The following is a 115,343-nucleotide window of genomic DNA, read 5'->3' as shown; positions in this document are numbered from 1 at the left end:
CCCACGCTGCCCCCTTTCCTTTATTGGATCATTCTGATCTAATATAACCCGGATCACACCCCACAGTGGAGAAAAACCATGCAACGTATCCTTCCCCTCATCGCCGCCCAAGCAAGGCCGCGGCTCATCGGCGAACCCGTCTCGGCCTTCGCTGACGAGGTCAAAGAAGCCCTCGAAGCCCAGCCGAACAGCAAGCTGGTGGTCTTCCCCGAGCTGCACCTCTTCGGCGACGAAAACCCGGACCTGCAGCGAACCGAAATGCTCCAGGCCTCCGCCGAACCGCTGGACGGGCCAAGGGTCAAAGAACTCAAGCAACTCGCCAAAGACCTCAACATCTGGCTGGTCCCCGGCAGCGTCTGCGAACACGGCCCGGAAGGCCAGCTGTTCAACACCCAGCTGGTCCTCTCCCCGGAAGGGGAGCTCGCCGGCTACTACCGGAAGATCTTCCCCTGGCGCCCGTTCGAGCCCTACGACCCCGGCGACCGGTTCACCACCGTGGACCTGCCCGGCATCGGCAGGGTGGGCCTGAACATCTGCTACGACGCCTGGTACCCGGAGGTGTCCCGCCAGCTCGCCTGGATGGGCGCCGAAGTCATCCTCAACGTCGTCAAGACCACCACCCCGGACCGCAGGCAGGAACTGATCCTCGCCAAGGCCAACGCCATCGTCAACCAGGTCTTTATGGTCAGCGTCAACTGCGCCGGCCCCACCGGCAAAGGCCAAAGCATCATCGTGGACCCGGAGGGCAACACCCTCGCCGAGGCGCCGGACGACCAACCGGTACTGCTCACCGCGGAACTGGACCTTGCCGCCGTCGACCGCGTCCGCACACACGGTACCGAGAACCTCAACCGCCCCTGGTCGCAGTTCCGCGAGGGGGAGCCCGCCGTCGAACTTTCCGTCTACCAAGGCCGGATCAACCCGGCCACCTGGACACCGCCGTCCTACAAGCCGTAAGGAAACACCGTGACAACAACCCTCACCCGCACGCTGAAGCTGCCCTCGCTGGTCCTGTTCGGGCTGGCGTACCTGACCCCCATCATCGTCCTGGGGATTTTCGGCATCATCGCCGAAACCACCGGCGGCGCAGCGCCCGCCGCGTACCTCGTGGCGCTCGTGGCCATGCTGTTCACCGCGCACAGCTACGGCCGGATGGCCATCGCCTACCCTGTGGCCGGCTCCGCCTACACCTACGTCCGCCGGTCCATCGATTCCCGGGTCGGGTTCCTTGTGGGCTGGGCCGTGCTGCTCGACTACCTCTTCCTGCCCATGGTCATCTGGCTCATCGGCGGCTCCTACCTCAGCGCCCAGTTCCCCGGCATCCCCATCGGCGTCTGGATCGTGGGCTTCATCGTCATCACCACGCTGCTGAACATCCTGGGCATCAAGGTGGCGGACAAGGCCAACTACGTGCTGATGGCGTTCCAGCTGCTGGTTCTCGTGTTCTTCGTGGCGCTGGCCATCGGCAGCGTGGTGTCCGCCAACGGCGCCGGGGGATTGGCCAGCGGGCAGCCGTTCTTCAACGACACCGCCAGCTTCGCCACCATCTCCGCTGGCGCCGCCATCGCCGCGTACTCGTTCCTGGGGTTCGACGCCGTCACCACCCTCACCGAGGAAACCATCAACCCGCGCCGGACCGTGCCGCGCGCCATCATGCTGGTGGCCCTGATCGGCGGCGGCATTTTCGTGGCGGTGTCCTACGTGACCCAGCTGGTCCACCCCGGCGGCGTGTTCGAGGACTCGGCGTCCGCGGCCAGTTCCATCGCCCTGCAGATCGGCGGGCAGCTGTTCGGCGCCGTGTTCCTGGCCGGCCTGGTGGTGGCGCAGTTCGCCTCCGGCCTCGCCGCGCAGGCCAGCGCCTCCCGGCTGCTGTACGCGATGGGCCGCGACTCCGTCCTGCCCAAGGCGGTCTTCGGGAAGCTCAGCGAGAAGTTCCACACCCCGGTGGCGAACCTGGTGATCACCGGCATCGTTGGCCTGATCGCGATCTTCCTGGACGTGGCCACCTCGACGTCGTTCATCAACTTTGGTGCCTTCACCGCCTTCACGCTGGTGAACGCCTCGGTAGTGTTCCACTATGTGCGCCAGCGCCGGGCCGGGCAGCAGCTGAACCCTCTGTCCTATGTGGTGGTCCCGGTGATCGGCGCCGTCATCTGCGCCTACCTGCTCTCCCGGCTGGACAGCAACGCCATTACGCTGGGTGTGTCCTGGCTGGTGCTGGGTGTGGTGGTCCTGGCCCTGATCACGCGGGGCTTCAAGGCGGCGCCGCCGGAGATGTCGGCCACGGAGAAGGCAACGGTCGAGGCGGCTGCCTAAGTTCTGGACAGTCTGGTTGTTTGGCCCGCTGGGGCCGGGGAAGGAACCCTTGTGAGGATAGCGCTGGGGCAGCTGGAGTCGGGCGCCGACATTCTCGCCAACCTTGCCGCGATCGATCGGTTCGCCGCCGAGGCAGCGCGCGACGGCGCCGGGCTGGTCGCCTTCCCGGAGTACGCCACCTACGAGAAGAAGAAGGTGGACGCGACGTTCCCCGCGGTGGCCGAGCCCCTGGACGGGCCCGTCTGCCGGGAACTCGCCGCCATCGCCCACCGTCACCGGATCGCGCTGGTGGCGGGCGTGGTGGAGACCTCGGACGAGCCGGGCAGGGCGTACAACACGCTGGTGGCTTTCGGGCCCGACGGCGGCCGGCTGGCTTCCTACCGGAAGATCCACCTTTTCGACGCGCAGGGCTTCGGGGAATCCACGTTCATCAAGCCCGGCCCGTCCACCGTCCCGGTGGTGTTCGAGCACGGGGGAGTGCGGTTCGGGCTGATGACCTGCTACGACCTGCGGTTCCCGGAGCTCGCGAGGTCGCTGGCCGACGCCGGCGCGCAGGTCCTGCTGGTCTGCTCGTCCTGGGTGCCGGGGGAGCACAAGACCGAACAGTGGCTGGCGCTGAACGCGGCCCGGGCGATCGAGAACAGCGTGTACGTGGCGGGGGTGTGCCAGGCGCCGCCCGTGTCTGTGGGACGGAGCGTGCTGGTGGACCCGATGGGGGTTGTCGAAGCGGACCTGGGAGTGGGGCCCGGCGTGCGGGTGGTGGAGGTGTCGCTGGAGACCGTGGAGCCTGTACGGGAGTCGTTCCCGATGTTCCGGCAGCGGCGGTTGCTATAGGGCCGACTGCACGCCAGAGGCTCATGAAGGCAAACACCCGCTGCATCCGATCGCGCGGGTCTAGCATGTGGCACGGTCGGGTACCAGACCGGGCATATCGCGCCTGAGTGGGGAGTCGATTGAGCCTACTCAGGACGTTAGTGGGCGCAGGTGGGAGTCACTTGGTCGAGGAGTCTGAACGCGCCGTGACCTGTCAAGCCTGGATCTATGAATACAATCACCATAGATCCACGGGCCACTGGCGAATTCTCACCTATCGGCCGCGTTCACACCTTCCGAGAGGTGCAACCACAGAGGAGTAAGCGATGACCGATATCGAGAGCATCACGCTGGAGGCAGAGCTTGTCGGCGAGGACGCCACGCGTGACATTGCAAAGGCTGTTAGCGCCCGTCATTCGATCGCTCGCAAGTACGTCATGAGGCTCCGCCGGCGCCATCCGGATGCGACGCCCGCTGAGGTCATCCAGATGTTGGAGCGTCACTACGCGACGTCGATCACCACTGCTGGTGCCCTTATCAGCGCCGGTGCCATCGCGGCTGATATTGGTATCGCGATGATCCCTGGAGTAGGGGCCGCAGCAGCAGGTATGAAGAGCGCGGGCCAACAGGCCGCCAAGAAGACCGGCAAGGAAGCCGTCAAGTTGGCCGCCAAGAGCGCTGCGAAGCAGGCCGCAAAGAACATGGCGATGGGAACTGCGAAGAACGGTGCACAGCGAGCTGCTGCTCTCCTTCCCGCGGGCGATGAGCAGTTGCAGTTCGAGATCACAGCGGTTTTCGCGCTCGCTATCGCCGATATTCACGGGATGGATCTCGACAAAGACCAGGCCCTCGCCCTTGTCTACGGGCTTTCGAATGAACGGGTCAGCCAAAAACAGATCGCGACGATGGCGACAGACCTATCAAGCGCGTCGGCTGAAGGCGGCGCCGGTGACGGCAATACCGTCGCTGCTGGCCGCTCGGATTGGTCGCACTGGGCGAACACCCTCGCAGATACCCTCCCTGGAGGCGCCGCGCAGAGTTTGGTTCGGACCATCGAGACCGGTGAGCTGGACGCCGTGCGCCTAAATTTGAGCGGTAAGCAGCAGGCAACGATTGAATATGGAGTCGGAGCCATAGTGGGAGGCGTCACCCGCTTCGTGTTCGGTCGTGAAGTCGTGACCGCGGCCCGGGCCGCGTTTGCTGAAGCCCCAGACACGTTCCCCGAACATCTCGCCGTTCCTGCCGGACCTGAGTCAGAGGACGGCGACGCCGAGCAGAACCGAGCTCTTGCAGCACTTGAAGATGCCGCAAAGCTGACGGGCAGTTGGATTTCAGGCACTGCCAGCACGGTTGGAGGCGGCGTCGCAACGGGTGCTGTGGCAGTCGGTGCGGGGGTGGCAACCGCGGCCGACACGGTGTCGCGGGCGTTCCGGAGCGTCGACATCGACGGGGACGGAATACCGGACGAGCCTCAGGCCCTCACCGTGGTCAAGGGCATCGGTGGGGCTATCGCTGGCACGGCGGGATCGGTCGGCGGAAGCGTCGCAGGGCTGTTCAAACGAAAAAAGCGCGACGAAGAGACTGTGGGCGGGTCTGAAGCCAGCATTGAGGAAGCGGTGGATGAATAATTCCCGAGGTTAACTACCTGCGAAACCTCGATGCTAGGGGGAGGATGTCGTGTCAGATGATTTGGTAACTGGGCTCCTGCCAGTGCTGGGCAGGCCCCTCAAGCTGGGTTTTAACATCTTTGACGTCATGCACCACGGACTCCACGAGAAACAGATCTCGAATGTATTCGGATGGTTATTGGACCCTGAGCAGACGCACAACCTGGGCGACCGTTTTCTGCGGATCTTTATCGACGAGTTGAACCGGGTCTCGGTGGGGAGCGAACCCCTTCCGCATTACAGCTACTTGGTGCGTCAGGAGGTGAACGTCGCAGTGGGCGGGGCGGGCTCGGACATCGCCGACCTTGTCCTTGAGAGCGAAGATGCGGTCGTCGTCATCGAGAACTACTTCACCTCTGACGGTCACGGTCACAGTTACAGCGGTTATCTGGCGTTCAGCGTCCGGGACGGCAAGCGTGGTGTCGTGGCTCTTTTGTGTCGCGATGAGGATGTGTCCTTGCAGACCTTGGGGTGGGAGGACGCGGCAGTTCTCACGTATGGCAAGTTAGCTGAGCGACTGCTGGAACATGTTGGTTGCGACAAGGTTTACCAGCGGAAGAATCCCGATGCCTATGCGTTCATCGAGCAGTTCCACCGAAAGTTCGTTAGGGGAAGGGGTCGCGTGGGTGATCAGGACGTGCTCAATTTTGTTGTTGCCATGTGTGATACCGGGGAGATACGCAGATATCAGGAGCAGCCGCAAGAAGTAGCAGCCGAGCGCTTTGCTCATGATCTTGCCCTCCAGGCGAGGGAACGGTTTGGCGAGGGCCGCGACCTCCTCCAGCGAGTCAAGGGGCGCCTTAGTGCTTTCAGCGAAGGACCGCTGAGGCGTCAACTCAACGCCAGTCGGGGCGAGGGGTTTGTGCGCGGAGTCAACGCAAGACTCGCGGGGATATACCAGTGGACCATCAATGTCGACGTGGAAGAAGAATCGAACGACCTGAGCCAGACTAGGCTCCAAATCAAGTTCGGGCCGTCCGCGTGGTTCGCCAATGAGCGGGATCCGAGCTGGACCCGGACCGTCGATTCGAGTCAGGCGGACTACTCGAAATTGTTCCTCACGGGGGCCGGCGTCAAAGAAGTCCGTCAGTCGACTGTGAGTATCTATGACGTGCTCGACGGCTTGGAACCCGCCGACCCTAGGCTCCACGACGAAATCATTGGGTTGCTCAAAGGAAACTGAAGGCTGCCGGACGGGAGCGCACTTGCTGGTTGATATTTCGGTGAGCCAAAGGGCCAAGGCGCCCGGAAGGCTGCAATCCAGCGGTCGCGGGCTTTGTGGCGAAGTCCCACGAACTGGAAGGCGTAATCCCGAGGTTAGCCTCTTAGTTACAAAATACGCTTAGCTGCTAAGAACTTTTTGTAACTCGAGGAATGTCTGGTGCTGCGGCTAAGTTGCTTGCATGACTGAGGAGAGAAGGACAAAGAGAGCTGCAACAAGGGAATGCCCCGTATGCGGGTACGAGTCTTGGCGCATCATCTATGGAATGGTGCTGCCGGAGGCTAGGGAACAGTATCCTAAGGCAGAATTTGCTGGCTGCGTCATCCTGGAGGAAGAACGCTTTTATCCTTCCACCGGCCAATTTGAACGAGGCTTTGCCATGTGGGCTTGCCAGAATGACGAGTGCCGCCACCGCTGGTGGTAGACGGCACTCGTCATTCTATGATTCGATCTCGGTCTTCCGCCGTGTCTGAGTCTGGCGGCGGATTTCAGCGTCCCCAGCCCTGCAGAAAATCAAGACCAGCTGACTCACTCTCTGGCCGGTGATGCGCTCCACCATTCCCGCGTAAGTCGAAAGCTGACGCCAATAAGCATCCAGGGTCTCCTGCGTGACACTGATGTCGGTCTTGAAGTCCGCGATCACCAGCGTTCCGTCGTCCTCGCGGTACATCAGATCGATGATGCCCTCAAGAGTCGTTCCATTGACTGCCGTGACAACAGGAAGCTCGAGCCAGTGCTCCCGGTTCGCGGCGCGCCGTACAGGTGCGCTCTGGAGTGCAGAACGGGCCCGTTCTGCAAGGCCGGCAGGATCTGCCAGCCCGGATGTGCTGGCAATCCTTTCGGCGAGCACTTCGAGGTTTTCGTTCTCTCTGAGGTCACTCAGTTCGAGCAGCCGGTGCAGGGCCGTACCGAATTCCTTGCCGTGCTCCCCGCCTGTCACTGCCGGGGACGGCGGCGAGCCGTCATCGTCGGCGCTTGCGAATAGCGGTGTCTCGTCAGTTACAAATGCGGCCATCTCTCCGTCGCCCTTAGCTATCGCCGTGACGGAGGTGGTGGACACGAGTGCGGAGTTCTTCTGCCAGATATCGCGCCGTTGCAGCCATACTGCAAACGCTTCGACTGGCTGGACTTCGTGGGCTGTTCTCGCCTGAAGAGGCATGTCTTCGGGAATATGAAGATCTGGTGCCGAGGCCGCGTCCACTGCATCCTTCAGGAGCTGGCCGAGGCTATTCTTGGCATTTACATAATGGGAGACAACAAGGTGGCTTTCCGCCCGCGTGCAGGCAACGTAAAGGAGGCGGCGGCGCTCGGCGTCGTCGAACTCTTTTTCGGTAGCCTCGGCGCTGCTGTACCCCGCGGACCGTATGTCGCTTATGAAGTGCACATGTACCTGGGAGCTCTGATCCCACAGGGCTGCGGCCTTCTGATTGTTGGGTGCGGAACCAGTGCCCGACAGAATAACCATGGGGAATTCCAGGCCCTTGGAGGCATGGATGGTCATGATCCGTACAGCTTGGACGTCAGTTTCCGGCACCACAGCTTCTTTGACCCGTGAGTTGTCTTCCTGCTGCACGGCCGCCCAAACGAGGTAGTCACGGAGCCCGCCGTGTGTTGCCTCCGTCCAGGCCCGGGCTTGATCGATGACGAAGCGGAGCCTCCGCCAGACGTCCCGATAACGCGGTGCATCAACTGCTGCCTCCAGCATGCGGCGGTCGGCGACGAGGCGCTCCATGATCTCAGCCGGCGTCAGCACCTCAGTCTCGCCGCACAGATCCGCAAGATAACGAAGGGAGTGGGCCACAGGGGAGTTCTTGAGACCGTCTGGCGTTCGCGAGAAGAGACCCCAATGGCCCCCGGCCCGCTTCCACTCGAACAGTTCGTCATCGCCACAGCCAAACATCGCAGACCGCAAGGACAGCACAAGCGCCGCTTCATCCGCTGTATTGGAGATCGCTCGCATCGCGAGCAGCAGATCAGTGACTTCCTGGGTGGAGTAAACCAACGACGACGCTTCAGCGCGGTACTCTATGCCGGCGTCGTCCAAGGCATCCTCTAGAGCGGCAAGTGATGTCCGGGTGGGGATCAGGACGCAGATGTCCTTCAACTCGACGGGAGAGCATTCGAAACCGCCGGACCGCTTGCTTTGCTTCTGCCACGCCGGCAGTCCAGCAGTTCCGGTCGCGACTCTGATGGCTGCAGCAACGTCCGCGGCTTCCTGCCGGCGCATCGCATCGGCAGAAACCTTTCCCGCTTCGTCGGGCTGCGCACCGCCGCGACCAATGATTGAGACTGCCGGGCCGTGTTCGTCGCTCCATTCGGGACGCCGAGGATCAGGCACCAAGGCATGGTATTCCGGCTGAACCGTGCCGTTGGCCGTGATGAGCTCGCCGAACGTGCCGTTGATCCACTCAAGCAGCTTTCCGGTGGAACGGAAGTTTGTCTGGAGCGAAGCGATTCTGGAATCCGCGTCGTGTGAGAAGCGCTGCTGTGCCGCGAGATAGGTGGCGATGTCGGCCCTGCGGAAGCGGTAAATGGACTGCTTCGGATCCCCCACAGTAAACAGCCGGCCGGGAGGTACGCTGAGATGCTCCCAGCCGTCGGGCCCGCAGCCGTCGCTGGCGGCTATCCGCGTGGCCAGTTCCGCCTGAATGGGGTCCGTGTCTTGGAATTCGTCCAGCATGATGCAGCGGTAGCGATGATGCAGGGCAGCGTGGACGCCCTGTTTGTCCTTGCCGATGAGGAGGTCCCGCGCGTGAACGAGAAGGTCGTGATACTCAAGCTCGCCGCTCCGCTGGCGTTCGCGAGCCGCTTGAAGAAGGACCTCGGCCATGGCGGCGGTAATGGTCTCAACGGCGGGCTGTACGAAGCTATTGCGCAGGGCTATCGCCTTCTGGGCCAGATCTTTACAGGAGCTCCGCACCTCGGCGACGTTGATGGACCAGTTGCCCCTTTGCCCTCCACTAAAACCGGATTGCGGAACAGCGTGGAGCAGCTCGAGGACGAGGCCGAGTTCGCCGGATTCTGCCTCAGAGAGGCGACCGTGCCAGCTTTTAATGTGTTCGAAGGCGGTCAGCAGCTTGTCCGCAGGGTCAGTGCAATGGTCGGCATGTGCGAGGACGTCTGAAGTCTGGCGGAGAAGCGGACCAAGGTCTATGGCCGGGATATGCCGCCTGCGGGGAGGATGACTTTCCAGCCGGTCCCAGTTGGCATCCAGGTCTGCCGCAACGTTTTGCAGGTGGTCAAGCGAAACGCCGACGGCGAGCAGGATGCGAAGGGCGTCGTTCAACGACTCGTCAGCGAACAGTTTCTGGCGGGCATCTTCCCACCGCCGCGTGAACGCAATCTGGGACCGCAATTCATCCACCACGGTGATCAGGGGAGGGACTCCAGCCTCGATCGGATGTTCGCTGATGATGCGCGCCGCGAAGGAGTGGATGGTGCCGATGGGAGCCGTATCCAGCTGGTCGAGTGCCCGTTGGCGCAGGTCTGTGGGGCTGGCGTCCGCCAGCCGCCGCCGGACCCGTTCCCGCAGCTCACCTGCTGCCTTTTCGGTGAAGGTGATGGCTGCCATGCACTTGAGTTCTACGCCAGCGTCAACCATCGCGCAGATTCGCTCGACGAGCTCATGCGTCTTGCCGCTTCCTGCACCCGCTTCAACGAAGATGTTCGCTTCGAGCTCCTGCTCGATCAGCATTCGGTCGGTTTGGTCTGTGAGTTCCAGGAGTTCCGGGTTCATTTCTCCGCCTTCAGGAGCTGGGCATAGGGCTCTAGTTCGGGGGCGTTTTGAAGCTTCAGCCACTGCTGGCCGAGCTCTTGGGCGCCCATCATGGTGGTGAAGTTGACGTATCGGTCGGACTCGGGCCGGGGCGGGAAGATCCCGTTCCGCAGGGCAGAAATGATTAGGCCCACGTCCGCGCGCAGCTGCTCCACGACCTCGTCTGTCACGGTGTAGCCGATTTTCTTGAAACCGCCTGCTCTCGAGATGAACCAGTATTCTGCCGCGACAACCGACAAGTTGTCGCGGAGGGTCCGGGCAAACAGGCCATAGACCGGAAGCTGGTAGCGGGTGCCCTCCGCAGTCGGATGCTTCGCGAGCGGTTCATAATCTTTCGACTTACCCGTCTTGTAGTCGATCACCCGGACACTGCCATCGGAATGCTGGTCAATCCGGTCCACCTTTCCCCGGAAGCGAACCGTAGTGCCGTCGTCGAGAGTCAGTTCAACAGGCGGATGGCTGTCCATGTCCTCGGGCCCAAAGCTCACTTCTTCGGCGAGATACTTCCAGCCATCGGCAAACCCCTCCTGGTCGTCCGTCAGCACCCGCTTCAAGTCTTGGCGAAGCATGGCCTGATTGCGGTCCCACACGTGGTTGAGCCATGCCGGATTTGTTACGTCCTCAAAAGCGGAGTCTGCCAGCTCCAGGAGGCGGTCCAACGACGGCGGAAGGCCGTCTTTCGTGATGCTGCGGACATAGTCTTCCAGCACCCCGTGAACCAGGTTGCCCCGTTGCTGCGGCGAGATCTGCACTTCAAGTGCCACGTCCTCCAAGGTGTTGACTTTCAGGACGTGTTTCATGAAGTAGCTGAACGGGCTTGTGACCCATTCCTCAAGCCGGGTGGGGGACAGCGGCTTTTCGGGGTCCACAATGATCCCTGCATACGCACCGAGGTTGCCGTTGAACCTCGAGAAGATGCCATCCCGCCTGTCCCGGGTGGCAGCTAACGCACGCTGCAGCGCCTCGTCCTCTTCCAATACGGAGGTGCCCTCCTCAGCGGTGAGGATACGACGGAGCCGCCATTCCTGAGCTGTTGGGGGCAACGCATCGGAGGCGGGTGCGCCGTTCTCAATGCCGTGGGCGAAGGACCGCAGTTGTTCCTGGGGGTCAGGTTTGCGGTCCATCCAGCGTGACACTTCGTAACTCCCGGAGCCGCGCAGGTCCCCGCGGGGGCTGGTGATGAACCGTTCGGATCCTGTAGCGAGGGCAGCAAAGAACTGCTTCTTGTGGGCCTCGGCACGCTCTTCAACCGTGGGGAGGCTCCCGCCCAGCATGGTACGGGCGCTGTCCGGCAGCAGTGGGTTCTCCCTTGTCCGTGCTGGCGCAAGCCCTTCCGCAGCCCCCATGAGGAAGACGACATCAAGGTCCCTTGCGACCGCATCAGCAAAACTGCCTACGACGACACCCGTGCCGCTCTTCCCGGTCCAGCCGCCTTTTGAAGCTAGGCCGTCTTCCAGTGCGCTTTGTAAGAGTGCCGTGCGGGGCAAAGGGCCGACAAGATCCAGATGCCGGAGATCCGAGGCGGCTTCGATCAGCGCGTTGCGGGCGGCGCTTTTCTCCGGACGTTCGCCGGCGCCTCTGGGGCCCATGAAGTCCTCAAGCAGTGATATCAGCGAAGCGGACGCGTCACTCCATGTGGCAGCAGCACGGACCTGGCCCAGACGTGCCGCAAGGGCCGCCTTGAAGGACTGGAATATACGGAACTTTTCGAGGTAGTCCGCGTGGGCGGACGTTTCTGCTCCTGCATAATCCTCTTCTGCGGGTGGATTTGCATAGAACCTTTCACATGCTGCGCTGGTGGGCAGCTTCTGCTCACGCCAGGAGAAGGCACCTTCCGCATGGATGTTCAGGATGATGCGTGCGTCGAGATCCTGTGGGTCCAGCTTCAGCAGTTGAAGGAGGCCACGGGCCAGTGGCGAGTCCATGAGTCGGTGGGCTGATGGACCGACGAAAGTGACTCCCGCCTGGCTGAGGCGCTGGGTGAGCAGCGCGGCGTAGGGCTGGACGGCCGAGTGGAAGATTCCGATGCGGTGGCCCGGGGTGCCTGTTGCAAGCCGCTCGACGACGAGGCGCACCACCGCGCGGGCTTCATCGTCGGCATCGGACGCTGTCAGAAGTCTTACACCGTTCTCAGCCGAGCCGGCCGCTGCGAGATGCTGCATTCCGGCCGCTTCGAGGCTCGCGCTGAAGAGTGCCTCGGCGGGACGTTTTTCCGTACCGAGCATGAAGCCGATGATGGTGCCGAGCCGCTGCGTCACGGACTTGGTCCCGAGCTTCTTGGAGGCAAGGGTAAAAGCCTCATGGTCCGTGTACCACTGCCAGCGAAGAGCCTCCTTTGAGGCGCCGTGAAGCCGCAGCACTTCCTGCATCAGCTCGGGGAGCTCCGGATCGGCGGGAGCTGCAACCGCGTCGAGGAGCTCGGCTGTCCTGGCGATAGCGCGGGCGGTCGAAGGCTGGTTGGCGACATCCTTGAAAAGCCCTGGCTTGTCCAGCAGGACCCGGCTCACGGCTCCGAGCCGGAGGACGGGGAGAAGGGGACGTCGCCCGTTCACAGCGCCGTCGTCGGCGATGAGTTCGGTTGCGAGGTCCTTGAGTGTGAACGCCCTGACCCCCACACTCCCAGTGCCCCCATTGAGCGTCCTGCCCAGGTAACGGGTCACGTCCAGGCCCGCGGCATGGGAAGGGACCAAGATAGTAACTGGAGCCAGCGGATCGGCGGCCTGGGCATCGCTGATCATTACTTCCAGCTCGGCCAGAGCGACACTCACCGAAGGAAAAATCGTGCAGGTCATGCAACACCACCGTAGTTGTACCCGCGAAGGGACTGGGATCGTTCTGGTTCTCTGAGTAGAGCCATGGTCTTCGACTCGATCTGGCGGATACGCTCTCGCGTGACGCCGTAGACCTTGCCGATGGCGTCGAGAGTCTTTTCCTCGCCGTCGTCCAGGCCGAAGCGCATTGCAATGACGCCGGCCTCCCGTTCAGTCAGCGTGTCCAGGACCGCATGGACTTGGCCCTTCAGCTGTTCCCTGGCGATCACGTCGAGGACATCTTCATGCCATGGATCGAGGAGCTGGTCGGCCAGCGGCTCGAGGCCGCCCCTGCCGTCCGGTACGAGGTAGTCCAGCGAACGCACGGGCTGGTCCAATGACAGAAGATGCTCCACTTTTTCAGCCGACTGATCCGTGCGCTTGCCGAGTTCCTCAAAGCTGTATTCGAGGCCCTTCCGCGCGGCATCACGCTGAATTGCCTGCACCTTGTGGATTTGCTCCACCGTGTGGACCGGAAGCCGGATGACCCGGGCCTGGTCGGCCAACGCCCGGGTGACAGCCTGCCGGATCCACCACGTCGCATACGTGGAGAACTTGAAGCCCAGGGTGTAGTCGAACTTGCAGACCGCCCGGTGGAGGCCGACGTTCCCCTCCTGGATCAGGTCCAGCAGGTCCATGCCCTGATACACGTATTTCTTGGCGATGGATATGACCAGACGGAGATTCGCCTCCAGCAGGGCGTCGGAGGCACGCTCACCCAGCAAAGCAATGGCGCGCAGCTCTCGGGATTCTTTTCGGCCCCGGGGAGTGCCATCCGCCAGCAAGTGCGCGGCATAAAGCCCTGCCTCGATGTCCTTGGCGAGTTCCACCTCCTGCTCAGCAGACAGCAGATCAGCCCTACCGGCACGCTGCAGGTAGTCCGAAACCCCGTCGTCGCTGAAGCCCTCGAGCCCCGGAAGCTCCTCCAGCCAGCCCGATTCCCCAAGATCGAATGACATCGGCGCGCTCTCGTCGTCCTCCGCTGGAGGTTCCACCATCCCCGGTTCTGGCGTTCCTGGGCTGCCGTCTTCTGGTACAGCGCCGTTCCCGGGCGTACCCGCTGTCGGCTCACCGGGCTCGGGCGCCGAAGCCTCCTCGGGTTCGGCCTGGCGGAGGAACTCCTGCAACCTGTCCAGATCCGTCTTGATGTCGAAGAAGTCAATGTTTCGTGCGAAAGGCAGCACCTTGCCGAGGAATTCCTCGCCTTGGACGTCCGGATCCTCAACGGTGCCCTTGGAGTAGAGGACAACCAGCCGGCCCGGCCGCCCGTCGGCCTTCTTTCGGATGACACGGCCAAGGCGCTGCACCATTTGCCGCTGGCTGCGGTTGGCAGCAACGATGATCCCGAGGTCGGCCTCGGGAACGTCGATGCCTTCATCAAGGAGCCGCGGCGCGGCCAGAATCTGGGACGTGCCGGTACGGAAGTCCTCCAGGCCCTGCCGCCGGTCGTCCTTGGCCATGCCGCTGAACACGGCCGATGCCGAAGACCCGAGGGACGTATACAGCTCCTGCGCCCGCCGCGCTGACTCCTGGGTCTGAGTGAAGACCAGCGTTCCGCGGGATTGGTCGACAGTCTCCTTCAGGGCTGCCAGCGCCAGGTATTTCGTCTTGGCCTCGGCCAGCAGCGTGAGACGCGAAGACATGGCACGCATGTACTTCCGCGCAATAGTGGCTTCCCGGCTGGGCGAATCAGAGGCGGCGAGGGCAGCCACGGCGGCAATGAACTGCGGGAACGGCCGCCGCGGGATGCCTGCATAGGACTCAAGATTCCGTGCCGACTCCACCATCACAGCAGAGAACTCGTCATAGTCATTCTGTTCCGAAGGCGTCAGGTCAACGCCAACCAAAGCGATGTCGAACGGGGCGATGACCTGGTCCTTCAGCGCCCGGTCGTACCAGAGGTTGTAGATGACGCCGCCGAAGTAAGGTGTCAGGAGGGTTTCGTGCTCACCGTCCGCCCTTTCAAACGTGGCGGTCAGCCCAAGGCGCCAGGCATACCCTTCCTGCAGGGCGCCGGTGAACATTGGTGCCGCGTAGCGGTGGCACTCGTCGGCAATAATCAGGCCGGCCTTGTGCGAACGCAGCGTTTCCCGGTTGGACGCCGAATGAACGATGGCCACGAGGATGTCCACGTCGTCAAGGGAATCGGACCGTCCATCCCCGAGTGCACCACGCCGAGCAGCGGGCAGGTCGCGGCGCAGGGACACCAGCCATTGGCGCTGAAGCTCCGCTGTTGGTACCAAGATCAGGACTTTGATGCCCTGCCGAACTGCCTCGAAAGCTGCGGCAATCCCTACGCGTGTCTTACCGGAACCGGTGACGGCTTCCACGACGCCGCGGCGGGCGTTCGAGTGCCACGCCTTCAGCGCTTCCTGCTGCCAGGGATACAGGAAGGCGTAGTCGTAGGAGGCAGGTACCGGCGCGGGCGCAGCCGGGAGGGGCACTTGCGGCAGCGTCGCGACCGGGTGGGACCCGGCGCCGGCTAGTTCTGGCATTTCATCCCCCATTGGACGGTTCTGATCTGGTGCCTGAAGACTATGCGGAGGCACCGACAATTCAGGTGAGCGCCGGCACTATCCGCCGGCAAGCACCGGTTTCCACGCCTGTGTCCGTGCCAGCGCGAGCTTGAGTTCCCGCCCGCCTGCCTCCTCCAGCAGCCCGGAATCTCCCACAACCACCAGCAGGCTCCGCGCGCGGGACAGCCCGACGTACAGCTGCTCCGGAGCCCGGCCCATGTCCTTGAAGCCGTTGACGCACAGAACAACCACAGACCGTTCCAGGCCCTTGAAGCCCAAAACATGGCCGTAGAACTCGGCTTCGTTAGCGTGGAATTCCCGCCAGTATTCCTCGGTGGCGTCCCGCTCGAAATAGTCCAGGTGGATGGGGTGCCGGTCCTTCGTGGTGAGGAGCGCGATCTGGTTGTTGGCCCAGCCTTCCTCAATCAGTGCCTCCACGCAGTCGCCCGCGACGTCGAGCGCGTCCTCCGTGGGGCAGTCCACAAACCGTACGGGCAGTCCCGTAGTGCCCCGCGGGGTGAAGTGCTCGCCCGCGAAAGGCCGGAAGGACTCGGCGATCTTGCGGGTGTTGCGGAGGTTGTCGTCAATGTGGATGGGCACGAAGTTAGCCATCGGGCCGCTGGTGAGGTCCGCCGTTGCGCCTCCCCAGCGCTGGTAGACGTCCTGCCGGTCGTCCATGAACGCATACACCTCACCCGCGTCCGGGTCGCTGGCGCACGCGAGAAGGGCGTCCCACCACAGGGGCGCGAAGTCCTGCGCTTCATCGACGACGACGGCGTCCAGCCGTTCGTGCGGCTCCAGTCCGGCTGCCAGCTCCTTCAGGAGGCGGGGCATTTCGACGTCGAAATAGTCCTGGCCGGAGCCGTCCGGGACTCCCAGCCCGCGCGCGTATTCGTGGAACTCGCCCGTGAACACCGGCTTGGCTTGCCGCTTCCATGTCCCGACGCGATCCTGGAGGTATTGCCCCAGGCCTTTGTTGTAGCAAAAGAGGCCCACGCGCTTGCCCTGCTTGCTGAGCAGCTTGGCCTTCTCGACGGCGAGCCAGGTCTTTCCGCTGCCCGCGCCGCCGGTGAAACGGACCCTGTTGAGTGAGCGGGTTGCCTGGAGCAGCACGGACTGGCGTTCCGTGAGGTGGTCCTGCTCTGCCTCGTCCTCCTGCGAGGTGGTGGAAGGTACGACGGCGGTGTCCAGGTTTCCGCCCAGCTTGCGGACGATGCGTTCCAGGAAGACCGGGGCCAGCGGGGAGGCGCCGCCGCCTTCGTTTTCGATGGCTTGGCGGACGAGATCGGCGGGGGATTTGCTGTCGGTCTCGTCGAGGATGAGCGACCGCGGGCAACCTGCCATGGTCCAGTCCCGCGACACGTCGGTGTAGGGGAGGCTGACCATGTAGACGCAGCGGCTGCTCAGGCGCGTACCGAGCTGGTTCTCCAGCCAGTTCTTGAGGGCGTGGAGTGAGCTCTGGGACTGTGCCACGGGGCTTTGGATCTGGCGCTTCTGGTTCCGGTCCGACTGGTACCACTGCCCGTCCGTAATGCTGACCTGACCGCCCTTGACCTCGATTGCGGCCATGCCAACTCTGGGCCAGAGGACCAGCAGGTCAATCTCGTACTCATTCCGTCCGTCGCGGACGTGGACCGAGTGGGCCAGGACGCAGTCGTCGGGGAGGCTGTTCCGCAGGGCGGTCCAGACGGCCTTTTCCGCGTGGTGTCCTTCCCCGAACTCCGGTTCTTCCGGAATGCATTTCATCGTGCCCCGGCTCTGGTGTCCTGGAAGGATGCCAGACCGAGCTGCGCCCGGATGTCAGCGAGGTCCTTGGTATTCCGCTCGATCTGTTTGGTTTCCTCCTTGGCTACCCACGAGGCCAGGATTCGGTTCGCGATCGCGAGCCCGGCAAGGACAGCGGCGGCCCAGACCGCGGCGCCAACAAATTCGGGGATGATGAAGAACGCATTCTTCATGGCGATGGCATCGTTCACGCCACCAACCAGGCCGCCCATGACTCCATTCAGGGTGTCGGCGACGGGCTGCATGAACGGTACGGAAGGGATCTCGGGGCTCTCCAGCCTTCCATCGCGGCCTGCAGACCAGCGGGAATCCGTGACGTTGGCCAAGATGTGGAGCACCACCGCCAGGTTGGCCGCCACAAAGGCCGTGGTTCCTGCGGTGGCAGCACTGACTATTCGCGCCATGACTTTCGGAATGCCGGTTACGCGCCTGCCCGACAGGAAGAAGAGGCCGATCACCACAGCAATGATCCAAACAAGATTCTTGAACGTGCCTACGCTGGCTCCGCTGAGCATTTCCATCATGAGTATCAACTTTCTTAGTGCAATCTGCGAACTGCGATCATTAGCCCGAGATTTTGGGCCGGCCCCCGAAACGCCAGCTCAATGTAAATAGATGGACGGCGGAACTACCAGGGAGGCTTTAGGTACCTTGGAAAGGAAGCGCGCTCTAACCTATGAACCTCTAGATGCAGCAACTGCAAGGGGGCTCAGCGGTCAGTAAAGGGCCAGTTGTTGTCACGCGCAAGCTGCTGCAAGTAACCTCGCCGGATGGTCCAGGTGCCGTTCTTCTGCGGCGGATCTTGCCACGCACCAGTCTTATCCAGCGTTCCGTTGTCCCTGATCTTCCGGAGAAAGGCTCTCAAAGTTCTTCCTGAGCGGCTGATCACGTCGGCTGCTTCATCGGCAGTCAAACGGTCTTTGGTCATTCCAGATTCCCTTCCAGGACTGATGCTATTCGGACCGAGCTTTCAAACGCGTTTAAGACGGACTCAATCATGAGGCACACTGTTCTTCAGAGCGGTCCAAACGGCCTTCTCTGCCAGCTGTGCGTCACCGAACTCCGGTGCTCCCGGGATGCACCTCATACCGTTCGATTTGAGACGCGAAGTAACCGTTGAGGCCGTTGTCGTGAAAAACATCGAACCGAAGAACGCCGCCAATATCGTGTGAGCCCTGCACCACTCCAATGACTTCAGGGCGCGCTACGAGCCGCACCATCGTCCCTGATGCGAAGTTAGCGTTGTCCATTATGAAGTGCCCCCCTGTAGATCTAGACGTCAGTGTATAAGCGGCATCCCACGTTCACCGTGACTCTGGCGCCGTCTCGGGGCGGCGCGTCGAAATCGAGCTATCATAGTCGTCCACCAGGCCGCTCCCGCGAGCACACCGTCGCTCGGCCGTTCACAGGAGCCCTGGCTCGATCCAGAGATTCTGGAGAGCCCGCAAGCAGCCGCCCACGAGTGTCGTAGCCTCAGCAATCGTCCAAGAACCGTATTCTGATCCAATGCTCAACGACACGCGCTCGCTCCACTGGTCGGATGAGGAGCTCGACGCCCTCATCGACTGTTATCTCAGGATGCTGAAACTCGAAATTGCAGGCGAGAACTACAACAAGCGGCAAAACAACCTGAAGCTTCAGGAGTTTGTGAAAAGGTCTCACGCCGCCATCGAATTCAAGCTCTGCAATTTGAGCGCCGTCTTGGACAGTATGGGTCGGCAGTACATCTTTGGCTACAAGCCGCGGCCCCACTTTCAAGCTGCCCTAAAGGAGCGCCTTATTCTCAGACTTAGCGATTTTCCCCTCACGGAAACCTCCGATTCCACCGCCGAGTTGTCGACGCCCAAAGATGTGACGCCTATTGGTACAGATCCGGCTCCACCGCACGATTCCGTGCCAAGAACGAGTGATACCTTTGAGCCACTCAAAGAGGGGGAGTTTGTGAACGCCGAAGAAAGCGCCTACTGGCATGCACTCGGAGAACTGTGGGACCGCACGACTGGTGGAAGCGATGTCGCCGCTAAACCGATTACGGACGGGCGGAGTCCGTTGCCGACGGCACCCCGGCCGGCAGGCGTCGAGGAGGCTTGCTCCTGGTTCAAGAGGGGTCTGGACAGCGGCACCCTCCCTCGATTCCTTTTCCTCGTGGGAGGGCCGGGTGCGGGCAAGTCCCATGCGACGGCGGAGATAGTCGCTGATCTCGAGCCGATCGATGCCCCCAAGGATGGGCTTGCTCACCGCAGCTATCGGTACAACGCTGGAAGCAGGGAGCTCCTCCTCATCAACGATGCCACTATCGGGAGCACGGAGCACCGCAGGAACCCTCTGACCAAAGAAATTGATGCGTCTGCGCGTGCCGGCGTGCACCTAATTGCCTGCGTTAATCGAGGCATCTTAGTTGATGAAGCAGCTTCGACCAACGCCACCCAAACCTTCGAATATTCGGCGGGTCAAGCCCTTACGCGTTGGCTTGCAGGCGACGTTGTTGGTGAATCTAACTGGAACGTCCAAACGGATTGCGATGAACCGTATCTCAAAGCCGGTCATCTTTTTGACGGACCCGACATGGTGGCCAGCGTGCTGGTGGTTCTCGTTGACGTCTGCTCGCTCCTTGAGAAGCGACCACAGGTGCGTATTTCTTCCCGCGGGGATGGCGGCGCCCTTTTCGCAGCGGAACCGTATGTAATTTCGGACTTTGCTAAGCGGGCTGCTGCGGACTTCGCGACGCCGGCCGCTGCTTTGTTTGGCAAAGTGGTCGACTTCATCCCTACGGACACGGCGGACGACGAGACGGACATCATGATTGACCCGATCAGGGCGAATATTGAGTCGCTCCGATCAAGCCGAGTTCGATCGGGAATCATGACCGTGGTGCGCGGGGCCGAGCTCAGTTCCGGGCAGCGCATGACTTTTCGAGAAATTTGGGGGACCGTCACCCGGTGCGTCCTCGGAGATGCGCCGGATCAGGTCGGCAGGCACGAGCTGCGCACCCTCATCGCCCGCCTCCAACCAAGCACCAGCGATCCCGTGCTGCGCTTCAAAGCCCTTCAGTTGCTCGCAGGATTGCGTTTCTCCCAAGCAATCTTCGGCGGCCGGAGTCCCGGCTCTGCCAGCTTCGATCCATTAAGTAACCCAATTACGAAACTTACGCATTTCGTGGACCCGATGAGGGATGCTATTCCGGGACGCTACGACCGAAGCTGGGACTCGGGATGGGCAACACCGTTGGCTGACTCATTCGCCGGTCCAGTAACTAACGGTTCACCGCTAGAAGCACTAGAGGAGGACCTCGAACCCCAAAATCCGTTCTCGGAGGTCCTGACTGAATTCGATAGAATGGTGGATGGCGCTTTTGTCGAGGCCATGCACAGCCCCAAGATTTCGGACAAAGACCGGTACGCGTTCATTTCCTGGTATGGAGGTTATCTGGGGCGGCTGTACGCACTGGCTAACGGGATTCCAGCCTTCAGGCCGCAGATCGCTGCGTGGACTCAAGCTTGGTACCTCAGTCCCAACCTTCCCGATGAGTTGAGCTTTGGGCTGCGCACCCTACTTCGCCCGAAGCGCCGGCCGGGGGACGTCGAATCTGCCTCCCTGATTCCAATTCTTGCGAGCCGTACTGATCCGATTGTTGGAGTCCAAGCCGAACCGAAACTGGCACTCAAGACCGGCGATGTTGAGATGAAGACGTTCAGGAACTCCGAAGCTCTGTTCCTGGTCCTCAGCGAACAAGGCAAAGAAATATCGCGGATGCCTCTGGACTTCCCTCTGGTGAGGGAAGCGTTGGCCTGCGGTCAGGAGCATGCCGGAGTGACCGAAATGACCGATGTGACATCGCCCCGCTTGGAACGGTTTAGGGCGGCGCGTCTGATTCCTGCCCAACTGAATCAGGCCAACTACCGCGTGGTCGTGGGCAACTCCGACTACAGCATGACCGTAAATGGAGGCAACTAATGGTCGCTGCAACGCACATCATCCTTCAATTGAATCGCCCCCAGTATGTGTCTGTTCCTGAAGCGTTTATCTCCTCTCTGGCGTGGAAAGTTCACGCCCATGGGGCCGCCAAAGCCACCGAAGGCGGTATCCCATTGGGATACATGTTCAGGTCCGAGACCTCCGGCACGGCAACACTGAAGGTGAAATCGACGGCGCCCGAGGGCCAGAAACTCGCCGGGTACGGTGAGCAACTGTCGGCTGCTGGACTCGTAACGAACGCAAAACATGACACTGACCTTGCATCAGCGGTTCTTAACAGCGTCGCAGGGGTTCAGGCTGAAAAGAGCAAGAGTCAGGCGGCCAGCCCCGTTACTCCTGCCTTTGCATTGCTACAGGACATGCGGGGCTTCCAGAGGACGAAAAACCCCCCGGATCTCGCCGCTATTCTTGAGGCCCTGTTCCGGCTTGGCCTCAAGGATGGCGATGACGAAATAACAGCCGCCCGGCTCTGGCTCAACGCAGCTAACAAGAGGTGTGAGATTGACCCCCTGTTGTCCGCCATCGACAAGGCGACGCGGGCAGCGCTTCTCCTAGAGGCGGGCTATTCGGAAGTGCCGCAGGACGATTCCCCGGGACGGCGTAGAACGATCGAGTGTGCTCAAGGTGGCCTGTACGATGGAACGCCCTTCTCATGGTTTGCCAGCGCGTGGCAGAAACTCACAAGCGACGAATGGGTTAGGGCCCTTCCCTCCCGCGTCTGGGTCGACTGGGCTACGACCGTACTGCGGCTTGCGCTCGGCCAGGGGTTCCTTTGGGAAGCCGCTTGGTATGAAACTTTGGCTCGCCGCATACTCGGCGGCGGCGGATCTGCCACCTGGTATGAGGTTAGGGAACAAATGCCCGAAATCCTTCCCTGGAAGTCGAGCCGGTCGTCTGTTGCGGTAAGGGATGTCGCCCCTCTCCTCTCTTGGCGAGTGCATCGGGCGTCCAAAATTCGGAAGATCTTGGAAGACTGGCTGGAGCCCCACACGGGAGCGGACATGGACTTTGTATCCGCCTTAGCTGGCATGTCGGGAGACAAGGACCTCAAAGAGGCCCTCACCCTGGCCCTTGGAAGCGGCGAACGGTCCGCAGTGAACACATGGGAAGCGGTCAAGTACGCACTGCTTACCCGCGACGCGAGCGGCCCGTTCGCCGACTATTACGGACTTCTTCGATCCAGCGGGCGGTTCCTCACCGTTCAACCCGGGACAGAGTGGATGGCCGTTGTCGCGAGTCTGGCTTGCGACGGGCCCGGAAAGACCTCGGACGTGGCCACACTCATGCTGAGGCTCCAGGAGCTCGGCCTGCGGCCCGAAGCCGGCGATCTCATCCAGCTGCTTGAGAAGGCTGGTCTGGCGCGAGGTAGCGCCGACGCGGATCGCGGCGTCGTAATCGAAAGTGCTTTTTAGGAGACATAGTGGAGTTGGAATTGTTTGGTTCAGTACTAGGCCGCTGCCTGTCGTCCTTGGACTCGCTTACTGTGGCATACCTGCCTGAAGGCATTGACGATGCGACAGCGGCGGCCCTTGTCCGACGCGCCAATGAGCTGAGGCCCGGTATCTCCCCCCATGCCATCCTCGTGTCGGCTCGCGAGGAAAGCGATGAAGACCCACTCTGCATCAGGGTGTCCGCCCAGAACGCCATCAAGTACCGTCAGGGCAATCGACTGGCCGTCGTCGTTGGAAAGCACCCCGACCTGGCCTCCTTCGTTCAGGCCTTCCGCGAGGTCTTGGGCCAAAACTTCCCTGAGGGCGCAGGTCATGAAGTCTCATTCGAAGCTGTTGCCGCCGCTGCAGTGGTGGAGGTGTCAGAGGCAACCGAAATTGACACCGCTGTGGGTTGGGACCCGAAAGCTGCCAGCACCAGGCTTGCAGAGTGCCTCGCACTACTCGCCGAGGTGCATAAGGAGCTGCGTCAGGGGACGGAAAGTTGGAATACCTACTGGTTCAGGCATGTAGGTATCGGACTAACAAGGCTTGTTGAGAAGATCGCGGCCACGAAATTGATGACGCCCGAGTTCTCGATTGACGAGGTTTTCGAGCGCTACACTTACGCGGCGTTCCGGCTTCCCCGGCCCGTGGGGTCGGGGCCATCGAAGTATTCGCCGAAGAAGTTCGTGGAGGCGCTGCAGTCGTACTGGGCCGATGAGACCACCATCAGTGCAACCGCGAAATCTTTGGGACAGCTCACGGGCGGCGAATCCGGTCACCATGCTCTTGAGGACGTGGACTGGTCGGGAATCAACAGCCAGATGGCGTCCGACGACAATCAGGCCGTCGCTCTCGCAAATTACTCGCCAGCTGGATCTGACGTCACCGAAGCGCTCTGCGCACTGACGGATCGTGATTTCGTCGAACCCTTGGGGCAGGACCTGACAAAGGCTCGCCTCCAGCTCACTGACTCTGTGGGCAAGCCTCTCACTGCGACCGGGCCAAGTGATTCCGGCTCCGTCGCCGTCGCGTGCGCCCAAACCGACGAACAGTCCGGCAGGGTTGTTTCCGAAGAAGTCCGTGTCAGGATTCCGGTAACGGGCTCGCCCTCGCTTGGGGAACTTGAGTCCACGGGCCTCACATTCACGACCAAGACAACGAAGACGGATTGGTACGGTCATCTGGAGAGGGATGATTACGGTGCCCTTTGGGCGATAGGCCACATTCGCCGGGAAGACAACAACGCTCCAACGCGGCCGATCCAATTCCAGCTCAAGGTCCCCGGGGGAGACGTTTTGTCCGGGCGCGTTAACACCTCTTTGTCATTCGACCTGTTTCTCGCACGACGTGACACCGCGGGGTTGTTGTACTTGCCCCGACGGGCAAAGGGAGCGGCAGGAAAGCCTAAATACGTTGGAGCCGACCCCACCGGGGGAACAAGCGGGGTCACGCTCGACGGACGAGCTTCCCAATATCGCTATATCACCTGGACCATCGACGACGCGGCTGTACCCCTATACGAGGGAACCGAGATGCAGCCGCTCAACGGCCGTCCCGGTCTCTTCGCTATAGACGCGAGTCCCTTGAGCTTGGCAAATGTCGTCGTGGGCGACGTCACGTTCCAGATACGTGCAGCGGAGAGCCGAGAGGCCCCTCAGTCACCCATCGTTGCGGCCGTGAACAGGGATAGGGTGACTAAAGATCGCCCCGAACTGGCGGTGCTCCAATCCCTTCGGGGAAAGTACGAGTCATTGCTCGCCGATGAGCTGCTTAGTGGCGAATGGAACACTTGCATGGGGCATGTCGTAATGCCCGCGGACAGGGCGTTGCCGCTTGAAGATTTGGATGGCTATGACGGCCTGATGATGAGTGGAGCCATGGCCGGAACCTGGGCCAATGTCACGGACTTCCGAGTACCCGATGACATCCTGCACTCGGCCGAAGCAGAGGAATTCAGGACCGCCTTTAAGGAGCTGGACCTCCTCGGCGCCATGCAAACGCGCGACACGGACGGTGCAATATACGTTGAATGGCCTTCCAAGACGTCTTGGCGGCACCTTTGGGAGGGCCGTGATGGGCAACTAGAACGCTACCTTGCGTCATATGCCGATCTCGTTGAAAAGGCCCGTTGGAACGGCGATCCTGCTGGAGTCTTTTGGGCTGCCTATCCTTTCAGCATTAGTGTATGGGCCACTGAGCCGGCCGCGAAATGCTCGGCAGTCCTGCTGAGTCCCCTCCATCCAGTCCGACTTGCTTGGCTGGCGGGCGTCGAATCCGTCCTGTGGGAGTCTGATTGGGCAAAGGACTTGGCAGGGACCGTCGAGGGCTGGAATTTTCCCCTCATAGGTCCGAAGGAAATGTCGAGCGGTCGGATGCTCGCTGTTCCCATGGAAACCGGTGACGATCAGCTATTTCTTGGTTGGTCGATGCTTGTGCGCGCGTCGATCGAGGGCCCTGAACCTCTGGAAGCGCCAGATCGAATTGGCGACCGTCCTGCGCCGGGAAGCGCTGCCAGTGGGCTGAACGCAACGGCGGTGGCAGCAGCATTGCGCAGCTATAGGCAGATGAACCCCCACGTATCGACACTAACGGTCGATTTGTCTGCCTCGTCAGAATCTACTCGACTCCAGGAGGTTGATGACGCCGTTCTTAGGGAGATCGAAGCGTGGACGGGGAGGCCCTCCGATCCCCTGATCGGAGGAGCGAGGGTTTGGGACTCAAATCGTCGCTCGGGCGAGCCGCCACGGGAAAAAATGGCGCGCTTAGTCCGCTCAAATGAGGGTATTCCGTTGACCTGGTCGCGGTATGCCCCAGACAGTGCGAGCATGAAGCGGTGCAACGTCCGCATCCTGCAAGACGCGGGTGTGCACGTCGAAGTTCAGTCCGGTCAGGGGAGAAACCTGGGCGTGCTGGGCGAGGCGCCGTTGCGCCGGTTCGAGTCGGTTGCAAATGGCGCATCAAAATCCTCGTCGGCTTCCCATCCCACTTTTCGCCCGGAAACAGGGTGGGAGCCGCTTTCGAGGGCACTTCGCCTGGTCGAAGGCGCAGCAAGTAGCCCCCAGATTATTTCAAAGCTGTTCAAGGCCAACTTGGTCAACGACTCTGCCGACTGGACGGTCTCGGGGGAAGCACTGATGAACCCAAGCGCCATGGCGGAAATAGTCCAGCACTCAAGCGGCGGCAGTCAAATGCTGTGGGAGTGGCGGCCGCCCTTCCTCGACGCGTCGGCCGATGTCCCCCTCCTCGAAAGGCGCCCCTTCGTTTCTGTGGCACGGGTTCCGGGGAGCTTTCGCGCGCAGATCAAGAAGTTGCTCGCAAAAGCCCAGGGGGGAAGCGTCACCGACGAGACGCTGGATAACCTACTTCGCCAGTTGGGCGCCCGCGGCGTTGGACTGTCTTCGCTGTTGTCAATGGGCGGAACACACGCCTCGGGTGCGCTCGGCTTCTACCTGGCATTCGCTTTGATGAATTGTCTGGATGAAGAGTCCGACAATACCTATGTGTTGCCCATCGATGCTTGCGACAGTTTCCTGCGGGCGCTGGCTCACGGAAAAACCCATGCCGAGCAAATGCGCCGCGCCGACCTCCTGATCGTTCGGATGAACGAAGAGGGAGTCACGCTATCGCCCGTAGAGATCAAGTTCTATGGGTTGGGCTCCGACGAAACTAATGGCAACCTCCCGGGCCCCAGCGACGCGGCTATGAATGAGCCGCTTGAGCAGCTCCGTGCAACCCAGGACCTGCTGCTCAGCGTGGCGGAAAGTTCGCGTGCCATTGGGACCAGCGGCTCGGAGGCGGACAAGGCACTCTGGTCCAATGGGCTGGCTGCGCTGGTTGAGGCGGCAATTCGTTTACGTCCCGGTGGCAGCGCAGAACCGGAAGCTTTGGCCCGGCAGCTGGAAAGATCTTGTCAACGGAAAGCTCCAAGTCCGAACCGGCCAGCCTTTGGTCTGCTATTTCAAGCATGAAGCCACTACCTCCGAGGGGGAGAGCTTCCGGGTGGTGCATACCTCCCAAATGGACGGAGCACCGGGCTCCGGTTTCGGCCTTCTTGCCGCAAACGCGGGCCACGCCTTCGAAGCAGTCGCGGATCCCGAAAGCGCCTTGGTCCGCGAATGGAATGACCTCATTGAATGGGCGCTTGGCAACCCGATCGAGCTTCCCGCTCCAGCCTCCTCCGAGGAAGCACCCGAGGACGGGGACGACCAAGAGCACTTGCAGGCCCAGAAGTCGGACGTCGTTGAGGGGACAATTGAGGCTCAGCCTGACCCCAAGGAGGAAAGAGGACGAGAAACTGGCGCCCGGGCGGCAGAGGTAACAGATGAAGAGCCTTTCCAAGCGCCAGTAGCGGTAACGGTGCCCCAAGAAGAGGAACACAACGTCCTCCCTGACGACAACTCGTTCGTCGGCGGAATTCGGGGTGACGGTGTCCGGTTCGGCGTAGGCAGGGTTTTTGGGACCTTAGGGGCGGCCACGGCAGACTACTGGCCGGGCAACACCGAGCTGAACCAGATGAATATTGGTGTCGTCGGCGACCTCGGCACCGGGAAGACCCAGCTCCTTAAAGCCCTTGTCTATCAGCTCCGGGAAGGAAGCAAGTCCAATCAGGAGACACCGCTGTCGATGCTTGTATTCGACTACAAGCGGGACTTCCAATCGACTGACTTCCTTGAGGCAGTTGGTGGAAGGGTACTAAACCCTTACCGCATCCCGATAAATATCTTTTCCCTCCGCAACGGTTACTCGCCTCTCGCCGCCTACCAGCGTGCCCAGCAATTTGCTGACGTCTTGGACAAGATCTATGGCAATATCGGGCCCGTTCAGACCGATCGCCTTGTCACCTCTATCGTCAACCTCTACAAGGAGAAGCACGGTGAGCCGCCTACGCTGCCCGAAGTCCTGGCAGAGTATAGTAACGGCCAAAAACCTGACGCCGTAACGTCTATCCTCAAGCCCTTTATTCTTGGTGAGATCTTCAGCGACGATCCGAAGGAGATGATGTCGTTTGAAGAAATGATGGAAGACAAAGTCGTCATCGTAGCGCTCAATGATTTCGGCACGGACGACAACGGGAAAAATGCGCTCGTAGTCATGTTCCTCAATCTGTATTACGACTACATGCTCAACGCCACCAAGTGGCCATTTGTCGGGAACTCCCCGCAGTTGAGGAGGCTCAACTCCTTCCTGCTTGTGGATGAAGCGGTCAACATCATGAAGTACAACTTCCCGGTGCTCATGAACCTGATGTTGCAGGGCCGCGAGTTCGGCTTCGGTGTCATTCTCGCCTCGCAGTACCTCGACCATTTCAAAAAGGACGGCCGCAATTACGGGCAGCCGCTATTGACCTGGTTCCTCCACAAGGTACCTTCGGTCACCCTGAAGGAACTGCAGGCGTTGGGCCTTCCGAATATCACCGCAGACATTGCGAGCAAGATCTCCAGCCAGAAGGTCCACCATGCTCTGTACAGCTCGTTGAACTTCTCAGGGAAGTTCATTGAGGAAGTGCCCTTCTTCAAGTTGCTTAGCGACAAAGCGGACGGCACAACTAACGGGTCGTAGGACTGGTGTAGTGCTCGTGTGGGGGTTCGGTGCTTGGCATCGAGCCCCCGCTTCGCGACGCGCCCCTGAGGCGAGGGCAGGATGTCGGTGGCATGTGCTTAGGTAAGGGAGAATAGGAGCCTTATGAAATACGTTGACCTGTTTTCCGGCTGCGGGGGGCTATCCCTGGGCATCGAGCGAGCTGGCGGCCAGCTTGTGCTCGCTGTCGAGAAGTCCGACATGGCTGCCCGTACGTTCTGTCACAACCTCATCAGGGATGCTTCGGATTCAGTGCAGTGGGAGCGGTACGTTGCGTCCGACGAAAGCGAGCAAATAGCGTCGAGGCTTCTTGTGCGTGAGCTTGGCGTCTTGCTCGACAATACTGCCGCGGTGGAGGAGATCCGCTCAAACGGTCTGGACCTCGTAGTCGGGGGGCCCCCCTGCCAGGGTTTTTCCCTCGCCGGTCGGCGTAATCCTTCTGATATCCGGAACGAGCTTCCGTGGCAATACCTGAAGTTTGTCGAGGCGACTGGCCCACGAGCGGTCGTCATTGAAAACGTAGTCGGAATGGATCGTAGCTTTGCGCGGGGAGAGGCCTCCTCCTTCCGTCAGTTGCAGCAAGCCCTCGCCGAGACGGGCGATGGATATGTCGTCCAGGGTGTGCACGTCAACGCCGTTCACTACGGTGCTCCACAGCACCGGCCGCGGCTGATGATCATCGCCCTTAGGACGGACGTCGCGGCCGAACGAGGAGTGACTGCGACAGGCGAAACCTGGCGTTCCGCTTTTGTGGACCAGATTGAAGGTGATATGCCGGCGTTGGCGCCACGTCCGACAAAGCTGATTGCTGAGATGGCGTCCGTGGGCCACGCTGTCGGTGATCTTACGGCGAGGGGGACTGCCAACGGCGGCGCTCACTCTGCTGCCTACGTACGGTCGCTTTCGAAAGATTTTTGGCCGGGACGCAGCACGGCTGCTTCAGAGGTCCGGAACCATGTTCGACGTAGGCACGGGGAGCGTACGACGCAACGGTTCCGTCTCTACCAGTACCTTTCAGAGAACGGCCTCGACCAACGACTTCTGAGTCACGCCGCGCGGCTCCCGGAGGACGATTCGAAGCTTCTATTGAAGCATCGTCTCCTGCACGCGCCATTGCCTGCCATAGCTCCGGACGGTGTTCGTCTTGCCGATTCTTTGGACGAACTCGTCGACGTAGCACACCGGTTGGCGACCAAGAAACACTCCCAAAAGGTACTGCGGTGGGGGGAACCTGCGAGAACTGTGGTTACCCTCCCCGACGACTACGTACATCCGATCGAGCCGCGAATTTTTACCGTTCGAGAGATGGCCAGATTCCAGGGATTTCCCGACCATTTCGAATTTTTGGGCAAGGAAACTACCGGCTCGGACCGGCGCCGCTTCGAGGTCCCGCAATACTCGCAGGTCGGGAATGCAGTCTCACCCTGGCTAGCCCTCGCAGTCGGAAGAAAGATGAGTGCTCTCTTGTCGGTCTGAGTGGTGGGGCATAACGGCCGGCCCTTGGAAGTTTCGCCGTGAGCTCCACTACGGGCTGCAGGGCAGGGCGGCCAGGGCCGCGCCGCAGGAGTTCGGACCGGTAAAATAAGGTAATGGCGGATTTCATGACCTCGGGCCAGCGGAGCGCCCACATGGCTAAGATCCGGTCCAAGAACACCAAACCGGAGTTGCTGCTACGCCGTGCTCTGCATGCCCTTGGGTATCGGTATCGTATCCACGACCGTGTCCTACCGGGGAAGCCGGATTTGGTGTTTGCCGGGCGGAGAAAGGTCATCTTTGTCAATGGATGCTTTTGGCACGGGCACGACTGCCCAGTGGGCAGCCGCTTGCCCAAAACGAACACGGAGTTCTGGGCGGACAAACGGCGCCGCAACCAGGAGCGAGACTGGAGTCAACGACACCAGTTGGCGGAGATGGGGTGGACGTATCTGGATGTATGGGAGTGCGAGGTCCTGGCGAACGCAGATTTGTTAGTTGACGTTACCGGCTTCCTCGAACGCTAGATAACCGACCCACTGCAGAGCAAACGGAGGACTTCGCTCAGTCCATATAGTCGTACAGCACCTGCGAACGGTTGGGTTCCCGCAGTTTCAGCATGGCCTGGGATTCGATCTGACGGATGCGCTCACGCGTGACTCCGTAGACCTTCCCGATTTCGTCTAAAGTCTTCGGCTGCCCGTCGGTGAGGCCAAACCGCATGGCGACTACGCCGGCTTCGCGCTCGGACAGCGTGTCCAAGACCGAGTGGAGCTGTTCCTGAAGCAGGGTGAAGCTCACGGCGTCTTGAGTCAAGACGGCGTCGGTGTCTTCGATCAGATGCCCTAAAGGTTGCATTTCCCCCGTTCCGTCAGGAATTTCCACGTCTAGCGACATGGGCTCGCGGCCGTATTTCTGGACTTCGACCACCTTTTCCGGGGTCATGTCCAGTTCGAGGGCAAGTTCCTCAGGGGTAGGTTCGCGGCCGAGGTCTTGCAGCATCTGGCGCTGGACGCGTGCCAGCTTGTTGATAACTTCCACCATGTGGACCGGAATGCGGATGGTGCGGGTCTGGTCAGCCATGGCACGAGTGATCGCCTGGCGGATCCACCAGGTGGCGTAGGTGGAGAACTTGAAGCCCTTGGTGTAGTCGAACTTCTCAACCGCACGGATCAGACCCAGGTTGCCTTCCTGGATCAGGTCCAAGAACAGCATCCCGCGGCCCGTGTAGCGCTTGGCCAGCGATACGACGAGGCGGAGGTTGGCCTCCAACAGGTGGTTCTTGGCCCTTTTGCCGTCGTGGATGACAAATTCGAGCTCACGCCTGAGCTTGGGGTCCATGGACCCGTCGGCGGCGGCGATCTTCTCCTCGGCAAAGAGGCCGGCCTCGATCCGCAGGGCGAGGTCGACTTCCTGCTCGGCGTTCAGCAGGGCGACCTTGCCGATCTGCTTCAGGTAGTCCTTGACGGGGTCTGCGGTGGCGCCGGCAGACATGACCTGCTGACCCGGCGCGTCGGCGTCGGAGTACACGAAGCCCGAGCCGGTGGGCGCTGCAGCCTTGCCGGTAACCTCCTCGCCTTCGACTTCTTCGCCGAGCTCGGCGGCGTCGGGCGTGATGTCGTCGAGGTCCTCATCGACCTCGGCATCGTCGTCGTGCTCACCGGACGAGTTGCCGGCGGCCTCGGCCGTGGCTTTGGCGCCGGGCTTGGGCCCGCGCTTCTTGGGCTCAGGCTTGACGGCTCCGGAAACGGCATCGCCACCCTCTGCTGCGGCGGCGTCCTTTGGGGCCTTGTTGGCTGCACGCGTGGCGGCGCGCGTGGCGGTAGTCGCAGCCTTCTTCTCCTCAAGGGACATTTCGGAGCTCAGATTGATGCTGGGGCTAAGCGTGCTGGCTTCCCTTTCGCCAGTCGTGTATGCCGTGTCTGCGTTGCTGGGACCTGCTGCCGATGTCGGATCTTCACCCCTAGCTGAACCAGTTTTCTCCAGCCAGTTCTCGGCCCTGACCGCGGGCATGGATGGGGAGTTGAAAAACATCCCGAGGGAGCCCGCGTCGGTTCCAACGTCTATGTGGTTTATCCGTTGCGCGTGGGGAAGGAGGAGGTGAACGAACTGCTCGCCTGCGAGCTGGGGGTCCTCGGCGGTGCCCTTAGCGTAAACGACGAAGATGTGCGCGTTGCGGGTTTCCGGCCTTTTCGGGATCAGGCGCGCAAGTTGCTGAACCAGTTGTTTACGAGTGCCGCTTGCTGGCCAAACGATTCCCAGGTTCCCGGGAGCTGAGTCAGGGCAGTCCTCTGTCGGGGCGGAGACAAAAGCGTTCAGCGTCGCGAGTGCCTGGCGTTTAGTCTTCGTCTCGGTCAGAAGTGCGAGTCGGGAGGACCTGAAATTCATGTATTTCCGGGCCAGAACTGTAACGGGTCTTAATTCGGGCTCCCTGGCGAGTGCGGCCACTTGGACGGCGAACTTTTGGAAGGGACTCCCTGGGACATTCGCGTATTGGTCGAGGTAGCGCGCGGCTTCCGTCATGTCTTCAGACAGCTCGTGGTACTTCTGTAATTCTCCGGGTGCAAGGTCTATGCCCACGAGGGTAACTTCGAATGGGGCAATGGCGCCGTCCTTTAACGCCTGGTCGTACGGAAGCGAATATACGATGCCGCCGAAGAGCTGGTCCCGATACTCCTGATCTGCGGAGTACGGCTCTTCCCAGAGATCCGTCAGCCCTAGCCGCCAATTGCAATCGTTTTGAGGTTCCGCTGCCACCCACGCCGGAACAACCCATTGGTCGCATTGATCGACGATGACCAAACCCGCCTTGTGGCTCCTGACGTTCCGTTCAAGTTCAGTTGAGGTGGCGGAGGCCACAAGCACATCGACGCGGGCGGCCGACCCGGGGCCGTCAGTTTCGGGGGCGCCGGTCCGGACGGTAGGAAGGTGCAGCTCGAGTTGGTCAAGCCACTGAGATTGAAGCTGGGGGCTAGGAGCGAGAATAAGGACCTTAATGCCTTGGCGAAGAGCTTCGACCGTGGCGAGCAAACCAAGTCGGACCTTACCGACGCCAGTCAGTGTTTCTACCACTCCACGTCGCCCATTCTTGTGCCATGCGTCGAGGGCGTCTATTTGCCAGGCATGAGCGTCGGGGTATTCCAGTGGATCAAAAGGCGCGGGCTCAATGCGTGGTAAGGCTTCCACCTCGGACGGCGTCGTCGGATGGAGCGGCTCAGCGATGGTCCGCTTCGCCTCCTCAGAAGTTGCTTGATGGAGTGCCGGACTGAGGTGTTCGAGTTGAACGCCGCCCGCCACTGCTGGTGCCTGGTTCTGTTCCTCCCTGGCAATTCCAGGAAAGTCGCGTGTCAGGACGGTGTGCGAAGAGCCGGAATGCGCCGGAACGGGCTCATCTACTTCGGCCCCGCCGAACATTGGCGTCGCCGAGTCCGCCTGCCGCGTTTGGTCAAGCGCTACCTGCCCGAGCAGGCCCCCACCGCCTGTCCGCCTATGCGGTATGAGTCGGGACATGGCCCTACGTATGAAATTTTGCCCCATTGCGTCCCCAGATTTTCCTTTACTGTGCTTCCTCATGAGCCTAGTTGTGTGAAGCGAAATTTTGGCTCATCGATCTAGGAGCGCCTCGAGTGTCAGCCCACATTAAGGGGTTTCGGTGAGCGTCAAGATGATCTCAGCTGGTGCATGAAGTCTATGTGGTGCCTTCTCCGGCGAAGGCCCTAGCCTCGCAACACTGGAGAAGCGGTGTCAGTGGGCACAAACCAATTTTTAGCGTAAGAGCAGTAACAAGTGTAGGAGAACCATTAGATTAGAACCGATTCATCACATTGCGGTTTAAGCAGAAAGAGTGACGCCCATGCCCATAGGAAATGGCATGCGTAGGTTCAGTTCGCCTACACATGTACTGGTCTGGGGCAATCCGCTGTGACTGCATGGCTGATCTTGGCGGCGGGTGAGAACCGTGTTCATGGCGGAAATGGAGGTTACGACGATCTCCCCGCGGAACACTACTCCTGGGATTCTACGGTTCCGCGCCACAAATTACTGAAAGCCGGAGACTTGGTGGTTCTGTGGAACAAGTCAGTCTTACTAGGCGCTTCGAAGATCGAGTCGATTCACGAAGAGGAGGTCGTAAACGTCTATTTCCACTGCCCAAGCTGCCGCGGTCAGACATTCAAAGCGCGATCCACAAAGTCCCCCAAGTGGCGTTGCAACACGTGTTTTCATCAATTTGACGAGCCCGAGCAGACGACTAAAGAGGTGACAGCCTACCGGTCCAATCATGCCGGAAACTGGCTTGACCTTCGGGGGCTCTTGCCTGGGAGCGTCCTACGGTCTGTCTGTAGGAACCCCAAAGAACAGCTGAGTCTTCGTTATCTAAACTGGGATGCATTCGTTGAAGCGTTGGATCAAGTTTCCTTAGGAAATGGCGTTCGTCAGCTGGCCGACACCGGAACGGAACTAGTGTTGCCCAGCGGGTTTGGTCAAGCGACGATCAGAGCTCGCGTCGGTCAAGCGGGTTTCCGAGCAAAGTTGTTGGAAATGTACGGCGAAAACTGTGCAATGTCTGGGCCAAGCTTTCACGCGGGCCTTGAGGCCGCCCATCTCGTTCAATATGCAGAACACGGCTTGCATGACTTCAACGCGGGTCTGCTCCTGAGACGGGATCTCCATGCGCTATTCGACAGGAAGCTGCTGTCCGTGAACCCCAGCACGTGGCGTGTGGAAGTGTCTCCGCACCTCGTGCACGTTACGGCCTATGCTGAACTCGCGGGGGTCGAACTAAAAGTTCCGAAGAAGCCCAAGATCGCGGGCATTTTGGCTCTGCATCACGCTGAATTCCGAGCTATCGCTTCGTTCTAGAGGTTTGTGGTGTCCGAATTCGTGAGTAGCAGGCCTTTTGACTGCCGAAAGGCATCAGCCCAGGCTTGCCTGCGCCTCCACGCGAGCCTGGGCTGATGCCTCTCGGCCCGTCTCTGAATCGCACGTCGCGCGTAGCGGCGCCGATGGGTGGCCATCCTCTCGCTTCGCGGCCCGCTAACGCTCTCCTTCGCGATGAAGCTCCGCGACAGACCACCTGTCTGGAACTTTCAGATTGGAAGGCTGGTCCGCGAGCCTTTGCATTACGGGCTGCGCGCTGCAATACGATCGACGCATGACAGCGGGTCCAAATGAATCGGAGGCACGACGGGCCGTCGGCGGCGAATATCTTGGGCCTAGGCGTCTAATGACCTTCCCCGCCGCCGAGAGTTCGCCTCGGAGATTGGCGCCACCAGCCCTGACTGTGGAGGACTACCAGCAGTTCGTTAGGCCAGACGAGCAGAAGTTCTACGAATGGTGCATCGATCTTATGGAGGACTCCGGAGTGGTCGGTGAGTTGAAAAATGAGCGGTTGTATTTGGATAGCGCACTTAGCGGCGAGGTGGCGGTAGGAGGCGAGTGCTATCATTTCGAGCTTTCACGAACCTCAGTCCATTTCGCAAGCGAGGATCGAATCCATCCGCCAATCAGATTCTCTGGAGCCGGCGTCGAGACGGAAGGAAGAGACCTTGAAGCCAGTGAGGTGGGCAAAGCGTTTGACTTGATACGGCGGCAGGCAATCCTGAATCGGGTCTGGGCTTCATGCACGAGCCTGGGAAGCACTGCGGCCGTCGGGATAAGTGATTTCAGGCTAGGCGAAGGTCGCTCGGTGGCCTCGATGGAAATCGAAACGAGCCTTGGCGAATGCACCGTTAGTATCCGGCGGGGCCTGCAAGCGGATGCCTTCCGCTATTCGGTGTGCCAGGCCGCAAGTTCGACGGAGCTAAGCCCGCGCGTCGCTGATGCGATCCTTGCTGACGTTGCCGAGGATCTTGGGGCCTCGCCGTTTCCCGAATCGATTCTCGACGCAATGATCGGAGTTGCGAATCGGGCCCGAGGGGATCTGGAGTGGCTGAGCTTGGTGGGGGCGGGCGGACGTATCCGTCCGGCATGAGGCGGATCCACGGCCGATAGCCGACCCACGGAGAATTCCTCGACCGGCCCCTAAGCCAGACGAACCGTGGACTGGTCATCTTCGTCAGGCCGGAAGGATTGACGGTCGCAAGCGAAAACAGACTTTCACCGTTGAGGTCTGAACCGGCGAAGCTGAATGCCTTAGTGATTGAATCTCAAGGTTCGGCTCAACCTGCGGCTTGTTGATGTAGGTACATCCATCAAGATTTTATGGAGGAAGAGTGGCGCGGACAGATCGGTTGAAGGAATTCGGATGGCGCTACCAAGTATGCAGCAAATCTTTGACCGCAAAGCCTGTGGCGGGCAAGGTTATTGCGCACACAGCCAGAGATGGCAGCTTGTGCCCGGGGTCCGGAAAGGCTGCTGTCAATACGGCTTCTCGACGGAAGCCGAGGAAATCCAAGGTCGCCCGAGGAAAAGGCGTGGTTCTAACGGGGACATCAAAATCTAATTCCCCATCTCAAACCCAAAAGCCAGTAGCTTCTGAGCGAGAACGCCCCGTAACGCTGCCTACCAAAAAAGCATCTGAAGTATATCCAGGTCCGAAGAGTCGCATGAGGAGTGGAGATCACTGGTCGTTCTTTCAGGACAACCCACGCCAAGATATGGAGACCGATGCTGGCTGGTGGCGCGTCAGGTTGGGAACATCTCAAGGGACGGGGAAACGGCGCTAACGCACGCTCTCAAGTGCACTACGCCCGTGAATTCAGCGGCTTGATCCCCGCCCCATCCTTGATTAGCCCCAGCAGGTCGTCCTTCTGGGCCTGCCCCAGAGTCAGCCGGTACTTCGCGTGCCCTGCCAGCATGTGCTTGGTCCGTGGCACGTCGCGACTCAACGGGTGGTCCAGGAGCCTTCGCTGGATCTTGTGATCGCCGGGGTAGTCCCGTGCGGAGCGAACTCCGTGTTCAAATTCTCCGGGTGCGCGGCGACATCAGCGGCAGCAACGGAGAACAGGGTCGCCCGTGGGTCCGTGACTGCGGGCTTCAGCACTTCAGCCCCCGTGGGCCTCCGCGACGTTCTTCCGCACCGCGTGTCCCAGATGCCGGTGCACCCGTCCCTCGCGCTGTTCGAAATCAACCGGGTTGCCCGGCACGTTCCAGTGGATGACGGAGTGCGCCCACCAATGGAAGTCGATGCCCCCTGGCCCACCGACGTAGACGCCAGCACAACGGCCAGAAGGGGCTGTTGAAGGCTCGGCGGACGTCGGACATGCGGTTACTGTCGCCGTCGTCGGTCTTGCCGCGAAAGTCGATCCCTTCTGCTCGAACAAAGGAGTTTGAGGTGAACACCCCAACCCCTGTCGCAGTCGCGCCTCCCGCGGAAGGAGGCACCGCCGTCGCACGTCTCGACGAAACGACATTCGCCGGCCGCCGCGCCGCCCTGCTGATCTCCACCCTGCTGCTGGGCGTGCTGTCCTTCCAGCTCAACGCCAGCATGGTCACCCCTGCGCTGCCGCAGATCGCCGCCGAATTCGGCCAGGGTGCGGACAGCGCTGCCCCCGTCCAGTCCATGTTCTTCCTGGCCGGCGCCATCGCCGGGCCCGTGATCGGCCGGTGGAGCGACTTCATCGGCCGCCGCGCCGCGCTGCTCCTGGTCCTCGGGATCATGGGCGCCGGCACCGTCCTCTGCATCACCGCCCCCACGCTGCCGCTGCTGGTCACCGGCCGGTTCCTGCAGGGCGTTTCCAGCGCCGTCTTCGCCCTCGCCTACATCGTGCTCAGCGAAAACCTGCACGCCAAGGTCTTCGGCACCTCCGTGGGCATCATCGCCGCCATCATCAGGGGAGTGGGCGGCGTTGACGGCTACGTGGGCGGGCTCATGGCCGAGACCCTCGGCTTCCGGTCCATCTTCGTCGTCGTGCTGGTACTCACCACCATCGCCGCCGCCTGCATCATCAAAATCGTCCCGGCCGGACGGCCGCAGGGCGTGCGCGGCGCCATGGACTGGTGGGGCGCCGGCTCCCTCTCGCTGTTCCTGGTGTTCACCACCTACTTCGTCTCCGGCGGCACGGCCGCCGGGTGGACCGCTCCCGGCACGCTGGCGCTGCTGCCCGGCACCGCCGCGTCCTTCGCCGCCTTCTGGATCATCGAGAAGCGCCGCAGCCACCCGCTGATCGCCGTGCACCACCTGCGCTCCCGCCAGGTGTGGCCGGTCATCGCCACCACCGTCCTCACCCTGGCCGGCATCTTCGCCATCATCAACTTCACCGTGGTGCTGCTCAGCCAGGACCCCCACGGCGGCTTCGGGCTCACCGCCTCCATATCGGCGCTGCTGTTCCTCACCCCCGCCGCGCTGATTGGCGTCTTTGCCGCACCGCTGGCCGGCTGGCTGGCCGACCGCCGCGGCTGGATTAGGACCCTCCGGTTCGGCACGGGGCTCAGCCTCGCCTGCGCCATCGCCGCAGCCACCTTCTCCGACAACCAGGCAGCGGTGCTGATCGCCGTCGCGGCCCTGGGCATCTTCTACAACGGCTTCTTCCTCACCGCCATCAACGGGCTCTCGGTGCTGCTCTCACCCAAGGGAGCCCCGGCCGCCCTGCCCGGCATCAACGGTGCCTCCTTCGGCATCGGGGCGAGCCTCGGCGTCGTCCTCGTGGCGCCCTTCGCCGCCCAGGCAACCGCCGCCGGGTACGCCACCGCCCTCCGGATCTCGGTGCCCATCACCGCCGCCGCGTTCATCGTCAGCCTCTTCGTCGCCGCCCCCAAGGGCGAGACCGTCTAACCCCCTTTCACTGTAGGAGAACCACCATGACCACCCCCTCCCCGTTCTACCTGGACTGCGACACCGGCATCGACGACGCCCTCGCCCTGGCCTACCTGCTGGCGTCCCCTTTTGCTGATGTGGTCGGTATTGGCACTGTCAGCGGGAACGTCAGCGCGGCCGCCGGCGCCCGCAACACCCTGGACCTGCTGGCGCTTGCCGGATACGATGATGTGCCGGTGGCCCTTGGTGCGCACCACCCCCTTGCCGGGTCCTTCGGCGGCGGGGCGCCGTGGGTGCACGGCGAGAACGGGATCGGCGGGGTAACGCTTACGACGGCGACTGCCTCCCTTGTGGGGGAGTCCGCGGCTGAGATGCTGGTCCGGTTGGCGCGTTTGTACCCTGGGACTTTGAAGGTGCTGGCCATTGGTCCGTTGACGAACATCGCGGAGGCCCTCCGACTCGAGCCTGCCTTGCCGTCTTTGGTGGAGTCGGTCACGGTGATGGGCGGGGCGGCCCTGGCTCCGGGGAACATCACCCCCGTGGCCGAGGCCAACATCTGGCACGACCCCGAGGCCGCCGCCCTGGTGCTGGCCGCCGACTGGGACGTGACCTTGGTGCCGCTGGATGTGACCATGGCGTCTGTCTTGGAGGAAACGCACCGGCAGTTGCTGCTGGAGTCTTCATCGCCGGTGGCGCGGGTGCTGGGGGAGATGCTCGGTCACTACTTCCGGTTCTACGAGGACATTTACGGCCGGCCTTGCTCGCGATGCACGATCCGCTGGCGGCCGCGCTCGCTGTTGGCGCTGTGACGGCTTCCGTTGCGCCCGTGGTGCGGGCCGCCGTCGACACCTCTGACGGGCCGGGACGCGGCCATACCATCTGCGATCTCCGCGGACTGTATGCCGGATACCCTCTGGTGGCTGGCGCGCGCTGCCGCGTGGTGCTCTCGCTCGAGGAGGACTTCGCCCCGCACCTGGTGGAGACGCTGCTGACATTGCAGCCGGTGGGTGAGCCGGTACCCGTTGGTTGAGCCTGTCCCTGTTGGTTGAGTCCAAACTGCCAGTTCCGCAGGGACGGCGCTAGGGCCATGATTGGAAGTACAGAGCACTGCGATTTGGATCGGAGGCTGCCATGATCCAGGCCCTGCTGTGCAAGTTGAACATTCGGCATGAATGGCATCTCGAACATGCCGAGGATGGAGCCGTGTATCGGCGGTGTCGTCGGTGTGGCAAGGATGACGATCAACGCGGCGAAGGGAGAAGGGGCGACTTCAGCGCCTGGGTGGGGCCGTCAGGCGGGTGATCTGACCAGGACACAGAAAAGCGGGACGACAGCACCGGAGTGCGGCCCTCCCACCAGTTCCGCTCCTGAGGGACTCTAGTTTTGCGAGCCGATCACCGAGTGCGCGATCAGCATGTCGAGACGGCGAACGTCCACCTTCTTGCCCACCTTGATCTTGATGTGGCCTGCCCTGGTCCACAGCTCCAACTCGGCGTCGAGATCAAATTTGCCGGCGTTCTCGGAGGACCACATGTTGATAGCCGAGTAGGGCAACGAGTACACCTCCACCTTCTTTCCGGTGATGCCCTGGGCGTCGCGCACAATCATCCGCTTGGTGGTGAAAATGGCACTGTCCCGGAACGTTCTGTAGGCGGAAACCGGCTGCTCGCCCGGGAGCATCAACTCCATGACGTCATGCGGAATGGGACATTCTTCGACGAACATCCACGTGGTTACTGCTGCTGCCTCCATGAGAAGGCCCCCTTTTCCTTGGTTCACGGACTGGGTTAGTCTCTCAAAGCCGTGGCAGACGGGGTTCCGACGCGCCTATGTCGCTGCCCGTGTTAGGACTGCAGCGACTGCATCACGGAGAGGTGCCCGGCCCTGGCGGCGATAAGACACTTGGCCAGGTAAAAGGGCTGCTTGCCGTATCGAACGTACTGGGTGAAGACCAACACCGGATCGGACGGCCGCAGGTCCAGCAGCTTCGCACGGCTGGGGCCCACCTGGCTGAGGCTGATCTGGCACTCGCCCGGCCCGGGCAGCCGGCCCAGCTGGGTGTTGAGCTCGGCAAGCAAGGTGGCGCCGCCGTCGTCCTTTATATCGAGGGGCGCGGAGGCGGTTTTGCCGAGGCTGACGGGCTGGGCGGAGATGTTTTTCCTGCAGGTGGGCGATGGCTTCGCCGTCGCGGATCAGGACCGATTCCCAGAGCCAGCAGTCGGTGCCCGGTTCGACGCCGACGCCCGGGGCGGCGAACTCGGACGCGGGCTGGCGTACCACCTGGATGCGCTTGACCTCGAGCTGCTGGCTGGGGCTGCTGAGGACTTCCTCGAAGGGGCGGATGCGTTCGATGCCGATGTGGGGGAGCGTGTCCGAGACGAAGCGCCCGACGCCGCGCCTTGCCCTGATGAGCCCGTCCTCCTCGAGCAGCATGAGGGCTTCGCGGATCACGGTGCGGCTGACTTTCATGTCTGTGCCGAGTTCGGTTTCGGTGGGGATCATGGAACCGGGCGTGAGGAGGCCGTTGCGGATGGCTTCGGCGATCCGGGAATACACCGCGACGCGGAGGGGTGAGCCGGGCTGGGCGGCCACCGGCTGGGACAGGAACCGGGCGGCGTCCTGGTGCACGTTATGCCTCGCTTGCTGGTGGTGGGTCCGGGGATTCCAGCCTAGTGCAACGTCTGATGCGTTTGTTGGACAAGCTGCAAGCGTCGACCGCCCCTCATCATGACAACCATCGTGACAGTGCAAGCGGCCGGGTCCGTGGGAATCGATTAGACGTGCGTCACTTGCCGGTGCAAGGGTGGACGGATGAATGCCGACATCAACTTCTATTTCGATCCGGTTTGCCCTTTCGCCTGGATGACCAGCAAATGGGTGCGGCAGGTGCAGGCGCAGCGCGATTACACCGTGGACTGGCGCTTCATCTCCCTGCGCCAAGTGAACGCCGAGGTTGACTATGACGCTCATTTTCCGCCGGAGTACGAAGCCGGACACACGGCCGGGCTCCGGCTTCTGCGCGTGGCGGCCAAGGCCCGGGCGGAGCATGGCCGCGAGCCGATCGCCCGGCTGTATGAAGCCTTCGGGAACCACATCTTCGAAACTGCCCCGGACACGGACCAGCGCACAGAGGGCGAGGTGCGTGAGCGGCGCGGGACGCGGAAGTTCGTGGAGCCCATCCTCACCGAGGCCGGCTTGCCCCTGACACTGGCGGAAGCGCTCGACGACGAGTCTTGGGACCGCGAGATCCGGCAGGAGACGGATGAGGCGCTGGGTCTGACGGGCAAGGACGTGGGCACGCCCATCATCCACTTCGAGCCGCCCGCAGGCGTGGCCTTCTTCGGGCCGGTGATCAGCCGGCTGCCGGACGAAGACTCCGCCGCCGAGCTGTGGGACCACGTGGTGGGGCTGGCACGCTTCCCCGGTTTTGCGGAGCTCAAGCGAAGCCTGCGCGAGCAGCCGCAGCTCCCGGCCTTTGGAGCCAGCGCCGATATAGTCGGCCAGCAGGAAGACTGGCACGGCGGCAGCCGGCGGCAGAAGAAATGACCGTCTCAAAGGATGAATCCATGAATCCGATCAGCATCCGCCAACACCAGGAATCCGTCGCCGTCCAGGCCTCAGCCGAGACGCTCTACGACCTGGTCTCCGACATCACCCGCCACCGGCGAGTGGAGTCCGGTCTGCACCTCGTGCTGGTGGGATGACGACGCCAGCGCCGGGCAGGTCGGCGCTTGGTTCACCGGGCGCAATGAGCTGCCGGAGCGGACTTGGGAGACCCGGTCCCAGGTGGTGGCTGCCGAACGCGGCCGCGAGTTCGCCTGGGTGGTGGGCGGCAGCTTTGTCCGCTGGGGCTTCACCCTGGCTCCGGCAGACGCCGGGACGATTCTGACCGAGACGTGGGAATTCCTGCCGGCCGGCATCGCCATGTTCGAGGAAAAGTTCGGCGACGACGCGCATGCCCAGATCGCCGACCGCACCCGGCAGGCGCTCGACGGGATCCCGAAAACCCTCGCCGCAATCAAGCAGATCGCAGAATCCCCTGCAGCAGAGGCCCGGTTTTAGGAGTGGAACTGCTGCATCCCTGCGAGGTGTCCAGCCCGAGCCGCCGCGCCCCGATGAGGCTCTCCAGAAGTGCTGGTTATCGCTTCCGTCTTCCGAAATGGCTGTGGAGGTTAGCCGGCCGCGCAGGCTAAAGGGTCTCGGGAACCGGGCGTCCCGGGAAGAGCGTCGAGTACTGTTTCCGGTACATTCTGCGCCCGATCAGGCGGTAGCCCAGACGGACCGGCGCGGGGATCTCGTTGAACAACTCCCTCCGGTCCGCGGGCGGGTTCGTGGCCAGCACCATCCCCAGATAGGTGACCAGGAATTTTTTGTCGAACTGCTCGATGCTGTGCTGCCCCAGTCCGTTCATCTCCTCCTCGGTCATCACCCTGTCCGCGACGGGCATCACCTCTGTGACCTCGCGCCGCAGGTGCACCTTGAGGACTGCCGAGAGGTCCTCATAGCGCGCGGCCAGCTCCGCACCCTGCTCCTGATCCGCCGTCGCCATCCAACGCAGGCGGACCGGCTCGATGACCTCAAGCCGTTGCGTAACCTGCCGGTGCTGCTGGAGCATCTGCCCTACGTGCAGCGCACACGCAGGCGCCCGTTGCTTCAGCTGCGGGTACATGAGCAGGTCCTCGCCCTCGTGGTGGATGTGGAGCACCTTGTCGAAGTTGCCGAGGACTTCCCCCACGTACGCGGCGCGAGCGGTATCGCCGGCCCGGACTGAGCGCACCAGTCCAGGAGCCTCGTCATACGCCCATAGGAAAAAGCGGTGGATGCGCCGCATGCCCGCCGACCCCGTGCACAGGACAGGCCCCGGTGGCAGGGGAGCCGCGGTTTCGCCGGGCTGCATGGTGAAGAAGTCGGTCATTGGATGGGCCCCTAACGCTCGTCATGCCTGACCAGGACCTCTCCCCGGCAGCATCGTATCGGGTGCCCCTACACCGCACAATGGCACCGGGAACGGAGCTGGCCCGCGGCCGGACGGAAGCTTCAGGCGCAGGGTAGTCCCGTCGTCGTCCGTTCCAGCCTTTCCCTGCTGCCTCTGGGCGGAACCCGGGAGATGTATCAGCCGATAAGGCCGAGCTGGCGGAAGCGCGTCAGGTTGTCCTCGATGCCCCAGCCGCCGTCGATGAGCCCGTCCCGGAAGATGAAAAAGTACACCTCATCCACCCGCTCGAACCGCCGGCCCGTGGGGGAATGCCCGCGCCAGACACCGCGATGGGTCCCGGAGCACCGTAACCGGGCCACGACGGTATCGCCTTCGCTGACCATCTGGATGATGTCCATGGCGGCGTCCGGAAAAGACTGGAGGAAGGGTTCCACCCACTGCCTGGCTCTGGGCGCTGCCCGCGGGGTATACAACTCGTCAAACGCCGCCAGGTCCCCGCGGCTTATGGCTTCGATCAGCAGGGAAACGACGCGCTTGTTGTGCTCAACCGACTCAGTCATTGCACAACGTTACGTCTCGTTGTCGGGCATCGCTTCGCGGGCCTGCTGCCAGGCGGCGTAGCTGCCGTCGAGCTCGACGACGTCGTACCCGGCGCGGCGCAGGGCGCTGGCGGTTACGGAGTTACGGACGCCGCCCTGGCAGTAGGTCACGATGGTTCCTTCGGCGGGAAGTTCGTCGAGGTGCCACATGGCGCGGCCCCCGCTGATCTGGCGGGATCCGGGGATGTGCCCGCCGGCATGCTCGGTCCGGTTGCGGACGTCCAGGACCATGGCTGCGTCGCCAGCTTGGAACAAGTTGCACCTGTTTGTTGGGCAAGCTACGCAGGTAAGGTGGGGCTGGCGGGGCGGTTTCTGTACCGTCCCATTTCCGGAAGAAGCGCGGGTGTGACTGTGAACGAGTACGAAGCCTCATTGATCATCAAGTCCGGAGCGGAGCAGCTGTTATCCTCTTCGTCGGACCCCCGCTCGGATGAAGGCTATGCTGCGCTCAAGGTCAACATTTCGGCAGCATTGGAACTGATAGCGGAATCGCTCGCGAACTTTGAAGCCGGCATAAGTGCCCCGAGCCGCTCAACCGGGTGGGTCCAGGACCTCCGCCGCGTGGCGGACGACCTACGGGAGAACTAAGCCAAGGAGCGGCCGGCTGAATCCGGGCCGCGGCTGCCGTTCTCCGGCGGAAACGGCGGGAGCGAGTCCCGCCGTCGTCGTTCCGGCATTTTTGGTAAATCGGTGAACTAGCTCCGCGCGGATTCCTTCTCGCGCTGGACCGTCTTGTAGGACTCCCAGAAGGTTGCCCCGGTGATGCCGGGGATCATCCTGTTCGATGAGGTGCCCAGGAGGAAGCGCTGGGCCTGGAACGAGGAGACGCCGTCGGCGGACTTCTCACCGTTCAACAGCTGCTGGACCATTCCCTTGACGTGGCGCACCTGCAGGAAGCGGGTACGGACGGAGAAGTAGACGCCGGTGGCGAGGCAGAGACAGACGAGCCAGTCGCTCCAGATAACGCCGTTGATGGCCGATAAGACATCGCTTATGAGTGGGTTCCCTCATGAAGAGCGTGGGTGATGCGGTTGGGGATGGCTTTGGTGGCCGCGCTTGGGTGGGTGGACGCAGTGGCGCGCGCCACACAAACCTGTGAAGCCTCACACTGGAATGGTGTTAGTCCATTTGGCCATAGGGCAGGACGGCCTCCCGGCGCGGGGCTTGGTCCTGGAGGGTTGGGGCCGGTCCCTTAGTCCCGTCTTCCGCCCAGCACGTCCACATGGACATGGTCGAGGTGGCGCAGGATTTCGTTTCCGGGTTCAGGTGCGTCGTAATCCCGCCATTGCCCGCGGGAGCTGTGTGCGCTCCAGAACCGGTCATCGAAGATGACGTACTGGACGTCCAAGCCCTCGGCGTGAGCGACGAGCCAGTGAGCCAGGATCCACCCCTGACGCCGGTTCTCCTCGGTCACCGGGCGGAAGAAGACGTCGATTGCCCGGCCGTCGTAGTGCGTCGAGTCCGCTCCGTGCCCCTGGTCCACGCCACCCGGGGCGAATCCGCCCAGGCTTTGCTCGCCGAACACCTCCGCCATCGCCACACGCAACCGCTCGGCGCGCGGTGTCAGGCCGTTGGCACCTATGTCTTCTACCGGCAGGTCGCGGGCCGCCGAGCCCCGGCAAGCCAGGGAAGGGCCGGCGTCGCCGGGTGGGCCGTCGGCCAGCCGCTGCAACACCGCCGCGTCGACGCTCGCGGTGTCCGGAGCTGCCATCCCGCGGGCCTGGAGCGCCACCGCTGTGGTGGCCCTCTTCGCTGCATCACGATCGAGCCCGACTTCCCCCTCCGAGGTTTGGACGACGCAGTCCGGGCGCCACAGCAGTGAACCGTCCCCAGCGCGCAATCCGGTGAGCAGGCCCGGGCCGAGGAGTGCCAGCACTGACGCGAGCCCTCCGAGCAGGAGAAGACCCAAGAGCAGCCTGCGGGCGCGGTGCCGGCGGCGCACGGCGATTCTGTTCACCACGACGTGCCCCTTTGGTTGCTGGATGCTGCAGCGTCCATTGTTTCAAACCCGGCGGCTTGCAGCGGAATGCAGCAGCACGCCCCACCAAGACTTTGGGGCTTTTACCCCTATCCAGCAAGTGCGGGCAGGCGCAAGATGAACCCTATGAAAAAAGTCTCCCTCGCGGGCTTCGCGGTTGTAGTAGTGGTGTTGGGCGCAATCACCGGCACAGTCCCGGCTAATGCAGCGCCCTCATCTCCGGCTGGCCAGATCATCGTCAAGTTCCGCGACAACGCCGCCGCGGCGGGGGTGCTGCGCCGGCATGGCCTCAGTGAGGGTGCCGAGATCGGCGGCACCGGCGCACGCTCCATTGTGGTGCCGGCCGGCAAGGAATTACAGCTCATTGAAGCTCTTAGCCGGAACGCTGCGGTGGAGTACGTTGAGCCGGACCAGGTTGTTACTGCCTTCACGAGCGACCCCTTCTTCGGCAGCCAGTACGCGCTGCAAAACGTAGGTCAGTCATTCACCAATAACTACGGCACCGCCACGCCTACCTCGCCGTCCCGGATAGATGTTGCCGGCGGCACACCGGACGCCGATGTTGACGCCGTCGAAGCATGGGCCACCACCATGGGCAGCGGAATCAAGGTTGCCGTCCTTGATTCCGGTGTGGACCTTAACCACGAGGACATTTCATCGAAGGTAGTTGCACGGGCCAATTTCAGCGGAGCCGCCAGTCCAGACGACATTTATGGCCATGGCACGCACATGACAGGCACCGTGGCCGCCATCGCCAACAACGGCCTCGGTGTGGCCGGCGTGTGTCCGGGATGCACCATCCTGGCGGGCAAGGTGCTCAATGACAGCGGCGTTGGATCCAGCTCCAGCCTGGCAAACGGCATCAATTGGGCGGTCAGCAACGGCGCGAAGGTCATCAACATGAGCCTCGGAGTGCGGGCGTCGCGAACTCTGGAAGCAGCCGTCAACAACGCCTGGAGCAAAGGCGTGGTGCTCGTCGCAGCAGCCGGCAACGGCGGCAACCAAACGCAAATTTACCCGGCCGGCTACCCCTATGTCATTGCCGTCGCCGCCACTGACAACAAGGATGCCAAAGCGGACTTCTCAACCTACGGGGCCAGCTGGGTGGACATCGCGGCGCCGGGGGTCAACGTCTACTCCACGTTCCCGAACCACCCGTTCACCCTGGAGAAGCCAAACAACCGGTCACAGAAATACGACATCGGCAACGGAACATCCGTGTCCTCGGCGATCGTGTCGGCAACGGCGGCGCTTGTCTGGAGCACCAATCCCGGTGCTACGGCCACCTCAGTCCGCGCCAAGGTGCAATCGACCGCCGACAAGATTCCCGGCACAGGCACGTTCTGGGCCAATGGCCGGGTGAACACCTACAACGCCGTGCGGTAGCTTTTGCGAGCTTTGCCGGATCAGTGGGTCCGGGATTCTGTGGCTTCGTGCCGCGGTTCGGGCTGTCCTTCCGCGGCTGCCCAGTGCCGGCGGAGCCCTTCGGCCAGCCGCTCCGGCTCCACCCGGTGCGGCGGGTCGAAGTGGTGGCGCCTGGGGAAGACCTCCAGATGGAAGTCGGGGAAGAAAACCCGGGCCAGGCGGGTTGCCATTTCTCCGTATTCATCCGGATGGCTCAGGCCGCCGAGGGCAAAGAACACCGGCTTGCTGAAGGCGGCCAGCCGTGACCTATCCAGATCGTAGCCCTTGAAGGTCTCCAGGAACGCCCTGATCCCGGCAGGGCGCCGGGCCATCCACGGCGGTGCGGGAGTTTGCTCCTGCGGCGGCAGGACGGCGTCGGGCTTCACCTGCAGCCTCATGAAGGCGGTCATGAACTGCTCCGGCGGGAGCGCCTCCAGCTCCTGGTACTTTTTCCGGTGTTCGGTGTAGGCAGGGCTCCAGTCCCAGGTGCCGGCCCAGGCCGGTTCCAGCAGGGCCAGGCTCTGCAGCCGTTCGGGGTGCTTGGCAGCAAAGGCCAGGGCGGCCGCGCCACCGCCGGAATAACCCACCAGGTGGAACGTCTGCCAGCCCCGTGCGTCGGCTTCCCGCAGGACGCCCTCCACCTCGGTGTCCAGGCTCCAGCCGACGGGCGGCTTCTCGTCCTTGTACAGCTCGAGTTCCTTGGGAACGGCCTGCACATCCGGCCCGAGGGCTTCAACCAGGGGCTGGAAGGCCAGGTCTGCGGGGAGCACTGCACCGGAAAGCAGGATGGCCCGAATCGGTTCCATGCTGAAACCATACGCCCGTACCGGAGGTACGCAATGGGCGGATGTGCCTACGGAATTCCGTTGGTCCATCGCAAGATATTGTTGGGGTGGGGGAGGGCCGTACCGGTCAAGTCCTACACCGGTGTCTGGTGGACCGCGGCAAAGCCGAGCAGCAGCACGTCGCCGGTGTCCGCGCTGACGGCCGTGCAGCCGTCATCATCACCGAGGAGCGTGACTGGTGGGCAACGCCAGCGAATGGGCTGTCAGGCGCAAGGCATTCCATGAGAAACAGCTGGACCGTCCCCGGAAGGTGTACCGGATCGGCCGCACGAAATTGGTGGTCACCGGCGGCCAGGCCGCATCCACGGTGGGCGCAGCCGTTGCCACAGCTTCCGTTGATTCTCCGTCCTGGCTGTTCCTGGGTGCAGTGGCTGCCGGGTTCTTCGGTGGAAAGTACTTGTACCCGATCCCGCGGAGCAATGTCGCTGCCCGGCGCGGCTCAAGCGCGGTAACCAGGAAATCTCCTCACGAGCTGGACTCCATGACGCCCGCGGAGATCCGGGCCTACCAGTTCAACATCGAGTTCACCCACAAGGAAGTAACCCCTTCCGCTCTGGGAACCGAAGAAGCTCTGGGCCGCCAGGCTGAGGCCGTCAGGACCGTGTCCCCGGTTGTTGGCGCGAATGCCGAGTTGTTGAACCACCTTTCCCTGACGGACGTGCAGGAATTCGGTAGGACTGCTGCCCGCCACGATCTGCTGAAGCGGCGCTGGCTCAGCTACGAGGTGGACCCGCAGAAACAGTTCGACTACCCCGCGATGTCCGATGCCTCGTCCCCTGCAACAGCGGCCATGATCAGGGCCATGCGCGCCGCGGATCAGGCACGGACCGCAGGTAACCCGGCCGACTACAAGCCCGCCGTCGACAGGTTTTCGCAGGCCCTGCAGGCAGCGGAGCAGGCCGCCGGCGTTCCCTAATAGAGAGTCAGGAGAGCGGCTGCCGTTCCCCGACGCCGACGCAGGACGACGGCGCGAGGTAGTCCCGCCGTCGTCGTTCCAGCCTTTCCTGCTGGCCGGGCGACGGGATCCTTGCCCCCTTGGCGCGGTTGCACCTGGCACACGCGGCCCGAAGTTTTGCAGGCTGGTGGAACCGCCCTTCAGTTCCAGCATGCAGACTTCCCCCATAATCCTTCAGCTCATCAAGCTGCACCCCTACTGGGCTAGGAAGATCGTACCGTCAGGCGCGGGAGTGTCCTTTTGGCGGACATCGCGTTGATACATTCGGTTCATGGAAACTGCTCTTCGCGATGCCACCGCGCTTGCCTCAGCGGTCCGCGCCGGTGAAGCCTCCGCCGAGGGCGTCCTGGCGGAGTCGCGGTCACGGGCCGATTCAGCGCCCGCTCTTTGTGCCTTCATCCAGGAGGACTGGGACGGGGCTGCCATCGCCGCGAAGGAAGTGGACCGCATCCGGGCCTGCGGGGAGGGTCCCGGGCCGCTGGCCGGGGTTCCACTCAGCGTCAAGGACGTCATCGCCGTGGCAGGTTTGCAGCTGACCGGCGGAAGCGCCGCATACGCCGGAAATGTTGCCTCCTTCACTGCCACGGCTGTGCGGCGCCTGCAGGAGGCGGGCGCCGTGGTGATCGGCAAAACCAATTGCCCCGAGTTTGCGTTCGGTGCCGTCACCGAGAGCGCCGTCGGGAGCCGGACGCTCAATCCTCGCTTTCCCGGCGCGACGGCGGGGGGTTCAAGCGGGGGAGAAGCCGCCGCCGTTGCTGCGGGCATCTCGGCCCTCGGGCTGGGCACCGATTACGGCGGATCGCTGCGGTGGCCGGCGCAGTGCGTGGGGATCACCGCCCTGCGGCCCACCCCGCATACTGTTCCTGACCTGGGAATCGTTCCGGGAGCGGGCGGCTGGTACGGGACCGGCAACTCGTCTTCACCAGCTGCCCGGCTTCAGGCCGCCACACAAGTCATTGGGCCGCTGGCACGGTCAGTGCGGGACCTGCGGACGGCGCTCACAGTGCTTGCGGACTTACGTCCCTGCGGTCGGACACTGTCTGGCGGGACAGTCCCCGGTAACGTTGCGGTGGCGTGGAGCGACGGTTCCGCACTGGGGCCGGTACGGCGTGAAGTGTCAGCGATGTTGGCCGCACTGGCGGAGCTGATCGCGCCGGAAGTCCGGGCGTTGACGCAGGTACCGGACCTGTTCGCGAGATCACTGGCAGCCTATAACCGGCTCCGACCTATTGATCCGATGATTGACCACGCCGCGGCTGTCGCCGGCCGTGAGCACCTGATCCTCCCTGCGAACCTGGAGGCAATCCAGCGCTCCCTGCACACTGACGCACGGGAACTCGACGCGGCCGTTACCGAATCCGAACAGGCAAGAAGGCGGGACCTGGCGGTCTTCGATACCGCTGACATCGTCCTCCTGCCGGTGGCGGGCGGTCCTGCCTCCGACGTGTCCGGAAAGCTGGACATCGACGGGAAGTCCATTTATGGCTGGGACATCATGGGTCAATGCAGGGCTGTGACCATGGCGGGTGCGCCTGTTGTTTCGCTGCCCGTCGCGTTGTCATCCGAGGGCCTGCCCCTGTCCGTCCAGGTTGTCGCAGCCCCTGGTGCGGATGCGCTGGCGCTGGACTTCGCGGAATGGCTGGAGGGCCTCGTCGCGGTGAGACCTGCCGGTCTCACCTGAGTAGTGCAGCCACGGTCCTCGGTGGTTGAGGACCGGCAGGTGTTACGACACACTGGGCTGCATGGTCTCCCGTATCAGCGAACTGGTCCTCAATTGCACCGACCCCGAACTGCTGGCGCGGTTCTGGTGTGGCGTCCTCGGTTACGTCGAGCTCGACCGGGAGGACGGTGCCATTGAGATCGGCCCGCCCGAAGCAGGGTTTGGCGGCCTGCAGCCGACCATCATCCTGAGCCCCAGCACCAACCCGCGGGCTGCCGGGAGGTTGCCGCTGCACATCGACGTCAACCCCATCGACCGTGACCAGGACGCCGAGCTGGAACGGTTGCTTGCCCTCGGAGCCCGGCCGGCCGACGTCGGGCAGACCGGCCAGGAGCAGTGGCACGTCCTGGCCGATCCCGAGGGCAACGAGTTTTGCCTCCTGCGCAGGCGGCTCGAGCCCTGATCCGCGGATTTCGCTTCCGAATCAGAACCTTGAGGGTCGCTAAGAGGCGGGGGAGGCAGTGACCACCACGTTCTTGCCCCAAGGGTCCTGGGTGTAGCAGCTGATGAGCACCACCCGGTTGGGTACCACGTTCCAGATGTCGCTGTCCTTGAGCGTGTTCTTGTCGTACGTCGTCACGGAGTCCACCACGTACTTCAGCGTCCCCTTCGCGGTAGTCACGGTGACCGCCTTGCCTACGAGGCTGTTGTCGCTGAGATGATTAAAAGGAGCATCCCGCCCGTCCCAGCTGTGCCCCACGATGTACGTCGTGTTAGTCGAGCCTGCGCCCGGCACCCCGTAGCTGGTGAGCCAGTAGGCATCCACCGTGAGCGGTGGCACGAGCGATTCTGAAGACAACTCCTCCGCGCTGGGCGTCAACGGCAGCACAGGCACGTCAAGGCCTGCGGCTTCGATCGAAACCTTCAAGGGCGCTGCTGCTGGGGGCGGAGCCGGTCTGCGGGCAGCAGTGGCGCTTGGGGTACTCACGTGAGCAGGAGCAATAGAAGGCACGACGGCGGCGCCGACGTCGTCGTTCGGGGGAACAGCGGTTGACGGCGTCAGGAAAAGAGCGGCCGCCAGGCCCGCTCCGGCAATGGCAGGCACGGCAAGCCAGCGCCGGCGGATGGGCCGGCGCTGGCTGGGCCTTTTTTGCGGTTCCAAAATTCGTGTGCCTACTTGCGGCTGCGCTCCAGGCGACGCATCCTCATGGCGACGGTTGACGGTACCGCGATGCCGGCAGCGAGGAGCCCGGCGAGAAGTGCCAGGCCGGGGTGCGTGGCCGGCTCCACTTCTGCGGCGGTCTGCACGTTGAGGCCCTTGTTGGTGGCGACTGTCACCGTGCCGCCCCCGACGGGAGTCGAGCTGACCTGGTTGGTGGCTGTCGGCACGGTGTTCCCCGGCGGCGTGCCCACAGGATCGACGCCAATAGCGTCAGGGTTGCAGGCCGCCAGGAAGGCCTCGAACAGCCCCATGAGGTTGGCAGCGGAGGTTTCATTTAGCGTGACGGTGCTCAGCACGGTTTCGAACTCCGCGACCGCTGCGTTGAGGGCGTTCTCGGCTTCGAGGATTTCCGGCGCAGTGATTGCCGCCTCGTAGGCCGCCGTCAAATCGTCCACGGCCTGCTGTGCATTATCCTCGGCATCCTCAGCAGCTTCTTTGGCCGCCTTTGCTTCAGCGAGAACAGCCGGATCCCCAGAGCCCTGGGCCTCCTCCAGCGCGTCCTCGGCTGCGGCGGTCGCTGCGATGGCGTCCTCCAGGTTGACCTCCGCTTCCTCCAGCTCGGCGACCATACCCGCTGTGGCGGCTTCGACCAGCGCAATGTATGCCGCCTCGGCAGCAGCAGCGGCCTCGGCAAAGGACTCAAGCTGGGCAACAGTCGCCTCGGTGATGCCGGCAGCGGCCAGTGCCGCTTCAAACTGCGTGGAAGCCTGCAGGCAAGCGGCTTCACCCGGTGCGGCGGCAGCCGTCGGAACGCCGAGGAAGAGCCCGCCGGCGAAAACAGCTGCTGAGGAACCAGCAGCGACCCATTTGGATACAACGGTCATAATGTGTCCCCTAAAACACGAAGCGGCCGCCGGGGCGGCCCCGGCGGGTTTAGCGCGCGGTAGAACAACTCATGCTTTGCTCGGAAGCTTTCAGCTGGACCAAACAGGAGAGGCGCTCGTACTGCTGATCGTCCGGAGTAAGACGGCGAGACCTCAGTGAACCTGAATGCCGCCCGAAAGACCGCTGTGAGAGCTAAAAATACAGATCAGAGCCGGTTGTGGCAAACCTAACGGGGAAACCGCTCCCGGCTTCGGGAATGCTCCTCAGCATCCAGATGGCGAGCCCGACAATGGCCACTGCCAGCCCGACCAGACCCAGCTGCAGCACCGTCTCAGGAAAGACAGTCCGCAAAGCTATCGGAATGACACTCACGGTGTAGAGGACGACCACGCTTTTCGGCACGCTTGAGCTGCGCCAGAGCGGCAGCATCAGGAGCACCGTGCCGAGGAGGAACAGCATCGAGACCGCGGTCAGTGCGATACCCAATGGGCCGGCACGGAGAGCAGTGACAACGCTGGGATCGACGTAGGGAAAGACGAGGTTGAGGACAAACTCGACCCCGACGAGGCCAGCCAGTGCGATGACGGAGATCCCGGCGCCTGCGACGCCGAGAGCCCCTGCTTGGCCTGAGATCAGCACATAGATCCCGATCACCAGCACGATGGCGGCTAGCTGGGCGACGGGTGCGGCCAGCTGGGTGAAAGGTGAAGTGGGGATGACTCCCGCCCGCTTGGCTGCGTTCACCAGCAGGATGGCTGCCGAGAGGAATCCTGCTGCTGCGGAGATCTTTATGAGTGCGGCCGGCAGGTAAATCTGAATTCTTAAGGACATCAGTGGCTCTTGACTAGTAGCTAATGCACCAGGCGGCGACTGCTGTGGCAATTCGCCGCGACCTCGGAAAGGTTCCGGGGACAGTGCAAAGCTACGGCGGGGCAGGGTGACCAGCCATCACCTTATGGGGTGATTGAGTGGGTGATCGCAGGCAAAGGCCAGGAGCTCTTCGCGGCGGAGCCAGCCATTGAACCAGTTGAGGCGCAGTCTGCTCAGCCGGCGGCCAGCGAAACCTCAGCCACCTCAACCGCAACCCCGGCGTCCCGGAACTTCTGCACCTGGACCGGGTCGGCGCCGTCGTCCGTCACGAGAGTCCACGGCAACGCCAACCTCGCCCAGGCGTGGAACGGCCGCAGGCCGAGCTTGGACGAGTCCGCCAGCACATACACAACATTGCCGCGCCTGGCCATGAGCTCCTTGAGCCGGGTCTGCTCGTGGCTGGCCTCGCAGATGCCGTCCTCGGCGGTGACCGCGTCGGCGCCGAGGAACACCCGGTCGAAGCTCATCCGCTCCAGCGCCGCCTCGGCCAGCGGCCCCACAAAACTCTGGGAAACGCTGCGCAGCCGGCCACCCAGGCAGTCCACCTCGATGCCCTCGGAATCGGCCAGCTCCTGCATGGTGTTGATGCCCGGCGTGGTCACGGACAGCTTCTCGAAACCGCGCAGTTCGTGGGCCAGGGCACCGGCGGTGGAACCGGCGTCGAGCAGGATGTTCTCCCCGGGCACGATCATGGACGCCGCCCAGCGGGCGATGGCATGCTTCTGCTCGAACGCCTCGCCGGTGCGCTGCCGCAGCGAGGCCTCCGGGTGCGCGCCCAGCGCCATCGCGCCGCCGTAGGTGCGGGCCAGCCGGCCCTGCCCGTTCAACAGGGCAAGGTCGCGGCGGATGGTGGAGGCAGTCACCTCGAACCGGGCAGAGAGTTCCTCCACGGAGGCCAGGCCGGTGGTGACGGCGAGGTGGTAGATCTCCTCGCGCCGCGCATTTGCGCTCAGCATTCCCGGTCTCCTTCCCGTGGCAGTGGTAACCATGCTAGTTCCGCCCCCGGAAAACCGACGCTATACGGCCACGGAAGGCCGCGTGGCCATCTCCGCCGCCTGGTGCAGGGCCTCAACCATGGACCGCGGATCCGCGATCGCCTTGCCGGCGATGTCGAAGGCGGTGCCGTGGTCAACCGACGTGCGAATCACCGGCAGGCCCACCGTGATGTTCACGCCTGCCTCGATGCCGAGGACCTTCACCGGGCCGTGGCCCTGGTCGTGGTACATGGCCACCACCAGGTCGTAATCGCCGCGGCCGGCCAGGAAGAACAGGGTGTCCGCGGGCAGCGGGCCGGTGACGTCGATCCCGTCAGCCTGCGCGGCCTTCACACCCGGTTCGATCTTCTCCGCTTCCTCGCCCTGGCCGAACAAACCGTTCTCGCCGGCGTGCGGGTTAATGGCGCAGACGCCGATCTTCGGGTTCGGGACGCCCGCGCGGACCAGCGCCTCATGGCCGCGGCGGATGGTGCGCTCCACCAGGTCCGGGTTGATCTTGCGGATGGCATCCATCAGCCCGATATGAGTGGTCACGTGGATGACCCGGATCTTGGGGGTGGAGAGCATCATGGACACTTCCTCCGTGCCCGTCAGCTGCGCCAGCAGCTCGGTGTGCCCGGGGAAGATGTGCCCGGCGGCGTGCAGCGCCTCCTTGTTCAGCGGCGCGGTGCATATGGCCTGCACGGTCCCGGCCATCGCCAGCTCGCTGGCCACCCGGATGTACTCGTACGCGGCGTGCCCGGCCACGGGGGAGAGCTGGCCCCACGCCAGGTCCTCGGGCAGCAGCGCCAGATCGATCACGTTCACCCGGCCCGGCGTGAACACCGCGTCCTCCACGCTTTCGATGGTTTGGATGTCCGCCTCGATGCCCAGGACGTCCGCGGCCTGGCGCAGGCGCAGCGCGTCGCCGATCACCACGGGCCGGCACTCGGCGTTGCTTTGCGGATCCAGCACGGCGGCCACCACCACCTCCGGACCCACGCCGGCGCCGTCGCCCATGGTGACGGCCACGATGGGGAGGGAGTTCTGCTCGGTCTTGCTCGTTGCGGCGGTTGTCATTTCTGCTCCAGATCGTTCGGAAGTCTTGCTGGGAAGGGTGGTGGCGGGAGCCTGTGCGGATTGGCCGCGGCGCTCCCGGATTTGGCGGTAAAGCTGTTCAAGGGCGAGGTCATCGCCGAAGCTGCCGGGCTTGGTGCCCACCAGCGTTCCGTCGTCGGCGCGGCTGAGTACCGCCCCGTGCTGCACGGCCGCGAGCGGCACCAGAGTGTGGAGGCCGACGGCGTCCAGGACTTCCCGGGCAGTCTCGCCGCCGGTGAGGATAAGGTCTGCTTCCAGCCCCTGTGCTGCCTGGGCAGCGAAGGAGGACAGGGCCTGCACAATGCTGGCTGCCCGCGCCGGATCCACTTTTCCTGCGGCCAGGGTGACGGCCACGTTGGTGCCTGCGGCCAGGGCCAGCCTGGTTTCCTGCAGTTGTGGTTCGTAGGCTCCGGTGGCGCCGGCGTACTGCGGGTGCAGCCGTATCAAGTCGAAGCCGTGTGCTTCCAGCCGGGCCAGCTGCGCCTGCGCGGTTCCGGAAGCGGAACCGACGACGGCGAGCACCGGCTTGGCGGCTGCCTGCGGTTTCACCGTGGTTGCTTGAGTATTTGCACCACTTTGCGCACTTCGCGCAAGTTTGGCAGCGAGTTGCTGCGCAAGGACGTCCGCGGTTCCGCCGGTACCAACCAGCACGATGCGGCGGCCGCCGGAGCTGAAGCCAAGCTCCAGCAGGGCGTCCACCACGGACTCCAGGTCCTGGACCGTTTGGCCGTCGGCAACCACCAGCTGTGGCTGGTCGCCGTGCAGCAACCCGGCCAGTACGGCGGCAAGTTCACCGGAGCGGACCTGCGCCAGGCTCAGTGTCTGCACCGAGGCCGGGTCCCCCGGGTTAAGGAGGGAAGGGATGTCAGTAGGCGGTGCCGAAAGCTCCGCCTGCCACAGGTCCGTCTGCGCCAGGGGAGTGCCGGCAACCAGCGGCTGGCCGTTCCGTACTGACCGCTGCAGCTGGGGGAGCGCCCCCGCAACAACGGCGTGGAATCCCGAGGCAGTCAGGGCAGCCACTTCGGGGCGCACATTCCCGCGCCACAGTGAGTCGATCTTCTTGAAGGACACCGGTGCACCCGAAGCTGCAGGGCCGGAGAAGGCTTCCTTTGCCAGTGCTTCCGCAGCCGACTCAGCAAGCCCGCGGGAATGCGTATCGGTGACCACCACGTCCGTGACGGACCCCGCGAAGGAGGCATCGCCGTCGTGCGTTCCCAGCAGAACCTGGGTGGAAAGCCCATGCTGCACAAAGCAGCAGCCAACCTCGGCGGCACCGGAGAAATCGTCGGCCTGCACAAATACGGAAGCCACATTGCTCCTCTCGCGTCGTTGGTGGCGGAAACCCCGCCTCAGGAGCGGATGCTTTCAATCATCATGACACGACTGCGCGAATCACGCTAGAGGGGTTGCGCAATTTGCGCAGGAGTGGCAAAGTGATGGACACAACATTCGGCGCAGCCAACTGGCAGGCCGTCCACGTTCTACCGAGAGGTCAACGATGACCGTTCTTCCTCAAGGAAGTGACATCTCCCGCCGACGCCTGCTGCAGTTCGGTGTGGCGGCCGGGTTCCTGCTCGGCACCGGCAGCCTCGCCGGTTGCGCCGGCCCCACCGGCCTGCCGGGACCCAGCACCCTGACCCTGGCCCTCAACCGTTCGCTGGTCAGCCTGGACAACAAGCTCAACCAGTTTGACGCCGCCGTCACCGTCCAGCGTGCCGTCCGCCAGGGCCTCACCGCCATCGGTCCCGAAACCAAGCCCGTGCTGGTCCTGGCCGAGCGCTTCGAGATGACCGGCCCCACCGAATGGACCGTCACCCTTCGTGACGGCATCCGCTACTCGGACAACAGCCCCGTGCAGGTGGAGGACATCTCCACCGCCCTGAAGATGTACCAGCAGGTGCAGGGCTCCTTCGTGGCCGGCTTCTTCCCCGAATTCCCCACCGTGGTTCCCGTGGACGAGCGCACCTTCAAGATGGTGTCCACCAAGCCCATCCCCATCCTGGACTCGCTCATGAGCATGATCCTGATTACCCCCGCCGCGCAGAACAAGCCGGAGGAACTGCAGGAAGGCGTGGGCACCGGCCCGTACGTGGTCACCAAGTTCAACCGCGGCGCCGGCACCTACAGCCTGAAACGCAACGAGAACTACTGGGGCCCGGCCCCGGAGGTGGACAACGTGGAAGTCCGGTTCCTCCCCGAGGAATCCAGCCGCGTCATCGCCCTGCGCAGCGGCGAGGTGGACGTCATCGACTCCATCACGCCCGACTCCCGCGAACAGCTCGCCGGCCTTCCCGGGCGTCGAACTCCAGGAAGCGTCCAGCCTCCGCCTGAACCAGATCTTCTTCAACTTCCGCAAGCCCGCCGGCCACCCGCTGGCCGATCCCCGCGTCCGCCAGGCGCTGAGCATGGCGATCGACGGCGAGGCGCTGGTACGCGACGTCCTGGTGGACTCCGTCACCCAGGCCGAAGGCGTCACCCCGTCCAGCCTCACCGGCTACCACAAGACCGGCGAGTACATTTTCGATCCGGAAAAGGCCAAGGCCACCCTCGCGGAACTCGGCGTCAAGGACCTCACCATCAAGATCATCTGGGAAACCGGCGAGTTCGCCTCCGACACCTCCGTGATGGAAGCCCTGGTGGAAATGTTCGGCAACATCGGCGTGAAGGCCGAGCTGCAGCAGTTCGAACCCGGCGGCAACATCCTCGCCTGGCGCCAGGGCAAACAGGGGGACTGGGACCTGCTGGGCAACGGCTACCCCAGCCCCACCGGCCTGGCCATCACCATGCTGCAGGGCATGTATTCCGGCACCCCGGAGAAGGAAGCCACCCGCGATACCTACCAGGGGTACGTGATCCCCGAGGTGACCGCCAAGATCCAGGCCGCCTCCGCCGAGGCGGACCCGGCCCGCCGCACCGAACTGCTGAACGACGCACAGCAGGCCGTGTGGGACACCTGGCCCTGCGCCTGGGCGTTCGTGCCCAAGTCCGTCCTCGCCCACCGGGAGCGGGTGTCCAACGTCAACCTGGCGCCCACCAACTCCTACCCCCTCGTTGATGTCCGGCTGGAGGCCTAAGCCATGACGAACTACATCCTGAAACGCCTGGGACAAGGCCTGCTGACCGTGTTCCTCACGGTGTCCACCGTGTTCATCCTGATCCGCATGGCTCCCGGCGATCCCGCCGTCTCCTACGCCGGCCCGCTGGCCACCTCCGAACAGCTCGCCGCGGTCCGGGAGCAGTTTGGCCTGGACCGGCCAGTGCTCGAGCAGTACTGGATCTTCCTGCAGCAGCTGTTCACCGGCAACCTGGGCCAGTCCTACTCGTTCCAGGCTCCCGCCATGCAGGTGGTGGCCGAGCGGATGCCCTACACGCTGACCCTCGCTACCGCCGCGATCCTGCTCACCGCAGTGGTGGCCATCCCGCTCGGCGTGTGGATGTCCCGCCGCCCGGACACCGGCCAGGAACTCGGCGTGAACGTGCTGACCATCGCCGGGCAGTCCATGCCCGACTTCTGGACCGGCATCATGCTCCTCACCGGCTTCGCCGTCCTGATTCCGATCTTCCCGGCCTCCGGCTTCGCCACCTGGGGCGGGCTGGTCCTGCCCACCATCACCATCGCCATCCTGCAGATCGCGTTGATCTCCCGGATGGTCCGGCGGGAAATGACCGCCAACTTCGCCGCCCCATACCTCACCGTGGCCCGCTCCCGCGGCGTCCGGAACTCGGTGCTCACCTGGCGCTACGCCATGGGTAACTCCGCCATCCCCGTCTTCACCGCCCTCGGCACCCGGTTCGCCGCAATGCTCAACGGTGTGGTCGTCGTCGAGGTGGTGTTCGCCTGGCCCGGCGTCGGCTCCCTGATCGTCCGTGCCCTCGAAACCCGCGACTACCCCCTCATCCAGGCCACGGTCCTCCTCACCGCGCTCCTGGCGGTGGGCGTCCAGCTGCTCATCGACGTCGCCTACCCGCTTCTTGATCCCCGCGTTCGTCTTGGAAAGGCGGCAACAGCATGAGCCTCGACACCGCAACCCCCGCTGCTGCCGGGCAGCCCGCCCGGCAGCCCAGCCCCAGCGCCGTCACCAAGGCGGACATCGCCAAGGCAGGCGCCACCCGCCGTCGTAATGCCGCCAAGTGGAAGCTCATCGTGGGCACCATCTGCACCCTGCTGGTGATCATCCCCATCATCCTGGCCCAGGTGCTCCCGCTGCCGGACGCCAACTTCCAGGACCTCGGCGCCCGCCGCCTGCCGCCGTTCACGGACGGGCACCTGTTCGGAACCGACCAGCTGGGCCGCGACCTCCTCTCCCGCGTCCTGCACGGCGGCCAGGTCTCGCTGACCATCGGCCTGCTGGCAGTGCTGGTCTCCGGCGCCATCGGCATCATCCTCGGCGCGGCCGCCGGTTACTTCGGCGGCTGGGTGGACACAGTTGTCTCCCGCGTCCTTGAGGCACAGATGTCCCTGCCGCTGCTCATGATGCTGCTGCTGGTGGTGGCCCTGTTCGGCCCCTCCATCCCGGTGATCACCTTCGTGATCGCCATCGCCCAATGGCCCGAAGTGGCCCGCCTCACCCGGTCCATGGTGCTGGTGGAACGCGAAAAGCCGTACGTCTCCGCCGCCCGCATCCTGGGCCTGCACAAGATCCAGATCCTGATCCAGCACATCATCCCCAACGTCATCAAGCAGGCCACCCTGGTGGTCCTGCTCCTGCTGGCCCAGGCCGTGCTGCTCGAGTCCGCGCTCAGCTTCCTCGGCGCCGGCCCGCAGCGCCCCTTCGCCACCTGGGGCCGCATCATCTCCGACGGCCAGGACTACATCACCACCTCCTGGTGGATGGTTACCCTGCCCGGCCTGGTGATCGTGCTCATGGTGGTGGGCGTGAACCTGCTGGGCGACGGCCTCCGCGACCGTCCCCGCCGCAAGAAGAAGGGTGCCTGACATGACCGCACAACCCGCTACCCCTGCCTTCAGCGAGCAGCCGCTCCTCGAGGTCCGCGACTTCCAGGTGGAACTGATCACCGCCGGCGGCATCATCCGCGCCGTGGACTCCGTCAGCTTCAGCATCCACCGGGGCGAGACGGTCACCATCATCGGTGAGTCCGGCTCCGGCAAGTCCACCACGGCGATGGGCATCCTCCGCCTGCTGCCCGAGGACCTGGCGGTACTTTCCGGCACCGTGATGATCGACGGCGTCGACATCAGCGCCGACCCCAAGGCCATCAACAAGGTGCGCGGCAAGACCCTCGCACTGATCCCGCAGGACCCCATGACGGCGCTGAGCCCGGTCCACTCGATCGGGAAACAGCTGTTCGAGGCCATCCGGATTGCCGGTGCCGCCTCCGCCAAGGACAAAGGTGCGCTGCAGGCCAGGGCCATCCGGCTGCTGGAGCAGGTGCACATTCCCACCCCGGAGAAGCAGCTGAAGAAGTACCCCCACCAGCTCTCCGGCGGCATGCTGCAGCGTGTCCTGATCGCCATCGCCCTGGCCAGCGAGCCGCAGCTGCTGGTGGCGGATGAGCCGACGTCGGCCCTTGACGTCACCGTGCAGGGCGGGATCCTGGACCTGCTGCTGGAACTGCAGGAGCAGCGCGGCATCGGCATCCTGATGATCACGCACGACCTCGGCGTGGCCCGGCTGATCTCGGACCGCATCCACGTGATGAAGGACGGCTCGTTTGTGGAGTCCGGCGACGTCCAGCAGATCGTGGACAACCCCGCCACCGAGTACACGCGGGACCTGCTGGCCGCCGTGCCGGTGCTGGGGCCGTGGGACGAAACTCCTGCCGCCACCCCCGCTGCTGGCCGTCGTTCCGCCGGCACACCCGCCGCCGGCGCTTCCGCCACTGGCAGCACGGCCACCACCACTGACCCAGCCCTCACGCAGACCGGAGCAAGCCATGAGTAAGCCGTTCCTCGCCGTCGAAAACCTCGTGGTGGATTACCACGTGCCGGGCGGCACCTTCCGTGCCGTGGATGATGTCTCCTTCTCCGTGGACAAAGGCAAAACGATCGCCGTCGTGGGTGAATCCGGCTGCGGCAAGTCCACCATCGCCAAGGCACTGATGCGGCTGGTGACTCCCACCAGCGGGCGGATCGACCTGGACGGCACGGACATCGCTTCCATGAGTGAGGCCAAGCTGCGGCCCATGCGCTCCAAGTTCCAGATGGTGTTCCAAGACCCGTACGGCTCGCTGGACCCGCACATGACGGCGCAGGAGATCGTGGCCGAGCCGCTGAAGCTGCAGGGCGTCCGGTCCAAGGCGGAACGGCACAAGGCCGCCGCGAAACTGATCGACCAGGTGGGCCTGCCGGTCCGGTCCCTGGACAAGCACCCGGGTGAGTTCTCCGGCGGCCAGCGCCAGCGCATCGGGATCGCCCGGGCGCTCGCATCCAAGCCCGAACTGCTGGTCTGCGACGAAGCCACCAGCGCCCTGGACGTGTCCGTGCAGGCGCAGGTGCTGCGGCTGCTGAAGTCCATCCAGGACGAAACCGGCATCACGTACGTGTTTATCTCGCACAACCTTGGCGTGGTGCAGGAGATCAGCGATAGCGTCATGGTGATGCAGAAGGGCAAGCTGGTGGAACACGGCACCACCGCGTCCGTCCTGACCGCCCCCAAGGAGCACTACACCCGCAAACTTCGCCGCGCGGCGCTGGACCCGTCCACCATGACGGGCCTGAAGCCGCGGCACCTGGTCCGCTCCCTGGCCCTCGCCAACCAGGCCTGAGCCTTTACTTACTGACGATGACGCAACCACGAGGAATCAACGCATGAGCAAGCAGCCCGAAGGCGCCCAGGTGGACGGCCTGAAACTTCCCATCTCCCGGCTGGTCCTGGGGACCATGACGTTCGGCGACACGGCCGACGAGGCCACTGCGGGGCGGATGGTGGAGGAAGCGCTCGACGCCGGCATCACCACCATCGACACCGCCAACGCCTATGTGGGGGGTGTCACCGAGGAAATGCTCGCGCGGCTTCTGAAGGGAAAGCGCGACGGCGTCATCCTGGCATCCAAGGCCGGCATGCCCCATGCGGACCACGGCTCCAATACGCCGCTCTCACCGGCCGGGCTGCGTGCCAGCGTGGAGGGGAGCCTGCGCCGGCTGGGCGTGGACAGCATCGACCTGTTCTACCTGCACCAGCCGGACCGGGCCACGCCGCTGCGTGAGACCCTTTCGACCGTGGCCGAGCTGGTTGCGGAGGGGAAGATCGGGGCGCTGGGAGTGTCCAACTTCGCCGCCTGGCAGATCGCCGACGTGATCCACACGGCGCGCGAAGTGGGGGCGCCGCAGCCCGTCGTCGCGCAGCAGCTCTACAACCTGGTGGCGCGCCGCCTGGAGGAGGAGTACCTCGAGTTCGCCGCCACCCACAACGTGCACACCATGGTCTACAACCCGCTGGGCGGCGGCCTGCTCACCGGCAAGCACAGCTTCGACGCGAAGCCCACCGAGGGCCGCTACGGTGACTCGAAGCTCGCCGCCATGTACACGCAGCGGTACTGGGACCGGCAGTTGTTCGACGCCATCGAGGAACTGTCCCGGATCGCGGACGGCGCCGGCGTCACGCTGGCCGAACTGTCCCTGCGCTGGCTGGCCTACCGCGACGGCGTGGTCTCGATGCTGCTGGGCGGGTCCAAGGTGGAACAGCTCCGCGCCAACATCGCCGCCGTGGCCAACGGGCCGCTGCCGGCCGACGTCGGGGAAGCCTGCGACGCCGTCGGCACCTCGTTGCGGGGGCCGATGCCCGCCTACAACCGCTGACACTCTCCTCACCGACTGAACCGAAACTGACTGAAGGACTCTGATGACCTCCGAACTGGCCACCGAATTCGCCCGCAAGATCCGAGCCCGTGAACAGGCGGTGGGCTACTGGGCGGTGCTGGACGCACCCGTGGCCACCGAACGCATCGGCCGGCTCGGCTACGACTACGTTGCCCTGGACGCGCAGCACGGCCTGCTCGGCTACTCCGGCGTGCTGAACGGGTTGATGGCCATCGACGCCGGGCACACCGCCGTCGGCATGGTCCGGGTGGAGGCCAACGACTTCACCGCGATCGGCAAGGCGCTCGATGCCGGGGCCGTGGGCGTCATCGTGCCGCTCATCAACAACGCTGAGGACGCCGCCGCCGCCGTGGCCGCAGCGAAGTACCCGCCGATGGGCGGCCGCTCCTATGGGCCCATGCGCTCCGCCCTGCGGATTGGGCCGAAGCCTGCCGACGCCAACGGCACCACGCTGGTGTTCGCCATGATCGAGACGCCCGAGGGGCTGGCCAACGTCAAGGAAATCTGCGCTACCCCGGGCCTGGACGGCATCTACGTGGGACCGTCGGACCTCAGCATCGCCGTAGGCGGGGCGTTCCCGGGGGATCCCCAGGTGGAAGCCGAGTTCAACGCCGCGCTGGAGACCATCGCCGAGGCTGCCGCCTCCGCCGGGATCGCCGCCGGCATCCACACCCCCGCCGGGACGGTGGCAGCACAGCGGCTGGCCCAGGGCTACACGTTCACCACCATCGCCTCGGACCTCACACACCTGGAACAGATCGCGAAGTCCCACCTCGACGCCGCTAACTCCGCAGCCGGAACCAAGGAAGTCTGAATTCTTATGCAGAACACCACCACTGACAGCTACAGCACCATCACCCCGGACGGGGCCGTGAAGCGGGCCGACGGCGCCGACTTCGCCTACCTGCCGGCGCCCACCGTGCAAAGCCACGCCGCCAACCTGCTCACCCTGCCGGACGGCCGGCTGGGCTGCGTCTGGTTCGGTGGCACCCAGGAAGGCGTGCCGGACATCTCCATCTGGTTCTCAGCCCTGGAGCCCGGCAGCAGCCAGTGGTCGTCACCGGAACAGCTTTCGGACGATTCGGCCCGCTCCGAGCAGAATCCCATCCTGTTCACCAACGCTGATGGCGCGTTGTGGCTGCTGTACACCGCGCAGAAGGCGGGCAACCAGGACACCGCCGAGGTCCGCCGTCGTATTTCCACGGACAGCGGCCGCACCTGGGGCGAGGTGGAAACCCTGTTTGCCGCGAACGAAACCGGCGGTGTGTTTGTCCGCCAGCTGCCGGTGGTGCTGCCGTCCGGCCGCCTGATGGTGCCGATCTTCCGCTGCATCACTGTCCCGGGGGAGAAGTGGGTGGGCAACAGCGACGACAGCGCCGTGATGATCTCCGACGACGCCGGCGCCACCTGGTCCGAACACGTCCTGCCGGGCAGCCTCGGCTGCGTCCACATGAACATCCAGCCCGTGGCTGACGGGTCCCTGCTGGCCCTGTTCCGCAGCCGCTGGGCGGACTCGATCTACGAATCCCGCTCCACCGACGATGGGTCCACCTGGAGCGAGCCCGTTCCCACTGAGCTGCCGAACAACAACTCGTCCATCCAGTTCACCGCGCTCGCCGACGGCCGCCTGGCCCTCGTGTACAACCACAGCCGCGCGGAGGCCTCCACTGAACGGCGCCTCTCGCTCTATGACGAGATTGACGACGACGGCCTGGCCGAGGAGCAGGGGCAGCTGGCTGAGCCGGTGCCCGGCGCTGCTTCCTCTGATGATGGTTCGCGCAAAGCCTTCTGGGGGACGCCGCGCTCGCCGATGACGCTTGCGATTTCCGAGGACTCCGGGCGTTCCTGGCCCATCCGGCGCAACCTCGACGTGGGGGACGGGTATTGCCTGTCCAATAACTCCCGCGACGGACTCAACCGCGAGTACTCCTACCCGTCCATCCACCAGGGCCCGGACGGTTCGTTGAACATCGCCTACACGTACTTCCGGCAGGCCATCAAGTTCGTCCGCGTGGACCCGCAGTGGGCGTACGAGGGCACGCAGACGCCGGGCGGCCTGGAGGACGGCTCGATCAATGCCTGAGTCAACACCGGCTGGGCAGCATGCGGTAGTCACCGGGTGCAGTTCGGGAATCGGCTTGGCAATCACCCGGAGCCTGCTGGCGGACGGTTGGGCCGTGACCGGGCTGAGCCGGACCGAGACGTCGCTGGACGGGAAGTTCGAGTGGCTGCGGGCTGACCTTTCGGAGCCCGGATCCTTGAGTGATGCCGTTGCCGGGCTGCGGCCTGCGGATGCCTTGGTCCATGCCGCCGGCTTCCAGCGCACGGCGCCGCTGGGGGAGCTTGATCCTTCCGCTTTGGCGGCGATGTTCACCGTGCACGTTGCGGCGGCCAGCGTGCTGGCCAACGCTTTGGTGCCCACCATGCCCGACGGCGGCAGGATCGTTTTGCTGGGCAGCCGCACCTCCACGGGGTCGCCGGGCAAGAGCCAGTACGCGGCCACGAAGGCTGCGCTGATGGGTCTCGGGCGGACGTGGGCGCAGGAGCTCGCGCCGCGGGGAATCACGGTGAACGTGCTCTCCCCAGGGCCGACCGACACCCCGATGCTGAACGACCCCGGCCGGGCAGCAACCCCGGCGCGCATGCCTGCCCTCGGCGCCCTCGTGGACCCGGACGACGTCGCCGCCCTGGCTGCGTTCCTCGTGGGCCCACATGGGAAGTCCATCACGGGCCAGAACTACGTCATCTGCGGAGGCGCCTCCCTCTAAGACGCTCTCTCACCTGATGCGCCTATTCCCCCAACGCTCTCTCACGTCCGGGCAGGAACGGTGAGAGGGCTTGCAGGAATTCACAGGGCAACGCCCTAACATGGCCCACATGAAGGATGCCCGAGAGGCCCGCTCTGCTGCCGTGGTGATAAACGCCGGATCGCGCCGGGGTGCGGCACACGAACTGGCGTTGGACCAGATGCGAAGGGCAGGCGTGCCAATCTCCGCCGTGCACCGCGTATTGTCGGGGGCAGAGCTGGCCGGGACGCTCGACCAAGTGGTTGCGGAGGGGCACGACCTGGTGGTTGTCGGTGGCGGCGACGGGACGGTGTCCTTTGCCGCCGGTCGGGTTGCCGGCAGCGACGTCATGCTCGGCGTTCTTCCGCTGGGAACGGCCAATGACCTCGCCCGAACGCTTGAGATACCGAATAATCTTGCCGAGGCGTGTGCTGCCATCGCCGACGGGAAGGTGGTGGACATCGACCTCGGCCGGGCCAACGGTCAGCCATTCCTCAACGTCGCTTCCGTTGGCTTGTCGGTGGGCGTCACTGAGGCCCTCAGCCCCCGCCTGAAACGGGTCATCGGGCCATTGGCCTACGGCGTTGCCACCCTGCGCGCTTATGCCCGGCACAAGCCGTTCCGGGCCCGGCTCGAGTTCCCGGAGGGGGACCACCAGCCGATGGAGCTCGAGAACCTGCTTCAGGTGGCCGTCGGGAACGGCCGGCACTACGGCGGCGGCAATATGGTCTCCCCAACGGCGGGGATTGACGATCACACCCTGGACATCTACGCCATCCCCGCCGGGCCGCTCCGCGACCACGTGAGTATCGCCCGGCTGCTCAAGGACGGAAGTTTCGTCAAGCACGATCGGGTGTACCACCTGACCAGCCGTAGTGTCCGGCTGGTCACCGAGCCGCCGATGTCGGTGAACCTCGACGGCGAGATCGCCGCGATCACGCCGGCCGACTTCACCATCCAGCGCAATGCGGTTCACGTCGTGGTGCCCCAAGGCAGCAACAGCGCACTGTTCGACGGACCGGGCAGCTCTTCCCGGTAAGGACGCGTTTACGGCTGGGACAAGTTCCGCAACCCAGCTGTTCATGTCCTGTGTGTCCCCTCCACGGCAATCTGTTCGGCGACACGCGGGGCAACGGCCTTGGACCTCGCGCCATCGGCCGAAAGAATCAAGGGTGACCTACACCACAGCGCAGACGTTCACCACCCGCCCCACCCTTCAGGGCACTTTCGGGATGACGGCCTCCACCCACTGGCTGGCCACGGCATCCGCCCAGGCTGTTCTGGAGCGGGGCGGGAACGCCTTCGACGCCGCCGTCGCCGGAGCATTTGTCCTGCACGTGGTGGAACCGCACCTCAATGGTCCGGGCGGGGACATGACGGGCGTGTTTGTCACCGCCGGTAACCCCTCTGAGCCGGTGGTGCTGATGGGGCAGGGCCCTGCTCCGGCGGCGGCAACCCGGGAGCATTACCTGGCTGAAGGGCAGGAACTGGTGCCCGGCGCCGGTGCGCTCGCCGCCGCCGTCCCGGCCGCCGTCGACGCCTGGCTGCTCCTCCTGCGCGACCACGGCACCTGGGAGCTGGCGGACGTGCTGTCCTTCGCCATCGGCTACGCCCGCAACGGCCACCCGGTCCTGGGCCGCGTCTGCAGCACCATAGCCTCCGTGGCGGGGCTCTTTACCGAGCATTGGCCGACGTCGGCCGCCCTCTGGATGCCCGACGGGAGAGTCCCAGCGGGCGGGGACATCGTGAAGAACCCTGCCTATGCCGGCGTCCTTGAGCGGCTCATCGCCGCCGGCTCGCCGGCAGCAGGGGAGGAGGCGGGATCCCGGGAAGCGCGGATCGACGCCGCACGGCTGGAGTGGCGCGAGGGCTTCGTCGCGAAGGCAGCCGTCGCGTTTCTCGCCGGGCCGCACCGCCACTCCTCCGGCACGGACCATGCAGGAGTCATCACGGAAGCGGACTTCGCGGGATTCGCTGCAGGCTACGAACCCGCCGCCACCATCGAATTCCGGGGCCACATCATTGCCAAGACCGGGCCCTGGGGGCAGGGCCCGGCGCTGCTCCAGACACTGGCGATCCTGGACGGGTTCGATGACGAGTATCTGGACCCGTCCACAGCCCTCGGCGCCCACACCATCCTGGAGGCGCAAAAGCTGGCCATCGCTGACCGGGAGGCGTACTACGGCGACGCCGCGGTGCCGTTGGATTACCTGTTGAGCCCGGAGTACGCGGCCGGGCGCCGGCGGTTAATTGGCGAGCAGGCCTCGCACGAGTTCCGACCCGGCCGGGTGCCCGGCCACGAGCCCTTCATTCCGCCGCTGCGCACGCAGTACCTCCCGCCGTCGCTCGCTGAACGCGGCGAACCTGCCTTCGCCGGCGTTGGCGAGCCCACCGTTTTGCCCACGGGGGAGACGCGCGGGGACACCTGCCACCTCGACGTCGTGGACCAGTGGGGGAACATGGTGTCGGCCACTCCATCCGGGGGCTGGCTCCAGTCTTCGCCTACCATCCCGGAACTTGGCTTCTGTCTGGGCACCCGGCTGCAGATGACGTGGCTCGAGGACAACGCCCCGTCCACCCTGGCCCCGGGCAAACGGCCGCGCACCACGCTTACTCCCACGCTGGTCCTGAAGGACGGCAAGGCGGTGGCTGCCCTCGGCTCGCCGGGAGGCGACCAGCAGGATCAGTGGCAGCTGCTGTACCTGCTCCGCACGATCGTGGGGGGCTATGAGCCGCAGCAGGCCATTGACGCGCCCGCGTTCCACACCACGTCCATCCCCGGATCCTTCTGGCCGCGCACCTGGACGCCGGGCGGAGCGGTTGTTGAAGACCGCCTCGGCGAGGACGTGATCACCGAGCTCGAAGGGCGCGGGCACGTGGTTACCCGGGCAGGGGAGTGGGCTTTGGGCCGGCTTTCAGCAGTGGTGCGTGACCCGGAAACAGGCGTGCTGAAGGCCGCCGCCAACCCCCGGGGCGCGCAGGGCTACGCGGCGGGGCGCTAGGAGCGGGGACAGCGTTCCGCATGACAATGGCCCCGGACCCAGCCGAAGCTGGACCCGGAGCCATGTGCATTTGGTCCGGCGGCAGAGCGCGGTGACTGCTTTAGGCGCGTGCCTTGTGGCCCCTGGTGAGCACGAGTGCCAGGGCAACCATGCCGACGCCGAGCAGCAGGTGCAGGATGTTGTCAGCGCCGTTCACCGGCACGAAGTTGCCGGCCGTGTCCTGGGGGATCACCAGGCCGTAGATGAAGAGCACCAGGTAGATGATGCCGCCGTAGAGCAGGAAGGAGCGGGCTCCGGACGCGGTCTTCGCCAGGACGATGCCGGCCACGCCGAAGAGCAGGTGGACGACGTTGTGCAGGGCAGACACCTGGAAGAGGCCCAGCAGCATGGCCTCGGAGTGGTGGCCGGCGAGGTGCAGCTGGTCGTAGTTGCCGGTGACTCCCGGAACAAAGCCGAGGATGCCGACCAGCAGGAAGACGGCACCGACAGCCATCGATGCCTTCTGGACGTTGGTGCGCGTTGCCATTCCGGTGCTCGTGTGTGTTGCCAAGGTGATCTCCTGAATGCGATATGGGTTTATGAACAAGCTCGTTTTGCCAGCAAGCCCAAAGGGTTATGCCAGCTATTCGCTTTGTATCGCACTGTGGATGGGTGCCCGCCAAAAATTTATCCACGGGCACTTTCCAGCTGATGTTGATCGGAGCAATATAACCCCTATGAAAAAGGCACTTATGGCGGGTTTAGCGTCGGCGTTTATGATGCTCAGCGGAATTACTTTTGCAGGCTCGGGCAACGCCGCCGCGGAGCCGTCACACGTGGCGGGCCAGATCATGGTGAAGTTCCGTGACCACCGGGCGGCTGCGGGCGTTCTGCGCCAGCATGGCCTAAGTGAGGGTGCGAGTATCGGCAGCACCGGCGCCCACCTCATCAAAGTGCCGGCAGGCAAGGAAGTACAACTCATCGAAGCGTTGAACCGAAACCCGGTGGTTGAGTACGCGGAGCTGGACAGGATTGTTCAGGCAGCGACAGCTGACGAGTATTTTTCCCGCCAATACGCACTGCACAACGAGGGCCAGGCATTTGCCAACACGGCGGACAGCCTGACTGTTGACGCGGGCACAGCGGACGCCGACGTGGACGCCGTCGAAGCGTGGACCGTTTCAACCGGCGACGGGATAGGAGTTGCCGTCCTCGATTCAGGCGTCGCTACCGACAACCCAGACATCGACCCGAAGGTTGTTGCACGCGCCAACTTCACCACTTCGAGAACCAATGAGGACAATTACGGCCACGGCACGCACGTCGCCGGTATCGTGGCCGCCACGGCCGACAACTCAATCGGCGTCGCCGGCGTTTGCCCGGGCTGCACCATCCTGGCTGGCAAAGTTCTCAGCGACAACGGGATGGGGTCCAGTTCCGGTCTTGCGAACGGCATTAACTGGGCGGTCAACAGTGGCGCGAAGGTCATCAACATGAGCCTCGCCGTGGGGGCGTCACTCACTCTCGAAACTGCCGTAAACAACGCCTGGAGCAGGGGCGTGGTGCTCGTTGCCGCGGCTGGCAACGGGAACAGCCAGACCAAGGTGTATCCGGGCGCATACACCAACGTCATCGCCGTCGGAGCTACCGACAACAACGACGCCAAAGCCTCGTTTTCCACCTACGGAGCCAGCTGGGTGGATGTCGCAGCACCGGGGGTCAACGTCTACTCCACCTTCCCCAACCACAAGTTCGTCATCGGCAGGCAGAACAACCGCTCCTTCGGTTACGACGTCGGCAGCGGCACCTCGATGGCCGCACCCATCGTTGCCGGCGTTGCTGCGCTTGCCTGGAGTTCCCATGCCGGCGCCACTAACGCGTCAGTCCGAGCAAACGTCGAATCAACCGCCGAGATGAAGTCCGGCAGCGAACCCTACTGGGCCCACGGCCGCGTCAACGCAGACAAGGCCGTCCGGTAGTACGGCGTTCGGGTGAAGGTCGGCTGGAGGCCGTATCAGCGCACCCGAATGTTTGACGGCTTACCCGCAACGTCCCGCGGCTTCATGCCTGCGGTTTCGGCCTGCAGGATGCACCACTTGCGTAACTGCATCCCGAGCAATTTGGCCAGTGAACCGTGTTTCTCTTTTACCAGAGGCGATCCCACGGCCCCAAACATACCAACACTGATCCCCGGCGGGCCGTGCAGTAGCGGGTCATTGAGCACCGACAGCCAAGCCTGCTCTAGTGCCTTCGTGGCGGCGTCAGCGCTTCCATTGACCCCGTGAAAGCTCCTCGCCAGGTGTGCCTGCATTCGCTGGTGTTCAGTCATGACAGAAGCCTTGGTGGCTACCGCCTTTGAGGCAGCAGGCTTTGCGGCTGGTAGCTGTACCTTTGGTTGCGGTGTTGGTTCTGCTTGCGGAAAGTTGCTGGCCGCGGCCGCCTGCGCCGACACAAGATCAGCAAGTTCCCCGTGCAGCGCGGCGATTTCACGGTGGATTTCGCTGATCCGCTGTACGACGTCGAAGCCTGCCTTCTGCGGTACGCTCAACTTCGCCTTTACTTCGGGCGGGCAGGTGGTGCGGAACAGCGCGCAAAGCGCGTTGGCCAGGCCAAGCCGCGCGTCAGTGCCAGGCAGGAGCAGCGGCGCCGGGCTGGCCCAGTTTGAGATTGCGGCTGCCAGTTCTGGAAGTCCGCCGTATACCTTGCCCCACCGGATCCGCTCTATCGCCGTTTGACCGTCAATTTGTGGCGAATAGACGGTCTGCGTCAGCCGCAGTTCCTGCGGCTCGAATGCAGGAAAGTGCTGGGGGAGGATATTGATGCGAAGGGCGGCCCGTGCCGCATCGAGCTGCTTCGATACCTGTTCTATGGGATTGGGAACCATCAGGCCGCCCTCGAGCAGCCACCGCGTGCCGGTATCGGTCGCCGAGACCACACGTTGCGGGAAGCCCTTCCATTCGCTCACCATGAGTGTCCCCAGCCGGGTGTTATAGAAGAACCAGTCGATCTCGGCCACGGGCCTGCCTGGTGCATCCACCCGGCAATTGCTGAACGCCCAGACGTCGTCGTCGAGCAGTTCATGCAGCCGTGCGACGTCGCTCGGGGACGGATGGTGCGCCGCCGAATTGGCGGAAGGAAAATGAAGCAACGAAGGCTTTCCGGGGCGGTAACGCCAGCGAAGGGAACCCCACACCCCAAGCCAGTCGCGCCTCATGCGCTACGCCATCATCACTGGCCGGGCGCTTCAGCCGCAAGTACCGTTGACGCGCAGTCGGCCTGAATCGGCTTTTCCAGGGAGTTGCCTTGCATTTGTGCCTTTGCGGACACCGGTAAGGACCGGTACTTGTAACATGGCTGTGAGCGTCAGGGATCGTGTGGCTCGGCACCGCATCGACGCTCAGCCGCCGAGCCGCTCGAGAGCCCAGTCCCAGCGGACCAGCTCCTGTTCCAGCCGGACCGAGGTTCCGTACCCGTCATGGCGGAGGGCGTCGTAGAGCTTGGTCTCTTCAAGAGTCAGCCTTGAAAGCGCAGCCTTGGACGGAGACGGCTCCGAGCCCCACACCTCCCGGTGGGCCAGCAATGTGGCTTCATCCATCAGCACGCTTCCCACGTGCGGATGAACTGCCCGGAGCTGGTCAAGAATTCGGAAGCCGTGCGTGTCCAAATCGCCCCAGTAGAGGACCTCGCAGTCCTGCAGCCAGCCAGCGTCCCGCAGCGATGAGAAGCCATAACCAGCGCCGTAGATGGCCACAGTATCGGCACGCTCGGGGAGGGCCAGGAAGTTCACCAGGTTCTCCGTCATCAGCACCCGGGTGACTGGCAGGCTCAGGGTGCTGAACGCGTCAGCGGTCACGGTCACGTCCCGTGCTTCGCCCAGCAGCGGCAGGCCGGGATCCAGGGAACGGAACCTCACCAGTTCGGGAGGGTGCAGGAAGCCGTGCCTCGCCGCGAACCGGCCAGCAGGCGTCCGGGCAGCGGGCTGTCCCAGCAGGGAGTCGGGCGCGGCCGGGACATCAGCCGACTGCTTGTCGGCGGCATCGTCCGCATCCTCAAAAGCGCCCTCTGCAGTCAGAGCCTCCAACAGCTCATCGATCACCTTGCGGTGGGATTCGATGAACTTGGTGTGCACACCGTCCAGGCTCAGCTGGCGGACGTAGACGCCGGGCTCCTGGTGGTCCCGAAGCCACAAGGCAACGCGGGCTGCAGTGAGGGCACTGGCCCCAAGATCCACCAGCTTCAGCGGCCGCCGCAGCGCCCACCTGCGGAAGCAGGGGTCCAAGCCCGTCAGTCCGTCGGCAAGTTCGGTGAACTGTGCGGCCTCCCTGGACTTGCCGGCAAACGCGATCTCATCGTCGGCGGAAGCAAACACAGCCGCCGCCGGCAACTGGTTGGAACCGATCGTCGTGCGGCCCACCTCGGCGGTCTCCAAACTGAAGGGCCCAACGGCGGCCGTCAGCTCAGCTGCCCACGCCCGGGCTGCCGCATAATCGCGCAGCAGCGCTGCCGCCGTCGGACGCTTCAATGCGCGACGGCGGGGGTACAGGCCGGTGGGATCCAGCAGCTCACGCAGCGGCGCGCCGCTGTTCCACGCCTTCAGCGACAGGGCGCGAAGGTCCGCCAGCGTTGTCCAGCCCTGGGCTGTGCCGGCCGCACGGTCAGCCGGCACGCCGGTCCCGTTCGTCGCGGTACTCCTGGATGGTCATGTTCCGCAGCTGGGAATCGTTGCCGTTGGTGTTGGCCACGAAGCCCACGTGTGCCACAAACGGCTCGATCACGTGGATCTTCTGCAGGGGTGTGACAATCAGCAACTGCAGCTTCATCCGCTGGAACAGCTCCAGGCCGTACCGCGCAGACTCGTCCGATCCGCGGCCAAAGGCCTCATCGATCACCACGAACCGGAAGCTGCGGCCCTTGCCCGCACTCCTGGCGGCACCGGTGGAAGCACCCTGGCCGGCGCCGAGGCCGAACTGGAACGCCAGCGCCGCAGCAAGGATTGTGTACGCCAGCTTCTCTTTCTGCCCGCCGGACTTGCCGCCGGAATCAGTGAAGTGCTCGAACTCGTCGCCGGTCTCTGTCCACTTTTCCGAGGCGGAGAAGGTGAACCAGTTCCGGACGTCCGTCACCTTCGCGGTCCACCGCTCATCCAGGGCGGTGAATCCCTCGCGACCGCGGAACCGTTCGATCAGCCGCTCCACCTGCAGATACTTTTGCTCGGAGTACTGGTCCCCGTCCCCGATGGTTCCCTCGGAGCAGGCCCGCAGGTCCGTCCCGAACTGGCGCACGTCCAGGTCCGTGCTGTTCTGGTGCTCCAGCTGGATGTGCCGCCCGCGGTTGTATTCGATGGTGGCCAGCGACTCATTGATCTTGTTAATCCGGCCCACGATGTCCTGCCGCCGGCTGTCCAAAAACGCGTTGAACGCTACCACCTCGTTGATGGTGTTCTGGTTCAGGGATTCCTTGAAATGCGCCTCGAACTTGGGCAGGTCGTTCTTCTCCAGCTGCTCCAGCAGCCGTTCATAGTCGGCGGCGGCATCCAGCGACGCGTCGATCTCCGTGGTTTCATTCGGGTACTTGTGGCGGAAATCGGCCATCAGCCGCACCGTACCCGCCTCCGCGGTCGCCAGCCGCTTGGACAGCGCGTCGATCGCCTTCGTCAGCTCCTGCCGCACCGCGCTCTCCACGGCAACCGTGTTTTTGTACGTAAGGACCTTCTCCCCGGGCGCCCCGGCGGCGAGTCCGGCGACCGAGGCCAGCAGCCCGCCGTCGTCCGTCAACGGCTCCTCTGCGAGCACCCCGCGGCACTCCGCGATGGCCTCCGCAAGGTTCTCGGCGTCCTTTTCGTTGGCGCCCAGCCGCTGCTGGATCTTGTTGGCCCGCTCTTCAAAACGCCGCAGGTCAGACTTCAGGGCAGCCTCCCGGACTGCCAGCTCCTGCAGGATATTACTGGCCGATTCCAGCGCCCGCCGCTCCGCCTTGAGCTCCTCGATCCGCCGGGCAGTAAGCTCCCAGCTGAGCTCGCCGAAGTCCGCCACGGACCGCACGGTTCCCAGCTGCTGGTTCCTCCGGCCAAGGTCGCCCAGCTGCCCGTCCACCTTGGCCAGCTGTGTCCCAACCACCTGGAGCTGGCTCTTCGCTTCGTCCAGCTCGGTGAGGAACCGGTTGACCTTATCCTGGTTGTCCCAGCCCAGCACGTAGTTCCGCCGGTCCATGATGTCCTTGCGGTCATCCTTCTCGTGCCGGCCGCGGCCGCCCTTGAGCTGGCCGTTGGCGGTGACTGCCTTCGGGAAGCGGCGGAAGTCCACCAGCGTGTCACAGCAGACGTAGTCGAAGCGGCCGGCCAGCTCTTCGAGCAGAAAGTCGCGGAAAGGCGTGCCCTGCTTAATGGCGATCTTGGCGGCGAGGGTCCCGGGATCCGCCGCCCTCGCAGAGTGCGCCTCGCCCACCTTCTGATAGACAAGTTTGCCCCTGAGGTTGTTCGAGTCAACCCAGCTGCTCACCGCCGCATAGTGTTCCGACGGCACCAGCAGGGACAACGCAAAACCCCGGAGGGTCCGCTCGGCAGCACCCTCCCACGCGGCCTCGCCGTCGCGGACGCGCAGCAGTTCGCCAACGAACGGCAGCGCCTTTTCCGGCACCCTGGTTCCTTCACACAGCCGACGCCGGATGCCCACCTGGTCAAGCGGCAGCAGGTTCCGGCGGGACTGAAGGCTGGTCAGCTCGGCTTTGATATCTGCGGCACGTTCGTTGAGGACCGTGCGCGTCATGGTCAGTTCGGTGCGCTGTTCCTGAAGGTCACAGTTCTGCTCCGCGAGCCGGGATTCGACGGCGGGCAGGCCGGCACGGTTGGCATCGAACAGCACCCTATCCTCCGGTGCCCGCAGACCCAGCCCTGCGGCGGCCAGGGAGTAGGTCTGGTAACGGGTCCGCTGTGCTGCCGCTTCGTGTTCCAGCCGGGTGGTGTCCGCGTCGATGGCAGCGAGCCGGCCGCCGCCGTTGGAGCGGATGTCCTCGGCCACGGCGTTCAACTCGTGCCGGAGTTCGCTGATGCGGGTGGTGACGGTGGTGTTGTCCTCGCGGAGCCGTTGTCCCGTGCTCTCCAGTTCGGCTGCGTGTTCCAGGCTCAGGATCAGCCGCTGGTTGGTGAACCAGGGGTGCAGCTGGTCCCGCTGCGCCCTGGCCTCCTTGTCCTCAAGCGTTAGCTTGGCGTGTTTGGCGGCGCCCTCGCGAATGGGCGCTAACAGGGTGATCTGGTCCTTGGCCCGCAGCACGGCGCCGTGGGCCTTTTTGAGGTCGTCGAAGTGGCTGATCAGCTTGCCGATCCGGCTTTCCACGTCGTCTTCGTCCAGCATGTTGGTCCGCACGAACGAGGTGATGTTCTCCACCTGCTTCATGGACACCGTCCGGTGGAACAGCTCCATGGCCTGGTTCCCGCTGATGCCGAACTGACGTTTAAACGCTGCCGCGTAGGGTTCGAAGGTGTCGTGCACGGTGGCGCCGGCTGCCTTGAGCTTTTTCTTCAGCTTGAACGGGTCCTGGCCGAAGTTGGCGAAGTCTTCCGCGATGGTCTGGTCCGTTTCCGCGAGGGAGTAGAACCGGTTGGGCTGCCCCGCCTCCTGGACCGCCCACAGCGTGACGGCCAGCGTGACCGACTTCTCCAGCACGGCGTTGTGGAATACGGCGAGCACCACAGTGAGTGTTCCCGTGCCGCGCAGCGATACCGGTTTGGAGTTCTCCCCGCCGGTGCTGCGGGTGCTCTTGTGGTAGCCGCGCACGTAGGACATCAGCGTGCGTTCCTTTTTCTGCGCGCCCGCGGCCTTGTTGTACTCGATCTTGTTGGCCGGCAGCAGGAGGGTGGTGATGGCGTCCACCACCGTTGACTTGCCCGAGCCGATGTCGCCGGTCAGGAGGCTGTTCGCCCCGTCCAGGCGGAATGTGCGCACGCCTTGGTGGAACGTGCCCCAGTTGAGCAGCTCCAGACGGTGCAGCCGGTAGCCCGGGGGAGTGCCGGCGTCGTCCGTTCTGCCCTCTTCCTGTGCCTCTGCCGGGTCCTCGAGGCTGAACAGGCTGTCCTGCAGGTCTGCTGTCACGGGAGCTCCCCTTCGGTGGTGCCGTCACGGGTTTCCGCCGGTCCGCTTGGGGACCCGTCCAGCGACGCGCGGTAGTCCGCCAGCCGCGCGTCGAACTCCTCCAGCCACTGGGCATCAACGTACGCCTTCAGGATCCTGGCCACCTCGTAGGTGCCGTCCTGGCCGCGGAGCTTGCGTAGGAAGCCCAGCTCCACCACCTTCTTGATGTTGGCACCGAGCCTGTCCAGAATGCGCGCCTGGTTGCTGGACTCGGGCAGGAAAACGGCCACCATGTCCATAATTTCCTCCTCGGTCATGATGAGGCGGAGCTCGCTGCTGTTGGTATCGAACTCGAGCATCCGGCCGCGCAGCAGGGCCAGCAGAAGGCTGACGTCGAAGGTGAGCCGGCGGCGGGGGATGAGGCGGGGAAGGTTGCCCTCCGGGTCCTCCCTGGAGCGGAGGAACGCATAACCCTCGGACTCGTCCAGGATCAGGTCCAGTCCCAGCACCGCCACATAGTCCCTGGCCTGCGATTCGAGGACGATCAGCGACTGCCACACCTTCTCGTCCGACTCGGCGTAAAGCACGCCCCGGAACAGGCGGGTGACGACGCCGGGAAGTTCCTCGGGCGTGCGGGCGGCGGTTTCCATCGTTTCGCTGGGGTTCATGCTGGCCTCACAAAAATGATCTGGTCGATGGTCGCTTCACGGATGCTGCCGTCGGGGAGTTGCCACTGCAGTTGCTGGGGGATGTCGTCGCGGATGCTGGCCCACTCGGATTCGCTGGCCAGCTGGTAGTAGGCGACGATTTCGGCCAGCCCCTGCTGAAGGGGATGTGCCTGCGTGACTTCGACGAGGGTGGCCTGTTCGGCGTCCGCCAGGACCGCGTCCACGTTGGCTTGCAGGCGCTCCTTGTTCACGTGGAACTGGCTGAACAGGGCACCCGCGTCCACGTCCGCATCGTCGGCGGCCACCACGGCGTCGTCAATCATCACTTTCCGGCTGGGCTCGTAGAGGGGCCGCTCGAAGGGCAGCGCGACGTCCACCGACTGTGCGGCAATGTCCATAAACGCGCCCGACGGCGGCGCCTCCCGGGTGCCCAGGGCGCCTGACTCGATGCTGCGGATAAGCCGCATGATGCGCTTGTTTTCCAAAAAGACCTTGTCGTCCAGCAGCCGGCGCATCTGCTCCGAGAGTTGGCGGACCGTGGCCTGCGTCTGGTCGACGGCGGGCAGCCAGTCCTGGTGCAGCCTTGTGACGGACTGCAGGTCCTCCACCCCGGACAGGGCCTCGATTTCGGTGGCCCGCTGCAGCAGGTCCTGCAGCTCCGTGCGCAGCTGCGGAGACATCAGATAGTCCCAGAACCCTTGGAAGGTGCGGCCTTGGAGGGAACTGCTAATGCCCTGCTGGTTGGCGAAGATGCTCTCCAGGAGTTCGCCCTGGGTGCCGTCCCAGGTGGCGATCTGTTCCCGCACCTGGCGGTCCAGCTTCCGGAAGTTCTGTTCGACCTCGCGGAAGTCCGCCAGGAGGTCCTTGGCGAGAGTGGTCAGCTGCTGGAAGTGGTCCAGCGCTTCAGGGGCAGTCATGACCTTGATGTTGCCGTTCCTGATCCGCTCCATCTCGGCGTCGATGCCGTCCCGCTGCCGCTGCAGCTCGGCCAGCCTGACCTCTGGATCGGTTTCGGACTGCTGGACCAAGGCCTTCAGGACGGCGAAAATGCTGGTCAGCCGGGACTGGGTGGCGACAAAGTCCCTGCCGCGCAGGTTGTCCACCCAATGGACCACGTCCTCGGCTGCGGGGGTGAGGTCGTAGTGAGGCTCGTCCTGGCCGGGTACGTAGTACTTGCGCAGCCAGGCCTTTTCCGGGGCCGCCCAGTCATCCAGGTACTCACCGGCCGGGCGCGGAAACCTGTCCTCCCCGTAGACGTCCCGGAGGCCGAACAGGACGTCATCAAGGTGGTCGATGAGCTCCTGCCGGCCGATGTCCCGCTGGTTGGGGCCGGTGAACGCCTTCATAAAGAAGGAGAGCGCCAGCGGGGCGTTCTGCGCGCGGAGCAGGGACCAGCCCGCGTGGTTTTCACGCAGGGTGTTGATTGCGTAGTAGTCCATGGCGTCCTCGGGACGGAGAGCAGGGCGTGTGGATGACGGGTTAGGCCTAAGTTACACGCCGCCTCCGACAAATTTCGAGGAGCAGAGAGGGTGTCCGCCGCATTACGTTCCGGCGCCGGAAGCTGGCGACTCCACGCTCAGGCCAGCCTCAACAGCTGCAGTGAGGAGCTCGGCGTCGTAGGCGACCAGGACGTCGGCCTGTACCCGGGTGGCCGCGGCCAAATGGATGGCGTCAGCACTGCGCAGCCCGCCCGGCATCGCCGCCGCGTACATAAAGTCCGATCCCGACACGTCCATGAGGTTGAATCCGCCCAGGACCTCATTCACCAGATAGCCAGGGATTCCGCGCTGGTGCCCTGCACAGTGCAACTCGGTGTAAAGGAGCATCGAAGCAACTAGATTGTCTCCCCGGGCCGAGGCGTTGAGAAGTACTTCGCCGCGCTCGCCGAGTCTTTTTCTGCCACCACCAGTTTCAGGACGGCGGAGGTGTCCGCACAGATGATCACCGATCCCCTCGAAGATCGTCCAGAATTTCTGCCGTGCTTGCTGCGGAAGTAACCCGGGGGAGGGCGCGGAAGTCGACGGCTTCGTAAGACCGTCATTGTGCTGACGAGCTTGGCCGCGGACGATGGAAATCTAGGGGCAGCATCCCGGCTGTAGCCAGCGGCAGTAGAAACATCAGGCGCATTATCGAAGGGTCGTGCCATGGGAAAGCACTTGCAGGCTAATGACCTGGCAATCTGGACGGAACAGGTGGGCGAAGGGCCGGATGTCCTGCTGATCGGAGGGCTCGGCGACACGGTTGAGTCGTGGCAGTTCCAGTTAGACGGGCTGGCCGATCGCTATTGTCTTACTGCGTTCGACAACCGCGGAGCGGGCCGGACCGCGAAGCCCGATGGGCCGCTGTCGGTTGAAATGATGGCGGATGACGCCGCGCAAGTACTTCGGGAGCTCAACATCCGCTCCGCCCACGTGGCCGGATTCTCCGGCGGAAGCATCATCGCCCAGGAACTCGCACTGCGGCATCCGCGAATGGTTCGAAGCCTGGTCCTGCAGAGCACGTGGGCGGTCGCGGATCCATACCTTCGCGCGTGGGCGCTGTTCATGAGGACCCTAGTGCGTGCCGCGCCGTCTGAACGCACCTTCCTTGAGGGCCTGTTCCTCAGTATCTACACGCCGCGGTCCCACAACGATGGAACCGTGGATCAAATCATGGAAGAAGTGCTGGCATTTCCCCACAAGCAAAAGACTGAGGACGTCGAGGCGTTCCTCGACGCCATGATGGGCCACGATACGTCGGAGCGCCTCCCTCAACTAAACGTGCCGACGCTTGTCCTCGCCGGTGGGATTGACATGACCAGCCGACCCGAACTTTGCCGCGAAGTGGCAGAACGGATCCCCGGCGCATTATTCGAAGTCCTTGAGGGCGAGGGCCACCAACCCTTCCAAGAAGTCCCCGAGCAGTGGAACGCGCGGGTAAGCGCCTTTTGGGAGGGCGTGGAGGCCGGCGATCAAGCCTGAGTGCAGGTGGAGAGGCAACGCACTGCCGGTGTGTGGTCATTGGTGTCCGAAATCTGCTGTAGTGTTGATCCTGTTGTTGTGTTTATGCAGTTGGTAGTTCAGGCAGTACGCGCGGTCGAAAGTCCGCGTTCTTCTGAAGTAGCGGTTTTGAACACCCCACACCGGAGGACCCGAAAGTCGGGACTTTTCCTCCACCTTCACGAAGGACAAAAATAATGGCTACTGGTACCGTCAAATGGTTTAACGCTGAAAAGGGCTTCGGCTTCATTTCCCCCGATGACTCCTCACAGGACGTTTTCGCACACTACTCTGCGATCGCTTCCTCCGGCTTCCGCTCACTCGAAGAGAACCAGAAGGTCTCCTTCGAAACCGAGCAGGGCCCCAAGGGTCCCCAGGCCGTAAACATCCAGTCCCTCTAATACCTTAGAGAAACTGGGGCCTTAGGGTTTCAAAGTTTTAGAGCAGGGCCGGTCACTGACCGGCCCTGCTTTTGTTTAAACCAGGTGTGCTATAAAGGCTGCAGTCCGGCGGGCGGCGTGAAGTTCTTCCCGAACGTCCAGGTTGAGCAGGACCAATAGGCGTCCGGCAGGCTCAGACGTGTCGTCGAGGTCCTTGTCCGCTGTCCTCCGCCGCCGGGCAGCAGCCGTGCTCTTAGTGCAGCCCCATCGCGTTCCGCACCTCGTCGAGGATATGGTGCATGGCACCCTCAGCAGCCACAGCATCCCCGCGGGCCACAGCAGCGGCAACATCCTCGTGCGCCTGCAACGCCTCGTTGCGCGGCTTGAACGGCATCAGCCCCTGCTTGGTGCGGCTGGTCAGCACCTCTGCCACCATGCCCTCAAGCGCAAAAAACATCTCGTTGCCGCAGCTCTGCAGCAGCAGGCAGTGGAACTCGATATCCGCCGCCAGGAACGCCTCCAGCTCTCCGGCCTCACCCAGGCGCCGAAGGTCGGCGGCGAGGGACGTGAGCTTTGCCCGCTCGGCGGCACTGGCGCGGCGGGCGGCGCCAGCCGCAGCAATAGGTTCGACGGCGATGCGCAGCTCCGTGAGGCTGCTGTACTGGATCTCGCGCCGGTCCGAGGCGAGCCGCCAGCGCACCAGCTTGGGATCGAAGACATTCCAGAACCGGCGCTCCTGCACCACGATGCCCACCCGCCTGCGCGAGTAGACCAGGTTCATTGATTCCAGGACCTTCATGGTGTCCCTGGCCACTGTGCGGGAGATCCGGTACTCCTGCTGGAGCCCTTCCAACGTAAGGCGGCTTCCCGGCGGCAGGTCCCCGGAAGCGATGGCAACACCCACCGCCTCCACAACGCGCCCCTGCATCCCGGGGGAGGCCCCGCCGTCGTGCCTGTTGTCCGCGTCCTGGTGTGTCGCCGTCGACATCTTTCCTGCCTTCCTCTGCGCCTGCGCGCACTGCCAGCTTACCGACAAACAGCGCAAAGGTATGACTTGTGACACCAAAAGATAGTATCTATGCACCCAAATGGTGATACCTTATCTTTCGGCGCACTTCCCTAGGGACGTCGCGACCAGCTTTCCTAAGCCAACGGCGTCTTCTTCGGAGGTAGTACATGCAGTATCCAGCCACGCACCTGGTGGTGATGGGCGTTGCCGGTTCCGGCAAGTCCACCATTGCGGCAGCCCTCTCCCAGCAGCTTGGCTGGGCGTGCGCCGAAGCGGACGAATTCCACCCGCAGTCCAACATCCAGAAGATGTCCCAGGGCATTCCGCTCCAGGACGAGGACCGCTGGCCCTGGCTGCAGGAAATCCAGAGCTGGATGACCGCCAAGGCCCGGACCGGTGAGAGCACCGTCCTCACCTGCTCCGCACTCAAGCAGGGCTACCGGCAGTTGCTCTCCCAGGCCGAGGGCCGGGTCCTGTTCCTTCACCTCCACGGCGAAGCGGACTTGATCGGCCAGCGCATGCAGGGCCGTGAGGGCCACTTCATGCCGCCCACGCTTCTTCCCAGCCAGCTGGCCACGCTCGAACCGCTGAGTGACGAGGAGCTGGCCGCGGGCAGCCTCCGCCTGGACATCTCCAAGTCCCCGGAAGAGCTGGTCAAGACCATCATCGCCGCGCTTCAGCTCCCCGCCGACCAGGCACCCTAACCCTTTTCTGTTTCCCCAAAGCCCCATCAATTCTGTTTCAAAGGAGAACCATGGTCATCGAAGGATGGACCCAAACGTTGGGGGCAGGCCCCCTGCTGCTCATCGCCGCGGCAGCGATCCTCGCCCTGCTGTTCCTGATCATCAAGCTTCGGATGCACGCGCTGCTGGCCCTTATCGTCATCAGCCTCGCAACGGCCTTCGCCACCGGCATCCCCGCCAACCAGGTGGTGCCCGTGCTGATCAACGGCTTCGGCACAACCCTGGGCACGGTGGCGCTGCTGGTGGGCCTGGGCGCCATGCTCGGCCGCATCGTCGAAACCAGCGGCGGTGCGAAGGTGCTGGCCGACTACCTCATCGGCGTCTTCGGCGAAAAGCGCGCCCCGTTCGCCTTGGGCCTCGCCTCCCTGATCTTCGGCTTCCCCATCTTCTTCGACGCCGGACTCGTGGTCATGCTGCCCGTCGTCTTCGCTGTGGCCCACCGCCTGGGCGGGGGAGTGCTCCGTTACGGCCTGCCCGCCGCCGGTGCATTCTCCGTGATGCACATCTTCCTGCCGCCACACCCCGGTCCGGTCTCCGCCGCGGCCTTCTTTGACGCCAACATCGGCCTGGTCATGATTGCCGGCCTCATCGCCGCCATTCCCACCTGGTACGTCACGGCATACCTCTACGGCCTTTACACCGGCAAGAAGCTGGTCCTGCCCGTGCCGGAACTGCTGGGCCACGCAAGCGCCGAGGCCGAGGCCCACCCGCCGCGCTTCCGCACCATCGTTGGTTTGCTGCTCCTGCCGCTGGTCCTGATCTTCATGAACACCGGCCTGAACACCCTGGCCTCATCCGGCGTGCTCAGCGAAGAGGTCAAGAGCGAGCAGTGGTTCCAGATCCTGCGCACCATCGGTGAAACCCCGGTTGCCCTGCTGATCGCCGTCATCGTGGCCATGTTCGTCCTGGGCGCCAGGCGCGGCAAGGATGCCGGAGCACTTGAGAAACTGCTCGAATCCTCCCTCGGCCCGGTTTGCTCCGTCATCCTTATCACCGGTGCCGGCGGCATGTTCGGCGGGGTTCTCCGCACCTCCGGTATCGGCTCCGCACTCGCCGACGTCCTGGGCAACCTCGGCATCCCGCTGATCCTGGCCGGGTTCCTCATCTCCGCCATCCTCCGCATCGCCCAGGGCTCGGCCACCGTGGCACTCACCACCACCGCGGGCCTGATCGCCCCGGCCGTGGCGCTGGCAGGACTGAACGGCATGCAGGTTGCCGCGCTGGTCATCGCCGTGGCCGCCGGCTCCGTGGTGGTCTCCCACGTCAACGACTCCGGCTTCTGGCTGGTGGGCCGTTTCTTCGGCATGGACGTCAAGACCACGCTGAAGACCTGGACCGTGATGGAAACCCTCATCGGTGTGATGGGTTTTGCCATCGCTGCCGTGATCTTCCTGCTCGCCGGGCTGGCGGGCTAGGTTCCCAACCCAGCCACGGCTGACACCACAACGGCGGGGCGGCAAGCAGAAATGCTGGCGGCCCCGCCGTCGTCGTACCCGTGGTTTCGACAGGCTCACCCAACGAGGCCGGGGACACCGTCCTGGATTTGGAATGAGGCGAGGGTCTTGACCGGGGAGCCGGGCGTGGTGACGTGGTCCAGCACGCGGAAGTCGGCGGTCATCGCGTCCTTGGTGATCTTCGTGTTCACGTAGCCGCGGGAATCGTTGTAGAACTTCAGGTGCGGGTTCCAGGCCATGACGGGATCGGTGGTGGAGCCCGTGCCGTTGCCGGTGGACGTAATGGACGTGCAGACAAGTTCGGAGCCGACGACAGGGGAAGCGGGGTCCTTGTAGTCGACCTTCAGGTCGTTGGCCCAGTTGCGGTGCACGTCGCCGGTGAGGACGACGGCGTTGCGCACGTTCGCGTCCACCCAACCCTGGGTGATGCGGCGGCGTGAGGAGGCGTAGCCGTCCCAGCCGTCCATGGAGACGTCGTCCACCTCAAGGGCCCGGGCGCGGTCCCGCTCAGCGAAGAACACCTGCTGGCCCAGGATGTCCCAGCGCTGGGTGGAGTTCTTGAACCCGTCCAGCAGCCACTTTTCCTGCTCGGCGCCCGTGATGGTGCGGTTCTCCGCGAGGCGCTCGGCCACGTTTTTCTTCCAGCCGTCACCGGCGAGCTGGTCGTCGCGGTACTGCCGGGTGTCCATCATGTGGAAGTTGGCCAGCTGGCCCCACTGGATGGCGCGGTAGATCTTCATGTCGAACCCGGCCGGCACGGAGGACGCACGCAGCGGCATGTTTTCGTAGTAGGCCTGGAACGCGGCGGCGCGGCGCTGGCGGAAACGCTCGGTGGTGTCGTTGAGCTGGTTCGCGTCCCGGTTCTCGGGGACCTCGTCCGCCCAGTTGTTGTCCACCTCGTGGTCATCCCACACCACCAGCCATGGCGCGATCGCGTGCGCAGCCTGCAGGTCGGCGTCGGACTTGTACTGGGCGTGCCGCTGCCGGTAGCCCTGCAGCGTGGTGGTCTCTGGGCCCTGGTGGTCACGCGGGTTGCCGGCGCCGATCACGTAGTTGTCCTTCTTGTACTCGTAGAGGTAGTCGCCCAGGTGCAGCACCAGGTCCGGGTGGTCCTGGGCCAGGCGGGTGTAGGCGGTGAAGTAGCCGTGCTCGTACTGCGAGCAGCTGGCGAAGGCCATGGCCAGCGCCGCCGGGGTTTCGTGCAGTGCCGGAGCGGTCAGCGTCCGGCCCACCTGGCTGATGTGCCGGCCGCTGCGGAACCGGTAGAAGTACTCGCGGCCCGGTTTGAGGCCCTTGAGCTCCACGTGGATGGAGTGGGCGGTTTCGATCCGGGCGTGTTCGACGCCGCGGGCTACTACTGTGCGCATGCCATCGTCCTCGGCTACTTCCCAGGCCACGGGGACCTGGCGCGCGGGCATGCCGCCCAGGCCGTCCTCGGCCAGGGGGTCCAGAGCGAGGCGGGTCCAGATGACAAAGCCGTCGGGCCACGGCTCCCCGGAGGCGATGCCGAGCCCGAATGGGTCGGTGCGGAGGCCGGCGTCGTCCGCTGTTGAAATGGCGACGGCGGCACCCGGCAGGGCGGCGACCAGTCCAGCCCCAAGGCCGGCGGAAATCAGGGATCTGCGTGAGATGTTGTCCATGCGTTCGACCGTAGGGAGGCAGGTTGGACAGGTCCTGAGGGGGATGTGAATGAGCGGTTAACTCCATGACAAAAGCAGTCGCGGAGTTGGTGTGGGCTCTGGGGTTTCGACGGGTCAACCACCGGCGCCGTTACCTTCTATCCTTGGACGATGACTCTGACTCAGGCTGTTTTTTCGTTTGCACTGGTTGCCGGGCTTCTGACGCTGGTTCCGGGACTGGACACCGCCCTTGTCCTGCGCTCGTCCCTCTCCAAAACACGCCGTTTCGCCTTCTCCACTGCTCTTGGGATCAGCACCGGAGCCATGATCTGGGGAATTGCTGCGGCGGTGGGGGTGTCGGCACTCCTGGCAGCCTCCGAGTTTGCCTACCGCATCCTGACCATTGCCGGAGCCGCCTACATGATCTGGCTGGGGCTGTCCCTGCTGTGGAAGAGCCTGAGGCAGGGCAATGGGGCCACCACCCAAGCCGAGGCGCCGGTACCGGCGGCAGGCAAGGACGACCTGTTTAAGGGCTGGCTGACCGGGACCGGAACCAACCTGCTAAACCCCAAGGTGGGCGTGTTCTACATCGCCACCATCCCGCAGTTCATCCCGGCAGGCGCGTCACCGCTGCTGGTGGGCGTTCTGCTGGCAGGCGTCCACTGCATCCTGACGATGGCGTGGTTCACCCTGCTGATCTTCGGCACCGGCTACGCCTCCCGCTGGCTCAAGGGTACCCGCAGCATCCGCATCATCGACAGCATCACCGGCACCGTCCTCGTGGGGTTCGGACTCAAGCTCGCGCTCGAACCCGCCCACTAGCTTTTCCTACTTGCCCGGTGTCCGGGGATTCGGGACTTTCGGCTCCTTTGGCTCTTTCGGCGGAAGCGTCGCTACATATTCGAAGGCCTTGTGGATCCAGGCTTTCGCCCGCGCGTCATCGCCGTCGCCTTCCTCGTTCCACATCTCAGGCAAACCGGTGTAGCCGCCCATCGGCCGCTCGGCAGGCCCGAAGGGCACAGTCCGTTCCCCGCTTTCGAGTTCCTCCCGATCCTCCGGGGACAGCTTGATCCCGATGGTCGGTCCGAACAGTCCGGCGAACATATTGCCGTTTACGAACGCTCCCAGGTTCCCGAACATTGGCTTGACGGCGACCTCTGCCCTGTCCGGAATCAGTGACCGGAAGCGTTCTTTGTCCTCGTCCGACGCTTTGGGCATCTCCATGGTGTTCCTCCCCGGCTTGGCTTGTGTGTGCAGGATATGCCGTCCCGAGGCTGGCGGTACAGGGGCCAGCTTCCCAGGCAGGTGCGGCAGGGAACACCTGGCGTTCCGCCGTCGTTGTGCCAAAGGCAGGCCGCTTCATCCGAACCCCGAACCTTTCCCCGACCAAAGGACATCCCTTGACTCCTCGCACCATAGTGATCACCGGCGCCAGCGACGGCATTGGCGCAGCAGCCGCGCGGACGCTGGCGAAGGCAGGGGAGCAGGTGGTGATCGTGGGCCGTTCCGAAGAGAAGACCCGGGCCGTTGCCAAGGAGCTCAACGTGGACTACTTCGTCAGCGACTTCTCGGAGCTCGAGCAGGTCCGCACGCTCGCCGCGCAGCTGAAGTCCGACTACCCGCGGATCGACGTCCTGGCCAACAACGCCGGCGGCATCATGGGCAAGCGCACCCTGACTGTGGACGGTAACGAGTCCACGTTCCAGATCAACCACCTGGCGCCGTTCCTGCTTACAACTCTGCTGATCGACACGCTCACCGCCAGCAACGCCAAGGTCATCAACACGTCCAGCGCCGCCAATGGCTTCGGCAAGCTGGACCTCTCCGACCTCGCCGCCGAGCGCAGCTACTCCACCACCCGCGCCTACGGCACCGGCAAGCTGGCCAACATCCTCTTCACCGCCGAGCTGGACCGCCGCTACGGGGGCCAGGGCATCACGACGGCGGCGTTCCACCCGGGCGTGGTCCGCACCAACTTCGCGGCAGAGTCCACCAGCCCGTTCCGGCACGCGTACAAGACGCTGCTCAACCGGTTTATGCTCAGCCCGGACCAGGGCGCCGACACCTTGCTCTGGCTCGTCAACGGCACGCCGGGCAAGGACTGGTTCTCCGGCGCCTTCTACACCAAGCGCGCCATGGCCAAGGCCAACCCGCAGGCGTACGACGTCGAATTGGCGCGCGGGCTGTGGGAGAAGAGCGAAGAGCTGGTCCAGGCTACTTCCTGACTCCGGCCGGACCGAAATGCGGAACTTATAAGGCACCGAGCACACGGAACCCGCATAATTCCGGGACTTGGGGCTTGGCGGACCTCCAGAAGTGACGCATTCAGGTCAGCGGGCGCGCTCGACGTCGGCGGCAACTTCCGGGTGCCCCGTGGCGGTCAACCCCGCCACGACCCCGTCGATGTCCGCTTCGGGCCGGTTCTGGCTCAGCTTGGCCTTCGCCTCGATCCTGGTAATCAACAGTTCCACGCCCACAATGGCCCGCAGCTGGCCGGCGATGTAGCGCTCGGGGGCATCGTCCACGCTCCAAGGATGGCCAAATCCGGACTCGTGCACACCGGTGAGCTGCCGCACCTGGCGGGAAAGCCAGGCCGGATCGTCATGGATGACCAGCCGCCCATACACGTGGGCCGTGGTGTAGTTCCAGGTGGGCACAACGCGTCCGTGCTCGGCCTTCGACGCGTACCAGGACGGTGAGACATACGCGTCGGCGCCCTGGATGATCGCCAGCGCTTCCCCGATGGCGGGTACAGACCACTGCGGGTTGTTCCGCGCCAGGTGTCCCAGCAGCGCGCCGTGTTCACCGGCGTCGGGATCATAGGCAAATGGCAGGAGTGTGGCCAGCAGGCCCTGCGACGTGATGGTGACCAAGTTTGCTGCGCCCGGGCGGGTCAGCAGGTTCTGGACGGCGTCGGGGTTGGCGGCGAAGTGGGCTGGAACGTACATGGTGTTAGTCCTTCACTGGCTGGAAGTCGTTGGCGGGATGGAGCGCGGATGGGGCAGCCGCCGGTGCTGGGGCCGCAGCGGCGGGCTTGAGCCGGACGCGGACGGCGGCGCCCGCGCAAATGATGACGGCCAGGCCGCCGACGATGGTGGACCACGTCAGGGTCTCGCCCAGCAGGAGCGCCGCCCAGCAGAGGGTCAGGACGGGCTGGATGAGCTGGATTTGGCTGACCCGGGCGATGGGGCCGATGGCAAGGCCGCGGTACCAGGCGAAGAATCCCAGGAACATGCTCACCACACCGAGGTACGCGAAGGCGGCCCACTGCTCCGGGGCGGCGGACGGCGGTTGCTGAGCGACGGAGACCGCCGTCAGGGCGAGCATCAGCGGGGATGCAAGGACCAGCGCCCAGGACACTGTCTGCCAGGCGCCGAGCTCGCGGGCCAGCAGACCGCCTTCGGCATAGCCCACGGCGGCTGCCGCTACGGCGCAGAGCAGCAGCAGATCCGCCCATTGCACCTGCCCCAACCCTCCGGACTGCACGGAGGCGAAGACAAGGGCGGCGAGGCCGCCCGCGATGGTGATGAGCCAGAAGGCCAGCGGTGGCCGTTCCCGCCCGCGGAGCACCGCTGCTGTTGCGGTAGCGGCCGGAAGAAGGGCGATGACCACGGCGCCGTGGCTGGCGGGAGTGGCCGTCAGGGCAAAGGACGTCAGTAGCGGAAAGCCAATCACGACGCCGGCGGCCACTACTGCGACGCGTATCCATTGCCTCCCGCGGGGGAGCCGCTGCCGGGTGAGTGCCAAGGCGGAGGCCGCCAGCGCCGCAGCCACTACCGCGCGGCCGGAGCCGATGAACAGCGGGGACAAGCTGGCTACGGCCACCTTCGTGAACGGAACGGTAAACGAGAACGCCGCGACGCCGACCAGGCCCAGCCATAGTCCGGACGTTTGCGGCTGCAGTACCACTGTGCGCGCAGGAGGAGTAGCGCTACTATTGACTTTCATGAACAACGATAGCAGTTCGAGGATTGCGGCGCACCTGAAAACCTGGATGGCGGCAGCCGCGCCCGGAGCGAAGCTGCCGTCCACCCGCTCCCTCGTGGCGGAATACCAGGCCAGTCCGGTGACAGTTCAAAAGGCCCTGCAAACACTCACCGCACAGGGCCTCATCGAGAGCAGGCCCGGCGTCGGGACTTTTGTGCGCGCTGCCAGGACCGCGAAGCCGTCGGACTACGGCTGGCAGACGGCAGCGCTGCGCTCACCGCTGGCGGCACTGCCACCGGCGTCGTCCACCATGCGCGACGTGCCGCTTAGTGCCATTTCCTTCCACTCCGGCTATCCGGCGCGCGAACTTTTGCCGGAACGGCTGGTGCGGGCCGCCCTGACCCGCGCCGCCCGTGCGGAAGCTGCGCTGTCACGTCCGCCCGCGGCAGGCCTGCCGGAACTGCAATCGTGGTTCTCCCACGAGCTCGGTGCGTTCACGCCGGCCGGGACCACGCCGCCGAACCCGAGCGACGTCGTCGTACTCCCTGGCAGCCAGAGTGGCCTAAGCTCCATCTTCAGCGCGCTGGTGGGCCGGGGGCAGCCGCTGCTGCTGGAGTCGCCGACGTACTGGGGTGCGATCCTCGCGGCGGCGCAAGCAGGAGTGCACGTTGTTCCGGTGCCGATCGGCCCCGACGGGCCGGATCCGGCGGAACTCACGCGCGCGTTTGAGGAGTCGGGAGCGCGGGCGTTTTATGCCCAGCCCAATTACGCGAACCCGACGGGCGCGCAATGGTCGGCAGAGCGGCGTGACCAGGTCCTCGATGTGGTGCGGGCGCAGGGTGCCTTCTTGGTGGAGGATGACTGGGCGCACGACTTCGGCATCTCCTCGGACCCCGTACCTGTCGCTGCCCGTGACGACTCGGGCCACGTGGTGTACCTGCGCTCGCTGACCAAGAGTGTGTCACCTTCGATCCGCGTCGCGGCGCTCATAGCCCGTGGCCCGGCGCGGGAGCGCATCCTCGCGGACCGGGCAGCCGAGTCGATGTACGTCAGCGGCCTGCTGCAGGCGGCCGCGCTCGACGTCGTCACGCAGCCTGGGTGGCAGACGCACCTGCGCAGCCTCCGCCACCAACTCGAGTCGCGCCGCGACCTGCTGGTCACCAGCCTGCGCGAGCACGCACCGGCCGCCCACCTGGTGCAGGTTCCCAAGGGCGGGCTGAACCTGTGGGTCCGGCTGCCGGACGGGACCGACCTTGAGCGGCTCACCCGGGACTGTGAAGCCGCGGGGGTGATTATCGCGGGCGGCAACGAGTGGTTCCCAGCCGAACCGGCGGGTCCGTTCATCCGGCTCAACTACTCGGGGACGAAGCCGGGCGCCTTCCCCGAGGGCGCCCGGATCATCGGCGAGATGCTGGACCGGAACGCCGCCTGAGCTACTCGCCCAGCCGCCCGTAGACGCTGACCACGTTGCCCTTGCTGGTCCGGTACTGGTCCTGCAGGACGAGCCGGGTAGTGGGGTCGCCGTCCTCGAAGAGGCGGCGGCCGCTGCCGGCCACCACCGGGTGGGTCATCAGCGTGAGGGAATCAAGCAGCCCGGCGAACAGCAGCTGCCGGGTTACCGAGATGCTGCCGCACACGGCGATCTCGCCGCCGTCGCGCTCCTTCAGCTTGCCCACGAACTCTTCCAGCGGCGCATCCATCAGCTGCGAGTTCTGCCATTCCAGCGGATCTTTCAGGGACCGGGAAACGACGAACTTCTCCACCGGGTTAATGAAGGCGGCGAAGTCCTCGTCCACCGAGGCGTTTGGCCAGTAAGCGGCCCACTCCTGGTAGCTCACGCGGCCGAGCACCACCGTGTCCACGGTCTCCATCATCTTGGTCAGGCCCACGCCCAGCTCATCATCGAAGCTGTCGAACTGGAACTTGTAGGGATCTGACACTATGCCGTCCACGGAGTGGAACAGGCCGGCAGTGATTTTACGCATAAGGACCTCCAGGGTGGGCACGAACACCATAAAAGAGCCGGCTCAGGGGGCCGGACACCACCACGGTATTAGGTGTGCCACCGGCAGGGAAGGGGCCGTCGAGCTGACCGGCAGGACAGCCGGACGTTAGGTTCGTCACCACCTCCTGCGTGTTGCCGGAATTCTCGCCCAAGCAACGCCATACTGGTCTAGAGCGGCTGTCGCCGTGCCCCGGCCAGGCAGGAGGAAGTGCATGGAAACCCTGAAAAAAATCGTGTCCAACCAGTATTTCCCGGCTGCCGCGGTGCTCACCGCAGTGGTCCTTTTCTGGGCCGTGGGCCTCCTGGGCGGGCTGTCCCTCCTGCACAACAACCAGCCCCCGCTGACCACCCTCACCTGGATACTGTTCGTCTACGGAGCCGCGGTCCTCACCCCGCTGGCCGGCGCCTGGGCCGCCGTCGACCTGTTCCGGCGCTGGCAGCGCAACCGCGCCGCCCAAGCAGCCGATGCCTATGAAGAAGCCCAGGAAACGGAAGCGGCTTACGTTGAGCCTGCACCCGAGCCGGAACAGGCCGCCGCCCCCGTCAGCACGCCGTCTCCGGCACAGCAGGCCGCACCTGCCGCACCAAAGAAGAACGAGAAGCAGCCAGGACGCAAGCAGGCCGCATAGTTCCCGTACGGGACGTCGGCAGAAACGCTACCGCCCCTTCAACGCGTTCAGGGCTTGCTCTGCGTGATGCAGGGCGCGCTCGAGCCGGTCGCCGGGCTCCGGCAGCGAGAACAGATACCCCTGCAGCGAATCACACTCCAGGGCCGTAAGGTAGTCAGCCTGCGCCGCCGTCTCCACACCTTCGGCGGTCACCGTCAGCCCGAGGCTGTGGGCCATATTGATCATCGAGCTGAGGATGGGCAGCCGCTCGGCGCCGGTGCGCACCATCGACACGAAGGTCTTGTCGATCTTCACGGTGTCCACCGGCAGGTCCTGCAGCCGGCCCAGCGACGAATAACCGGTGCCGAAATCGTCCAGGGCAACCCGGGCTCCGGCGTCCCGCAGGGTGCTGAGCTGTTTGATCAAGCTGCAGTCGGCGTCGAAAAATACGCTTTCGGTCACCTCCAGCACCAGCTGGTACGGCGCCACGCCGGTGGCTTCGGCGAGGCGGAGGACCTCGTCCGCAAAATCCGGTTCCTGCAGCTGGACGCCTGAGACGTTCACCGACAGGGACCGGGACGGGTCCTCACTGAGCCACGACGCCAACTGCACCATGCCAAGGACCATCACCTCCGCGCCGATCTCGCTGATCAGGCCGGTGCGTTCAGCCAGCGGGATAAATACCGACGGCGGGACGCGCTCGCCGCCCCTGTCCCACCTCGCCAGCGCCTCGAACTTCACAACCTGGCCCATGCGATGCGAGACGATCGGCTGGAAATCCACCGAGATTTCGCCCCGCGCCACGGCCAGTTGCAGTCCGCTCTCCATGTCCGTGCGCTGCACCAGTGCCGCCATCATGTCCGGGTGGAACCTCAGGAAACGGTTCTTCCCGGCGGCCTTGGCGGCGTACATCGCGATATCCGCCTGCCGCAGCAGTTCGGAGGCCCCCACGTTGTCCTGGCCCAAAGACGCGAGCCCGAGGCTGAGGCTTGGCCGAAGCACGGTGCCGTTGATGGTCACGGGCACGTGCAGGCAGCGGACGATGCAGGCGGCAATCGCATCAGCGTCCGGGCAGGCCGTCAGCAGCACCACGAATTCATCGCCGCCGAGCCTGGCCACCACATCCGCGGTGGGTAGGCAGCCCCGCAGCCGGCGTGCCACCTCGATCAGCATCTCGTCGCCGGCCTGGTGCCCCAGGATGTCGTTGACTTCCTTGAAATCGTCCAGGTCCAGCAGGAGGACGTCCACCGCTTTCAGCCGTGGCTCCGTGACCGCCTCCGCCAGCCCGTCGTTGAAGACGGCCCTGTTGGCAAGCCCGGTCAGCGGGTCCTGGAATGCCATGGTGCGCAGCTTCTCCGCCTGCGCGGCGAGATCGAGCATCGCCTGGTGCGCCTGCTCCTGCGCCTTGCGGCGCGGAGTCACGTCCCGGAAGCTCCACACCCGGCCAACAATCTTCTCGCCCACCCGTTGGGGGCGCGAGTACCTCTCGAACGTGCGGCCGTCCTTAAAGTCCAGCACGTCATGGCTTTCCGCCGCCGGGTTATCCTCCAGCTCGTTGATCCGGCCCATGAAGGCAATCGGATCAACCAGCTGAGCGACGGCAATCCGCATGACCGGTTCCTCGCTGTCACCGTCAAGGAGTTCCGGCGGGATGTTCCACATGGTCAGGAACTGATCGTTGAACCCGGCCACGCGGCCCTCGGTACTCATGACCAGAATGCCATCAGCCGTTGACTCCAGCGTGGCGGTGAGAAGCGACATCGCCTCGCGCAGGTCGTCGTCGGCTGCCTTCCGGTGCATGGTGCCGCGGACGGACAACAGAAGGGATGCCGGCGTGCCGGCGGAGCTCTCCGGGACAGGGCCCGGGACCAGCGAGGCGGCCACCTCAGCCGAAAACTCGGTTCCGGTGCTGTGCACGCCGTAAATCTCCCGGGGCTGCGGGTGTTTTCCGGGCTGTGCCAGAAGCTGCCGGAAGAGCAGGTCCACCTCGTCGCGGAAGCCCTCCGCAAGCAACGTCCGATGATTCCGGCCCGTCAGTTCCTCCCGGCTGGTCCCGAAAAGCCTTTCAGCGGCGGCATTGGCCATGGTGATGGTGCCGTCCGCTGCCAGTGCGAGGAGTGCATCGGGGCTGGCGTCCAGCACGGCACCGAATGCCTGCGCTGTAGAACCTTTGCTGTGGCTCTGCGGTTTAGCCATGTCACACCCCCCGCACATCATAAAGTGCCCAGGCAGGAAATAGATGGCTTCGGCGGAAGTAGTTTTACCGCACCGGTGGGAGCGCTGGAGACATGCCGGTGGGAGGGCACGCGAAAGCGCCGTCCTCCGCATGCGGAGAACGGCGCCTAACCTTTGGACATTTGTGTTGCGGCTACACGCGGCCGTGGCTGCGGTTGGTGACTGCCCCGTAAACAAGCAGTACGATAATCGCCCCCAGAATTGCCAGGAGCCAGGTGCGGATATCGAAGAATTCAGCCAGCCCGCCACCGAAAATCAGCGAGCCGATCCAGCCGCCCAGAATGGCGCCAACAACGCCGAGGATCATGGTGACTACCCAGCCTCCGCCCTGTCGGCCTGGCAGGATGGCCTTCGCAATAGCTCCGGCGATCAGGCCCAAAATGAGAAATCCTAGAATGCCCATGCTGTCACTCCTTAATTAGTTAAGTTGTGCCGGGCCCCCATTTCCGGTTCCATAATTCAAGCAGTGTGGTTACCACACTTCAAGACTTTATTTATCACGGGATGACTGTCAGTTTGGCCGGCATGAAAAGCGGTCTCACGCACGGCTGGGAAGGCAACGGCGGGCCCCGCGGACTCCGGCGGGGGAACGCTCTTCGATAGAGTTGACTGTCCCGCCACCTACCTAGGAGTCCGGCATGTCCAGCCAGCACACCCTCCGGCCACGCGCCGTCTTCCTCGATATCGACGGGACCTATGCGGACCACGGGCTGGCACCTGACGCCCATGTCGAGGCCGTGCGGGCAGCGCGCCGCAAGGGCCACCTGGTCTTCGTTTGCACAGGGCGGCCACTGTCCATGGTCCCCGAACACATCCTTGACGCAGGGTTCGACGGCGTCATCACCGGTGCCGGCGCCCGCGTGGAACTCCGGGGAGAGGTCCTCAAGGACACGCGTTTCCAGCCCGACGTGGCAGCCCGCATCGTGGAAACCCTTGACGCCCATGACGCCGCCTACATTCTCGAGGCACCCGAGGCGCTCTATGGCCGTACCGGTGTGGACCAGCGACTGAGGACGGTGCTGGGTCCCGTCTTCGCCGGCCGCCCACGGCACGACGGCCTTCTCAGTACGGACGTTGATCCACTGGAGGACATTCTGGGGCCCATGCAGTACGGCGATGACCTGCGGTCCGCCTCCTACGCAAAGATCTCCTGCTTCGATTCGCCGGTGCCACTGACGAAACTGATGGACGCCTTCGGCCCCGAGGTGGGGCTGATCCCCAGTTCCCTGTCAGCCCTGGGCGACCGCGCCGGTGAGATCTTTATGGCCGGGACCCATAAGGCGGTGGGCATCCAGGTGGTGGAGAAGCGCCTGGGCCTGAAGCGGGAAGACATCGTGGCCATCGGCGACAGCGCCAACGATATCGAAATGCTCGTCTACGCAGGCATTGGCATTGCTGTGGAGGACGGCCACCCCAAGGTGCTGGAGGTCGCCGACATGCTCACTGCGGGACCTGCCGGAAACGGTGTGGCGCTCGCCTTCGCCGAGCTTGGGCTCCTGAACTAAATCCGGGGGAGGGCCCGTTCCAAAGCCTGGACATCGGCGCTTCCTGTGCCGAGGCCGCGCACCACCCAGCCTTCCGCCTGCCACGCCCCCGCGTCCAGCGCGTTGCGCGCGTCCAGCACCACCCGGCGTCGTACCAGTCTGCCCGCAACGGCCGGCGAAAACTGGCGGTACTCGTCCCACTCGGTCAGGAGTAACACCAGTTCGGCGCCTTCGAGCGCCCGCCCGGTGCAAGCCTCGAACCGAAGGCGGGGGTAGCGCCGCCAGGCGTGGTTGACTGCTTTGGGGTCGGTGACGGTTACATGCGCGCCGGCAGCGGCCAGGCGGTCGGCAACGTCAAAGGCGGGAGAGTCCCGGTGTCGTCCGTGTCCGGTTTGAATGATGCGCCCAGCACTGTCAGGGAGCGCCCGGCCAGGCTGCCGCCGCAGAGCTCCACGGCAAGGCCGACGGTGCGCTCGCGCTGGCCAGGTTCACAGTGTCCACCAGCCGCATCCAGTCATCCACTGCGTTGACGCCGAGCGCTGAGGCCTGGGACCGGAAGCTGCGGATGTCCTTTGGCAGGCAGCCGCCCCCGAACCCGAGCCCGGCATGTAGGTACCGCCCGCCGATACGCGGATCCATGCCCATCGCCTCGCCCAGTTCTGCCACGTCCGCGCCCGACGCGTCGCACAGCTCCGCCATGGCGTTGATGAAGCTGACTTTGGTGGCGAGGTAGGCGTTCGCCGCTGATTTGATAAGTTCTGCGGTGGCGAAGTTGCAGACCAGCCGCGGAATCCCGGCCGCGAGCAGGGGTTCGTAGACGGCGTCCAAAGCGGCCGTGACACCGAGGGGCGCTTCCGTCCGCGGGGTTGAACGCAGCGGCACGGCCGCCGTCCACGCCATAGACCAGCCGGTCCGGCACCAGGGAATCCTTGACTGCGGTGCCCTGCCGGAGGAACTCGGGGTTCCAGCCCAGCAGCACGTCCGGCCGCGCGCCCAGCAGGCCGCGGAGCATGTCCACTGTGCCCACCGGCACCGTGGATTTTCCGACGACGACGGCGCCCGCCGCCAGGTGAGGCAGCAGCGCCTCCGCGGCGGAGACCAGGTAGGTAAGGTCGGCGGCGTCGGACGTTTTGTGCTGCGGCGTGCCCACGCACAGGAAGTGCACCTGTGCGTCCTTGGCGGCAGCCGCCGTCGCGGCGAAAGTGAGCCTGCCGGTGGACAGCCCGTCCTGCAGCAGTTCGTCCAGCCCGGGCTCGTGGAACGGGGCCGCGCCGCGTGCCAGCTGCTCCACCTTGCCCGGGTCGACGTCGATGCCCACCACGGTGTGGCCCATGGACGCCAGCGTGGCGGCGTGTACCGCGCCAAGGTAGCCGCAGCCGATCACGGAAATCTTCATGGTCCCGCTCCTTCGATGGTGGTTGAGCCTGGGCCCACGTCGGCAGGGTGCTTCGATCGAGCTTGCTGGGTGAGGGCACCCGGTGAAGGCTGGACTGGCGCCAGTGCCATCACCTGTTCGTAGTGGCGGACCAGCTGTGCGCAGAGGGCCGGCCACGTTTTGTCCTGCACCGACGCATGTGCCGTTGCGGCGAATGCGCGGCGCTTGGCGTCGTCGCCCATCAGGTCCAGGACATGGGAGCGCATTCCGGACAGGTCCCCGGGTTCGTAGAGCCATCCCGTCCGGGAGTTCTCCACCAGGTCCAGTGGCCCGCCGCGGCCCGTGGCCACCACCGGCACACCCGACGCCATGGCCTCCTGGATGGTCTGGCAGAAGGTCTCGAACTCGCCGGGATGGACGAACAGGTCAAAGGACGCCACAGCGCGTGCCAGTTCCTCGCCGGCCAGGAACCCGGTGAACACTGCGTCCGGCAAGGCTTCCCCCAGTACCGCCCGCTGGGGTCCGTCACCCACAATCACCAGCCTGGTGCCGGGGATCCCCGCCAGGGCAGCCAGGTCCTCCACCTGCTTCTCCACGGCCAGCCGGCCCACATAACCGATGATCCGCTCACCGCCTGGAGCTACGGAAGCCCGCCACCCGTCGTCGCGCTTCTCCGGGGAAAAGCGCTCCGTGTCCACGCCCCGGCGCCACATCCGCACCCTCGGGATGCCGCGGCCGCGCAACTGGTTCAGCGCGAACGTGGAAGGCACCAGGGTGCGGCTGGCGAGGAGGTGGATGTTTTCCACGCGGTTCCAGGCCCAGTTCTCCAGGAACGGGACACCGTACCGGGCCGCGTAGCTGGGAACTTCGGTCTGGTAGATGGCCACGGTGGGGAGGCCCAACTGGCGGGCAGCCTGGGCGGCGCGCCAGCCCAGGACGAACGGCGATGCCAGGTGGACGACGTCCGGTGCGTAGTCGGCAAGGATTCGCTTGACCCGGTACACACCGCCCATCGCCACCCGGACGTTTGTGTAACCGGCAAGCGGAACAGCAGGCAGCCGGTGGATCTCGGCGCCCTTGACACGGCCCGGAGCTTCCCCGTCCAGCGTGGAGGGCGCGATCACCAGGACCTCGTCGCCCCGGTCCTCGAGGTGTTCCAGCACACGCAGGATGGAGTGCGTTACGCCATTCATCAGTGGCAGGAATGATTCAGCAACAATTGCCATCCTCACCCCTCCACGGTGGGCGCACGGTGTTGCCGCGCGGGGGACCGGATGTGACGACGGGGGAAAGGTTTGGGAAACAACAGCACTGGCGCCGGCACCACGAACACGGATCAATCACGAATGCTGCGGCAGCGGGAAGTTCTATTGACCCTGCTGTTGTGCCGGATTTATGATTCAGATCACTTGGACGGCATGAAACGATTCATTGGCGAGCGTAAACCTCAGAGACGCGGTTCATTTATGCAGCAAGAACGCAGTAATCCTCCGGAGCCCGGACAAGGGATCCAGCGCGGCGGGCCCGTGCTTTCGCTGACCGGGGCGGCCAAGACCTTCGGCCCCGTGGTGGCCCTTGCCGATGGCACGGTGGAAATCCGGGCCGGGGAAATCCACGCGCTCGTGGGGGAGAACGGTGCCGGAAAGTCCACCCTCGTGAAGATCCTCGCCGGGCTTTACCACCCGGACTCGGGGGACTTCAGGCTCAGCGGTGAGCCCGTCCACTTTCGGAGCGTGGCGGAGAGCAAGGCCGCCGGAATCTCCGTCATCTACCAGGAGCCCACGCTGTTCCCGGACCTCACGGTGGCAGAAAACATCTTCATCGGCCGGCAGCCAAAAGGCCGGTCCCGCCTGATCAGCCGTCCCGAGATGAGGCGGCAGGCCACCGAACTGTTCGAGCGGCTGGGTGTGCCCATTGACCCATCCCGGGTTGCGGAGGGGCTTTCCATTGCGGACCAGCAGATTATCGAGATCGCCAAGGCCATTTCGCTCGACGCCAAGGTACTGGTCATGGACGAACCTACTGCCGCGCTCAGCGGGGTGGAAGTGGACAGGCTTTTCGCCGTGGCCCGGGCGTTGCGGGACAAGGGGACCGGAATCCTGTTCATCTCACACCGCTTTGATGAGGTTTTTGATCTCTGTGACCGGATCACCGTGATGCGGGACGGCCGCTACATCGCAACACACCAAACCGCCGGGACCACCGTGGAAAAGATCGTCCGCGAAATGGTGGGCCGGGACATCGGAACGCTGTTCCCCAAGGCCGAGGCGGAGATCAGCCACACGGTCCTGGAAGTTGACGGGCTCAGCAGGTGGGGGGTTTTCCGGGACATCAGCTTTGAGGTCCGTGCCGGTGAAATTGTTGCCCTCGCGGGCCTGGTGGGCGCCGGCAGGACCGAGGTGGCCCGCGCGGTGTTTGGCATCGACCCCTACGACTCCGGGCAGATCCGGGTGGAGGGAAAGCCGCTGAAGGCCCGGAACCCCCGGGCCGCCATCGCCGCTGGCCTGGGCTTTGTCCCGGAGGACCGGCGCAAGCAGGGCCTGGTGATGAACCTGTCGGTGGCACGGAACGTGACGCTTACGTTGCGGAACAAGTTTGTGACGGCCGGGCTCATCAACGGCGGAAAGGAACGCGCGGCCGCGAAGGAGTGGAGCAAACGGCTGCAGGTCAAAGCCGGCTCCCAGGAGCACGCCGTCTCCACGCTTTCCGGCGGTAACCAGCAAAAGGTGGTGCTGGCCAAGTGGCTGGCAACTGACCCCAAGCTGCTCATCATCGACGAACCGACGCGCGGCATCGACGTGGGCACCAAGAGCGAGGTGCACCGACTCATCTCCGACCTCGCCGGCCACGGCTTGGCCATCCTGATGATCTCCTCCGAGCTGCCGGAAGTCCTGGGGATGGCAGACCGTGTCCTGGTGATGCGGGAGGGCCGGATCACCGCCCAGCTGGACAGGGCGGACGCGGACCCCGAATCGGTAATGCATGCGGCCACCTCCCCGGCAGGAGTTGCGTAAATGAGTTCCACCGTGAAGCACGAGGAAAGAGGCACGACGGCGGGCCGCGCCGGCGGCGGCAGCGGCGGGTTCGGCTCGTTGTTGAGGCTGCGTGAACTCCCAGTCCTGATTGCCCTGGCGCTGCTGGTGCTGGTCACTTTCCTGAACAATCCGCTGTTCCTGTCCCCGCAGGGAATCAAGGACCTGCTCCTCAACGCCACCATCATCGTCATCCTGGCGGCCGGGCAAACCCTGCTTATCATTACGCGGAACATCGATTTGTCCGTCGGCTCCATGCTGGGCCTGGTGGCTTTCGGCACGGGGTCGATTTTCGCCGCAATGCCCGGCCTTCCCATCGTGGCGGTCCTGCTCCTCGGGATGGCTTTCGGCGCCCTGCTCGGAATGGTCAACGGCTTCCTGGTCACCGTGGCCAAAGTGCCGGCGCTGGTCATCACCCTGGGCACCCTTTATGTATTCCGCGGCCTGAACAACGCCTGGGCCGGCGGCAAGCAGTACTTTGCCGGGGACCGGCCGGAGGCCTTTGGAGCCTTGTCCGTGGACACCGTCCTGGGCTTTCCGATCATCACCTTGCTGGCCATAGCTGTGGTGGCGGCGGTTGCGGTGTACATGGCCGGCACCCGTCCCGGCCGGGACCTGTACGCCATCGGCTCGGACCCGGAAGCGGCGAAGGTCCTCGGCATCAAGGTTTCCAAACGGGTGTTCCTGGCCTTCCTCGCCAACGGAGCCCTCGCCGGCCTTGCCGGAGTGCTCTACGCCAGCCGCTTCAACTCTGTCGGCGCCACCACCGGGACCGGGATGGAACTGGATGTGGTGGCCGCCGCGGTAGTGGGCGGGGTAGCCATCTTCGGGGGCAGCGGGACGGTTGCCGGCGCGGCCCTCGGAGCCCTGCTGCTGACCACCATCACCAGTTCCCTGACAGCCCTCCGGGTGGACAAGTTCTGGCAGCAGGCCATCGTGGGCATCCTGATCCTCACGGCCATCGTCATTGACCGCCTGGCCAGCCTGAGGACGGCCAGGAAACTGCGGATAAGCGAGGCGCGGAATGTCTGAGACCACTACTCCCAGCAGCACCTCCCCAGCCATGCCCGTTGCTGACAGCACCAAGCCGCTGGCCACCGAACCGAAAGGCCGGACGGGTGCTGCGCGGATCCTGGCCAGCAGGGACGCCATCACCATCTATGCACTCCTGGCTTTCCTGATCTACGCCACGATCGCTATTCCGCGCTTCGCCTCGCCGGTAACTACGGGCTTCCTGCTGCTGGATGTCATCCCGGTCCTGCTGATCGCAATGCCCATGACGCTCATCATCGTCACCGGAGAAATCGACCTCTCAGTCGCGAGCATCGCCGGGCTGACCAGCGCCCTGATGGGCGTACTCTGGGCGGCCGGCCTGGATATCTGGCTGGTGCTGGCCCTCTGCCTGCTGGCGGGAATAGCGGCCGGCATGTTCAACGGCTTCCTGATCGCCGTCCTTGGCCTGCCCTCACTGGCCGTCACCATCGGCACGCTGGCCCTCTTCCGCGGCCTTGCGCTGGTGGTCATCGGGGACAATGCAGTAGCCAACTTCCCCCGCCCCCTGACAGCCTTCTTCACCTCCAAGCTCGGTGCCACCGGCATCCCCACGGTGATGATCGGCGTCGTACTCATCATGGTGTTCTTCGGCATCCTGCTGCATTTCACGCCGTTCGGGCGCGGGCTGTACGCGATGGGCTACAGCAAGGAAGCGGCCAACTTCGTGGGCATCAACGTGGCGCGCAGCAAGTTCTGGCTCTACGTTGCCTCCGGCGCGGTCTCAGCCTTGGCCGGGATCTACTGGACACTGCGTTACACCAGTGCCCGGAGCGATAACGCCTCAGGGCTGGAACTGGCCGTCATCGCTGCCGTGCTCCTCGGTGGTGTCTCAATCTTCGGCGGCAAGGGCACCATTCCCGGCGTGGTTGCCGGTGTCCTGCTGATCGGCAGCCTGAACTATGCCCTGCGCCTGGGACGCGTGTCCGACGTCGTCCTCATCACCGTGACCGGCCTGCTGCTCATCTTCTCCGTGGTGGCGCCAAGCATCGGCGCCGCCGTCCGCGAATGGCAGCACAACCGGCGGGTTCGGCAGAGCTTTAGCCGGAGCACGCCCTGAACCGACCACACAAGGGAAAAGGAAAACAATGATGTTGAACCGAAAAAACACCGGCAGGCGAGCACAACTGGTTCCGCTGGTGGCCATCACGGCGGCCGCGGCCATGGCCCTGACGGCCTGCGGCGGCGGCTCCGGAACAACGGGGGAGACCTCCGCCGCGGTTGAGGAGCAGAAGATCACGTTCATCCCCAAACAGTTGAACAACCCGTACACCGACGTCGTTCTCGGCGGCGGCAAGGACGGCTCGCAGGAAGCCGGCTTCGCCTCCTCCCAGGTGGTGGGCCCCCTCGAAGCGTCGGCCTCCAGCCAGGTCTCGTTCATCAACGCCGAAACCCAGGCCGGCACCAACGTCATCGTCATCGCCGCCAACGATCCCGACGCCGTCTGCACGGCTTTGGGCGAGGCCCGCTCAGCCGGAGCCAAGATCGTTGCGTTCGACTCCGACGCCAACCCGGACTGCCGTGACGTGTTCATCAGCCAGGTGGTGGCCAAGGAAGTGGCACTGATCCAGACGAAGCTGATCGCCGAGCAGATCGGCGGCTCCGGCGAAATCGCCATCCTCTCCGCCACGGCAAACGCCACCAACCAGAACGAGTGGATCAAGTTCATGGAGGAGGATTTGGCCTCCAACCCGGCCTACAAGGACATCAAGCTGGTGGCCAAGGTCTACGGCGACGACGACGACACCAAGTCGTTCCAGGAAGCCCAGGGCCTGCTGCAGGCACACCCGAACCTGAAGGGCATCATTTCACCCACCACCGTTGGTATCGCCGCCACCGCCCGGTACCTTTCCACCTCGGCGTACAAGGGCAAGGTGGCGCTGACCGGGCTGGGGCTGCCCAACGAGATGCGGCCGTTCGTCAAGGACGGCACCGTCAAGGAGTTTGCGCTCTGGGACCCGGCCCAGCTCGGCTACGTCGCGGCGTTCGCCGGTAAGGCCCTTGTGGAGGGAAAGATTACCGGCGCCGCGGGCGACAAGTTTACTGCAGGGAAGTTGGGGGACCGCACGGTTGAAGAAGGCGGCGTGGTGATTGTTGGCCCGCCGACCGTCTTCAACGCCCAGAACATCGACCAGTACGACTTCTAGCACCGCAAGGCGCGGGCCGGGCGGCCCTGTCCGTCCGGCCCTCCGTGCTTGCGCTGGATCACGCCGGCGGAAAGGAAGGATGTCCATGTCGCCCGCCAAGAGGAACGCTGCCGCCCTGTTGGAGCCCCACCGGCGCCGGCCCACCCGGATCGGGCTGGTGTCCGGAGGACTGGGTGCCTACTGGCCCCAGTTCCCCGATCTCCTGCCGCAGCTCGAGGAATCAGCGCGGTACGTCGCCTCGCGCTTTAATGAGCTTGACGCGGAGGTTGTTGATGCGGGATTCATTTCCGATGCTGCCCAGGCGGTTGTTGCGGGGGAGAAGCTTCGGCAGGCTGACTGCGACCTGATCGTCATCTTCCTTGCCACCTACCTGACCTCCTCCATGGTTCTACCCGTGGCCCAGCGCTCCGGAAGCCCGGTGCTGGTGATCGATCTCCAGCCCACGGAGGCCATGGATCACGCGAACTTCGACACCGGCGCCTGGCTCGCCTACTGCGGCCAGTGCCCGGTGCCGGAAGTAGCAAATGTCTTCCGCCGCGCGGGGATCGACTTCAGGTCCGTCTCCGGGCATTTGAAGCAGGAATCCGCCTGGGAACGGATCAACCAGTGGGTCCACGCCGCGGGCGTGCGCGCCAGGCTCCGGAACGCGCGGCACGGCCTGATGGGGCACCTGTATCCGGGCATGCTGGATGTAGCCACCGACCTTACCACCGTCTCCACCACCTTCGGATCGCACGTGGAAGTGCTTGAGTTCGACGATCTGCGTGAGCGCGTCAAGGCGGTGACCGACGCTGAGGTGTCCGAGCGGCTCGCCCTGGCACGGGAGCTGTTTGTGCTCGATGAGTCCGTCAACGACGACGACTTCGCCTGGGGTGCCAGGGTCTCGGTGGGCCTGGACCGGCTTGTGGAGGACTTCGACCTGGACTCGGTGGCCTACTACCACCGGGGACTTGCAGGGGAACAGCACGAGCGGTTGGGCGCCGGAATGATACTGGGTTCCTCCATCCTTACCGCACGCGGCATCCCCATGGCAGGAGAGTACGAGCTGCGGACCTCCATTGCCATGCTCGCAGCCCACGCCATCGGCGCCGGCGGTTCCTTTACCGAAATCCAGGCCCTCAACTTTCTCGACAACGTCGTGGAGATGGGGCACGACGGGCCCGCGCACCTGGCCGTCTCCTCCAAGGATCCGCTCCTGCGCGGCCTCGGCGTCTATCACGGCAAGCGCGGCTGGGGAGTCTCGGTGGAATTCGACGTCCAGCCCGGGCCGGTCACCACCTTCGCTGTCGGCCAGGACCCGGATGGCAGTTACGTCTTCATTACATCTGAAGGGGAAGTGGTTCCTGGTCCGCTGCTGGCCATCGGGAACACCACCTCACGCGTGGACTTCGGAGGTGACCCCGGCCTGTGGGTAGACCGGTGGAGCCAGACCGGAACCGGACATCACTGGGCACTGTGCTTGGGACACCGCGCGGCCGACATCAAGGCTGCCGCATCCCTTTTAGGCATCCAATACCGCCAGGTGTCACTCCTGAAAGAGCCCTGATTTTTTTGGGCGCAAAACCGCTGGTCAACGCCGGTTTCGGGGCCGGTCGCAGAAAAAAATTACTAAGCAGACTTTCCTTTTGATGCTAAGCATGCTTACGGTATGGGGGCAGCTAGCGCACAGCCTTCAGCAGAGGGGGCGGAGGCCGGGCACCGGGACAACCGGTGCCGGAACATCCAGAGCTAGCTATGCCCAGCGCAACGACACATCCAAGGAGACGTCATGCTCAACAGGGAAAACATTGAAAGCCTGCTCCACAAGGGCGGCAACGTCGTCGGTTCCGATGGCGAGAAGATTGGCTCGATTGGTCAGCTCTACGCAGACGATGACACGGGTGAGCCCACATGGGTCACCGTCAAAACGGGACTTTTCGGCACTTCCCAGTCCTTTGTCCCCGTTGAAGGTGCACACACCCAAGGCGAGGACCTCGTGGTTCCGTACAGCAAGGACCACGTCAAGGATGCCCCGCGCGTCGACGTCGACGGCCACCTCACCCCTGAGGAAGAGGACCGGCTGTACACGTACTACGAGCGCGGTGCCCGGACCTACTCGGACACCCGCGATGAATCCCGCGGCCAAGTGGACCTGCAGGGCGACGCTGACCTGAACGCCGGCACTCCCAACGCCGGCACTGCCGGCTACGCATCGGGCACCGGCACCGCCGGCTACGCTTCAGACCGCGACACGGTGGGCCACGACACGTCCGGTCCCACCACCGATGACGCCATGACTCGCTCGGAAGAGCAGCTCCGCGTCGGCACCGAGCGTGAAGCCGCAGGCCGTGCACGGCTCCGGAAGTACGTCACCACGGAAAACGTCACCACCACCGTTCCCGTGCAGCGCGAAGAGGTCCGCCTGGAGCGGGAGCCCATCACGGACGCCAACCGCGGCGCGGCCCTGGACGGTCCGGACATCAGCGAAGAGGAACACGAAGTGATCCTGCACGAGGAACGCCCCGTGGTGGAGAAGGAAACGGTTCCGGTAGAACGCGTCCGCATGGACAAGGACGTTGTCCAGGAGAACGTCACGGTCAACGAGGAAGTCCGCAAGGAGCACATCGAGGCTGACGGTGACGGCGTCGACCGCGAGCGGCGGCTCTGATCCCCGTCTTAGCAAACTGCTGAAGCGCCGCTGAACGGACCGGCACCGACGCAACTGCACACAGAACGACGCCGGGAGTCCACTTGGGGGCTCCCGGCGTTGTTGTGCATGCGGAACTTTCCAACTTGCCGGGCCAGCCTGCTGCTGGTGCGGGCTGGCCGCGGAGATGCTGGTGCAGCCACGCAGGAAGCGGCGACTGCACCAGCCAGTAGGACGAATATCTTCAGAACTTAGGGTTCTTCTCTCATTCGCGGCTCCTGTTTCCCGGGTTACGGATTCCGGGCTATGTCCTGTCGGCCGTCCTATTCCGCGAGAACAGCCAGCCGGCAACAATCATCCCGATGCCCAGCACCAGGTGGGTCCAGTTGTCCATCATGTTCAGCGACAGGAAATTGGCCGCCGAATCCACTCGGACAATGAGCCCGAAGATAGCCAGGACGATGTACAGCGCACCAGCTCCCATAAGGAAGTTCCGTGCTCCATGTTCTGTGCGGGACATAGCCCAGCCGGTTGCGCCGATGGCCAGCTGCACAATGTTGAGCAGCATGGAAACCTGGAACAGCCCAAGGAACATGGCATGCGAAGCCGGTCCGAGGAACATCAGCTCGCTGTACTGCGTGGTGATGCCGGGGATGAAGCCCAGGACACCCACCAGCATCAGAACAATTCCCAGGCCCATGCCCACGTTCTGGACGTCTGCCCGTCCAAAGTGAACGCCATGTGCATGAGGGGATGCGGTAGTCATTATTTGCCTCCAACCACTAATTGTGGACGGTTAAATTTTACGGCGGACCAATACGAAAAGCGCCGGTACAAGGCCCCATTGAACGTGCAGGGACCTCCGGGGTTGTGCCTGTCGGTCACGGGCCGGGCCGCGCCGCCGTGACACCATGGACAACGATGAAACTGCGCGCTGATCAGACCGGAGACCGTGGCCTTCCCATGCCCCTGTGGCTGCAGGGTGCCCTCGAAACGGCGCAGGCAGCCATCATCTCGGCACTGGTGGTGCTTGCTCCGATTCTTGCAGTCTGGGCTACCGCCGGATTCCAGGACGGCGCCGTCGATTTCCTGGCGCGCCTTGCCGGGCAGTCCTGGCTGCTGGTCCACGGTGTGCCCCTGGAACTTACTGCCGCAGGTTCCAATGCAGCCGCCGCTTCCGGGGCCCGGTTGCTCACACTCATTCCGCTTGGCCTGACCTTGATCCCCTTCCTGCTGGCCTGGCGTGCCGGCCGGCGGCTGGCCCGGGCCTCCTATAGCGACCAGCTCTGGCAGGCACTCCTCGGGTCGTGGCTGGTGTACGCGGCCTTCGGGGCGGCAACAGGCTTTATCTGCCGCACGCCCGACGTCGGCATCAATGCCTGGCACGCGATGTTTATCCCCCTTCTTCCCTACGCCCTGGGCATGGTGATCGGCGCGCGCCGTGAGGCAGGTTCCTGGAGCCGGCTGATCGGCGTCGACGCTGTGGACTGGATATCCCGGACCAGCCAGCACTCCCGGTGGGCGGGGTCCTACCTTGCCTCGGCCGCGAAGGCCGGTTGTGTGGCCGTGCTTTCGGCCCTCTCGCTGGCCGCGGTGCTGCTGGCCGTTGATGTGTTCATCCATTGGAACCTGGTGGTTGCGGTCTATGAAGCGCTCGACGCCGGCGCGGTGGGAGGTGCGGCCCTCACCATTGCGCAGTTGGGCTTCCTGCCCAACCTCGTCGTTTTTGCGTTGGCGTGGACATCGGGCTCCGGGTTCGCCATGGGCGTTGGATCCCAGGTGGGCCCCTTGGGCACCGCCGTCGGTCCGCTGCCTTCCGTTCCGGTACTCGCCGCCATCCCGTCCGGCTCCTTGGAGTACGCCTTCGTTGCCTTGATCATTCCGGTGCTGGCCGGTGTCCTGGCGGGCTGGTGGTTCCTCCGCGAAGGGGAAAACCACTTTGATGAATGGCTCGCCATCAAGATCCGCGCCCGTTGGTTCACGGCCACAGTCTCCACCCTGGTGCTTGGCGTGCTCTGCGGACTGGCTGCCGGGCTGCTGACCGCCTGCCTGGCGTGGCTGGCGCGCGGCTCGGCCGGAATCGGACGCCTCACGGACATCGGACCCGACCCCTTCTGGACGGGAGTCTGGCTGGCGGCGGAAGTGGGTGCCGGCGTCGTCATCGGCTACGCGGCGGGACCCTGGCTGGAACGGGAGCACGCAGCAAGGGAAGAGGACGCCGAACTGGTCCGGTAATTTGCGGCCGCTGCCGTTCTTGGGCTGCCCTTAGGGGAGATTTATGGCCCTACGGGAGCTGCGAGGGCAGCGATCCTTCGAGCTGCACGCGGCACGCCGACTGCGCCTGGTCCGTCAGCGCCCGTCCAACACAGGCCTGGTATTCGCGCACTTCGTCGAAGAACAGGGACGTGACCAGGATCAGCAGCACCATGATCGCGGACACCACCAGCCCCGAAATGGTGCCGATGAGGACAAGGCGGGACTCCTTCAGCCGTGCCGCCCGGACCAGCAGCACCACGCCGAGGGCGATGCTGGCGGCTGTCAGGAGTGCTGTGAGCCAGAGGTAGCTGACGTCCAGCTGGTAGACAAAAAAGGCGCCCAGCACGGTCACCACGAAAATCCGGAACAGGGTGTGGGTCTTGGTGAGCGAGGCCTTTGCTGCCTCGCTGAGCGGCTGTTTTGTGTGCTGCCGCCCAGCCGGTTCCGGTGTGGTGTTCATGTTTTCCAGCCTACGCGAGGCTGCCCATAAGCTAGTGCCATGCGTATCGTCGTCCTCGTTTCCGGAACCGGGTCCAACCTCCAGGCAGTTATCGACGCGGTTAAGGCGGGGGAACTGGACGTCGAAATCGCCGCCGTCGGTGCCGACCGGCCGGGAACCTTCGGGGTGGAACGGTCCGCGGCAGCCGGCATCCCGACGTTCGTGGTGGACTTCAAGGCTTACCCGGACCGGGCTGACTGGAACGCTGCGTTGACCCAGGCCGTGGCCCGGTTCGAGCCGGATGTGGTGGTCTCCTCGGGGTTCATGCGGATCGTGAGCCCGGAGTTCATCAACGCGTTCGATGGCAAGTACCTCAACACCCATCCTGCTTTGCTCCCGGCCTTCCCGGGAGCCCACGGGGTGAGGGACGCCATGGCCTACGGCGTGAAGGTCACCGGTTGCACTGTGCACTGGGCCGACGCCGGTGTGGACACCGGGCCCATCATCGCCCAGGAGGCCCTGGCCATCGAAGAGTCGGACACCGAGGAGACCCTGCACGAGCGCATCAAGGTGGTGGAGCGCCGGCTGCTGGTGTCCACCCTGGCGGCTCTGACCGCCGCCCACGAGCACGCCTGATCCAGGCCGCATCAGCGCCGTCGACGCGCATATTTCTTTTCGAGGCGCAAACGCACTGGCGCACCTGAAATCCGGTGTGCGCCAGGGAACGTCCGCGTCGAAATTAGATAAGCGTGTCGCTGGCCTCCTAATCGAGGCGGCGCTGCTTGGTCTCGGGGGAGAAGAACGCCATCCACAGCACGGCCAACAGCACCAAACCGCCGGCCAAAGCGAAGGATGTTGCCAGGCCCAGCTCGGGCCAGAAGTAGTTCGCGAAGATGAGCGGCCCGAAGCCTGCACCCAGCCGGGAAAACGTGGATGCCCACCCGAACCCGGTGCCGCGCAGCTCCGTGGGGTAGAGCTCGGAGACGTAGGCGTAAAGCACCGGGATGGCCACCTGCACCACGAACCCGAACACCAGCAGCCAGAACACCGCCGCGGTGGGGATGTCCACCACGATCGCCACGATCACCAGGGTCAGCGCAGACAACGGCCCGGTGATGGCAAGGATCCATTTGCGGCCCACCCGCTCCACCAGCAGGGCCGCCACAACAACCCCCAAGAGCCCCACGGCGGCCATGGACGCGGTGGTGACAAACGCCTTGTACTCGGCGAAGCCGGCGCCGATCAGGATCCGCGGCATCCAGGTGAGGGACAGGTAGTAGACCAGCAGGATCGAGAAAAACAGGGCCCAGGCCGCGGCAGTGATCTTCCAGTTGAACTGCCAGACCAGGCGCAGCTGGTGCCAGGCGCTGCCGGCGGAAAGGCGTGGCACTTCCTTGGCGTCGGGCAGGCTGTAAACACGGGCTTCGGCGCCGGTTGCCGCCACCAGATCATCAATGACCTTGGCCGCCTCTTCCCGCCGGCCCTTGCGGATCAGGAACAGCGGGGACTCCGGGACGCTCCGGCGGACCCAGAACACCAGGAGCGCCGGCAGCACCATCACCAGCATGGTCAGCCGCCAGTCGCCGTACAGGGCCACGAGCCCTGCTGACACAAAACCGGCCAGGGCGGCACCCACCGGCCACCACCCGTCCATGGCGGTGAGCACCTTGCCGCGCTGCTTGCGGGGAGTGAACTCACCCACCAGGGCGTAGTCCACGGGGATGCAGCCGCCCAGACCGAACCCGGCCATAAACCGGAAGATGCAGAACCAGATGAAGTCGGGGGAGAAGGCGCCGAAAACGGTGAAAAGGGAGAAGATCAGCAGCGTGGCAGTGAACGCTTTTTTGCGTCCGATGGTGTCCGCGATGGTGCCCCAGACGAAAGCTCCAAGCGCCATGCCGATCAGGTTCGACGTGCCAACCCAGGCCACCTCGCCGGGGGTGAGGGCCCAGTGCGTGGAGAGCAGCGGAATGAGGATGCCGTTCAGGGTCACGTCCCAGGCGTCGAACATGAAGCCGAGGCCACCGATCAAAAAGATCCTGCCCTGGACTTTCCATCGCCAGGGCAGTTCCTGGACCACCTGCTCGCCGCTCGGCACAGTGGTGTAAGTATTCATCGCAGCCTCCTGAAAGAACTCTAGCCGGGCCCGGTGACGTTCACACTTCCGCTTGCACAAGGGGCAAAGAGCACTTCGCGATAAACTGGCCGTATCCCCACCAACCGCGGCACTGTTCCGCGACATAAGACGGAGACATTTGTGAGCTTCACGCAGCATGAGCGCGTATCCATTGACCGTGTTCCCATCCGCCGGGCCCTGATCTCGGTTTACGACAAGACCGGTCTGGAGGAGCTCGCCCAGGGCCTGCATGCAGCAGGCGTGAAGCTGGTTTCCACCGGGTCCACTGCCAAGAAAATCGCCGCCGCGGGCATCCCGGTCCAGGAGGTCGAAGAAGTCACCGGCTCGCCGGAAATGCTGGACGGCCGCGTCAAGACCCTGCACCCGCGCGTTCACGGCGGAATCCTGGCTGACCGCCGCGTCGAGGCCCACATGGAGACACTGGTCAGCATGGAGATCGAGCCTTTCGATCTGGTGGTGGTGAACCTCTACCCGTTCGTGGAGACCGTCAAGTCCGGCGCTGCCCAGGATGACGTCGTCGAGCAGATCGACATCGGCGGCCCCGCCATGGTGCGCTCCGCCGCGAAGAACCATGCCGCCGTGGCCATCGTGGTGGACCCCTCCTTCTACGGGCAGGTAGTCACTGCAGCCGCTGAGGGCGGCTTTGACCTGAACACCCGACGGCGGCTGGCCGCCAAGGCGTTCGCCCACACTGCGTCCTACGACAACGCCGTGGCCACCTGGACCGCGAGCCAGTTCCTGGATGAAGACGGCGACGGCGTCATCGACTGGCCCGCCTACGCCGGCCTCTCGCTGGAACGCTCCGAGGTCCTGCGCTACGGCGAGAACCCGCACCAGCAGGCCGCCCTGTATGTGGATAAGGCAGCTCCGGCCGGCATCGCGCAGGCCGACCAGCTGCACGGCAAGGCCATGAGCTACAACAACTTCGTGGACGCCGATGCCGCCCTCCGCGCCGCCTACGATTTCGCCGAGCCCGCCGTGGCCATCATCAAGCACGCCAACCCCTGCGGCGTTGCCGTCGGTTCCGCGGACGCCGCTGATCCCATCGCTGACGCGCATTCCAAGGCCCACGCCTGCGATCCCGTCTCGGCCTTCGGCGGCGTCATCGCTGCGAACCGCCCGGTGACAGCCGGCATGGCAGACACCGTCAAGGACATCTTCACCGAGGTTGTCATCGCCCCGGGCTTCGAACCTGAGGCTGTGGAGATCCTGTCCAAGAAGAAGAACATCCGCCTGCTCGCCCTGCCGGAAGGTTACGGCCGCTACCCGTCGGAGATCCGCCAGGTATCCGGCGGCGTCCTGGTCCAGGTCGCGGACAAGGTAGATGCCGACGGCGACAACCCCGCCAACTGGACTCTTGCTGCCGGTGAAGCCGCGGACGAAAAGACCCTCGCGGACCTGGCTTTCGCCTGGACTGCCTGCCGTGCTGCCAAGTCCAACGCCATCCTGCTTGCCCAGGACGGCGCTGCCGTGGGCATCGGCATGGGCCAGGTCAACCGCCTTGATTCATGCCGGCTGGCCGTGGAGCGCGCCAACACCTTGGGCGTCACGGTGGAGTCCGACGTCGAAGGTGCGGGCGGTGCCACCAACGTCAGCACGACAGGAGCAGGCGCGAGCGGCGCACCCCAGCGCGCCCGCGGCGCCGTTGCTGCCTCTGACGCCTTCTTCCCGTTCGCTGACGGCCTGCAGATCCTGGTCGACGCCGGCGTCCGCGCCGTGGTCCAGCCCGGCGGTTCGGTGCGCGATGAAGAAGTCATCGCAGCAGCCAACGCGGCGGGCGTGACCATGTACTTCACGGGGGCCCGCCACTTCTTCCACTAGTCCCCACCGGCCCCCTAACCTCGCTGCCCTCGGCCAGGGAACCCTGCCGGCGTGAGCCCATCTTGTGTGAAATGCCGACGGCGCCTGTCCCCTTCGCGGGGGACAGGCGCCGTCGGCGTTTCCTGGCTTCTTAGGAAGCTTCGGCGATCTCGTACGTCGCCTCGATAACGTCGCCCCACTGCGGGCCGTACAGGACCTTGGAGCCCTTGTAGCCGTAGCTGTTGACCGAGTTTTGGTAGCCGTCCGAGCCTGAGCCGATCAGCCACGGGCCGCCGGACGAGCCGCCGTTCATATCGCAGGGAATGCCCTGGGTTCCGAATGCCGTGTTGTTGGTGTCCGGGGTTGCCGTGCCTGCGCAGCTCCTGAGGGTCTCCCCGTTAAACGGTGCAGAGGCCGGGTAACCGTAGGACGTGTAGTACTCGCCGCTGTCCTCATTGAACGCCACGCCTGAACCACCAACAACGTTGGTCAGAAGCCGACCGGTGCTGTCCGGGGCCATCACGGCAAAAGCGGTGTCGTACGCCATGTTGCCGCCGGAGCTCCACTGGCGGGGTGCGTACAAGGCCCTGGCAGTCCACGTGCCGTAAGGCCTGTTGCCGTTTTCATATGCGGGGACAAACGCGAACTTTTGAGCCTTCTGCCCCAGTCCGTCCATGGCGCAGTGGCCGGCCGTCGATACCGTGCTCTTGTTATCGGAGGTGACGGCGTTGCCGGAGCAGACGTAGTTGGCGCCGCCCATGACGAAGAAGACCTTGCCGATGTGCTTCACGGACTTTTCGGTTGCAGCCATGGCACGGGTGGCCTTGATCTTGGTGCTCTTGCCTTTCTTCACGGTGTCCACCCTCGAACGGTTGCCGCGTTCGCGGGCCTTTTCGCCAAGGACCTCGCCTGAGACTGCCTGCCGCATCCGGTCGGCTGTCCAGTACTCGGCCACGCCTGTACTGTCCAGGACCGCGCTGACGACGGTGGGGTTCTTTTTCTCGTCGGAAGCCGCTGGGGCAGCGGTGGCCCCGCCGGCGGCGCAGAGCGTTAAAGCGGCTGCTGCTGAGAGGCTTAGAAATCCGGAAACTAAGGACCTGGTGCGAATCATTGTTGTCCTGTCCTAACGGGGAGGGCCCCGGGAAGGGCCAAGAGTGACGTGGCAAACATATCGCCGAATACAACATTGTAGATAGTTGCTGCGTATCGGCTAGGGCTTTCGCCTTTTTTATTGCCCGCAACTTCGGATAAGGGGCTCTGGGGCCTACCCTGGGCGGAAAGCACGACGGCGGTAGGGGCACCCGGGCGCGTGACGCCGTCGTACGTTCTCCATCGCTGTAATCCTGCCCGCCTGCTGGGTAATCCAGAAGCTCCGGTAGGGTTCAAACCCTTGTCCTCGGGTAGGTTATACATGGTGAAATAGACCGAATTTTCACAACCAAGCCGACCCACAGGGAGACGCCCGCGCATGTCCAAGATTATCTACACCCACACCGACGAAGCGCCGATGCTGGCTACCTATTCGTTCCTGCCCATCGTTGAGGCCTTCGCCTCGACAGCAGGTGTGGAGGTGGAGACCCGCGACATTTCGCTCGCCGGCCGCATCATCGCCGTTTTCGGTGACTACCTCACCCCCGAGCAGCAGATCGGTGACGCCCTTGCTGAACTCGGTGAGCTGGCGAAGACGCCGGAAGCCAACATCATCAAGCTGCCCAACATCAGCGCCTCCATCCCTCAGCTGAAGGCAGCGATCGCCGAGCTGCAGGGCCAGGGCTACGCCCTCCCGGACTACCCTGACAACCCGTCCTCTGATGAGGAGACGGCCGTCCGCTCCCGCTACGACAGGATCAAGGGCTCGGCAGTGAACCCGGTCCTGCGTGAAGGCAACTCGGACCGCCGCGCACCCCTGTCCGTCAAGAACTACGCGCGCCAGAACCCGCACTCCATGGGCGCCTGGACCGCCGATTCGAAGACCAACGTGGCCACCATGGGCAAGGATGACTTCCGCTCCAACGAGAAGTCCGTTGTCATCGAGTCTGAGGGCACCATCGCCATCCAGCTGGTCCGCGAAGACGGTTCGGTCAAGGTCCTGAAGAAGGCCTTCCCGGTTCAGGCCGGCGAGGTCATCGACGGCACCGTGATGCGCGCCGCAGCCCTGGATGAGTTCCTGCAGGCCCAGGTCGCCCGCGCCAAGGAAGAAGGCATCCTTTTCTCCGCCCACCTCAAGGCCACCATGATGAAGGTCTCGGACCCCATCATCTTCGGCCACGTGGTCAAGGCCTACTTCTCCGAGCTGTTCGATACCTACGGCAAGCAACTTGCCGCCGCCGGCATC

91 protein-coding genes and 7 pseudogenes (1 of these 98 only partly in view) are annotated in these 115,343 nt (G+C 64.2%); 54 read left to right on the top strand and 44 right to left on the bottom strand.

What is annotated here, in order from left to right:
• Positions 1-78 precede the first annotated feature (78 nt).
• From QFZ70_RS13125 to QFZ70_RS13105, 5 genes are all read left to right on the top strand, one after another.
• Positions 79-957: a carbon-nitrogen hydrolase family protein gene (locus tag QFZ70_RS13125; RefSeq protein ID WP_307096183.1), complete on the top strand. Its 879-nt coding sequence runs from the start codon at positions 79-81 to the stop codon at positions 955-957.
• Between the two features lie 9 nt (positions 958-966).
• The gene (locus QFZ70_RS13120) at positions 967-2,316 is read left to right on the top strand and encodes an APC family permease (protein WP_307096182.1); all 1,350 of its coding nucleotides are present in this window, start codon (positions 967-969) and stop codon (positions 2,314-2,316) included.
• 51 nt (positions 2,317-2,367) lie between these two features.
• The gene (locus tag QFZ70_RS13115) at positions 2,368-3,150 is read left to right on the top strand and encodes a carbon-nitrogen hydrolase family protein (protein ID WP_307096181.1); all 783 of its coding nucleotides are present in this window, start codon (positions 2,368-2,370) and stop codon (positions 3,148-3,150) included.
• 305 nt (positions 3,151-3,455) lie between these two features.
• Positions 3,456-4,757 (top strand): hypothetical protein, encoded by a 1,302-nt coding sequence (locus tag QFZ70_RS13110; protein ID WP_307096179.1) that lies wholly within the window; start codon positions 3,456-3,458, stop codon positions 4,755-4,757.
• Positions 4,758-4,806: 49 nt separating this feature from the next.
• Positions 4,807-5,979, top strand: coding sequence for a PD-(D/E)XK nuclease family protein (locus QFZ70_RS13105; protein WP_307096177.1), 1,173 nt, complete (start codon positions 4,807-4,809; stop codon positions 5,977-5,979).
• 478 nt (positions 5,980-6,457) lie between these two features.
• Here QFZ70_RS13105 and QFZ70_RS13100 read toward each other — a convergent pair whose 3' ends face one another.
• The 6 genes from QFZ70_RS13100 to QFZ70_RS13075 all read right to left on the bottom strand — a co-directional run bounded on the left by QFZ70_RS13100 (position 6,458) and on the right by QFZ70_RS13075 (position 17,832).
• Complete coding sequence (locus QFZ70_RS13100) at positions 6,458-9,754, bottom strand: exodeoxyribonuclease V subunit beta (RefSeq protein ID WP_307096176.1); 3,297 nt, start codon at positions 9,752-9,754, stop codon at positions 6,458-6,460.
• A complete protein-coding gene (locus QFZ70_RS13095) occupies positions 9,751-12,561 on the bottom strand; it encodes a PD-(D/E)XK nuclease family protein (RefSeq protein ID WP_307096175.1) in 2,811 nt (936 codons plus the stop codon). The genes QFZ70_RS13100 and QFZ70_RS13095 overlap by 4 nt, the downstream gene beginning before the upstream one ends.
• Before the next feature lie 20 nt (positions 12,562-12,581).
• Positions 12,582-15,098 carry a sigma-70 family RNA polymerase sigma factor gene (locus tag QFZ70_RS13090; RefSeq protein ID WP_307096174.1) on the bottom strand — a complete coding sequence of 839 codons (2,517 nt, stop codon included), beginning with the start codon at positions 15,096-15,098 and terminating at the stop codon, positions 12,582-12,584.
• A 78-nt stretch (positions 15,099-15,176) separates the two neighbouring features.
• Positions 15,177-16,865, bottom strand: coding sequence for a nuclease-related domain-containing DEAD/DEAH box helicase (locus QFZ70_RS13085; RefSeq protein WP_307096173.1), 1,689 nt, complete (start codon positions 16,863-16,865; stop codon positions 15,177-15,179).
• Complete coding sequence (locus QFZ70_RS13080; protein WP_307096172.1) at positions 16,862-17,428, bottom strand: hypothetical protein; 567 nt, start codon at positions 17,426-17,428, stop codon at positions 16,862-16,864. Before QFZ70_RS13080 ends, QFZ70_RS13085 begins: the two co-directional genes overlap by 4 nt.
• 185 nt (positions 17,429-17,613) lie before the next feature.
• Positions 17,614-17,832 (bottom strand): hypothetical protein, encoded by a 219-nt coding sequence (locus QFZ70_RS13075; protein ID WP_307096170.1) that lies wholly within the window; start codon positions 17,830-17,832, stop codon positions 17,614-17,616.
• A 578-nt stretch (positions 17,833-18,410) separates the two neighbouring features.
• Here QFZ70_RS13075 and QFZ70_RS13070 point away from each other — a divergent pair.
• From QFZ70_RS13070 to QFZ70_RS13045, 6 genes are all read left to right on the top strand, one after another.
• Entirely contained in the window at positions 18,411-20,858 is a 2,448-nt protein-coding gene (locus QFZ70_RS13070) for a hypothetical protein (RefSeq protein WP_307096168.1), read from the top strand.
• Positions 20,858-22,291, top strand: coding sequence for a hypothetical protein (locus QFZ70_RS13065; protein ID WP_307096167.1), 1,434 nt, complete (start codon positions 20,858-20,860; stop codon positions 22,289-22,291). Before QFZ70_RS13070 ends, QFZ70_RS13065 begins: the two co-directional genes overlap by 1 nt.
• 8 nt (positions 22,292-22,299) lie before the next feature.
• Positions 22,300-26,280, top strand: a complete 3,981-nt coding sequence (locus QFZ70_RS13060) for a hypothetical protein (RefSeq protein WP_307096165.1) — start codon at positions 22,300-22,302, stop codon at positions 26,278-26,280.
• 49 nt (positions 26,281-26,329) lie between these two features.
• Positions 26,330-27,871, top strand: a complete 1,542-nt coding sequence (locus QFZ70_RS13055) for a hypothetical protein (protein WP_307096164.1) — start codon at positions 26,330-26,332, stop codon at positions 27,869-27,871.
• 123 nt (positions 27,872-27,994) lie between these two features.
• Positions 27,995-29,365, top strand: coding sequence for a DNA cytosine methyltransferase (locus QFZ70_RS13050; RefSeq protein WP_307096162.1), 1,371 nt, complete (start codon positions 27,995-27,997; stop codon positions 29,363-29,365).
• A gap of 113 nt (positions 29,366-29,478) precedes the next feature.
• The gene (locus tag QFZ70_RS13045; protein ID WP_307096161.1) at positions 29,479-29,889 is read left to right on the top strand and encodes a very short patch repair endonuclease; all 411 of its coding nucleotides are present in this window, start codon (positions 29,479-29,481) and stop codon (positions 29,887-29,889) included.
• A 37-nt stretch (positions 29,890-29,926) separates the two neighbouring features.
• Here QFZ70_RS13045 and QFZ70_RS13040 read toward each other — a convergent pair whose 3' ends face one another.
• Positions 29,927-31,375, bottom strand: coding sequence for an RNA polymerase sigma factor (locus QFZ70_RS13040; RefSeq protein ID WP_307097881.1), 1,449 nt, complete (start codon positions 31,373-31,375; stop codon positions 29,927-29,929).
• A gap of 708 nt (positions 31,376-32,083) precedes the next feature.
• Positions 32,084-32,776: pseudogene (locus QFZ70_RS13035) on the bottom strand (DEAD/DEAH box helicase family protein); the annotation flags it as partial.
• A gap of 507 nt (positions 32,777-33,283) precedes the next feature.
• Between QFZ70_RS13035 and QFZ70_RS13030 the strand changes: the two are divergent.
• Both QFZ70_RS13030 and QFZ70_RS13025 read left to right on the top strand, forming a co-directional pair.
• On the top strand, positions 33,284-34,222 hold the full coding sequence (locus QFZ70_RS13030) for an HNH endonuclease (protein ID WP_307096160.1): 939 nt from the start codon (positions 33,284-33,286) through the stop codon (positions 34,220-34,222).
• Positions 34,223-34,586: 364 nt separating this feature from the next.
• The gene (locus QFZ70_RS13025) at positions 34,587-35,333 is read left to right on the top strand and encodes a hypothetical protein (protein WP_307096158.1); all 747 of its coding nucleotides are present in this window, start codon (positions 34,587-34,589) and stop codon (positions 35,331-35,333) included.
• 712 nt (positions 35,334-36,045) lie between these two features.
• On the opposite strand, the gene QFZ70_RS13020 is transcribed toward QFZ70_RS13025, so the two are convergent.
• A complete protein-coding gene (locus QFZ70_RS13020) occupies positions 36,046-36,177 on the bottom strand; it encodes a hypothetical protein (protein ID WP_307096157.1) in 132 nt (43 codons plus the stop codon).
• Between the two features lie 458 nt (positions 36,178-36,635).
• On the opposite strand from QFZ70_RS13020, the gene QFZ70_RS13015 reads away from it, so the two are divergent.
• The gene (locus tag QFZ70_RS13015) at positions 36,636-38,075 is read left to right on the top strand and encodes an MFS transporter (RefSeq protein ID WP_307096156.1); all 1,440 of its coding nucleotides are present in this window, start codon (positions 36,636-36,638) and stop codon (positions 38,073-38,075) included.
• A gap of 26 nt (positions 38,076-38,101) precedes the next feature.
• Positions 38,102-39,087: pseudogene (locus tag QFZ70_RS13010) on the top strand (nucleoside hydrolase).
• 347 nt (positions 39,088-39,434) lie between these two features.
• Here QFZ70_RS13010 and QFZ70_RS13005 read toward each other — a convergent pair.
• The 3 genes and pseudogenes from QFZ70_RS13005 to QFZ70_RS12995 form a co-directional block, all read right to left on the bottom strand.
• Complete coding sequence (locus QFZ70_RS13005; RefSeq protein ID WP_307096154.1) at positions 39,435-39,809, bottom strand: PH domain-containing protein; 375 nt, start codon at positions 39,807-39,809, stop codon at positions 39,435-39,437.
• Positions 39,810-39,901: 92 nt separating this feature from the next.
• The gene (locus QFZ70_RS13000) at positions 39,902-40,135 is read right to left on the bottom strand and encodes a hypothetical protein (protein ID WP_307097949.1); all 234 of its coding nucleotides are present in this window, start codon (positions 40,133-40,135) and stop codon (positions 39,902-39,904) included.
• A gap of 358 nt (positions 40,136-40,493) precedes the next feature.
• Positions 40,494-40,559: pseudogene (locus tag QFZ70_RS12995) on the bottom strand (hypothetical protein); the annotation flags it as partial.
• 309 nt (positions 40,560-40,868) lie between these two features.
• Between QFZ70_RS12995 and QFZ70_RS12990 the strand changes: the two are divergent.
• From QFZ70_RS12990 to QFZ70_RS12980, 3 genes and pseudogenes are all read left to right on the top strand, one after another.
• Positions 40,869-41,603: a hypothetical protein gene (locus QFZ70_RS12990; protein ID WP_307096152.1), complete on the top strand. Its 735-nt coding sequence runs from the start codon at positions 40,869-40,871 to the stop codon at positions 41,601-41,603.
• Positions 41,604-41,623: 20 nt separating this feature from the next.
• Positions 41,624-41,761 carry a hypothetical protein gene (locus tag QFZ70_RS12985; protein ID WP_307096150.1) on the top strand — a complete coding sequence of 46 codons (138 nt, stop codon included), beginning with the start codon at positions 41,624-41,626 and terminating at the stop codon, positions 41,759-41,761.
• Between the two features lie 19 nt (positions 41,762-41,780).
• Positions 41,781-42,119 (top strand): annotated as a pseudogene (locus QFZ70_RS12980) (SRPBCC family protein); the annotation flags it as partial.
• 127 nt (positions 42,120-42,246) lie between these two features.
• Here the strand turns inward: QFZ70_RS12980 and QFZ70_RS12975 are convergent.
• The 3 genes and pseudogenes from QFZ70_RS12975 to QFZ70_RS12965 all read right to left on the bottom strand — a co-directional run.
• Positions 42,247-42,972 (bottom strand): hemerythrin domain-containing protein, encoded by a 726-nt coding sequence (locus QFZ70_RS12975; RefSeq protein ID WP_307096147.1) that lies wholly within the window; start codon positions 42,970-42,972, stop codon positions 42,247-42,249.
• A 197-nt stretch (positions 42,973-43,169) separates the two neighbouring features.
• Complete coding sequence (locus QFZ70_RS12970) at positions 43,170-43,553, bottom strand: ester cyclase (protein WP_307096145.1); 384 nt, start codon at positions 43,551-43,553, stop codon at positions 43,170-43,172.
• Between the two features lie 9 nt (positions 43,554-43,562).
• Positions 43,563-43,832: pseudogene (locus tag QFZ70_RS12965) on the bottom strand (rhodanese-like domain-containing protein); the annotation flags it as partial.
• 105 nt (positions 43,833-43,937) lie between these two features.
• Here QFZ70_RS12965 and QFZ70_RS12960 point away from each other — a divergent pair.
• Positions 43,938-44,180, top strand: a complete 243-nt coding sequence (locus tag QFZ70_RS12960) for a hypothetical protein (RefSeq protein WP_307096144.1) — start codon at positions 43,938-43,940, stop codon at positions 44,178-44,180.
• 107 nt (positions 44,181-44,287) lie between these two features.
• On the opposite strand, the gene QFZ70_RS12955 is transcribed toward QFZ70_RS12960, so the two are convergent.
• Both QFZ70_RS12955 and QFZ70_RS12950 read right to left on the bottom strand, forming a co-directional pair.
• On the bottom strand, positions 44,288-44,479 hold the full coding sequence (locus QFZ70_RS12955) for a hypothetical protein (RefSeq protein ID WP_307096142.1): 192 nt from the start codon (positions 44,477-44,479) through the stop codon (positions 44,288-44,290).
• Positions 44,480-44,784: 305 nt separating this feature from the next.
• Positions 44,785-45,552 carry a hypothetical protein gene (locus QFZ70_RS12950; protein WP_307096141.1) on the bottom strand — a complete coding sequence of 256 codons (768 nt, stop codon included), beginning with the start codon at positions 45,550-45,552 and terminating at the stop codon, positions 44,785-44,787.
• Between the two features lie 144 nt (positions 45,553-45,696).
• Here QFZ70_RS12950 and QFZ70_RS12945 point away from each other — a divergent pair, with 144 nt between their 5' ends.
• Positions 45,697-46,956, top strand: a complete 1,260-nt coding sequence (locus QFZ70_RS12945) for a S8 family serine peptidase (protein ID WP_307096139.1) — start codon at positions 45,697-45,699, stop codon at positions 46,954-46,956.
• A 20-nt stretch (positions 46,957-46,976) separates the two neighbouring features.
• Here the strand turns inward: QFZ70_RS12945 and QFZ70_RS12940 are convergent, their stop codons facing one another.
• Positions 46,977-47,780 carry an alpha/beta fold hydrolase gene (locus QFZ70_RS12940; protein WP_307096137.1) on the bottom strand — a complete coding sequence of 268 codons (804 nt, stop codon included), beginning with the start codon at positions 47,778-47,780 and terminating at the stop codon, positions 46,977-46,979.
• A gap of 217 nt (positions 47,781-47,997) precedes the next feature.
• Between QFZ70_RS12940 and QFZ70_RS12935 the strand changes: the two genes are divergently transcribed.
• From QFZ70_RS12935 to QFZ70_RS12925, 3 genes are all read left to right on the top strand, one after another.
• The gene (locus tag QFZ70_RS12935; protein WP_307096136.1) at positions 47,998-48,735 is read left to right on the top strand and encodes a hypothetical protein; all 738 of its coding nucleotides are present in this window, start codon (positions 47,998-48,000) and stop codon (positions 48,733-48,735) included.
• Positions 48,736-49,045: 310 nt separating this feature from the next.
• A complete protein-coding gene (locus QFZ70_RS12930) occupies positions 49,046-50,455 on the top strand; it encodes an amidase (RefSeq protein ID WP_307096135.1) in 1,410 nt (469 codons plus the stop codon).
• Positions 50,456-50,516: 61 nt separating this feature from the next.
• Complete coding sequence (locus tag QFZ70_RS12925; protein WP_307096134.1) at positions 50,517-50,897, top strand: VOC family protein; 381 nt, start codon at positions 50,517-50,519, stop codon at positions 50,895-50,897.
• A gap of 39 nt (positions 50,898-50,936) precedes the next feature.
• On the opposite strand, the gene QFZ70_RS12920 is transcribed toward QFZ70_RS12925, so the two are convergent.
• The 5 genes from QFZ70_RS12920 to pdxA form a co-directional block, all read right to left on the bottom strand.
• A complete protein-coding gene (locus tag QFZ70_RS12920) occupies positions 50,937-51,596 on the bottom strand; it encodes a class F sortase (protein WP_307096132.1) in 660 nt (219 codons plus the stop codon).
• An 11-nt stretch (positions 51,597-51,607) separates the two neighbouring features.
• The gene (locus QFZ70_RS12915; protein WP_307096130.1) at positions 51,608-52,480 is read right to left on the bottom strand and encodes a hypothetical protein; all 873 of its coding nucleotides are present in this window, start codon (positions 52,478-52,480) and stop codon (positions 51,608-51,610) included.
• 193 nt (positions 52,481-52,673) lie between these two features.
• On the bottom strand, positions 52,674-53,312 hold the full coding sequence (locus tag QFZ70_RS12910) for a hypothetical protein (protein WP_307096128.1): 639 nt from the start codon (positions 53,310-53,312) through the stop codon (positions 52,674-52,676).
• Between the two features lie 212 nt (positions 53,313-53,524).
• Positions 53,525-54,307 (bottom strand): DeoR/GlpR family DNA-binding transcription regulator, encoded by a 783-nt coding sequence (locus QFZ70_RS12905; protein WP_307096126.1) that lies wholly within the window; start codon positions 54,305-54,307, stop codon positions 53,525-53,527.
• A 60-nt stretch (positions 54,308-54,367) separates the two neighbouring features.
• On the bottom strand, positions 54,368-56,734 hold the full coding sequence (gene pdxA, locus QFZ70_RS12900) for a 4-hydroxythreonine-4-phosphate dehydrogenase PdxA (protein ID WP_307096124.1): 2,367 nt from the start codon (positions 56,732-56,734) through the stop codon (positions 54,368-54,370).
• Positions 56,735-56,921: 187 nt separating this feature from the next.
• Between pdxA and QFZ70_RS19000 the strand changes: the two are divergent.
• The 11 genes and pseudogenes from QFZ70_RS19000 to QFZ70_RS12840 all read left to right on the top strand — a co-directional run bounded on the left by QFZ70_RS19000 (position 56,922) and on the right by QFZ70_RS12840 (position 68,991).
• Positions 56,922-58,497 (top strand): annotated as a pseudogene (locus QFZ70_RS19000) (ABC transporter substrate-binding protein).
• Between the two features lie 3 nt (positions 58,498-58,500).
• Positions 58,501-59,436, top strand: coding sequence for an ABC transporter permease (locus QFZ70_RS12885; RefSeq protein ID WP_307096123.1), 936 nt, complete (start codon positions 58,501-58,503; stop codon positions 59,434-59,436).
• Positions 59,433-60,359 carry an ABC transporter permease gene (locus QFZ70_RS12880; RefSeq protein ID WP_307096122.1) on the top strand — a complete coding sequence of 309 codons (927 nt, stop codon included), beginning with the start codon at positions 59,433-59,435 and terminating at the stop codon, positions 60,357-60,359. The genes QFZ70_RS12885 and QFZ70_RS12880 overlap by 4 nt, the downstream gene beginning before the upstream one ends.
• A 1-nt stretch (position 60,360) precedes the next feature.
• Entirely contained in the window at positions 60,361-61,326 is a 966-nt protein-coding gene (locus tag QFZ70_RS12875; RefSeq protein WP_307096120.1) for an ABC transporter ATP-binding protein, read from the top strand.
• Positions 61,319-62,149: an ATP-binding cassette domain-containing protein gene (locus tag QFZ70_RS12870; RefSeq protein ID WP_307096118.1), complete on the top strand. Its 831-nt coding sequence runs from the start codon at positions 61,319-61,321 to the stop codon at positions 62,147-62,149. Before QFZ70_RS12875 ends, QFZ70_RS12870 begins: the two co-directional genes overlap by 8 nt.
• Before the next feature lie 43 nt (positions 62,150-62,192).
• On the top strand, positions 62,193-63,182 hold the full coding sequence (locus QFZ70_RS12865; RefSeq protein ID WP_307096117.1) for an aldo/keto reductase: 990 nt from the start codon (positions 62,193-62,195) through the stop codon (positions 63,180-63,182).
• A gap of 43 nt (positions 63,183-63,225) precedes the next feature.
• On the top strand, positions 63,226-64,017 hold the full coding sequence (locus tag QFZ70_RS12860; protein WP_307096116.1) for an HpcH/HpaI aldolase/citrate lyase family protein: 792 nt from the start codon (positions 63,226-63,228) through the stop codon (positions 64,015-64,017).
• Positions 64,018-64,023: 6 nt separating this feature from the next.
• Positions 64,024-65,286, top strand: a complete 1,263-nt coding sequence (locus tag QFZ70_RS12855; protein ID WP_307096115.1) for an exo-alpha-sialidase — start codon at positions 64,024-64,026, stop codon at positions 65,284-65,286.
• On the top strand, positions 65,279-65,971 hold the full coding sequence (locus QFZ70_RS12850) for an SDR family NAD(P)-dependent oxidoreductase (protein WP_307096113.1): 693 nt from the start codon (positions 65,279-65,281) through the stop codon (positions 65,969-65,971). Before QFZ70_RS12855 ends, QFZ70_RS12850 begins: the two co-directional genes overlap by 8 nt.
• 109 nt (positions 65,972-66,080) lie before the next feature.
• On the top strand, positions 66,081-67,028 hold the full coding sequence (locus QFZ70_RS12845) for a lipid kinase (protein WP_307096112.1): 948 nt from the start codon (positions 66,081-66,083) through the stop codon (positions 67,026-67,028).
• 193 nt (positions 67,029-67,221) lie between these two features.
• Positions 67,222-68,991: a gamma-glutamyltransferase family protein gene (locus tag QFZ70_RS12840; RefSeq protein ID WP_307097879.1), complete on the top strand. Its 1,770-nt coding sequence runs from the start codon at positions 67,222-67,224 to the stop codon at positions 68,989-68,991.
• A gap of 100 nt (positions 68,992-69,091) precedes the next feature.
• Here the strand turns inward: QFZ70_RS12840 and QFZ70_RS12835 are convergent, their stop codons facing one another.
• A complete protein-coding gene (locus tag QFZ70_RS12835) occupies positions 69,092-69,541 on the bottom strand; it encodes a DUF4383 domain-containing protein (protein WP_307096109.1) in 450 nt (149 codons plus the stop codon).
• A gap of 166 nt (positions 69,542-69,707) precedes the next feature.
• Between QFZ70_RS12835 and QFZ70_RS12830 the strand changes: the two genes are divergently transcribed.
• Positions 69,708-70,949: a S8 family serine peptidase gene (locus tag QFZ70_RS12830; RefSeq protein WP_307096107.1), complete on the top strand. Its 1,242-nt coding sequence runs from the start codon at positions 69,708-69,710 to the stop codon at positions 70,947-70,949.
• Between the two features lie 35 nt (positions 70,950-70,984).
• Here the strand turns inward: QFZ70_RS12830 and QFZ70_RS12825 are convergent, their stop codons facing one another.
• From QFZ70_RS12825 to QFZ70_RS12800, 6 genes are all read right to left on the bottom strand, one after another.
• The gene (locus QFZ70_RS12825; protein ID WP_307096105.1) at positions 70,985-72,184 is read right to left on the bottom strand and encodes a hypothetical protein; all 1,200 of its coding nucleotides are present in this window, start codon (positions 72,182-72,184) and stop codon (positions 70,985-70,987) included.
• 183 nt (positions 72,185-72,367) lie between these two features.
• Complete coding sequence (locus QFZ70_RS12820; protein WP_307096103.1) at positions 72,368-73,636, bottom strand: Wadjet anti-phage system protein JetD domain-containing protein; 1,269 nt, start codon at positions 73,634-73,636, stop codon at positions 72,368-72,370.
• On the bottom strand, positions 73,626-77,057 hold the full coding sequence (locus QFZ70_RS12815) for an ATP-binding protein (protein WP_307096101.1): 3,432 nt from the start codon (positions 77,055-77,057) through the stop codon (positions 73,626-73,628). Before QFZ70_RS12815 ends, QFZ70_RS12820 begins: the two co-directional genes overlap by 11 nt.
• Positions 77,054-77,704, bottom strand: a complete 651-nt coding sequence (locus QFZ70_RS12810) for a DUF4194 domain-containing protein (protein ID WP_307096099.1) — start codon at positions 77,702-77,704, stop codon at positions 77,054-77,056. Before QFZ70_RS12810 ends, QFZ70_RS12815 begins: the two co-directional genes overlap by 4 nt.
• Positions 77,701-79,143: a DUF3375 domain-containing protein gene (locus tag QFZ70_RS12805; RefSeq protein ID WP_307096098.1), complete on the bottom strand. Its 1,443-nt coding sequence runs from the start codon at positions 79,141-79,143 to the stop codon at positions 77,701-77,703. Before QFZ70_RS12805 ends, QFZ70_RS12810 begins: the two co-directional genes overlap by 4 nt.
• Positions 79,144-79,245: 102 nt before the next feature.
• The gene (locus tag QFZ70_RS12800) at positions 79,246-79,530 is read right to left on the bottom strand and encodes a hypothetical protein (protein WP_307096097.1); all 285 of its coding nucleotides are present in this window, start codon (positions 79,528-79,530) and stop codon (positions 79,246-79,248) included.
• A gap of 318 nt (positions 79,531-79,848) precedes the next feature.
• On the opposite strand from QFZ70_RS12800, the gene QFZ70_RS12795 reads away from it, so the two are divergent.
• Complete coding sequence (locus QFZ70_RS12795; protein WP_307096095.1) at positions 79,849-80,664, top strand: alpha/beta fold hydrolase; 816 nt, start codon at positions 79,849-79,851, stop codon at positions 80,662-80,664.
• 215 nt (positions 80,665-80,879) lie between these two features.
• Positions 80,880-81,083, top strand: a complete 204-nt coding sequence (locus QFZ70_RS12790; protein WP_066274236.1) for a cold-shock protein — start codon at positions 80,880-80,882, stop codon at positions 81,081-81,083.
• Between the two features lie 232 nt (positions 81,084-81,315).
• Here the strand turns inward: QFZ70_RS12790 and QFZ70_RS12785 are convergent, their stop codons facing one another.
• Positions 81,316-82,050: a FadR/GntR family transcriptional regulator gene (locus QFZ70_RS12785; protein ID WP_307096093.1), complete on the bottom strand. Its 735-nt coding sequence runs from the start codon at positions 82,048-82,050 to the stop codon at positions 81,316-81,318.
• A 188-nt stretch (positions 82,051-82,238) separates the two neighbouring features.
• On the opposite strand from QFZ70_RS12785, the gene QFZ70_RS12780 reads away from it, so the two are divergent.
• Positions 82,239-82,775, top strand: coding sequence for a gluconokinase (locus QFZ70_RS12780; RefSeq protein WP_307096091.1), 537 nt, complete (start codon positions 82,239-82,241; stop codon positions 82,773-82,775).
• A gap of 50 nt (positions 82,776-82,825) precedes the next feature.
• Positions 82,826-84,229 (top strand): GntP family permease, encoded by a 1,404-nt coding sequence (locus tag QFZ70_RS12775; RefSeq protein ID WP_307096089.1) that lies wholly within the window; start codon positions 82,826-82,828, stop codon positions 84,227-84,229.
• 95 nt (positions 84,230-84,324) lie between these two features.
• On the opposite strand, the gene QFZ70_RS12770 is transcribed toward QFZ70_RS12775, so the two are convergent.
• The gene (locus QFZ70_RS12770; RefSeq protein WP_307096087.1) at positions 84,325-85,908 is read right to left on the bottom strand and encodes an alkaline phosphatase; all 1,584 of its coding nucleotides are present in this window, start codon (positions 85,906-85,908) and stop codon (positions 84,325-84,327) included.
• 150 nt (positions 85,909-86,058) lie between these two features.
• Here QFZ70_RS12770 and QFZ70_RS12765 point away from each other — a divergent pair, with 150 nt between their 5' ends.
• On the top strand, positions 86,059-86,709 hold the full coding sequence (locus QFZ70_RS12765) for a LysE family translocator (protein ID WP_307096085.1): 651 nt from the start codon (positions 86,059-86,061) through the stop codon (positions 86,707-86,709).
• A gap of 6 nt (positions 86,710-86,715) precedes the next feature.
• Here the strand turns inward: QFZ70_RS12765 and QFZ70_RS12760 are convergent, their stop codons facing one another.
• Positions 86,716-87,111, bottom strand: coding sequence for a TfoX/Sxy family protein (locus tag QFZ70_RS12760; protein WP_307096083.1), 396 nt, complete (start codon positions 87,109-87,111; stop codon positions 86,716-86,718).
• Positions 87,112-87,287: 176 nt separating this feature from the next.
• On the opposite strand from QFZ70_RS12760, the gene QFZ70_RS12755 reads away from it, so the two are divergent.
• Entirely contained in the window at positions 87,288-88,112 is an 825-nt protein-coding gene (locus QFZ70_RS12755) for an SDR family NAD(P)-dependent oxidoreductase (RefSeq protein ID WP_307096081.1), read from the top strand.
• A 105-nt stretch (positions 88,113-88,217) separates the two neighbouring features.
• Here the strand turns inward: QFZ70_RS12755 and QFZ70_RS12750 are convergent, their stop codons facing one another.
• Entirely contained in the window at positions 88,218-88,835 is a 618-nt protein-coding gene (locus tag QFZ70_RS12750) for an FMN-binding negative transcriptional regulator (RefSeq protein ID WP_307096079.1), read from the bottom strand.
• A gap of 4 nt (positions 88,836-88,839) precedes the next feature.
• Entirely contained in the window at positions 88,840-89,835 is a 996-nt protein-coding gene (locus tag QFZ70_RS12745; protein WP_307096077.1) for a DMT family transporter, read from the bottom strand.
• On the opposite strand from QFZ70_RS12745, the gene QFZ70_RS12740 reads away from it, so the two are divergent.
• Entirely contained in the window at positions 89,834-91,246 is a 1,413-nt protein-coding gene (locus QFZ70_RS12740; RefSeq protein WP_307096075.1) for a PLP-dependent aminotransferase family protein, read from the top strand. The two genes, QFZ70_RS12745 and QFZ70_RS12740, sit on opposite strands and share 2 nt — an antisense overlap.
• A 1-nt stretch (position 91,247) precedes the next feature.
• Here QFZ70_RS12740 and QFZ70_RS12735 read toward each other — a convergent pair whose 3' ends face one another.
• Entirely contained in the window at positions 91,248-91,799 is a 552-nt protein-coding gene (locus QFZ70_RS12735; protein ID WP_307096072.1) for a dihydrofolate reductase family protein, read from the bottom strand.
• 232 nt (positions 91,800-92,031) lie between these two features.
• On the opposite strand from QFZ70_RS12735, the gene QFZ70_RS12730 reads away from it, so the two are divergent.
• Positions 92,032-92,448, top strand: a complete 417-nt coding sequence (locus QFZ70_RS12730; RefSeq protein WP_307096070.1) for a hypothetical protein — start codon at positions 92,032-92,034, stop codon at positions 92,446-92,448.
• A gap of 27 nt (positions 92,449-92,475) precedes the next feature.
• Here QFZ70_RS12730 and QFZ70_RS12725 read toward each other — a convergent pair whose 3' ends face one another.
• Both QFZ70_RS12725 and QFZ70_RS12720 read right to left on the bottom strand, forming a co-directional pair.
• Positions 92,476-94,623: a bifunctional diguanylate cyclase/phosphodiesterase gene (locus QFZ70_RS12725; RefSeq protein ID WP_307096068.1), complete on the bottom strand. Its 2,148-nt coding sequence runs from the start codon at positions 94,621-94,623 to the stop codon at positions 92,476-92,478.
• 172 nt (positions 94,624-94,795) lie between these two features.
• Positions 94,796-95,065, bottom strand: a complete 270-nt coding sequence (locus QFZ70_RS12720) for a GlsB/YeaQ/YmgE family stress response membrane protein (RefSeq protein ID WP_307096067.1) — start codon at positions 95,063-95,065, stop codon at positions 94,796-94,798.
• Positions 95,066-95,300: 235 nt separating this feature from the next.
• On the opposite strand from QFZ70_RS12720, the gene QFZ70_RS12715 reads away from it, so the two are divergent.
• The gene (locus tag QFZ70_RS12715) at positions 95,301-96,167 is read left to right on the top strand and encodes an HAD family hydrolase (RefSeq protein ID WP_307096065.1); all 867 of its coding nucleotides are present in this window, start codon (positions 95,301-95,303) and stop codon (positions 96,165-96,167) included.
• Here the strand turns inward: QFZ70_RS12715 and QFZ70_RS12710 are convergent.
• Both QFZ70_RS12710 and QFZ70_RS12705 read right to left on the bottom strand, forming a co-directional pair.
• A pseudogene (locus tag QFZ70_RS12710) lies at positions 96,164-97,542 on the bottom strand (UDP-glucose/GDP-mannose dehydrogenase family protein). The gene QFZ70_RS12715 and the pseudogene QFZ70_RS12710 overlap by 4 nt on opposite strands.
• Complete coding sequence (locus QFZ70_RS12705) at positions 97,539-98,753, bottom strand: glycosyltransferase family 1 protein (RefSeq protein ID WP_307096063.1); 1,215 nt, start codon at positions 98,751-98,753, stop codon at positions 97,539-97,541. The pseudogene QFZ70_RS12710 and the gene QFZ70_RS12705 overlap by 4 nt, the downstream one beginning before the upstream one ends.
• Positions 98,754-98,987: 234 nt before the next feature.
• On the opposite strand from QFZ70_RS12705, the gene QFZ70_RS12700 reads away from it, so the two are divergent.
• From QFZ70_RS12700 to QFZ70_RS12675, 6 genes are all read left to right on the top strand, one after another.
• Positions 98,988-100,535 (top strand): sugar ABC transporter ATP-binding protein, encoded by a 1,548-nt coding sequence (locus QFZ70_RS12700; RefSeq protein ID WP_307096061.1) that lies wholly within the window; start codon positions 98,988-98,990, stop codon positions 100,533-100,535.
• On the top strand, positions 100,536-101,585 hold the full coding sequence (locus QFZ70_RS12695; protein WP_307096059.1) for an ABC transporter permease: 1,050 nt from the start codon (positions 100,536-100,538) through the stop codon (positions 101,583-101,585).
• Positions 101,578-102,663 (top strand): ABC transporter permease, encoded by a 1,086-nt coding sequence (locus tag QFZ70_RS12690; RefSeq protein WP_307096057.1) that lies wholly within the window; start codon positions 101,578-101,580, stop codon positions 102,661-102,663. The genes QFZ70_RS12695 and QFZ70_RS12690 overlap by 8 nt, the downstream gene beginning before the upstream one ends.
• Positions 102,664-102,691: 28 nt before the next feature.
• On the top strand, positions 102,692-103,750 hold the full coding sequence (gene rhaS, locus QFZ70_RS12685) for a rhamnose ABC transporter substrate-binding protein (RefSeq protein ID WP_307096055.1): 1,059 nt from the start codon (positions 102,692-102,694) through the stop codon (positions 103,748-103,750).
• An 85-nt stretch (positions 103,751-103,835) separates the two neighbouring features.
• Positions 103,836-105,296 carry an L-fucose/L-arabinose isomerase family protein gene (locus tag QFZ70_RS12680; protein ID WP_307096052.1) on the top strand — a complete coding sequence of 487 codons (1,461 nt, stop codon included), beginning with the start codon at positions 103,836-103,838 and terminating at the stop codon, positions 105,294-105,296.
• 222 nt (positions 105,297-105,518) lie between these two features.
• The gene (locus QFZ70_RS12675; RefSeq protein ID WP_307096050.1) at positions 105,519-106,397 is read left to right on the top strand and encodes a PRC and DUF2382 domain-containing protein; all 879 of its coding nucleotides are present in this window, start codon (positions 105,519-105,521) and stop codon (positions 106,395-106,397) included.
• A 283-nt stretch (positions 106,398-106,680) separates the two neighbouring features.
• Here QFZ70_RS12675 and QFZ70_RS12670 read toward each other — a convergent pair whose 3' ends face one another.
• A complete protein-coding gene (locus tag QFZ70_RS12670; protein ID WP_307096048.1) occupies positions 106,681-107,142 on the bottom strand; it encodes a DUF4383 domain-containing protein in 462 nt (153 codons plus the stop codon).
• 155 nt (positions 107,143-107,297) lie between these two features.
• Here QFZ70_RS12670 and QFZ70_RS12665 point away from each other — a divergent pair, with 155 nt between their 5' ends.
• Positions 107,298-108,611, top strand: coding sequence for a DUF6350 family protein (locus QFZ70_RS12665; protein ID WP_307096046.1), 1,314 nt, complete (start codon positions 107,298-107,300; stop codon positions 108,609-108,611).
• Positions 108,612-108,660: 49 nt separating this feature from the next.
• On the opposite strand, the gene QFZ70_RS12660 is transcribed toward QFZ70_RS12665, so the two are convergent.
• Complete coding sequence (locus QFZ70_RS12660; RefSeq protein ID WP_307096044.1) at positions 108,661-109,092, bottom strand: hypothetical protein; 432 nt, start codon at positions 109,090-109,092, stop codon at positions 108,661-108,663.
• Positions 109,093-109,131: 39 nt separating this feature from the next.
• Between QFZ70_RS12660 and purN the strand changes: the two genes are divergently transcribed.
• Entirely contained in the window at positions 109,132-109,707 is a 576-nt protein-coding gene (gene purN, locus QFZ70_RS12655) for a phosphoribosylglycinamide formyltransferase (protein ID WP_307096042.1), read from the top strand.
• Between the two features lie 127 nt (positions 109,708-109,834).
• Here purN and QFZ70_RS12650 read toward each other — a convergent pair whose 3' ends face one another.
• On the bottom strand, positions 109,835-111,187 hold the full coding sequence (locus QFZ70_RS12650; protein ID WP_307096039.1) for an MFS transporter: 1,353 nt from the start codon (positions 111,185-111,187) through the stop codon (positions 109,835-109,837).
• 141 nt (positions 111,188-111,328) lie between these two features.
• On the opposite strand from QFZ70_RS12650, the gene purH reads away from it, so the two are divergent.
• A complete protein-coding gene (gene purH, locus QFZ70_RS12645; RefSeq protein WP_307096037.1) occupies positions 111,329-113,029 on the top strand; it encodes a bifunctional phosphoribosylaminoimidazolecarboxamide formyltransferase/IMP cyclohydrolase in 1,701 nt (566 codons plus the stop codon).
• Between the two features lie 130 nt (positions 113,030-113,159).
• On the opposite strand, the gene QFZ70_RS12640 is transcribed toward purH, so the two are convergent.
• Positions 113,160-114,119: a serine protease gene (locus QFZ70_RS12640; RefSeq protein WP_307096035.1), complete on the bottom strand. Its 960-nt coding sequence runs from the start codon at positions 114,117-114,119 to the stop codon at positions 113,160-113,162.
• A 357-nt stretch (positions 114,120-114,476) separates the two neighbouring features.
• On the opposite strand from QFZ70_RS12640, the gene QFZ70_RS12635 reads away from it, so the two are divergent.
• Positions 114,477-115,343, top strand: partial view of an NADP-dependent isocitrate dehydrogenase gene (locus QFZ70_RS12635; RefSeq protein ID WP_307096033.1) — the start only. The gene runs 1,353 nt beyond the window's last position; 867 of the gene's 2,220 nt are visible here — the first part of the coding sequence; its start codon is at positions 114,477-114,479; the stop codon falls past the right edge of the window.

It is taken from the genome of Arthrobacter sp. V1I9, from assembly GCF_030817075.1.
Taxonomy (GTDB): Bacteria; Actinomycetota; Actinomycetes; order Actinomycetales; family Micrococcaceae; genus Arthrobacter.
Note: the sequence above shows the minus strand (reverse complement) of the source record. Positions and strands in the feature narration are given on the sequence as shown.

What these genes read in the sequence shown, in the direction of transcription:
- QFZ70_RS12700 (WP_307096061.1), top strand. Translation starts at nt 98,988, where the DNA reads ATGCAGCAAGAACGCAGTAATCCTCCGGAGCCCGGACAAGGGATCCAG.
- QFZ70_RS12880 (WP_307096122.1), top strand. Translation starts at nt 59,433, where the DNA reads ATGAGCCTCGACACCGCAACCCCCGCTGCTGCCGGGCAGCCCGCCCGG.
- QFZ70_RS12865 (WP_307096117.1), top strand. Translation starts at nt 62,193, where the DNA reads ATGAGCAAGCAGCCCGAAGGCGCCCAGGTGGACGGCCTGAAACTTCCC.
- QFZ70_RS13045 (WP_307096161.1), top strand. Translation starts at nt 29,479, where the DNA reads ATGGCGGATTTCATGACCTCGGGCCAGCGGAGCGCCCACATGGCTAAG.
- QFZ70_RS12805 (WP_307096098.1), bottom strand. Translation starts at nt 79,143, where the DNA reads ATGGACTACTACGCAATCAACACCCTGCGTGAAAACCACGCGGGCTGG.
- QFZ70_RS12945 (WP_307096139.1), top strand. Translation starts at nt 45,697, where the DNA reads ATGAAAAAAGTCTCCCTCGCGGGCTTCGCGGTTGTAGTAGTGGTGTTG.
- QFZ70_RS12930 (WP_307096135.1), top strand. Translation starts at nt 49,046, where the DNA reads ATGGAAACTGCTCTTCGCGATGCCACCGCGCTTGCCTCAGCGGTCCGC.
- QFZ70_RS12675 (WP_307096050.1), top strand. Translation starts at nt 105,519, where the DNA reads ATGCTCAACAGGGAAAACATTGAAAGCCTGCTCCACAAGGGCGGCAAC.
- QFZ70_RS12800 (WP_307096097.1), bottom strand. Translation starts at nt 79,530, where the DNA reads ATGCTCCTTTACACCGAGTTGCACTGTGCAGGGCACCAGCGCGGAATC.
- QFZ70_RS13055 (WP_307096164.1), top strand. Translation starts at nt 26,330, where the DNA reads ATGGACGGAGCACCGGGCTCCGGTTTCGGCCTTCTTGCCGCAAACGCG.
- QFZ70_RS12650 (WP_307096039.1), bottom strand. Translation starts at nt 111,187, where the DNA reads ATGAATACTTACACCACTGTGCCGAGCGGCGAGCAGGTGGTCCAGGAA.
- QFZ70_RS12975 (WP_307096147.1), bottom strand. Translation starts at nt 42,972, where the DNA reads ATGACCGACTTCTTCACCATGCAGCCCGGCGAAACCGCGGCTCCCCTG.
- QFZ70_RS12725 (WP_307096068.1), bottom strand. Translation starts at nt 94,623, where the DNA reads ATGGCTAAACCGCAGAGCCACAGCAAAGGTTCTACAGCGCAGGCATTC.
- QFZ70_RS12970 (WP_307096145.1), bottom strand. Translation starts at nt 43,553, where the DNA reads ATGACTGAGTCGGTTGAGCACAACAAGCGCGTCGTTTCCCTGCTGATC.
- QFZ70_RS12910 (WP_307096128.1), bottom strand. Translation starts at nt 53,312, where the DNA reads ATGTCCTTAAGAATTCAGATTTACCTGCCGGCCGCACTCATAAAGATC.
- QFZ70_RS13090 (WP_307096174.1), bottom strand. Translation starts at nt 15,098, where the DNA reads ATGCCAGAACTAGCCGGCGCCGGGTCCCACCCGGTCGCGACGCTGCCG.
- QFZ70_RS12860 (WP_307096116.1), top strand. Translation starts at nt 63,226, where the DNA reads ATGACCTCCGAACTGGCCACCGAATTCGCCCGCAAGATCCGAGCCCGT.
- QFZ70_RS12790 (WP_066274236.1), top strand. Translation starts at nt 80,880, where the DNA reads ATGGCTACTGGTACCGTCAAATGGTTTAACGCTGAAAAGGGCTTCGGC.
- QFZ70_RS12770 (WP_307096087.1), bottom strand. Translation starts at nt 85,908, where the DNA reads ATGGACAACATCTCACGCAGATCCCTGATTTCCGCCGGCCTTGGGGCT.
- QFZ70_RS12940 (WP_307096137.1), bottom strand. Translation starts at nt 47,780, where the DNA reads ATGGAACCGATTCGGGCCATCCTGCTTTCCGGTGCAGTGCTCCCCGCA.
- QFZ70_RS12875 (WP_307096120.1), top strand. Translation starts at nt 60,361, where the DNA reads ATGACCGCACAACCCGCTACCCCTGCCTTCAGCGAGCAGCCGCTCCTC.
- QFZ70_RS13110 (WP_307096179.1), top strand. Translation starts at nt 3,456, where the DNA reads ATGACCGATATCGAGAGCATCACGCTGGAGGCAGAGCTTGTCGGCGAG.
- QFZ70_RS12845 (WP_307096112.1), top strand. Translation starts at nt 66,081, where the DNA reads ATGAAGGATGCCCGAGAGGCCCGCTCTGCTGCCGTGGTGATAAACGCC.
- QFZ70_RS12870 (WP_307096118.1), top strand. Translation starts at nt 61,319, where the DNA reads ATGAGTAAGCCGTTCCTCGCCGTCGAAAACCTCGTGGTGGATTACCAC.
- QFZ70_RS12775 (WP_307096089.1), top strand. Translation starts at nt 82,826, where the DNA reads ATGGTCATCGAAGGATGGACCCAAACGTTGGGGGCAGGCCCCCTGCTG.
- QFZ70_RS12810 (WP_307096099.1), bottom strand. Translation starts at nt 77,704, where the DNA reads ATGAACCCCAGCGAAACGATGGAAACCGCCGCCCGCACGCCCGAGGAA.
- QFZ70_RS12665 (WP_307096046.1), top strand. Translation starts at nt 107,298, where the DNA reads ATGAAACTGCGCGCTGATCAGACCGGAGACCGTGGCCTTCCCATGCCC.
- QFZ70_RS12690 (WP_307096057.1), top strand. Translation starts at nt 101,578, where the DNA reads ATGTCTGAGACCACTACTCCCAGCAGCACCTCCCCAGCCATGCCCGTT.
- QFZ70_RS13080 (WP_307096172.1), bottom strand. Translation starts at nt 17,428, where the DNA reads ATGATGGAAATGCTCAGCGGAGCCAGCGTAGGCACGTTCAAGAATCTT.
- QFZ70_RS13005 (WP_307096154.1), bottom strand. Translation starts at nt 39,809, where the DNA reads ATGGAGGCAGCAGCAGTAACCACGTGGATGTTCGTCGAAGAATGTCCC.
- QFZ70_RS12905 (WP_307096126.1), bottom strand. Translation starts at nt 54,307, where the DNA reads ATGCTGAGCGCAAATGCGCGGCGCGAGGAGATCTACCACCTCGCCGTC.
- QFZ70_RS12830 (WP_307096107.1), top strand. Translation starts at nt 69,708, where the DNA reads ATGAAAAAGGCACTTATGGCGGGTTTAGCGTCGGCGTTTATGATGCTC.
- purN (WP_307096042.1), top strand. Translation starts at nt 109,132, where the DNA reads ATGCGTATCGTCGTCCTCGTTTCCGGAACCGGGTCCAACCTCCAGGCA.
- QFZ70_RS12715 (WP_307096065.1), top strand. Translation starts at nt 95,301, where the DNA reads ATGTCCAGCCAGCACACCCTCCGGCCACGCGCCGTCTTCCTCGATATC.
- QFZ70_RS12660 (WP_307096044.1), bottom strand. Translation starts at nt 109,092, where the DNA reads ATGAACACCACACCGGAACCGGCTGGGCGGCAGCACACAAAACAGCCG.
- QFZ70_RS12885 (WP_307096123.1), top strand. Translation starts at nt 58,501, where the DNA reads ATGACGAACTACATCCTGAAACGCCTGGGACAAGGCCTGCTGACCGTG.
- QFZ70_RS13070 (WP_307096168.1), top strand. Translation starts at nt 18,411, where the DNA reads ATGCTCAACGACACGCGCTCGCTCCACTGGTCGGATGAGGAGCTCGAC.
- QFZ70_RS12855 (WP_307096115.1), top strand. Translation starts at nt 64,024, where the DNA reads ATGCAGAACACCACCACTGACAGCTACAGCACCATCACCCCGGACGGG.
- QFZ70_RS12780 (WP_307096091.1), top strand. Translation starts at nt 82,239, where the DNA reads ATGCAGTATCCAGCCACGCACCTGGTGGTGATGGGCGTTGCCGGTTCC.
- QFZ70_RS12745 (WP_307096077.1), bottom strand. Translation starts at nt 89,835, where the DNA reads ATGAAAGTCAATAGTAGCGCTACTCCTCCTGCGCGCACAGTGGTACTG.
- QFZ70_RS12695 (WP_307096059.1), top strand. Translation starts at nt 100,536, where the DNA reads ATGAGTTCCACCGTGAAGCACGAGGAAAGAGGCACGACGGCGGGCCGC.
- QFZ70_RS13100 (WP_307096176.1), bottom strand. Translation starts at nt 9,754, where the DNA reads ATGAACCCGGAACTCCTGGAACTCACAGACCAAACCGACCGAATGCTG.
- QFZ70_RS12765 (WP_307096085.1), top strand. Translation starts at nt 86,059, where the DNA reads ATGACTCTGACTCAGGCTGTTTTTTCGTTTGCACTGGTTGCCGGGCTT.
- QFZ70_RS12740 (WP_307096075.1), top strand. Translation starts at nt 89,834, where the DNA reads ATGAACAACGATAGCAGTTCGAGGATTGCGGCGCACCTGAAAACCTGG.
- QFZ70_RS12730 (WP_307096070.1), top strand. Translation starts at nt 92,032, where the DNA reads ATGGAAACCCTGAAAAAAATCGTGTCCAACCAGTATTTCCCGGCTGCC.
- QFZ70_RS13075 (WP_307096170.1), bottom strand. Translation starts at nt 17,832, where the DNA reads ATGACCAAAGACCGTTTGACTGCCGATGAAGCAGCCGACGTGATCAGC.
- QFZ70_RS13040 (WP_307097881.1), bottom strand. Translation starts at nt 31,375, where the DNA reads ATGCCCGCGGTCAGGGCCGAGAACTGGCTGGAGAAAACTGGTTCAGCT.
- QFZ70_RS12760 (WP_307096083.1), bottom strand. Translation starts at nt 87,111, where the DNA reads ATGGAGATGCCCAAAGCGTCGGACGAGGACAAAGAACGCTTCCGGTCA.
- QFZ70_RS13065 (WP_307096167.1), top strand. Translation starts at nt 20,858, where the DNA reads ATGGTCGCTGCAACGCACATCATCCTTCAATTGAATCGCCCCCAGTAT.
- QFZ70_RS12825 (WP_307096105.1), bottom strand. Translation starts at nt 72,184, where the DNA reads ATGAGGCGCGACTGGCTTGGGGTGTGGGGTTCCCTTCGCTGGCGTTAC.
- QFZ70_RS12915 (WP_307096130.1), bottom strand. Translation starts at nt 52,480, where the DNA reads ATGACCGTTGTATCCAAATGGGTCGCTGCTGGTTCCTCAGCAGCTGTT.
- QFZ70_RS12735 (WP_307096072.1), bottom strand. Translation starts at nt 91,799, where the DNA reads ATGCGTAAAATCACTGCCGGCCTGTTCCACTCCGTGGACGGCATAGTG.
- QFZ70_RS12750 (WP_307096079.1), bottom strand. Translation starts at nt 88,835, where the DNA reads ATGTACGTTCCAGCCCACTTCGCCGCCAACCCCGACGCCGTCCAGAAC.
- QFZ70_RS12850 (WP_307096113.1), top strand. Translation starts at nt 65,279, where the DNA reads ATGCCTGAGTCAACACCGGCTGGGCAGCATGCGGTAGTCACCGGGTGC.
- QFZ70_RS12795 (WP_307096095.1), top strand. Translation starts at nt 79,849, where the DNA reads ATGGGAAAGCACTTGCAGGCTAATGACCTGGCAATCTGGACGGAACAG.
- QFZ70_RS12640 (WP_307096035.1), bottom strand. Translation starts at nt 114,119, where the DNA reads ATGATTCGCACCAGGTCCTTAGTTTCCGGATTTCTAAGCCTCTCAGCA.
- QFZ70_RS13050 (WP_307096162.1), top strand. Translation starts at nt 27,995, where the DNA reads ATGAAATACGTTGACCTGTTTTCCGGCTGCGGGGGGCTATCCCTGGGC.
- QFZ70_RS12840 (WP_307097879.1), top strand. Translation starts at nt 67,222, where the DNA reads ATGACGGCCTCCACCCACTGGCTGGCCACGGCATCCGCCCAGGCTGTT.
- QFZ70_RS12785 (WP_307096093.1), bottom strand. Translation starts at nt 82,050, where the DNA reads ATGTCGACGGCGACACACCAGGACGCGGACAACAGGCACGACGGCGGG.
- QFZ70_RS12670 (WP_307096048.1), bottom strand. Translation starts at nt 107,142, where the DNA reads ATGACTACCGCATCCCCTCATGCACATGGCGTTCACTTTGGACGGGCA.
- QFZ70_RS12990 (WP_307096152.1), top strand. Translation starts at nt 40,869, where the DNA reads ATGAATGCCGACATCAACTTCTATTTCGATCCGGTTTGCCCTTTCGCC.
- QFZ70_RS13125 (WP_307096183.1), top strand. Translation starts at nt 79, where the DNA reads ATGCAACGTATCCTTCCCCTCATCGCCGCCCAAGCAAGGCCGCGGCTC.
- QFZ70_RS12985 (WP_307096150.1), top strand. Translation starts at nt 41,624, where the DNA reads ATGAATCCGATCAGCATCCGCCAACACCAGGAATCCGTCGCCGTCCAG.
- QFZ70_RS13025 (WP_307096158.1), top strand. Translation starts at nt 34,587, where the DNA reads ATGACCTTCCCCGCCGCCGAGAGTTCGCCTCGGAGATTGGCGCCACCA.
- QFZ70_RS12720 (WP_307096067.1), bottom strand. Translation starts at nt 95,065, where the DNA reads ATGGGCATTCTAGGATTTCTCATTTTGGGCCTGATCGCCGGAGCTATT.
- QFZ70_RS12925 (WP_307096134.1), top strand. Translation starts at nt 50,517, where the DNA reads ATGGTCTCCCGTATCAGCGAACTGGTCCTCAATTGCACCGACCCCGAA.
- rhaS (WP_307096055.1), top strand. Translation starts at nt 102,692, where the DNA reads ATGATGTTGAACCGAAAAAACACCGGCAGGCGAGCACAACTGGTTCCG.
- QFZ70_RS13085 (WP_307096173.1), bottom strand. Translation starts at nt 16,865, where the DNA reads ATGAAATGCATTCCGGAAGAACCGGAGTTCGGGGAAGGACACCACGCG.
- QFZ70_RS12680 (WP_307096052.1), top strand. Translation starts at nt 103,836, where the DNA reads ATGTCGCCCGCCAAGAGGAACGCTGCCGCCCTGTTGGAGCCCCACCGG.